Raw genomic sequence first — 115343 nt, forward strand, 5'->3', positions numbered from 1 at the left:
ATTTCACGCCGACGCTGGTGAACACCGGCAGCGAACTCGTCCTGTTTGACACGGGCGTCGGGGAGGGCGGACGTCCTGCGCGCGGCAACATGCGCGCTGCGCTCGAGAGCGCCGGGTATACGCCCGAGCAGGTCGATGTCGTTGTCATCACCCACATGCACCCGGATCATATCGGCGGTCTCATGGAAGGGGGCGCACCGGCATTCCCGAACGCGCGTTACGTGATCGCGCAGAAGGAATTTGATTTCTGGGCGGCAATGGACCCGGAAGCCAATGGCGTTACCAAGCTGATGACGAAGAACGTCAAGCCGCTCGCGGAAAAGATGACCTTCCTGAACGGTGGCGGTTCCGTTGCCTCCGGCATCACTGCAATGGACGCGCACGGCCATACGCCGGGTCACACGGTCTACATGCTTGAAAGCGGCGGTCAGCAGCTTCTTCTGGCGGCGGATCTTGCCAACCACTATGTCTGGTCGCTTGCGCGTCCGGAATGGGAAGTGCGCTTCGACATGGACAAGGAAGCCGCAGCGGCGACCCGCCGGTCCGTTCTCGACATGCTCGCGGCCGACCGCATCCCGTTTGTCGGTTACCACATGCCGTTCCCGGCGGTGGGTTATGTTGCCGTTGACGGCAGTGGCTTCCGCTACGTTCCGGCGTCCTACCAGATGCACCTCTGAGAAACGCCTGAAATCATGGAAAAGGTCGGCTTTGCCGGCCTTTTTTTTGGTAAGTCTGAAGCGCGAGATCAAACAAAAAAAGCCCCGGATGATCCATCCGGGGCTTTTTCATTGGATTCCGTGTGGTCTTGCCGTTTAAGCCGCCGCTTCGACTTCCGGCTCGCGCAGAACGTATCCGCGGCCCCAGACCGTTTCGATGTAGTTCTTTCCGGACGTGGCAGAAGCGAGCTTCTTCCTGAGCTTGCAGATGAAGACATCGATGATCTTCAGTTCTGGCTCGTCCATTCCACCGTAGAGATGGTTCAGGAACATTTCCTTGGTGAGTGTCGTTCCCTTGCGGAGCGAGAGCAGCTCCAGCATCTGGTATTCCTTGCCGGTCAGGTGGACACGCTGGCCGCCGACTTCCACCGTTTTCGTGTCCAGGTTCACCTTAAGGTCACCGGTGACGATGACCGACTGGGCATGTCCCTTGGACCGGCGGACGATCGCATGAATACGCGCGACCAGCTCGTCCTTGTGGAACGGTTTGGTCATGTAGTCGTCAGCGCCGAAGCCCAGACCGCGAACCTTGTCCTCGATGCCGGCATTTCCGGACAGGATCAAGATCGGCGTCTTGACCTTCGACACGCGAAGTGTCCGGAGAACTTCATAACCGGACATATCCGGCAAGTTCAAATCCAACATGATGATGTCGTAATCGTACAGTTTGCCGAGGTCGATGCCTTCCTCGCCCAAATCTGTCGTGTAGACGTTGAAGTTCTCGGACTTCAGCATCAACTCGATGCTCTGCGCTGTGGCGCTATCATCCTCAATCAACAATACACGCATGCCAATCCCCTTGTTCTGCCTTTCCTGGGCAAGTCGCAACGGCTCTGTCGGTGCGCTACGAAGGACTGTTGTTAACCCCGACTCAAAGCTACCGGTTAATGGTTAACAAAATATGATTCGCAGCGGCAAGCTCCGAAGAAATGAATCTGTGAACAACGGGCAACTTGTTGAATCCCCAAAAAAAACACGAATTCACAAAGCTTAATGTTGAACATTAAGAAACAGATCTAACCGATTCCGTTCAGATTCCTTTCGACAAAGCCGGTCTGACTTCGAAATGGCTATCGCTTGTCAGCCTTCCAAAGGTTAAGATTAACCAGACTCGTAAACGATCGGTTACCAAAACGGTTAACAGTGAAAGGAATTTCATTTGAAGGCGCTTTTTGCCGAGATTGATTCGCTTCTGCCGACCGAAATTTACGGGCGGGTCACGGCGGTTCAGGGCCTGCTGGTGGAAATCGCCGGCCCGATCCACGAGATGAGCGTCGGCTCGCGTCTCCTGATCGACAATGGCGAGGACAACCCGAAGGTTCCCGCGGAAGTGGTCGGCTTCCGGGAGGACAAGGCGCTTTGCATGCCGTTCTCCGGGCTTGAAGGCGTGCGCATGGGCTGCCGTGCGGTGATCAGTTCGCGCGAAAGCGTCGTCCATCCCGGGGACGCCTGGCTCGGGCGCGTCGTGAACGCCCAGGGGGACCCCATCGACGGCAAGGGGCCGATCTCCGGTGGTGCGGTGCCCCGCAAATTGCGAAGTTCGCCGCCGCCGGCGTCCGAGCGGCAGAGGGTGGGGGCGCCGGTCGACCTGGGTGTGCGGGCGCTGAATACGTTTGTCACCTGCTGCGAAGGTCAGCGCATGGGCATTTTCGCCGGGTCCGGGGTCGGCAAGTCGGTTCTGATGTCGATGCTGGCACGCAACACCGATTGCGACGTTGCCGTCATCGGCCTGATCGGCGAGCGCGGCCGGGAAGTCCAGGAATTCATAGAAGACGACCTGGGTGAAGACGGCCTGGCACGCTCCGTCGTCGTTGTCGCGACATCGGATGAGAGCGTGCTGATGCGCCGGCAGGCCGCCTATCTTGCCATGACGGTCAGCGAGCACTTCCGGGACGAGGGCAAGAATGTTCTGTGCATGATGGATTCCGTCACGCGGTTTGCAATGGCGCAGCGGGAGATCGGTTTGTCCGTCGGTGAACCGCCGACATCCAAGGGTTATACGCCAACTGTTTTCACCGAGTTGCCGCGCCTTCTGGAACGGGCAGGTCCGGGCAGGACGGGTACGGGGTCGATCACGGGTCTTTTCACGGTGCTTGTCGAGGGCGACAACCACAACGAACCGGTCGCGGATGCCGTGCGCGGGATCCTGGATGGTCATATCGTCATGGAGCGCGCGATTGCGGAACGTGGAAGATATCCCGCGATCAACGTGCTGAAATCCGTTTCGCGGACGATGCCGCGTTGCGTGCCGCCCGAGTATCAGCCTGTATTGCGCAAGGCGAGGCAGTTGCTGTCGACCTACACGGATATGGAAGAGCTCATCCGTCTCGGCGCCTACCGCAAGGGATCGGACCCCACCGTTGACGAGGCAATCCACAGGTTCGAACTCATCGACGACTTCCTGAATCAGGGAAAGGACGAGGCGACGTCACTTTCTGAAGGTTATTTGCATCTTGCCAACCTTTTGGAAATGACTCCGGGGTAGACTGCCCATGTTAGGGGAGTATTGAGTTATGAAAACCCGCGACAGTTTGATCCGTTTGAAGCGGTTTCAAGTTGATGAAAAACGGCGCCAGCTGGCTCAGATCGAGAGCATGATTGCCGAGTTCAATCGCATGGCCGATGAACTGGACGATCAGATCCGGACCGAGCAGGAACGCGTCGGCATCACGGATGTCACCCATTTTGCGTATCCGACCTTTGCCAAGGCCGCAGCCGACCGGCGCGACAATCTGCGCAACTCCGCGCATGAGCTCGATGATCAGCTCCAGCGTGCGCAGGACGAATTGAGTACCGCAATCGAAGAGCTGAAAAAGTTCGAACAATTGGAAGAACGCGACCATCAGCGTGAGCGCACGGCCCAGGAAATGGCCGAGCAGGAACAGCTCGACGAAGTTGCCGCAAGAGCGCGCCTCAGATAGCGCGCAGGCCTTCCTCCCCAGGCCGGGCATCTCGATCATGCCCGGCGGCCAACATGCCCGTCTCCCTGACCGCATAATCCGGCGATCGGGGTTTTTTCGTGAAAATTGTATTTTATCGGTGGTTCAGCGGCGTTGCGCGTTGCAATCCGGGCACCGCGGCGACAATTGTCTCTGATGACGTTTTTTTTTACGCCACGGAGCGCCCCATTCCAATGAAACTGTTTCTGGCCTTGTTGTTGCCATTGTCCACATTTTCGTTTGCGCTCGGGCTGACCCAACCCCTCATGCGGTTTGAAAAGCTCTACTTTCTCGAAGAGCGTCCGAGCCTCATCGAATTGATCCTGGAGCTCTGGAAGCAGGGGGACGTGGCCCTTGCGTCCGTTGTCGGGCTTTTCTCGGTCGGGTTTCCGGCCGTGAAGATCGCGCTCATCCATGTCGCCGCGTTTACCGGTGGCTCGTCCCGTTCCCTTGCGCTGCTTTCCACGGTCGGCAAATGGTCCATGCTGGACGTGATGCTCGTCGCGCTGGTCCTGTTCGCGGCGAAGACAAGCGGTCTGGCAGCGGCGACAATTTTGCCGGGACTGTGGTTTTACGCCGGAGCAACGCTCACCACGGCTGCAGCAGCCAGCATTTGCAAACGGATCTAGGGTGCGGACCCATAAATGAAGCCGATTTGGCGGTAGAAATGGCAAAATCTCGCGAGGAAGCGTGTGCAGAGCGGGCTTTATGCCCGGTCAAGCGCGGTGACGCTGCGAGGTGAAGCCATTTTGCCGTCCTTCGGATTTGGCCGTTTTGGCCATCTGCTGCGTCGCGAAAGGCTTGAAAATGAAACACATTTCCTGCGCTTTCGCTCCTCGCAGTTGGTCAAAACGATCCAAACCAAATTCTCTTCATTTATGGGTCCGTACCCTAGGGTACGGATTTCAGCCGGGACTGCTGTTCGGGTTCAGTTCTTGTCGCGCCGGCGCGCCTGAAAGTCGTCGCAGCGGCCTTCCCTGGCCTTGGCAGCGTCCGCGATCTGCTTCGCATAGGCCGATGTCCACTCGCCTCCTTGTGCTGCAGGAAGCTTGAGGTGCGCACAGCGCGCCTTGGCAAGCAGGGCGAATGCCGGAACGTCCAGCCCGGCCTTGAGGGCCGTTCTAATGACCACGTCGCGTTTGCCGTTGAACATGGCATCCTTGAGCGCGGATTGCGCGATCCTGCCTCTTGCCCCCATCAATTCGATCGCGTGATGAAAGCGCCCATCCTGCAAGAGCAGGATCATGAGTTCATCCAGTGTCACCGCCGAGCGCTCAGCTTCCCTCCACAGGCTGCCGACGTCCTGGTTGCCCAGGGCTTCGCCGAACGTCTTGCGCAATACCTTCAGCCGCGCGATCTGGTCGAGCTGTTCCTTGGAGAGGGACCCCTCGATGACGTTGCGCAGCTTCTTCTTGGTCTCATCGTCGACAAGCGGCAGCAATTCCTGGCACACGGCAGGCGGCAGGTCGGCCCTTTGTGCAAGCCCGTCCCGTAGCGTGCTGTCTTCAGCGGCAAGTTTGACGAGGCCGTTCATGGTCTCGCGCGACAGCGTTATGTGCTTGTTCGCTGCAAGTATCCTGAGAACGGCTGCGCTTCCTTTCGCGGCAAGAGCGTCGGAAACCTCGACGGGCAAATCCTTGCGGCGCGCCAGAACCTGTATGTGCTCCTCGCTGACCTGTTCGACGAGGTCCAGAAGGTCCTGTCTTGTCAGCGTCTGGCTTTCCGCCAGGACCGGCATGGCGATCTTCACCTCGTCCCGTGCGATCCTGCGGAGCAGGTCTGCCGGACTTTGTGTGCTCGGAGCGAGTTTCTGGGCCAGTTGCAGCCGGTCATCGGTGGCGCTGCTGCCGTAAAGCTTCAGCATCACTTCCGCGAACAGCTCAAGCTCAGAGTCGGATCTGTCGTCCAGATCCGTCGCGACAAGCCTGCTGACCTCGGCAAACAGTTTCTGCCTCGCCTCTGCAGTCTCATCTTTTGCAAGCCTGATGAGTGAACTGGGCATTTTTCCTCCGTTCGAGGAATGATTAGTCAATATTGTTATTTTTACGTTACCGAAAAGTGGCGCTCCAGTAGTTTGCATGCGTAGTCTTCAGCGGGGCGTCGAAAAGCGCGAATAGTGATGCAATTGTTTGATCAGGTTTAAGAATCTCTCGAAAATCCGCGTTCCCAAATTCTCGTTCTTCGAAAACCGTTGAATGTAAAGGCAAATGGCTTTCCTTTTTGCAAGGTTCCTTTCTATTGTTCGGAAGTGAAAGAGTGCGCTCTTCGCGCGTCAACAAAGCGAATTCGACATGAAGTTCATGCGCCTGTGCCTTGCCGTGTTTTTCGGGGCCTTTCTGTGGTCGGTGGTTCCTGCTGCCGGACAGAGTGAAAGTGCGGCTCCCGCCGAAGGAAGTGCGTCCGCCGAAGCGCCCGATGTCAAGCAGGCGAGCGAGGCGCTGATCAAGATCCTGAACGACCCGAAGAGCCGCGACGAGCTGATCGAGCTTCTGAAAAAGAATGCCGAGGCTGAACAGACGGCGTCCGGGACGGGCACGGAAGAGGGCAGCCCGGCGCCGCCCCCGGAGGCGGGCGCGGATGACACCGTGTCGGCGGGGCAGAGTTTTGTCATTCGCGTGGGTGAGTACACGCGGGCCGTTGCAGATGAAATCGGCGTTGTTCTGGATCGCTCGCGCCACTCGCTCAGAGGGCTCCTGCTGGTCCTGCGAGGCGACATTCCGATCAAATGGGACCGGGTGCAGGAGGTTCTCCTGCAAGTGGCGATCGTCCTGGTGGCTGCCTATGCCGCGTTCCTGGCTGCACAATTCGTGGCACGGCTGATCTATCCTAAAATGTCGGTCCGCGCGCGCTACGGTGGCGGACTGATGCGCGCCGGTATCCTGCTGGTGACGACGACGATCGATGCGACCACCGTGGCGATCGGGCTCGGTGTCGGCTACCTGGTGGCGCTGACGGGGTTCGGCGGTCTTGAAACCGGCGTCACGATCCAGGAGAGCCTTGCGCTCAACGCGTTCTTCATCACGGGCATGTCGAATGTCGCGCTGCGCTTCGTGTTCGCGCCCAAGCGGCCGGAACTGCGCTTGCTGCCGTTTTCCGACAATGGCGCGGATTACTGGTACTCCCGGCTCCGGATCTACATGTACTGGAACAATTTCGGCGTTTTTCTGGCGGTGCCTGCCGCCAATCTCGCCGTCTCGTTCGTGCTCGGCAATGCGCTCCGGTTCATCATCGTGCTCACCGGCATGCTCTACCTGATGGTGCTGATCAAGCGAAACCGGGTCAGCGTCCGCGAGGGTGCGAAAGCCTATGCCGAGACCATGCACACCACCCTTGCGCAAAGGGCGCTCGCCAATCTGGGCAATCTCTGGCACGTCGGCGCCTACGGATACATCATCGCAGTGTTTCTCGTCTGGGTGACGCGCCCCTTCGACGCGACGACGATTATCCTGCGGGCAACGGCGCTTTCCATCGTGACCATCATGGCCGGCATGCTGCTGTCGCTGGTCATGACCCGGGCCATCAAGGGCGGCATCAGGCTGCCGGAAGACCTGCACCAGAAGCTTCCGGCGCTTCAGTACCGGCTCAACGCTTTCGTGCCGCGCCTGTTGAAGATCATCCGCTTCGTGGTGTTCCTCGGAACGATCCTGCTGCTGCTCGACATCTGGGGCCTTCTGGCGGTGATCGACTGGTTCTACAGCGAGACCGGGTCCGCGCTGGTGAGCAGCTACGGGGCGGCGGTCATGGTGCTGCTGGTTGCCTTCCTGATCTGGCTTGCGGTGATGTCCTGGGTGGATCTGCGCCTGCAGTCGCGCGCGGGCTATATCGTCAGCGCGCGCGAGCGAACCCTGTTCCAGCTGTTCCGCAACGCGTTCACCATCATCATCATGGTGATGGCGGCGCTACTGGCGCTGTCGGAAATCGGGGTGAATATCGGCCCGCTGATCGCCGGTGCCGGCGTGGTCGGCCTGGCGATTTCCTTCGGTGCGCAGACGCTGGTTAAGGACATCATCACCGGTGCCTTCATCCAGATCGAGAACGCGATCAACGAAGGCGACGTGGTCACGGTTGCCGGCATTACCGGCACGGTGGAAGGCATCACCATCCGCTCGGTCCGGATCAGGGACCTCGATGGCACGACGCATATCATTCCGTTTTCCTCCGTCGACATGGTGTCGAACTTCATGCGCGGCTTTTCCTATCACGTCGCGCTTATCGGTGTTTCCTACGACACCGACATTGCCTACGCCAAGGAGGCGATGGTCGAGGCGTTCAGGCGCCTGCAGGAGACCGATTTCAAGTCCAAGATCTTCGGCGATCTGGAAATGCACGGCGTGACCATGTTCGGTGCGAGTTCGATCGATATCCGCGCCCGGATCAAGACGACGCCGGGCGACCAGTGGAGCATCGGGCGAGCCTACAACGAATACATCAAGCAGGTGTTCGACGAGCGGAACATTGAAATCCCGTTCCCGCAGGTCACCTACCATGCCGCGACACCCCCCTATGCGGCCGAGACCGCGCTGCAGAAGGCCGGCGGCAAAACGAAAGAGAAGACACCCGAACCGACGGACGATGCGCCGCCGGAAGAGGATGGGCGCTGAGGGCCGTGTTTCGAACCCCGGCATCCGGGCAGGAATGACCGACCTGATCTGACGTTGTTTATCCGCGGCAATTTGCATGCGCGGGATGTTGCCTCACTGCAAACGCCACCACCATCTTTTCAAACACCTGTGGCGTGCGTTCAACCGCGCGCAATGGTGCACGTGCGGTTTGGCGCGGAAGATTTTCTGATTGTTGATTGAATTTCGCAAAGTTTCGCTTTATTTTCGTTTCAGGATGATTGCGCATATCAATTCGAGCCGGAGACGAGGCTATGGCGGCTGACTACGACCTGTTGGTAATCGGGGGGGGCATTAACGGAACCGGGATCGCCCGGGATGCGGTCGGACGCGGGGCATCCGTCCTTCTGGCCGAGATGGGGGATCTGGCCGGAGCGACTTCGTCGGCTTCCACCAAACTGATCCATGGCGGGCTCCGCTACCTGGAATATTACGAGTTCGACCTGGTCCGCAAAGCGCTCAAGGAACGGGAGGTCCTCTGGGCCATCGCGCCGCATATCGCCTGGCCGCTGCGGTTCATTCTGCCGCACCACAAGGACCTGCGTCCGGCCTGGCTGCTGCGCCTCGGGCTGTTCATGTATGACCATCTGGGCGGCCGCAAGCGTCTGCCCGCGACCAAGACGGTGCGGCTCGATCAGGCACCTTTTTCGCAAGGCCTGAAGAAGCTGTTCCACAAGGGGTTCGAATATTCAGATTGCTGGGTCGACGATGCACGTCTTGTCGTTCTCAACGCACGCGATGCCGCCGACCGGGGTGCGGAGATCCTGACGCGGACAAAATGCGTGAGCGCCCGCCGCGACGGCGACAAGTGGACGGTCACGCTGAAGGATCTCGCCACGGGAGACGAAAGGACGGTCACGGCCGGGACCCTCGTCAACGCGGCCGGGCCCTGGGTTGCCGATTTTCTGCACGGTGTGGTTGGCGAAAACGACACGTCCGGGATCCGGCTGGTCAAGGGAAGCCATATCATCGTGCCGCGCCAGTTCGATCACGACCGCTGTTTCATTTTCCAGAACGGTGACGGCCGGATCGTCTTCGCAATTCCCTATGAGCAGGACTTCACGCTGATCGGGACGACGGATGTCGACTACCAGGACGATCTCAGCGACGTGCGCATTTCCGAGGACGAGGTGTCCTACCTGTGCGCCGCCGCGAGCGAATACCTGGAAAAGAAGATCACCCCTGAAGACGTGGTGCATACCTATTCCGGTGTCAGGCCGCTTTACGACGACGGCGCCAAGGACGCGAAAGCGGCGACCCGCGACTATGTTCTCGAAGTGGATGGTGACAGCGAACGGCCGGTGGTCCTGTCCGTTTTCGGTGGCAAGATCACGACCTACCGGAAGCTGGCCGAGCAGGTGCTGGCCAAGCTCGAGGATTTCGTTCCGTTCAAGAGCGGTGTCTGGACGTCAGAAAAGCCGCTGCCGGGCGGGGGATTCAAGGTCGATGCGTTCGACGCCGAGGTGTCCGGACTGGAACGCGACTATCCGTTCCTGGATACCGGTTTTGCCACGCGGCTGGTCCGTCTCTACGGAACGGATGCACGCCGCATCCTGGGCGAGGCCGCTTCGCTGGAAGATCTCGGAAAGGCGTTCGGTTCCAATCTCCATGAGGCGGAAGTCAAGTGGCTGATGGAGCGGGAGTGGGCGCGCACGGCCGAAGACGTGCTGTGGCGGCGCACGAAACTCGGGCTGCGCCTCGGCAAACAGGAAGTGGACGCTCTCGATGCCTACATGTCCGGCCATCTTGCAGACCGGACCGGGGCTGCGGCATAGTCGGAGCGGATTTCAGGCTGCCGGGCGCGCCGGCAGTTCTTCTCAACAAGCAATAAAAGTGGGAGGTGCGCCATGGCCGGATGTGTTTTGGCGATAGACCAGGGCACAACGTCAAGCCGTGCGATCGTCTTCGACGACGGCTTCAGCCCCATCAGTGTTGGACAGCAGGAGTTTCCGCAACATTTTCCGAAATCCGGCTGGGTGGAGCATTCGCCGTCGGATATCTGGACCAGCACACTGCGGGTCTGCCGCGAGGCGATGGAAAAAGCCCCGGACCAGGGCGCAGGCGTTGCGGCGATCGGGATCACCAACCAGCGCGAAACGACGCTTATCTGGGACAGGTCGACCGGTGAACCGGTCTACAACGCCATCGTCTGGCAGGACCGGCGAACCTCGGAATTCTGCGCAGGATTGCGGGAACAGGGGCTGGAGGAGACGTTCACCGCCAAGACCGGTCTGCTGCTTGATCCCTATTTCTCCGGAACGAAGATCGCCTGGCTGCTCGACAATGTCGACGGAGTGCGGGCGCGTGCGGAACGGGGCGAACTCGCGTTCGGAACCGTGGACACCTGGCTGATCTGGCAGTTGACCGGCGGCACTGTCCACGTGACCGATGCGACCAATGCTGCGCGTACGCTGATCTACAATATTCACGAAAACCGCTGGGACGAGGACCTTTGCAAGGTGCTCAACATCCCGCTGAGCCTCTTGCCAGAGGTCAAGGATAGCGCCGACGAGTTCGGTGCGACCGATGCGGAGCTGTTCGGCAGGCCGATCCCGATCCTGGGTGTCGCCGGCGACCAGCAGGCCGCGACGGTCGGCCAGGCCTGTTTCAAGCCGGGCATGGTGAAATCGACCTACGGCACGGGCTGCTTCGCGCTCATGAACACGGGCGAAACGGCGGTGCGCTCGCACAACCGGATGCTGACGACGATCGCCTACCGGCTGAACGGCAAAACCACCTATGCCCTGGAAGGATCGATCTTCGTTGCCGGCGCAGCAGTGCAATGGCTGCGCGACGGGCTTGGCCTGATCGACAGTGCGGAGCAGACACAGTCGCTTGCCGAACAGGCAGACCCGAACCACGACGTCTACCTGGTGCCGGCATTTGTCGGGCTGGGTGCGCCCTATTGGGACGCAGATGCCCGCGGTGCGATGTTCGGCCTGACGCGCAATACCGGGCCGAAGGAAATCGCACGCGCCGTTCTGCAAAGTGTCGGATACCAGACCAGCGATCTGGTCGATGCCATGCGGGCCGACTGGTCGGATGCGGAAAAGCCGGTTCTGCGCGTGGACGGGGGCATGACCGCTTCGGACTGGACCATGCAGTTCCTGGCCGACATCCTCGGTGCGCCGGTCGACCGTCCGACCGTTGCGGAAACGACGGCACTCGGGTCTGCCTGGCTGGCAGGCTCGAAGGCGGGAATATGGCCCGGTGAGGAGGCATTCTCCGCGCAATGGCAGCTGGAAAGGCGCTTCGAACCCAAACTGTCAGAGGCAGATCGAAAACGGCTTCTGGCCGGGTGGAAGGACGCGGTCACGCGTACCCGAACCAGCACCGACTGATCAGACAAAGGCTCCCGCTCAGGCGGAAGCTTTTTCTTTGGGGCGACGGTGCAGACGCCGCGGCCGGAACCTTCGCCTTGTTTCCCCATGACTTTTCCGCCACCCTTTCCGTCTTGCGCATGGGGAGATCGCCCCTGTGCGGACGTTTTGGTGTGGGGGCGCCATGCAGATGATCGGCGAGGCGAATCGGAAGTGGTGGCTGCTTGGGGCCGTCAGCTGCGTGCTCGGACTGGTGCTCCTGGACGAGACCGTCGTCGGGATCGCGCTGCCCTCCATCCAGGAAACCTTTTCGCTGTCCAGCAATGAAGCGCACTGGATCGTCAACGCCTATCTGCTGACACTCGCCTGTTTCGTCGCCGTCGGCGGCAAGCTCGGCGATCTGTTCGGCATCCTGCGCATGTTCCTCCTCGGACTGGCGACATTCGGCGTCTTCTCGGTTGTCTGCGGCTTCGCGCCATCCGGTGAGGTGCTGATTATCGCGCGTGCCTTTCAGGGGCTCGGGGCCGCGGTGATGTTTCCGCTGTTCATGGCCATGGTGACCATGACCTTCCCGAAGGAACAGCACGGGATGGCGCTGGCGGTCACCGGGTCCGTCGGGACCATCTTTCTTTCCCTCGGCCCGCTAGCCGGTGGTGCGTTCACCGAATTCCTGAGCTGGCGCTGGATCTTCTGGATCAATCCGTTCCTGGTGATCGGGATCGCGATTGTCGTCACGCTCACCTGGCGCGACGTCGAGCGGCCGCCCGGACGGCGCATCGACTGGACGGGACTGGTGCTGATTGCGATCGGGATGTTCTGCATTGTCTTTGCGCTCATGGAGGCCGATGACTGGGGCTGGGAAAGCCCGCTGATCTGGTTTCTGCTTCTTTGCGGCGGGATTATGCTTGGCGCGTTCTGCATGTTTGAACTGCGGCAGGAGGCACCGCTCATTGAAGTCGACCTCTTCACCAACCCGGTGTTCTCCGCGAGCAACGTGAACCTGTTCATGGCGCAATACGCCAAGATGCCGATCTTCGTCTTCATGGCCCTTTATGCGCAGACGGAATTGAAACTCAGTGCGCTGGCCGCCGGGTTCCTGATCGTGCTGACCCCGATCCCGCAGCCGTTTGTCGCCGCCTATTGCGGGCGGCTTGTCGGCAGGACGCATCCGCGCAAGCTTGCCTTTGTCGGCCATCTGCTTCTGTTCGCGTGTCTGCTCTGGCTGTTTCTGGTCGCGCCGCTGAACAACATCTACCTGATTGCGCCGGGTCTGCTGGTTGCGGGCGTCGCCTTTCCGTTTCTCTTTCTGCCGAGCCGGGCCGCCATCATGGGTTCGCTTCCCGAATACAAGCACGGGCAGGGCGGCGGCATCGCGATGGCGGCACAGATGATCGGCGGCACGGTCGGCCTGTCGGCCTCAAGCGCAGCCTTTGCCATCGGTGGTTACGAAGCCGTCCTTGGCCTGGCAGCCCTGCTGGTCGCACTCGCCTTCGTCTACGCGCTCATCGCCTACCGGAAGGTCTGATGCGCCGGGCCAATCAACAGGCAGGATTGGAAAAGGCTGTTGAATATTTCGTTATTTCGAGTATTCTCGAATTATGGAAAAAGACGACGCCCTGAATGCACTGGCCGCCCTTGGACAGGAAACACGCCTCGAGGTCTTTCGCCTTCTGGTGAAAGCCGGAAAAGAGGGCATGTCCGCCGGTGCCATATCAGACGCACTCGACGTTCGTCCGAACACCCTGTCGACCCATCTTGGCGCCCTGTCGCGGGCCGGTCTTGTGCAGGCCGAACGCGACGGGCGCTCCATTCACTACAGTGCGGAGCTGGCGACCATGCAGCATCTGGTGACCTATCTCCTGCAGGACTGCTGCGGTGGAAACCCGGACCTGTGTGCGCCAATCGCCAATCTGTTCTCTTCCAGTTCGTGCTCGGAAACAAAGGGTTTCTGAAGCCAGGTTCCAGGCGGTCAATCCGACAATGCGCAATGCCTTGATATTATGTACGGCGAATTCCGCCCGCTCGGTGCTCGGGGAGGCGCTGCTGCGCCATCTCGGCAAGGGCCGGTTCGCGACCTTCTCAGCCGGCTCGACCCCAAGGGGCACGGTCAATCCCGACGCGCTGACCTGTCTTGAACGGCACGGGCTTTCCGCCGAAGGGTTCCGGTCCAAGAGCTGGGAAGAGTTCGCGGGCGCGGATGCGCCGAAAATGGATCTGATCATTACCGTCTGCGACAACGCGGCCGGCGAAGCCTGCCCGGTCTGGCCCGGCCACCCGATGGTCGTGCACTGGGGCATTCCCGACCCGGCCTCTGTTGAAGGCGACGATGATGCGCGCGGCGCGGCCTTCGACCTGGCCTATCAAAGGCTGGAACGGCGGATCAACGCCATGCTCGCACTTGGCGACGATGTCTTTGAGGCCGAGGACGGCAAAAGCAGACTGGCGGCCATCGGCGCCACATCCGACTAACCGGGGTTTCCTTCATGTCAGAATTCAGTTTGAACCGACGCCTGACCGCCGAGGCGCTTGGGACCGCAATGCTCGTCGGTACGGTGGTCGGATCGGGGATCATGGCCGACAGGCTCTCCGACGATGTCGCCGTTTCGCTGCTCGGTAATACCATCCCGACCGGCGCCATCCTGGTCGTGTTGATCACGATCCTCGGGCCGATTTCCGGCGCGCATTTCAACCCGGCCGTGACCTTCGTTTTCTGGCTGAAACGCAACCTGACCCTGACGGTCGGCCTCAGCTACATCGCGGCCCAGATCGCCGGCGGTATATGCGGCACGCTCATCGCCCACGTGATGTTCGAGGAAGCGGTTCTTCAGGCCTCGACGACGGCCCGGACCGGGCCTGCGCAATGGGTGGCGGAAATCGTCGCGACGTTCGGCCTGCTGGCCAGCATCCTGGCCGGTATCCGGTTTCGCGAAGCCGCCGTGCCCTGGCTGGTCGGCCTCTACATTACTGCGGCCTACTGGTTCACCGCGTCGACCTCCTTCGCCAACCCGGCTGTCGCGATCTCGCGCGCGTTCACCGACACGTTCGCGGGCATTCGGCCCATCGACCTGCCGGGTTTCATCGTTGCGGAATTCATTGGAGCTGCGCTGGCACTTGCCCTGTTCTCCTGGCTTCTGACTTCGGAAAAGTCCGCCGAACAGGACGCTGTCAGGTCGTAAAGGGCGCCGGTTCAAAGATCCTTCTTCATGAACCAGCGCCGGTGATCCGGCAGGGACTGACCGCGCAGATTGCCGAGAATGCCGAAATCCTCGTAGCCGAGTTTCTGATAGAACCTGTGCGCGTCCGGACTGGATGTGTCCAGCCAGGCTGCATGGCAGCCAAGACGGCGCGCCTCATGTTCGGCGAGCTCCACAAGCCGGGCGCCGAGACCTGCGCCGCGCACGCTGTCATCCACCCAGAGCGTCTTGATCAGGAGCCAGTGATAGGACGTGCCTGCGGTCAGACCACCGAGAAGCTTGCCCTTGTCATCGGTTGCCTTGAGTACGAAGGCCTCGTTGTCCGATTGCTCGTTTTCCTCGGCCAATGCGTGGAGCAGACGGTCTTCGACGGTTGCGGTAATCGCCGCCCTGTCCTTTTCATCCGCAAACGAGATCTCGACGTAACTCATGCCTTAACGCCACTCAGCCGACCATAGAGGGGCAATTTCAACCGGTCGCTTGAGCTGCGTCAACTTTTGAGCGGTTTCCGTGCTGCCGGGCGTGCCCCGTCAGATCGCCTGCATCGGCGACTTGCGCTTCTTGCGGTAGCGCTTGTCGAGGCGCAGCGTGACGATGGCAAAGACGATCCAGCTGGTGTGGAAGATCACGCCGGCAAGGAAGACGAGATAGCCGGGCACGGGGCCGATCGCGGCACGCTCGAAGGCCTCGGATAGCTCAGTCAGGGGAACGGGGTGAATGGCGAGCTTGCCGAAATAGGCAACGGCCTGGATGGCGAGGATCCAGGAATAATTGCTGCGCAGGCGCCGTCCGGCAGCGCGGACGAGACTGATGTGATAGTGCGGCGTTTCGTAGTCGTCGGCGAGGAGTTTTGCCCAGTCGCCGCTCCAGGGCACCTTTTTTCCGTAGAGGATCGGGGCGTAGAAATCGGATTCCATCAGCCGGGCGCGGGCACGGAACATGTTGTAGTAGCGGTAGCGCCTCGCCTCGAAGATCAGGAAGACAGTGACCAGCAACCCGACCAGCACCATCGGCAGCGGCGATGCCTCGCGATTGGCAAACGTGGCGGAAAGGGCGATGCCCGTCGTGACAACGGCCCAGTTGGTGGTGTTGTCCAGGCGCGTGCGCCAATGGGTACTGCGGAAAACCTCGGCCCGGTAAAGGTGGGCGAGCGCACCGATCGTGCCGGACTCGATATCCTGCTTCGGCCAGTCCTCCCTGGCATCTTCCTCCAACATGCCCTGTGCCTCGTCTGTTCGTTCTGCAAAACTAGGGTGCGGACCCATAAATGAAGCCGATTTGGCGACATAAATGGCAAGATCTCGCGAGGAAGCGTGTGCAGAGCGGGCTTTTTGCCCTGTCAAGCGCGGTGACGCTGCGAGGCGAAGCCATTTTGCCGTCCTTCGGATTTTGCCGTTTTGACCTTCTGCATCGTCGCGAAAGGCTTGAAAATGAACCACATTTCCGGCGCTTCCGCTCCTCACAGCTGGTCAAAACGATCAAAACCAAATTGACTTCATTTTTGGGACCGTACCCTAGCCTTTGCCGCCGTCAGCGTCGAGCCTTCCCTTTCTTGTCGTCGGCCGGTGATCCAATTGTTGTTGTGTGGAAAAGCAATCTGTGGCCTAACGAAGATCCAGCCGCAACCCAGAGGTGATTCTTGAAGCCGGATCAGAACATTTTCACGCAAGCATTCTCGGCAATCGCCGGGTGCTGGACATATTTTTTCGGATTTATCGCGGCGATCTGGGTGCTTGAAACCGCCGGCATCGTTTACGACCTCGCCAACGCGTTGACGGTCGCACGGGCGCTGGTCGAATCCGGGATCGTTTTCTATCTTTGCGCGGCCTTGATGGGGCTGGATATCAAGTCCAAGGACATCAACAGGAAATACGGCGGCTTCATGCTTCGCTACATATTGCTGCTTTATCTGCCGGTCGTCGTGATCTCGCTGGTTGTCGTGTTCGGCGCCCTGTCCGTGTTTCCGGCCGGTTTGCAGGGGCAGGAGATCTTTCTTGTCTTCACGGTTCTGGCCGGTGCTGCCGTCGCCTTCCTGACCACGTTCCTGTTCGGCACGGTTTTTCCCGCGCATCTGAAGGGTGTCAGCGCCGGGATCGGACCAGCGGTGGGCCGGTCGCTCCGTCAAGCCGGATACCTGCTTCCGAGGCTTCTTTTCGGGTCCGGCGCCCTGGCGGGCCTTGCGGTGCTGATCCTGTTATTCGCCGAAAACGCGGGTATCGGTTCCGATGCCATAACGCCTGCGGGCGCACCGAATATTCCCGGAGGCATCGTCCTGCTGCTTGCCAAACTGGTGTCCGGCTACGGGTTTGCCGTGTTTTCGGTCATTGTCTGCCGGGCCTACCTGAAGGACCTTGAAGAACGGGGCGAGTCGCCCGTCGCGGAAGCGGACGTCTTCGCCTGAAGCCTATTTCCGTTTCTTGTTCATCGCGGCTGCCAGCGCAGCGGCCATGGCATTGTTGCCGCCACCGTCGCCGGAACTCTTCGGCGCGCCGCCTTTGCCACCGCCCCCACCACGCGGGCTGCCGTCTCCGGGCTCTCGGCCGCCCGGCCCGCGCTGAGCCGGGTTGCGGTTGCCCTGATTGCGGTTGCCCTGATTGCGGTTGTTTGACCCGGAGCGGTCCCTGTCCGAGCGCTCCCGCTGGCCCTGATAGTCGGCCTGGGATTTCATGGTCATGGAGATCCGCTTGCGGGGAACGTCCACGTCGAGGATCGTCACCTTGACGATGTCGCCGGCCTTGACCACCTGGTGCGGATCGTCGACGAAACGGTCGGCAAGCTGGGAGACATGAACCAAGCCGTCCTGATGCACGCCGACATCGACGAAGGCGCCGAAGTTGGTGACATTCGTGACCGTCCCTTCCAGCTTCATGCCCGGTTTCAGGTCCGAGATCTCCTCGACACCATCCTGAAGCGCCGCGGTCTTGAATTCCGGGCGCGGGTCGCGGCCCGGTTTTTCAAGTTCGGCGAGAATGTCCCGAACGGTCGGCAGTCCGAATTTCTCGTCGGTGAAGTCAGAGGCGTCCAGTGCGCTCAACGCGGACGCATCCCCCATGATCTGGCGGACGTCCCGGCCGCAGGCCTTCACGATCCGCTTGGCCAGCGGATAGGCTTCCGGGTGCACCGAAGAGGCATCGAGCGGTTCCTTGCCGCCGGTGATGCGCAGGAAACCGGCACAAAGCTCGTAGGCCTTGGCACCAAGACGCGGAACGTCTTTCAGTTGCGAACGCTTTTCGAAGCGACCGATCGCGTCGCGATGGTCGACAACGGCCTTGGCCAGACTGTCCGAAAGGCCGGAGATCCTGGATAGAAGCGCTGCGGAAGCGGTGTTGAGATCGACACCGACCGCGTTCACCGCGTCTTCGACGACGGCATCGAGCGCACGGGCGAGGCGCGTCTGGTTGACGTCGTGCTGGTACTGGCCGACGCCGATCGATTTCGGCTCGATCTTCACGAGTTCGGCGAGCGGGTCCTGCAGGCGGCGCGCGATGGAGGCCGCGCCGCGCAGCGAGACATCGATATCGGGCATTTCCCTGGCCGCGAGTTCGGACGCTGAATAGACGGAGGCCCCGGCCTCGTTGACGATCACCTTGACCGGGCGCTGTGCGGCGGGAATGTCGGTGAGCACATCACCGGTCAGCTTGTCGGTTTCCCGGCTCGCCGTGCCGTTGCCGATGGCGATCAGGCCGACCTTGTGCTTCGCGATCAGCGCCAGAAGGGCCGACCGGGATCCGGAGACATCGTTGCGCGGCTGGAACGGATAGATGGTTGCCGTGTCGACGAGCTTTCCCGTCTCGTCCACGACCGCAACCTTCACGCCGGTGCGAATGCCCGGGTCGAGGCCGAGCGTCGACCTTGCGCCCGCTGGCGCTGCGAGGAGGAGATCCTTCAGGTTCCTTGCAAAGACCTGGATCGCCTCTTCCTCGGCCTTGTCGCGCAGAACACCCATCAGGTCGAGTTCAAGATGAAGGGCCAGTTTCACCTTCCAGGCGAAGCGGGCGACATCCATCAGCCACTTGTCCGCCGGCCGGCCGCGGTCGGCAATCGCGTAAGTGTCTGCGACCATCTTCACCGCCGGCAGCACCGGGGAGACATCGTCGGCATCGACGGTCAGATCAACGGCAAGAATGCCCTCGTTCCGGCCTCTGAACAGGGCGAGTGCCCGGTGGCTCGGAATTTTCGACCACTTTTCCGAATAGTCGAAATAGTCGGCAAACTTGGCACCTTTTTCCGCCATGCCGTCGACCAGTTTCGACTGCACGACGCCCCGGTCTTCCACGTGGCGGCGCAGACGGCCGACCAGTTCGGCATTTTCGGCAAAGCGTTCCATCAGGATCTGGCGGGCACCGTCGAGTGCCGCCTTGGTGTCGGTAACGCCCTTCGCCTCATCCACGAAGGCGGACGCCTCGGTCTCCGGCGTCCTGGCCGGATCGCCGAGCAGCAGGTCCGCCAGGGGCTCCAGCCCGGCCTCGCGTGCGATCTGTGCCTTCGTCCGCCGTTTCTTCTTGAAGGGCAGATAGATGTCTTCCAGTTGCGACTTGGTTTCGGCAGCCTGGATACCGGCCGTGAGCTCGTCGGTGAGTTTGCCCTGTTCTTCAATCGAGCGGGTGATAGCGCCGCGCCTGTCCTCCAGTTCGCGCAGGTAGATCAGCCGTTCCTCCAGCTTGCGGAGCTGGCTGTCGTCCAGTCCGCCTGTCGCTTCCTTGCGGTACCGCGCGATGAAGGGAACGGTCGATCCTTCGTCCAGCATCTGAACGGTTGCGTTCACCTGGCCCGCCTTGCATCCGATCTCGTCTGCAATTCGGTGCGCAATGCGCAGGGCGACATCGCCTGATGCCCCCTGTCCGCCGTTTGCCTGTGCGCTGCTATTGGAAGAAATACTGGTCATGGTTGCTGCGTCTCATGCATGGTCGGGTCCGAACGGTGCAAGATATGCCGCCTTGACCGGTCGGAAAAGAGATCCGGTTTCGCCGTCCACCGGCAATTTCCAGACGGGTAGAACGGTCGTTACCGTTTGCTCTCGAGACCTTGCTCAATACTGTTCCGTTCCGAACCAAGTCTGGAAACATCATGCAATCGGGACACACTTGCTGATTGTTTTTTGGAGTTCGCCGAACGAAATGCAACAAAATGCGGATTTTGCAGTACCTGATTGGCGCTATTCTTTTGCAAAGTTGTCGTGATCGACTTTAAGGTTGTGCAGCGTATAGGCATGCGTCGGGGGACGTGTACAGCTTCCGGACTGATCCGTGGTCGCGATCAACCGGCTGTGTGGCAAAAGGGAAAGCGCAAGATGGCACGTGGACGGCCAAGGAAAATACAGGCCAAGGATGCCCTGCAATCCGTCATGGCCGCATTCTGGCAAAACGGGTACTCCGGCACGTCCATGAACGATCTCGCCGAAGCCTCGGGCATGGCGAAGCCTGGACTTTACGCGGCGTTCGGGGACAAGGAAGCCCTGTTCGAAAAAGCGCTGTTGCATTATTTCGAGACCTATGGCGGACCCGTGTTCGCGCGGCTCCAGGAATCGCGGAAGCACGTGGTCGACGATTTCAGGGATTTCCTGGGAGCGATTGCGGACCTAACGCTGGACAGGAATACCCCCTCAGGCTGTTTTCTGGTCAACGCCATCGTCGACTGCACTTATGGCACCGAGCGCCACCGCGAGGTCGTGAACGGGCTGCGGGAATCCCGCTACGCGGCAATCCGGGACCGGCTGCTCAAGGCCGCGGCCGCCGGCGAAATGGCGCCCGACGCGGATATCGACAGTGCGGCGACCTTTCTTGACGGACAGTTTTCAGCCATCGCGATGCTGGGACGGAGCGGCATCAGCGAACCAGACCTGAAGACCTTCGTCGAGACGGGATTGCGTGCCCTGCCGATCCGCGATCCGGAGACGGTTTTCGACGGCGACGCATTCAGCCTGCCTACTTTACGACAGTAATGCGCTCGGCCGCGCGCGTGACGGCGGTGTAGAGCCAGCGGCTCTTGTGCTCCCGAAACGCCCAGCTCTCGTCAAACAGGATGACGTCGTCCCATTGCGAGCCCTGTGCCTTGTGCACCGTGAGTGCATAGCCGTAGTCGAATTCGTCCGCCTTGCGCCGGATCGCATAGGGGATACTCTCCGCACCATCCTCGAACATGGCCGGCAGGACCTTCACCTTCACGGTGGTTCTGGCGATGTCTTCTTCCGAGACAACATCGAAGCGGAGCGTATTGCCGCGCGGCTGACGCAGCCGCTTGACCGCCCACAGGCCGCCGTTCAACAGGCCCTTGGTCTTGTCGTTGCGCAGGCAGACCAGCTTGTCGCCGACCGCCGGCATCGGTGTGGTGAAATTCTTGAGCTCGCGAATGCGGCCATTGTAAAGGCGCCGTGTCTTGTTGGTGCCGACCAGGACCTGATCGGAGGAGAGGATCTGATCCTTGTCGATCTCGGTCCGGTGGATGACCTTGCTCTCGCCGTAGATGCCATAGTCCAGCTTGCCGCCATCCCGGATCGTCATGGACATGCGGACGATCGGATTGTCCTGGGCCTGCCGGTGGACCTCGGTCAGCATGACGTCCGGCTCGGCCTCGGTGAAAAATCCGCCCCCCTTCACCGGTGGCAGCTGCGCGGGATCGCCAAGTACGAGAACAGGGGTGCCGAAGGACAGGAGGTCCTTGCCGAGTTCCTCGTCAACCATGGAGCACTCGTCAATCACGATCAGTTTTGCGGTTGCGGCGGCGCTGTCCCGCTTGATGGCGAATTGCGGGCCACTGTCCTCTTCATCGTCGTCCAGGTCCACTTCTTCCTTGGCGGAGCGAGGGCGATAGATGAGGGAATGGATCGTACCGGCATCTTCGCAGCCCTTCTGCCGAAGGACATGGGCGGCCTTGCCGGTAAAGGCGCCGAAGCAGACATCACCGTCGATGTCCTCGGCAAGGTGCCGCGCCAGGGTTGTCTTGCCGGTCCCGGCGTAGCCGAACAGCCGGAAGACCTGCCGGTCACCGCGCTTGAGCCACGCAGCGGCTTCGTTGAGTGCGTCGTCTTGTTGCGGGGACCAGGCCACGGATGTGCTCCCGAGAATTGCGGACCCGGTTGCTTAACCTGATTTGTCCGATTCCTCCAAGCGCGAATTCCGGCCGGTACTTGATGCGCCGGCCCGCGATCCTAGGGTCAGGACCCTAACCGAGAACGGAGAACGAACTCTCCTTCGTCAGCTCGCGCTTGCGGGAGAAGGTCGCCGCATTGAGCGTGTGATCGATGTGTTTCAGTCGGAATTGCAGCGGGGCGCTGTCGTGATCGTTGCCGTCTTCGCAATAGGCGACCAGCCGTGTCATGAGGCGGCCGGCGACGATGGCATTCTTGAACTGGTTGCCGCTGGTGCCGATGGCCAGATAATAACCGTCGACATCGCTCCGGTCATAGACCGGCAGCCAATCGTCGGTCGCATCGTAGAGGTCGGCGACACCAAGGGGATGCTGCGAGACGCCGAGACTGGGAAGGCGCTGCGACAACCGGTAGGCGTAGGTCAGCGCCCGGTCGGTCAGATCCCTGCGGAAATCATCCGGATCTTCCACGATATGTTCATCGCAGGGCGGGTTCAGGCTGCCGATCATCAACTGCCCGCCGCTGCCGGGCTTGATGTAGACACCGATGTCGTTGTCGGCGATCAGCATGCCTTCCCGCGAATAGCCGAGCGTTTCCGGAGGCGTGATCTGCACGACTTCCTGCCGCAGCGGCCTGTGGCCGATCCTGACGCCTGCATCGCCGTCCAGAAGGCCGTTGACCTTGCCTGAATGCGGGCCGGCCGCGTTGATCACGACGGGCGCACGGAAGACGCTGCCCTGGTCCGAGACAACACCTGTCACCCGGTTGTCTTCCGCCGGGATCCTGGCGATGCGGGTGTTGAACAGAAACTCCGCTCCGAGCTCAGCGGCGGCGTCCTTCAGGTTGCGGGCCGCAATCTGCGGGTCGTCGACGTAGCCGCCAGCGTGAAAAAACACACCGCCCTCGATGCGTCCGCCCGTCGGCGTGCCAAAGGCATCATCGTCCATCGTCTTGACCGGGGAAAAGCACTCCAGATTGTAACCGGGCATGCTTTCCTCGATCTGGTCCGGCGTCCAGATCTCGTAGGTGATCCCGAGCGTGTCGGCGTGTTTGAGGACATTGTCCAGGTTGTTGGACGCCGTTTTCATGATCAGCGTTCCGGTCTGGACAAAGCGGGCCAGACCTTCGTCTGAAGACGCTCCAAGCGTTTCGGGCCAGTGTTTCCAGTCGTGATAGCCATCATAGGCCATCGCGGTGCCATCGAGCGTGGAATAGTAGGTGCGGATCACGGCCGCGGAACTTGACGTCGATCCGTAACCGGCCGCGGGCAGAGCGTCGACATTCAATGTCTTCATGCCGTCCCGGGCCATGTTGTAGGCGATTGCGCAGCCGATGACACCGGCCCCGATAATGATCACATCATAGGTTTGCGGGGTGCGGGTCGGGTCGGTTTGACTGGCGGGCATATGTTCGATTTCCATTGATCTGCGAATTTCGGGCGGGGCGGGCGGTCGGTCTCGCGGCACACGGATGCACGGCTGTTTCCTGAAGGACCGGTCTGACAGCATGCTGCATGTGGACAAGATCCTCAGGTCAGGCGATGGCGTCCGGTTTGTCCAGAATAAAATCCGCCATCCAGTGTTCCGAAACAGGCATGCATGATGACAAACTGCGCGAAATGATCATAAAAAAACGCATTGTTTATTTATTTCAACAATCTGATGACTTTGCGAAAGTATGCTGATTTTGTTCTAAACTCTCAAATTGCAGCGGTGGCCGTCATTGGGCATGCTGGTTTTGGGCACCGGATTTGCCGGTTCTTTCAACAATTTGGAGTAACACTTGACGCGGGCAAGCTTTCGCGAATGGCCGACGCTGGCCTTGATTCTGACGGCCGCGGCAGCATGGATGCTGCTGATCGGCAACTACACATCGCTGGGTGGATGGATCGTATGTCCGCTTGCGGTTCTTGTGGTCACCCTGCAATCGTCGCTGCAGCATGAAGTTCTGCATGGTCATCCGACACGCAACCCGGCAGTGAACGAGGCGCTGGTCTATTGCTCGCTTGGGCTCTTCATTCCCTACCGCCGTTTCAAGTCGCTGCATTTGCGTCACCACAACAATGACCGGCTGACCGATCCCTATGATGATCCCGAAACCTTCTACATGGCGTGGTCGGACTGGCAGAAACTGCCCGCTTTCCTTCAAGCAGTGCTGACGGTCAACAATACCCTGCTCGGCCGTCTGCTGATCGGTCCGCTCGTGTCGGTCATCGGTTTTCTCGGTTCCGAGCTGAGGATGATCCGCGCCGGGGACAAGATTGTCCTGCGCGCCTGGCTGCATCACATTGCGGGCGCTGTTCCGGTCGTGGTCTTCATCACCCTGGTCGGCGGGATGCCGCTCTGGCTCTATGTCTGCTGCATCTCCTATCCCGCGATGAGCCTTCTGATGCTGCGCACCTACGCCGAACACCGGGCCCATGACAGCGCAGAAGCCCGCTCGATCATCGTGGAATTCTGCCCGCTGTTCTCGCTTCTGTTCCTCAACAACAATCTTCATGTTGTCCATCACGCCCATCCGCGTGCGGCGTGGTATGACCTGCCGGCGATGTACCGCGCAAACAAACAGACCTGGCAGCAACGCAACGAGGGATATGTGTTCAGGAGTTACCTGCAGCTTGCCGCAAATTTCCTCTTCAAGGTCAAGGAACCGGTCGCACATCCCTTGAGACGCCGGCCTGCGGGTGAGGCCGACAGGTGAACCGCCGGAGCTATCACCCTGTCCGGTTGCCCATGTATGACTGGCCGCAGGTCAGGGCCGCGACCGAGCGTCTGGAAACCGCGTTGCAGGACGCCCTTGCCGGCACACTCGGACTTCCCTCCTCCGACTGCGTCCCCTGGCCGGAGGAGCGGGGTCTCGAGGTCGACTGGCTTCAGCCGGGCCTGCTCCTCAGCCAGACCTGCGGCTATCCGCTGACGCATGCGCTTTCCGGCCGTGTGCGGCCCGTCGGCGTTCCCCACTATGCCGCCGACGGCTGCGACGGCGGACGCTATTGTTCGTATCTTGTCGTGGCCCGGGACAGCGGCCACCAAACGCTTGCCGATCTGCAGGGCAGCCGGGCGGTCTATAACGGGCCTGACAGCCAGTCGGGCATGAACGTCTTTCGGCATGAGGTGTCCCGGATCGCCGGCGGTGCACCGTTCTTTTCATGCGTGAAAGAGAGCGGCGGTCATCTGGCGTCCCTGCACGCCGTTGCAGAGGGTATGGCCGACATCGCAAGCGTCGATGCGGTCTGCTGGGCGCTTGCCTGCCGGGAATTGCCCGATCTTGTCTCGCGGCTCCGGTCAATCGGCCGGACCGGTTCCGTTCCATGTCTTCCGCTTGTGACATCGCTGAGGTTCTCGGAGGCTGACGCCGAAAAAATCGCGGTTGCCGTGCAAGCCATTTTTGCAGACGCCGCGTTTGCTGAAGACCGGGACACGCTCCTCATCAATGGATTTTCGCCCGTATCGGAAGCGGACTACGCACCGATCCTTGAAATGGAACGCGAGGCGGCAAGACGCGGCTACCCGGAGCTCACCTGACACTGTTCGAGACTCTTGGGGCTACTCGGTGAAAAGCCGCTCGTTCTTCGAAAAATACGCGATCGCGAAGTCGACGAAGGCGCGCACCCTGGCCACCCGGCGCAAGTCCCGGTGATACAGAAGCCAGACCGGATAGCCCGGCTGCAGCGGCACATCCGGCACGCGCACGAGACGCGGATCGGCATCGCCGGTGAAGGCGGGGATCTTGATCAGCCCGAGCTGTTTCGCGGCCGCTTCGATCTGCATGGACACCTCGGGAAGGACGTGCCGGACCGTTGCGTTCGGAAACGGGCTTTCGGCCACCCAGTCCTGCAATTCGCTCCAGGCGATCCAGTGCGCGCCCTTGCCGCCGGTCGCAAGCAGATCCCCGTGCCTTCGCAGATAACCGGGCGCCGCATAGACGGCCTGAACGAAGGTCAGGAGTTTCCGGCCGAGGACGTCTTCGTCGACGTTGCGGGCCACCCGCAGGGAAATATCGGTTTCCAGGCGCTGCAGGTCGGAGACGCGGTTTGTCGAAATCGTGCGGACCGAGATTTCCGGAAACTGCTCTGAAAACGCAAACAGCATGTCGGACAGCAACCCGTGCGACAGGGCCGGGGGCAGGCTGAGGCGAACTGTCCCCGCCGGTTCCAGATCCAGACCCGAGAGTTTCCGCGTGATCGTGTTGGCCTGGGTCTCCATTTCCTCCGCCGGCTCGATCAGTGCCTCGCCTGATTGAGTCAGTTGCAGGCCGCTTGTTGTCCGGTCGAAGACGCGTGTCCCCAGGCTTGTTTCCAGCGCGGAAATGGCCCTGTGTACGGTGCCGTGATTGACCCCGAGTTTCTCGGCGGCCTGTCTGAAACTGCCGCAGCGCACGGCGGCAAGAAACGTGCGCACGTGATCCCAATCAAGATCCGGCTTCATGTCAAACTCCCGCTTGTCCCCTGGTGGATCGTTTTTTATCCGCTCTGGTGAATTTGGGTGTATTCCATTTAAAAATCAATCCGCCACATTCTCACCCGGACGCGCAATCAGCGCGGTTTCCGGTAACTGACAAAGGTGGATCGAGAATGACAGTGGAAACCAAAACCGGTCTTGGGCGGCGCGCCCTGCTCAAAGGCGCAGCGACCGGCGGAGCGGCCCTGGCGCTGATACCCGCGCTTCCGGCAGCTGCACAACAGACTGAGAAGTCGCTGGGCTCCGATCCCGCGGCGCCCTACGGTGTGCCGATCGGCACCGCGTTTCCCTTCCGGAAGAAAGAGATGCCGGTTCTCGATTCAAGCATCGCCTATGTCGACGAGGGTGAAGGGCGGCCGGTGGTGTTTCTGCACGGAAATCCAACCTCTTCCTACCTTTGGCGCAACATCATTCCGCACGTATCGGACGGATACCGGACCATTGCCCCCGATCTGATCGGCATGGGTGACAGCGGCAAGCCGGACAGCGGCTACCGGTTCGAGGATCATGCGCGGTATCTCGACACGTTCCTCGATCAGCTGGATCTGACCGACGCCATCCTGGTGGTTCATGACTGGGGGTCGGCGCTCGGCATGCGCTATGCCCGCCTGAACCCGGAGCGCATATCCGGTCTGGTCTTCCTGGAAGCCATCGTGCCACCGGTGCTGCCGGTCGCATCGTTCGACGACATGCCCGGACCGCTAGCCGACTTCTTCCGACTGATGCACAGCGACAAGGGTGCCGACATGGTGCTCAACCAGAACTTCTTCGTCGAGTTCGTGCTGCCGCAAATGGGTGTCGTGCGCGCCATGTCCGAGGCTGAGATGGATCACTACCGCAAACCCTTTCCGACACCTGAAAGCCGCAAGCCGGTCCTTGCCTGGCCGCGCGAGGTGCCGATCGAAGGCAAGCCCGCCGACGTTGTCGAAGAGGTGAGGCTCAACGGTGAATGGCTGCTGTCGAGCCAGATCCCCAAGCTGATGTTCTATGCCGAACCGGGAGCCTTGATGCCGAAGCCCGTCGCGGACTACCTGGCGGCGAATGTTGTCAACATCGAAGCGCGTTTCGTCGGAGCCGGATCGCATTTTCTGCAGGAGGATCATCCGCATGTCATCGGGCAGGGCATTGCCGACTGGCTGCGCAGGATCTGATCTCGTTCAAAACACAGGAGGAAACAATGGCGGAAGTCGTCGTCAAGCAGGATGTGAATGCCCCGCTGGCCGATCTCTGGCGCAGCTGGGACAGTTTCGACGAGATCTACAGGTTCAATCCCGTCATCAACCAGTCGCCGCTCCTTCCAAGGAGCGTACCGACCGGCATGGGCGCCGAGCGCATCTGCAGGCACATCGACGGGAAAACCTATCTCAAGGAACGGATCATCGGCTATCAGCCGGAGGAGCATATCGTCGTCGATATCTTCGACGCCAACCTGCCGCTCAAGAAGGCCGTCGTGACCCTGGATTTCGAGGCGCTGTCTCCCGATCGGAGCCGTGTGACCATGCGGATCACCTTCACGCCGAAATTCGGACCGGTCGGGTGGCTGATGACGCCCCTGATGAAGTCGCAGTTCAGGAAGGGCCTGTCGGATCTGTTGTCGGCAAATGCCGGTTTTGTTGAAAAAGGTGTCGAGGTTCATCCGAAGGTGGCTGCCTGAGTATTGAAGTGTGTCATTTTAAGACATTCGTTAACGATGTTCTTTTTTGGTGACACACTTTTCTGGTGAATTCGGCTGAAATGCTGGCGCAAAAGTTAACAAGGCGTTACGATTCTCGGTAACTCAATAGTTAACAGTGAGTGCGTCATGAAAACGGTTTTCAAATCAGTCGTTGCCGCAGCAGGTCTTCTTGCGGTTGTTTCAACCGCCGCATATGCCGAGAGCGGCACCACCCGCATCGTGCACGACGAACCCTACGGGGCGATCGTCACCAAGGAAGCCGGTGTGCTGGTTTTCCGGGGTCTGCCGCCGACCCGCAAAGTGATCGTCAACCCGGAAGGGAAAACGCCGCTTGACCTCAAAATGACCGAAGTGCGCGAAACGAATGTCGTCGTCTTCACCCGCGACGACTACTCCCGCGGACTGGGATCGAAGGTCCTGCGCCTGAAGTGAGCGAATCCGATTGCCGGGCCGTCATGTTGAACGGCCCAGCAGTCTTTCGTCGTAGGGATAGGTGCTGAGGCGCTCGTATCCCCTGTCGGTGATCAGAAGCTGTTCTTCAAGCTTCACGCCTTCGTGGCCACCGTGCCGGCCGACATAACTCTCCACGCAAACGACCATTCCGGGCTCAAGGCTGCCATCATAGCCGCCGCTTTCCCAGTCGGACGGATAGGGTACCGCCGGGTATTCATCGCACAGGCCGACCCCGTGAAAGAGCACGGAATACCGGTTTGCAAGATAGTCGTCCGGCAAGCTCACGGCCTTGTGTGACAGCTCGCGAAAAGTACGTCCAGGTGCGAGCATGCCGATATTGGCCTCGATCTGCTCATGGGCCATCTGGTAGAGGCTGCGCTGCTCGTTGGACGGCATGCCGGAGCCGCAGAGCCATGTTCTGGAAATATCGCAGCACATGCCGTAAGGCCCGACAAGGTCCGTGTCGAACGCGACCAGGTCGCCATCCTCCATCACGCGGGACGATGCCTCCTGGAACCAGGGGTTGGTGCGCGGACCGGACGCCAGGAGCTGGGTCTCGATCCATTCGCCGCCCCGTCTGATGTTGCCTGCATGCAGGATGGCCCAGAGGTCCCATTCCGTCATCCCGGGTACGAGCGCATCTTCCATTTCCCGCATGGCCGCCTCGCAGGAGGCTATCGAGCGGCGCATCGCCTTGATCTCGTCGGCGCTCTTGATCGACCGTGCCAGTTCCATGACCTCTTCACCGTCATGGAATTCCAGCCCATGCGCCTGCAAGGCCGCAACGCCTTCACGGCGAGCCTTGTCGAGCGCAATGCGATGGTTGCCGCCGCCATGGGTCTTGACCAGATCGGCGAGCTCGTCCGCCCATCTGAGCGCAAGTTCCTCTGAGCGCGGGCCGGCTTCGAAGTAGAACCAGGGAATGCCGTGGCGGACTTCGTCGACCAGCAGGTTGTGCCCGGACAGGTGTTCGCAGTGGTGGAAATCGAAGGCTACGACCGGTCCGTCCAGGGCAACGAAGGTGTAGCGGACGGCGTTGTGCGTCGACCAGACCTGCATGTTGGTTGCGTCTGTCGCGTAGCGGACATTCAGCGGGTCGCACAGGATGGCGGCGCTCAGGTCGTATTTTTCGAGCTGCCCGCGGATCCGGGCGAGCCGGTAGGCGCGCATGGCGTCCAGGTCGGGGGCTTCCAGACCCTGTGCGGCCCATTCGGCTTCGGCGAGGTCGCCATAGCCGAGTACATGCCTGTTCAGCGCCGTCGCCTTTTCGCTGGCATAGGCTGCGAGCGCCTCGTAGCCCGCCCCATCACCCGGGTGAAGCGGCAGCTCGGCCGGCATGATCTTCCGTCTGTGGCGGCCAAAATGTTCCGTGTTCATGGCGCTGACACCTCCTCCCTGTGTAGCCGGGCCTTGTCGTGATTTACATGCGCATGCGTTCGGCTTGCGGATCGAACGGGGGATCGGGAAGGATGGTCGCCTTGCACATTTCGCCCAGGATTTCGATTTCAAACGCGCCTTCGCCGGTGTCTTCGGCAAGCTCTGCGGGGATGTATCCCTGGGCCAGAGACTTCTTCACCCAATGGGCGTAGCCGCCGGAGGTAATCCAACCGATGACCTTGCCGCCATGCCAGACCGGTTCATCGCCCATGACGTCGGCATCTGAGGCGTCGACAGCAAAGCTGACGCGCCGCTTCGCAGGGCCTTGCTCGAATTCGGTTCTTGCGGCCTCCTGGCCGATGAAGCGGTTTTTCGACAGCTTCACGAACCGGCCGAGATCGGCTTCATACGGCCCGTAGATCGGACGGAATTCGCGGAACCAGGTGCCGAAATTCTTTTCAAGGCGCAGCGACAGCAGCGCCCGCATGCCGAAATTGCGGATGCCGAATTCGGCCCCGGCCTCCATCAGGGCCTCATACACCTGGCGCTCATATTCCGGCGTCATCCAGATCTCGTAGCCTAGGTCACCGGTATAGGTGATCCGGTTGACTTTGCACGGCGCATTGGCCACGTCCATTTCACGGAAGTCCATGAACCGGAAGGCCGTGCCCGATACGTTTTCTCCGGTGACTTTCTCAAGCACCTTGCGTGCATTCGGACCTGCGATGGAGAGACCGACCCAGCCGAGGTTGATCGCCTTCAAGGTCACCGACCCGTCTTCCGGAAGGTGCTTCTCGAACCAGCGCATGTGATAGACCTCGGCCTGCGAGGATCCGAACATGTAGAACGTTTCATCGGAGGCGCGCGCGATGGTGAAGTCTCCGATCAGCTTGCCGTTTTCGTTGAGCATCGGTGTCAGCACGATGCGGCCGACCTTCGGCATGGTGTTGGTCATCAGCAACGACAGGTAGGCTTCCGCGCCAGGTCCGCTGATCTCGTATTTCGCGAAATTGGCGATTTCGGTGATGCCGACACTCTCGCGCACCGCGCGGCATTCGGCGGCGACATGCTCAAAGTCGTTGGAGCGGTGGAAGGAGAAGATATCCTTGGCCTCCACGCCCTCCGGCGCGAACCAAAGCGGCGTTTCGAGCGCCCAGCTGTCTCCCATCACAGCGCCCTCAGCCAGCATGCGGTCATAGAGCGGGGTGGTCTGATGCGGTCGGCCAGCCGGAAGTTCCTCGTTCGGGAAACGGATGCGAAACCGGCGGCGGTAGTTTTCCTGCACCTTCGCGTTGGTATAGGAGAGCGTCGCCCAGTCGCCGTAGCGGGCGACATCCATGCCCCAGATATCGTAGCCGGGATCGCCGTTGATCATCCAGTTCGCAAGTGTCAGCCCGACACCGCCGCCCTGGCTGAACCCGGCCATCACGCCGCAGGCGACCCAGTAATTCCGGAGACCCCGGACCGGCCCGACGAGCGGGTTGCCGTCGGGGGCGAAGGTGAAGGGGCCGTTGATGATCTGCTTGATGCCCGCCGTCTGCAGCGCCGGGAAGTGCTCGAAGCCGACTTCGAGTTCCGGCGCGATACGGTCGAGATCCGGCGCGAGCAGTTCATGGCCGAAATCCCAGGGCGTCTCGCGCGGGCTCCACGGACGGCAGTTCTGCTCGTAGGTTCCCAGCAGCATGCCCTTGCCTTCCTGGCGCGTGTAGATCTCGCCGCCGAAGTCCAGGATGCCGATCAGCTCCTTGCCCGTTGCCTCGTTGTGGGCGACGACCTCCGGCATTTCGTCGGTCAGCAGATACATGTGCTCCATCGCGAGTACGGGCAATTCGAGACCGACCATGCGGCCGCATTCGCGCGCCCACAAGCCGCCGGCATTGACGACATGCTCCGCCCGGATGGTGCCCTTGCTGGTGACGACGTCCCAGGTGCCGTCCGGCGTCTGCATCAGCTCCTCGACCTTGGTGTGCCGGTAGACGGTCGCGCCGTTCACCCGCGCGGCCTTGGCATAGGCGTGGGTCGTGCCGGAGGGGTCGAGATGGCCTTCGATCGGGTCCCAGAGCGCACCGATGAAGTGTTTTTCGTCGAGCATCGGGAACATGGCCTTGGCTTCCAGGACTGAGATCAGTTCCAGCTCCATGCCCAGATACCGGCCCTTGGCCTGGGCGAGGCGCAGAAAGTCCATGCGCTCGGGCGTGTCCGCCAGCATCACGCCACCGGTCAGATGCAGGCTGCAGGACTGGCCGGAAATCTCCTCCAGTTCCTTGTAGAGATCGACCGTGTAGCTCTGCAGCTGCGCGACATTGGGATCGCCGTTGAGCGTGTGGAAGCCCCCGGCCGCGTGCCAGGAAGATCCGGAGGTGAGCTCGTCGCGCTCGACAAGGACGACGTCCTTCCAGCCAAGTTTGGTGAGGTGGTAAAGAACACTGCAGCCGACAACGCCGCCACCAATGACAACGACCTGAGTGTGAGTTTTCATGCGTCTGCTCCGGACTGACCGCCAGGGTGCGGCGGGGTCTTCAATAGGATGATCTAGAAATCGGTGGGGACACCGCCTTCGGCCTTGCGCCGCTCGACAAAGGCGGTGACTTCCTCGTCGATCGCGGGGTCGAGGGCCGGCTGCTCGTAAGCCTCGAGCGCTTTCTTGTAGAGCATGTTGGCCTTGTCATAGGCGATCGGACTTCCGGCCTCCGACCATGTCTCATAGTTGCGCCAGTCCGACACGATCGGCGGGTAGAAGGCGTCCTTGTAACGGGCCTGCGTGTGTTCGGTGCCGAAGAAATGGCCCGCAGGCCCCACGTCCTCGATCGCATCGACGGCAAGGGATGCCTCGGATACGTCCAGAGGGGTCAGGTATTCGGCGATCTTCTGCAGGAGGTCGATGTCGGCGATGAATTTCTCGAAGCCGGCACTCAGGCCGCCTTCAAGCCAGCCGGCGGCATGCTTGATCAGATTGGCGCCGCCATTGATCGCGCCCCATTCCGACAGCGTCGTCTCGAGCGCCGCCTGATAGTCGACCGTATTGGCCGCGCAGACACCGGAGGAGCGGAACGGCAGCTTGTAGCGTCTTGCAAGCTGGCCGCTGACCAGTGCCGCCTTCATGTATTCCGGCGTGCCGAAAGCCGGTGCGCCGGACTTCATGTCGACATTCGAGGTGAAGCCACCATAAATGACCGGTGCTCCCGGACGGACAAGCTGCGCGAAGGCAATGCCTGCCAGGGCTTCGGCGTTTTGCAGTGTCAAGGCACCGGCGACGGTGACAGGTGCCATCGCGCCGGCAAGCGTGAAGGGCGTGACGACGGACACCTGCCCGGCCCTGGCCATCTCGATGATGCCTTGAAGCATGGGGGTGTCGAGGCGCAGCGGAGAGGACGTGTTGATCACGGTCAGCGTGCAGGGCGTGTCGACAAGTTCCTCGTGTGTCAGACGGTTGGCAATCCGGGCGAGTTCGATGCCGTCGTGGTTGCGTTCCTTGCCGAGCGAATAGAGATGGAGGGCCTTGTCGGTCAGGCGGATCGCGTCCGCGATGCAGTCCAGGTGCCGGATGGAGGCATGAAGGTCCACCGGTTCGACAGGGTAGCCGAGCGGCGCATGGATGATGTTGAAGAACTGGCCGAGTTTCAGGAGCTTCTGGAAGTCCTCCCTGTTGCCGGGCCTACGGCCGCCGTCGCGGTCGACGACATTGGGCGTGCTGGCAACGCAGGAGAACACGATCGCGTCGCCGCCGATCTGAAGGTCGTGGTTGCGGTTGCGGGCGCGAAGCGTGAATTCGGCGGGCGCCTTGGCGATCAGTTCCTCGACCATGGCGCGGTCCATGCGTACGCGGTCTTCGCCCGGTTTCACCTCGGCACCGGCGGCCTTGAGCATCGCCTTTGCTTCCTCGTGGAGGAAGTCCATGCCAATTTCTTCCAGCACGCGCATGGAGGCATCGTGGATCGATTCAAGTTCGTCTGCCGAAATCGCTTCGATCGGTTTGAAGATGTGCCGCGGCTGCCTGAAGGGTTTTTGCGGGAAGAGATCCGGTCCCGCCTTTTCGCCTCCGCCCCTGCGGCGGCGACCGCGCCGTGGGGTGGCCGTTTCTTTCAAGGCAACAGTGCCAGCTTCGTCCGTCATCCGATCCGCCATTGTTTCGCGATTTGCGGGTCTTGCGTCGCCGTGTGGCTTGACCGGCAAGATCGCAGGATGAGCCGACTGTAGCGGAGAGCCCTGTTTTTACGGGCAGTCTCAGAACGACGGCCTTTGCTTCAACTCCGACATGCCGGACGCGCACCAGGTTCCATCAACAGACTTCTTTCAAAGTTAAGCTTGACGAACTGGAGCTTCACAGCGATCAGAGATCAGTCAAATGGAATGTGGACCCAACCGGCGTGAACGAACGGCTCACCGATTCAGATCTTCTTGCCTTCCTCAAGGGCCTGTTGCCGGTCAAGGACTGGGGCAGCGCGCGCCTGCGCCCGCTTCCAGTCAACTACACCAGCCGTTTCTGGCGTCTCGACACGCCGGAACGGATCTTCGTGGTGAAGGAATTTTTTCCCGGCGCTGAAGTCAATCCGCTTTATCCGACCTTGCCGGACCAGGAAGCCGAGGCGCTGACTTTCCTGGCAAGGTACGACCTTGCGCCTGCGCTGGAAACCTACACCCAAAGCCCGTCCGGAACCCCTTTGCTGGTCTATGGCTACGGGCCGCCGGTGACCGACCAGATCGATGTCGGTGAAGCCGCCGAGTTGATCGGCCGGATCGCCGAACTCAAGGAGCCGGTGCCCGGACATCGGGAAGTGCCGGCCGGATATCACGACGTCCTGGAAAACGGAGATGCGATGCTCGCCGCCATTCCGGACAGCCGGAAGGCCGTGAACCTCAAGCGGCTGAGGCCGGGTGACGATGCCGTCAAACGGCGGAAGATCAAGCGCGTGCTTGTGCATCGCAGTTTCTGCCTCGGGACGATCCAATCGACCGAGGACGGGGCGCGCATGATCGACTGGCAATTCGCCGGGTATGGCGATCCGGTCGAGGACATTGCCGGCTTCGTGTCGCCGGGTCTCCTGAAGCTTTATGGATTGCATCCCCTGGTCGCCTATGCGGAAGAAATGTTCCTGAAGCACTATCCGAACCAGGAAACTGCCGAAAGGTTCCTGGAAGAGCGGAGCGCCTATCACTGGCGGCTGGCGGCCTATTGCCTGTTCCGGCATGAAACGCTCGGCCAGACCAATGCACCGGCCGCGCGCGCCTATGGGCGTGCGCTGGAAGAAGAGGTTGATCTGCTGCTCAGGCTCAGAAGCAAGTAGTCTTTCGAAAAGTTTGCCGTGTAATCTTCCTGTCATGGACGGGCGATAACCGCAGGGCATGTCCATTTCGGTTTCTTCAATTTCGAAATCATTCGGTCCGCACAGGGCTCTGAACGACGTGTCGCTCTCCATTGAGACGGGAACCTTCTTTGTCGTTCTGGGCCCGTCGGGCTGCGGGAAATCGACCCTGTTGCGCACCATCGCTGGCCTTGAGCCGATCGATGCGGGACGCATCGCGCTTGGCGGCAGCGAGGTTGCATGTAACGGGTTCCATATGGCACCCGAGCATCGGCAGGTCGGTGTTGTCTTCCAGTCCTACGCCCTCTGGCCGCACATGAGTGTGTCCGGCAATGTCGCCTTTCCACTCGAATCGGCAGGACAAAAGCGTGGTGACGTGTCTGCGCGGGTTTCGGATTGTCTGGAGACCGTATCCCTGACGGCCTTTGCGAGCCGAAAGCCGGCGGAGCTATCGGGCGGTCAACGTCAACGGGTGGCGCTTGCCCGTTGTCTCGCCCAGGGTGCGAAAACCGTTCTGATGGATGAACCGCTCGCCAATCTCGATCCCCATCTGCGCAGCGTCATGGAGGAAGAGCTGGCTGCGTTTCATGAAGCGAGCGGTGCCACGACCCTGTTCATCACCCATGACCAGCGTGAGGCGATGGCGCTCGCCGACAAGGTGGCGGTGATGTGGGACGGCGAGATCCTGCAGGTCGACGAACCTGACGCCATCTACCGCCGTCCGGGTTCCCTGCATGTTGCCGGATTTATCGGGCGCAGCTCCCTGGTGCCGGTCCAGGTCGACGATGTGATCAGTGTGCAGGCGAAGGTGTCGCTTGGACGCAGCTCGATCCTGTCGGACTGCACAGCCGGAACTGCGGTCGGACCCGCGACGCTTCTCATCCGGCCGGAGCATCTCGTTCCCGATGCCGAGACCCCGGATCTGGAGGGAACGGTTGTCCGCACAGTCTACCGAGGCGGGGCCTGGGACGTGTTCGTCGCTGTCGACGGGCTCGAAGACCCGCTGCTTGTGACACTTCATGCCAAGGCAGTGGCGGGCGACGTCCTGCCGCTTGCGGTCACGCGCAGCTGGGTGCTGCCAGACCAGTGCCCATGATGCCGTTGTTATCGGTCCTTCCAGGGGATTGTCCCCGCCGGAACCCGGTCTGAAAGCGCGTTCATCGCCAGCATGATCACCAGGGTTGCTGCGACAACTGTCACGGACATGGCGGCTGCCAATGTGGTGTAGCCGCCGTCCTCATAGTTGAAGATCGTCGTTCCGATGGTTTCGTTGCCTGTCGACCAGAGGAGCGCCGAAACCGTGACCTCGTTATAGGCCGTCAGGAAGACCAGGATGGCGCCGGAGGCAGCAGACGGGGCTGCAAGCGGGGCGAATATGCGTCTCATCCGGGTGAAGAAACCGGCACCGGATACCCGCGCTGCATCTTCAAGGGACCCGTCCATCTGGAGGAAGGCGGCCAGAACCGGTTTCAGGCCGACCGCCAGAAACACGGAGACATAGGCGATCAGGATGATCCACAAGGTGCCGTAGAGCGAGACATTGAGAACCGGCACCGGGCGGATGAATGCCAGGATGAACGCAATCGACATCACCAGTCCCGGCACCGCGAATGCGATTTCGGACTGAGTCAACGCAAGTCCTGCCCATTGGCGATGTGCCCGTCTCCTGTGGGTCAGGAAGTAGCCGAGCAACAGACTTGCCGCCGCGATGACGAGCGCTGCAATGCCGGCAATCAGTGTGGAGTTAGCAAAGGCCCTCAAGGTGACCGACTGCCGCCAGACGACTTCCACGAAATTCTCCAGGGTCAGCGTGTCCAACCCCGGCGGCAATCCGTAGGTCCGGACCAGGGACGTTGCGATCAGGGATGCCGCCGGCAGAAGCAGAACCAGGGCAACGAAGCCCCAGAGGAGCGCCTCGATGTAAGGTCGTTTCCGTCCGAGAGAAATGGCAAGAGGATCCTGCGGCAGCCCGATCAGGCTGGCACGCATGCGCCTTTGCAGAAGGCTCTGGATCATGATGGCCAACAGCGCGACCACTGCGAGGATGACGGAAATCACTGCGACATTCGGCAGGATATCCGGTCCGAAGCTTGCCAGGCGGCGCCAGACCAGGACCGGCAGCGTGGTGTAGCGCGCCGGAATGCCGATGAGCGCGTTGATGCCGAAATTGCCGAGCGCCGCGACAAAGGCAAGGGCGAAGCCGGCAAGCAGGTAAGGGCCGAGGAGTGGCAACGTGATCCGGCGCAACAAGGTCCAGGTTCCGGCACCGGATATGCGGGCGGCATCCGACAATTCCCGCGGAAACGATCTCAAGGCAGCACGTACAAGCAGAAAAACGAGGGGGCTGTTCTGAAGCGTGAGAAGAAGCACGAGCCCTTCGCGGGAATAAAGGGGGTGGGTGGAGCCGAGTTCCGGCGAAATCCCCAGCCAGCGCAGAACCGGGCTGGCCGGCCCAAGCGCCTGGATCCAGGCTATTGCCGTCACGTGCGGGGGGATCATCATCGGTAGAAGAAGCAGGAAGACCAGCAAACCTTTGGCCCGGATGTCGGTCAGGCCGACAAGAAGGGCGAGCAGGGTTCCGAGCATCGTTGCTGCAAGTGCGGACAGAAAACTGCTTTCGATCGAGTTCCACAGGGCGCGTTGCACGGAACGGTTCTGGATCGCTTCAAGCAATGGTGCCAGGTCCAGCCCGGTTTCCCCGGTCAGGCCGGTCCTGAATAGCAGGAGAAGCGGGAGGCCGCAGATCGCCGTTGCACCGGCGACGAGCGCGGCAAGGGTTGCTTTTTCCGAGGGCGAAGACGTTTGCAAGGGGATGAGCAGTACGACTTGTGGAATGAAAGCACGTCAGCGCAGCTTTGGCCGCGCTGACGCGTGAATTTTCAAGCTTGCCAAGATCAGCCGCCGAAGATCTCCGTGAACTTGATCTTGTTGGCCTGGTCCTGTTCCAGCGCTGCAGCCGGGTCGAACTCCATGAGCTTGATTTCGTCGCGAGCAGGAAAGCCTTCCGGGGCCGCGACAGCCGGGTGTGCCGGCAGGTAGCCCTGGGAAGAGGCAAGCTTCTGGCCGTCTTCTGAAATCAGGAAATCGACAAAGGCCTTTGCGGCGTCCGGGTTCTGTGCGGTGGAGAGGATCGCAACCGGCTCGGTCACCGCGGAAACGCCTTCTTCGGGAAAGACGAACTCAACCGGAGCGCCTTTGAGTTTTTCGCGGATCGGCAGGAAATCGACAACGAAGCCGTAGAGTTTCTCACCGCCTGCAATCGCCTTGTAGGTGCCGCCGTTGCCACCCTTCGGGTTGGCGCCCTGATCTGCAAGTCCCTCGTAATAGGCCCAGCCGAGGTCCGGATTCGAGGTCAGGGCTGCCATGTGAATGGTTGCCGCACCGGAGGTGAGCGGGGACGGCATGGCCAGCTTGTCCTTCGCCTCGGGCTTCAGAAGGTCCTTGTAGGACGTCGGCTTCATCGGCGCATTGATGTTGTAGACAATGCCGCTGGTGATCAGCTTGGTGGAGAAATAGGTCTTGTCGCCGTCCATGATGGCCGGGTCGTAAGCCGAGACATCTGCGCCCTCATGCGCCATCAGCCGGCCTTCCTTCTTCAGGCCTTCCATGGTGACCATGTCGGCGATCAGAAGCACATCCGGTTTCGGTGCGCCGGCCTCGAACTCCGCGCGCAGCTTTGCCATCATCTTGGTGGTGCCGTCACGGACCCACTCGACTTCGACACCCGGATGTTTTGCGGTGAACGCGTCAACGGTCGCCTGCGCATCGGCGTTCGGCTGCGACGTGTACAGCACCAGTTTTCCGGAAACATCGTCCGCGAAGGCAGGCGTGGATGCCATGGCCAGAAGGCCGGCTGCGATCAACATGTTCTTCATCTGACTAATCCTTTGAGCAAAGCCGCTGGAGGATGCGGGTGCAAAGGTGGTTAGCAGGCTTATGTGACAGTCTTTTTCGATCGCCGGGGAGAATCACGGGATCGGGTCGTTTTCCGGATTCCGGTTTCAGGTTTTCGTGATCGGCCGCAAGATACGGGATGCCTGTACCGCGATCCTCGCTTGCAGCCATTGCCCGGAAGAGACGGGTCGGCTATCACCTCGTAACGACAATTTAAATCGATCTGAGAAAGGCTTCCTTGATGAGTTCAAACGGCGCTGTTGCGGAAATCGGCCTGATCGGCCTGGGCACGATGGGCGGCAACCTTGCTCTCAACATTGCCGAGAACGGATTCCAGATCGCGGTCTATAACAGGACCACGGAGAAGACCGACCAGTTCATGGAGAAGGCCGGGGACCTGGCCGGAAAACTCGTCCCCACGAAAACACTCGAGGAGTTTGTCGCCTCGATCAAGCCGCCGCGCGCCGTGATCCTGATGGTGCCGGCCGGTGAGGCCGTGGATGCACAGATCGAGGCGCTGCGCCCGTTGCTCGATGCCCAGGACCTCATCATCGATGCGGGCAACGCGAATTACCACGATACAAACCGGCGCGCTGCCGCCTCCATGGAACACGGACCCCGCTTCATGGGGATCGGCGTTTCCGGCGGAGAAGAAGGGGCGCGCTACGGGCCGTCCATCATGGGCGGCGGTGCAAGCGATGCCTGGGACCAGGTCGGACACATTCTGGAAGCCATCTCCGCAAAGCACGAGGGAGAGCCCTGCGCGGCTCATCTCGGCGAAGCCGGTGCGGGTCATCTGGTCAAGACGGTTCACAACGGCATCGAATATGCCGACATGCAGATGATTGCCGAGGTCTACGGTGTCATGCGCGACGGGTTCGGCATGCCGGCTGCGGACATCGGCGCCGTTTTCGACACGTGGAACCAGGGCATCCTGCAATCCTACCTGATCGAGATCTCGGGAAAGGTGGCGACCACAGCGGATCCGGATACGGGCCGGCCGATGCTCGACATCATTCTCGACCGTGCCGGGCAGAAGGGCACGGGCCGCTGGACGGCCATCGAAGCCCTGATGCTGGGCACGCCCGCCAGCACCATCGAGGCGGCGGTTGCCGTGCGCAACATGTCGTCACGGCTTGACGAACGGACGGCAGGAGAGGCGGAGTTCGGTGCCGCGCCGACGGCTCTCGGCCGGGAACTGATCGCCATCGACGCGCTGGAGGCCGCACTCGTGGCCGGCAAGATCGTCTGCTACGCGCAAGGCTTCGGACTTATTCTGGAGGCGGCGCGCCAATATGGCTGGGCCATGCCCCTGCCGAAGATCGCGAAGATCTGGCGCAACGGCTGCATCATCCGCTCCGCCATGCTCAACGACATGTCGGCTGCGCTTGCCGAGGATGCGGAACGCAACCTGATGCTGGCGCCTTTCTTCTCGGCCAAGCTGAAGGAAACCGAAGCCCAGCTGCGGCAGGTGGTGGCGAAGGCGGCCCTGCACGGACTGCCGGTCCCGGCTCTGTCCGCAGCGCTGTCCTATTTCGACATCATGCGCACGGCGCGCTCGACGGCGAACATGCTGCAGGGCCAGCGGGACTTTTTCGGCGCGCACGGTTTCGAGCGCACGGACAAGGACGGAAGCGGCTATCACGGCCCCTGGGCGATGGGCTGATCGGCCAGCAAAAAAAAGCCTCCGCGATCGTTGCGGAGGCTCTTTCGTGATCTCATTCAGACCAAATCATCCAGACGACAGCCAACACCCTCATCCTGAGGAAACGCTTGAGCGCTGTCTCGAAGGATGGGCCGCCGTCCGCAGTCTATGCCGCCCATCCTTCGAGACGGCCCTGTCGGCTCTCCTCAGGATGAGGCTGGAGAGCTGGTGTCGCCGGCCGTCTGCCTCATCCGCAGAGCCTCGGTCAAATGACCCTAATTGGCCTGAAAATGCTCCAGCTGACACCGTGAGCTTTAAAGTCAGCTGCCTGCCTGCAGGCCGGTATCCAGCAATGCCTTGATCTGCTGTTCGCTGGTCCCGGCTACGATGCGGCCCAGCTCCTGGTCGCCTTTTAAGACGAGCAGGGTGGACCGGCGCGGGATCTTTCGCGACGTGGTGACTTCGTGACCACCATAGGCATCCCAGTCGACACGGACGAAAACCATCGTCTGGTCGTAAGCCGGGTTGGCCTGGCGCAGGGCGGAGATCACCCGCTCCTGGCGCGCGCAGGTGCTGCACCAGGAGGCGGCATAGTCGACGAAGACCGTCTTTCCGGCAGCAAGATGCTTCTGGATGAGCCCCGGCGAATAGTCGACCATTCCGTTTGCAAACGCGGTTGCGGGCAGCAGGGCTGCCGTGAGGGCGGCGCCAGCAGTTGTCATAAGAAAGCGACGGCGGTTCATGTTCGTTCCTTTCCCTTCACTTCAAGATCAAAACCGGACCGAAAGATCCTGCAGCCAGATCGGCATCACGCTCAGGGCCCACGCGTCGAACATCTTGTGGACGTTGAGCAGCAGCAGTACGCCGACTGCGATGAATACGACCCCCATCAGGGGTTTGGATTTTTCCGCCAGGCCGCACAATCTGTCGGCCCTGCGGCGGATGGTTTCTCCCGCACCGAGCCCGAGACCGACGATGAAGGTCGAAACGCCGAGTGCGAAGAAGGACATGATGGCGGCGGCCCAGGTGAGGCTCTGGCCCTGGGAGGCAAGGGCGATCGCGCCGCCGAGAGTCGGACCGATACAGGGCGACCAGACCGCACCGAGCAGGGCTCCACCGAGAAACTGGCCGCGCAGGCCACTGGTGTCGGTGCTGTGCAGCTTTTGTCCGGCCGAGCCGGAAAAGCCGGCCGTGGCAAGTTCGAAGCGCTGGCTGAAAGCGGGCACCAGCAGCACGAGGCCGAACACGATCATCAGCGTTGCCCCGACCCTTGCCATGACATCCTCGGTCAGGCCGATGGCGTAACCGACCGTGGACACCAGCATTCCGACGGTCACGAAGGAAACGCTCATTCCCGCCGCAAGCGCGATAGGTGCACGCTTGTCCGCATTGAGCGCTGACGCAAGCACGATCGGCAGAACCGGCAGGACGCAGGGATTTATCAGGGTCAGAAGACCGGCAAGATACGCAAGCGGCAGTTCAAGCATATTTGTCAGCACACCTTTGCAAGAGCCCGTTCCGGTCGCGGAACGCCGGAACACACCTCGATTCAGACCTGTACTTAGGCAAAGGCCGGCGACCTGTCCGCTAACGCCTCTTCACAAATTTGTGGGGTCGGGCCTGCAGGCCGGTTACCGGCCTCATTGTGCCAGTCCGAGTGCGGCCATGTTCTTGATCGAAACGGGCACGTCGGCGTGATCGCGGACCTCGATAATGAGGCGCGGGTCGCTTTCCAGTTTCGACAGGGCCGCAAAGACCGCGTGCCAGTTGATGGTTCCCTCGCCAAGCGCCCAATGGCGGTCGGCATAGCCATCGGCATCTTGAAAATGCACGTGGCGCAGATCGTTTCCGGCCGCCTTCACGTAGTAGTCGACAGGCGGTGCGCCCCTGGAACCGTGGGCATAGTGGGCATGGCCCGTGTCGATGGAGACTTTCACCATCGGGGATCCGAAACTGTCGGCGAGTATCTTCCTGAGATGCGGATCGATGTCCTCGATGTTCTCTATGACGAGTTCGCAGCCGATATCCTCGGCCCGCTTGACGGCGTCCATCATGGTCAGGTGGCAGAGTTCGATCTTGCGCGCGCGAGCGCCTTCGAAATTATCGAGATTGTTGTGGTCCCACGTGGAATAGGGGCTGTGCACGACCATGTGCGTCGCGCCGAGCGCTTCGCAGACTTCGAGACCCTGCAGGAGGCGCTTTCTGACCACTTCGCGCACGTCCACATCGACGGCATCGATTGTGAAGCCCCAGAAGGGCCCATGGATGCCGAGGCGGCCTTCGTGCCCGTCGAGCAATGCCGTGGCGCGCTCCACAAGGGGCATCCAGTCTCCGTTGAGAACCTCGCCGGGCCAGAAATCCTGAAGCTCAAGGTCCCGGGGCATGTCGAGCATGAGCTTGCGATGGGTTTCCAGGCTGTTGACGTTGAGCGCTGCGCCCAGGATCGGAAGGGTCGGCATGATATACCTTCAAAGAAAGTGAATCTGTGTGCCTGATACGGTGCAATCCTTGACAGTATTGCGACGCCCGGGCAAGGGAAGGTCAGTATCCACGTTTTCGGTCGACGTGATCGGGAACTGCGCCCGTTTCCAGGAACGTCTTGAGATTGTTTGCCACAAGCCTTGAGGCCGTGCTGATGATTGTCGGGGCGGAGATATGCGGAAGCACGGTGATTTTTTCATGCCGCCAGAGCGGGCTTTCGGATGGCAGCGGCTCTTCATCGAAGACATCGAGAACCGCATGAGACAGGTGCCCCGTGTCGAGACCGTCGACCAGTGCACCGGTCTCGATCACCGGGCCGCGCGCGAAATTGATGATCGCGGCGCCGTGCTTGCATGAACTGAATTCGTCCGTGCCGAGCAGTCCCCGCGTCTGATCCGTCAGGGGGACCAGAATGACGACGATGTCGGCCTCGCCAAGGATTTGTTTCAAACCGTCCGGCCCGTGAAAACAGCGGACCCCGTCAATGGTTTTCTCCGACCGGCTCCAACCGGCGACCGTGAACCCGTTGGCCCGCAGGCGCTGCGCGGAAGCCGTGCCGAGATTGCCCAGTCCGAGCACTCCGACCGTCCGTTCCGCCGGGGTTTTCAGAAAATGCTCCTGCCACACGCCCCGGCGCTGCTGCGCCATGTAGCGGGGCATGTCGCGATGCAGGTAGAGCGTCCAGGCCAGAACCGCCTCGGACATGGTTTCAGCCATTTGCGGGTCGGCAAGCCTGACAATCAGCGGACCCTCTTCCGGCAATTCGGACATCAGCCGTTCAACGCCGGCCCACAGGCTCTGCACCCAAACCAGGTTTGGCAGGGCCGCGACATGGGCCGGGTCCGGATTTGCGACGATGGCAACTCTGGCGGCAAGACGCTCCTCTTCGCTGAGCGCGTCGAACGGTTTGAGTTCGGCCAGGTTGCTGAGCGATCTGGACAGTTCCTGCTGCCAGACCTCCCGCTCGTGCGAATGGGCTTCGGGAATGAAGGGAACAACTGGCTTCATCAATGGCAGCTCCGGAAAACGCATCGCTTCGCAAACGCGATCCGTGCGCATGAAAGGGAAAGTCCTGACCCTAGTGCAGGAGCGGCGCCCGGCACAAGAGAAAGGCAGCGTGGCAGAAGCCGGTCCGGACGCGGTACGCCAGCCGGAACGCACCCCGGCGCAAGACGGCTCATATCGGCAAACAGGAAGTTGCCGGCGACCCGTGAGCGGAAGCGTGCACAAGCACGGGGTATGCATAAACCGTTAAGACACCTGCCGCCGCACTCGTTCGAAACCACAGTCCGGAAACGCGTTCGCGCTGAAATAAGTTAGTAATTTTTACGATATCTTTTGCTGATTTGTATGTTTTTCTTCAGTAAAGTCAACATGTTGAGAGGTTTTGTAGGTTGATCGTGCCGCAACTTTTCCGGTTTCGATCCACTTTGAGTAAAATTTTATCGGTATTATTATCAATGCTGAATGGGTTTGTTTGCAAGAACATCAAAGTCCGGCAAGGCCATTTCCGCCGAGTGGTCCGGGCACGCCGTCATTTTCGAAATCGTGTTCTGAAAGCCTCCGCAATGTTAGCGAAAGTCAAGTCAACGCGCGTCGACAGTGCCTATGACCGTCTGAAAGACGAGATCCTGCAAGGTGTGCTGCCGCCCGGATATCAAGCCCCGGAACCTGACATTGCCAGTCGCCTCGGCATGAGCCGGACACCCGTCAGGGAGGCCCTGATCCGGCTTGAGGCGGAAGGGCTGATCGATCTGATCCCGCGCCGCGGCGCACGCGTTGTTGCGATCTCGCAGAAGGACTTTCGCGAGATTTTCGAGATACTTGCCGTGTTAGAAGGCCTGGCGGCACATGCCGCCGCCAAGTTCGATGTTGCAAGCGATCCGCTCTCAGGTCTTCGCCAGGTTCTGGAGGAAGGTGAGACGGCGCTTCGGGCAAAAGACATTTCGGCCTGGGCGCAACTCGATGACACGTTTCACCGCCTTGTTGCGGGGATGTCGGGCAACGACAGACTGCATTCGGAGATCTGCAGTCTTCTGGACCAGGTTTTCAGGGCGAACTCCGTGCTGCTCCGGCTGAACAATGCCCCTGCAGCGCGCGATGCGACGCATCGCAAGATTGTGGACGCGATTGCTGCCGGCGAGGCGGAGCAAGCCGCTGAGCTTGCCAGTGCGCACCGCCTCAGCGGTCTGAAAACGATGGACGATCTGCTTCGAAACAGCGGCCTTTCCTATGTGTGACCGGTGACGGTCCGTCCAGCTGTTGTTCAGCGATCGGGTGCGGGTCCGGTCGACTGGCCGACGATCAATTCCGCATCGAGATGCAAGGATGACGGTTCGCGCTCCGGGTCGGCGATGTGGTCGAGCAGCAGTTCGGCGGCGCGCTGGCCGGCATAGCGCACGGACGAACGCGTACAGGTGAAAATCGGAACTTCGCCGCTGTTCGGCAGGAACGAGAGAGCGTCGTCATGGGTTATGATGGAGACGTCTTTCCCGGTTTCCAGCCCGCACTGGCCGATGGCGCGCGCGACGCCGATGGCCGAAATCATCGAGGACACCAGAAAGGCGGTCGGCGGGTTGCCGGACCTGAGCATCTCCATGGCATTGTCACAGCCGTACGGCTCCGTCATGTCGGAACTGCGCATGATCTCAGTGTCCGGGGTCAGGCCTCTCGCCTTGAGGGCGTCTTCAAAGCCCACGCGGCGCCGGCGGGCAAAGTCCATGTGCTCGAGGCCGTTCAACAGGGCGATCCGCTTGTGACCGAGATCGAGAAGCAGGTTCGTCGCCCGCTCGAAGGCGCGCCGGTTGTTCATGTCGACCCAGGACGTTTCCTTTTCGGCTCCGGGGATGCGGCCGTGAACGACGAAGGGAAGGTTGATCTGGCGCAGCAGCCTGTGCCGGCTCTCGTCAGCCGCGGGGCCATGAATGATCACGCCGTCGGCTTTCTTGCGGGAGGCGATCTGGCGGTAGGCATCTTCCTCGTGATCGTCCTCGACCACCGAAATGATCATGTCGTAGCCGTGCTTGGAATAGGTTTCGCCGGCACCGGCAATGAATTCCAGGAAGATCGGGTTCATCATCTCGTGGATCGATCGCGGGATGACATGGCCGATCGCCATCGATCGTCCTGTGGCAAGGCGCCGGGCCTGGCTGTTGGGGGCGTATCCGAGCTTCTCCGCCATTTCGGCAACCCTGCGCCGCGTTTCGGCACTGACTTCCGGATATCCGTTCAATGCACGGCTGACGGTCGTCTGCGAAAGTTGCAGTCGATTCGACAGTTCCTTCAGATTCACACCCTTGCTCATGTATGCCCAAAACGCTTTGAAAGCGCCCTCCCTTCAGGCTGTTATTGAAATGCAACATTAATTCGTGAGTTGTTCGCTTGACAAGTCCGAAGCGTAGCGACATGTTTAGGGCAAATCCAAAGCGGTTTGGATGCCGGGTTCCGGTTGGTTTGCTGCATGAGGGAGGAGCCTCGGTATTGCTGCCGGCTGGTAAGGTGTGCCACTTTAAAGGGAATGTCCCGCCAAGGGGACAATCTGGGAGGACTGACATGAAATCACGTTTGATGGCCTGTGCGGCCGGTTTGGCACTGAGCGTTTCGCTGGGACTTGGAAGCGCTTCTGCAGAGTTGCAATTCCCTCCGGGCGAGGGTCCCTTCACCTGGGACAGCTACACTGCGTGGGCGGAAAGTGCGCCCGATCTCTCGGGACAGACCGTGACGATCGCTGGTCCGTGGCTGCAGCCGGAAGACGGCTACTTCCGCAATGTGCTCGCCTATTTCACGGAGGCAACCGGTGCTGAAGTCATCTACACCGGTTCCGATTCCTTCGAACAGCAGATCGTGATCGACGCGGAAGCGGGCGCGGCGCCGAACATCGCCGTCTTCCCGCAACCGGGCCTTGCGTCGGACATGGCATCGCGCGGTCTCCTGCAGCCGCTTCCCGAGGGCATGGCAAGCTGGGTCGGTGACAATTACGGCGCGGGCGAAAGCTGGGTCAATCTCGGCACCTACAAGGACGGTGACGGCAACGACCAGCTTTTCGGCTTCTTCTACAACGTCAACGTCAAGAGCCTCGTCTGGTACGTGCCGGAGAATTTCGAGGATGCCGGCTACGAAGTGCCGGAGTCCATGGAAGACCTCAAGGCGCTGACCGAGCAGATCGTCGCCGACGGCGAAACACCGTGGTGCATCGGCCTTGGGTCGGGCGCTGCGACCGGATGGCCGGCGACGGACTGGGTGGAAGACATGATGCTGCGCACCCAGCCGGCAGACGTTTACGACCAGTGGGTCGCGAACGAAATTCCGTTCAATGACGAACGCGTTGTCGCGGCCATCGAGGAATTCGGCTGGTTCGCCCGTGACGACGACAAGGTTGCCGGCGGTGCCGATGCAGTCGCCTCGACCGACTTCCGCGACAGCCCGAAGGGCCTGTTCTCCTCGCCGCCGCAGTGCTACCTGCACCGCCAGGCTTCGTTCGTTCCGGCCTTCTTCCCGGACGGGGTCGAGTTCGGCGCGGATGTCGACTTCTTCTATTTCCCTGCCTATGCGGAAAAAGATCTCGGCAACCCGGTACTGGGTGGCGGAACGCTGATGGCCATCACCACGCCGTCTGACGCGACCACGGAGCTGATGAAGTTCTTCCAGCTGCCGCTGTCTCATGAAATCATGATGGCCCAGACCGGCTTCCTGACGCCGCACAAGGGCGTCAATCTCGACGCCTATCTGAACGACACGCTGCGGGGCCAGGGTGAGATCCTGATCAATGCGACGACCTTCCGCTTCGACGGATCCGACCTGATGCCGGGTGGTGTCGGTGCCGGCACGTTCTGGACAGGTATGGTCGACTACACCGGCGGCAAGGACGCTGCCGCGGTCACCAAAGAGATCCAGGAAAGCTGGGACGCTCTGAAGTAACACTTCACCGGCCGTCTGTCCGCGTGGCAGACGGCCGGTCGTTTCGGGCCAGGGGGCGCCAGCTTCGCGCATCAGCCTGAGCACGCAAGTGTTGTCCGGCTCGACCGGAAAACCTCCATAATAACATATGGGATGGAACGGCCATGTTTGCGGATAACCCGGCACTCCTCGGGTTGGCGACCATCGTTATCGGCGTCGGTGCCTGCCTTGGTTACTTCTTCTTGTCGAACGTAGTTCTGGACAAGGTCATCTTTCCGGCTTCCGGACCGAATGCGGGCCGGAACATCAACCGGGCGAACATGGTGCGGCCCTGGCTGTTTCTGTTCCCGGCCCTGTTCGCGCTGCTGCTTTATCTTGCCTATCCGGTCTTCGAAACGCTACGTCTTTCGCTGACGGACCGGGACCAGGGCGGCGCGTTCGTCGGACTTGCCAATTACCAGCAGATGATGGCGGAACCCAAGTTCTGGGAGGCCGTGCGCAACAACATGCTCTGGCTGATCGTGGTGCCGGCCATCTCCACCGCTTTCGGTCTTCTCGTCGCACAGCTGACGGACCGGATCAGATGGGGCAACCTTGCCAAGTCCCTCATCTTCATGCCGATGGCGATTTCCTTCGTCGGCGCGTCGGTCATCTTCAAGCTGATCTATGACACCCGGCCGGAGGATCAGAACCAGATCGGTATCCTGAACGCCGTCTGGCTGAAATTCGACGGTGGCATCGGATCGGTGCTGATGCTGCAGGTGCTGCCCTCGATGCTGCTCATCGGGTTCATCGTCATCGTCGCCTCCGTCGCCTGGTCATTCGCACGCGGCATCATCGCCAAGGGCGAAGACAAATCCGTCTGGTTGCTGCCGCTCCGGCTGCTCGTCGCGGGCGGTGCCCTGTGGCTGATCTGGGTCTCCGTCAGTTCCCTGCTCGGGCTCTGGATCGGTGAACTCCCTTATGGTGAAGCGCAGACCTGGCTGACCATTCCGCTGTGGAACAACTTCTTCCTGATGGTCGTGCTGATCTGGATCCAGACCGGCTTCGCGATGGTGATCCTGAGTGCGGCCCTGCGCGGCATTCCGGAAGAAACAGTCGAGGCAGCCATCATCGACGGGGCCAACCCCTTCCAGATTTTCTTCAAGATCAAGGTGCCGCAGATCATGGGTACGATCGTGGTTGTCTGGACGACAATCACGCTCACCGTTCTGAAGGTCTTCGATATCGTCTTCGCGATGACCAATGGTCAGTGGGAGACGCAGGTCCTGGCGAACTACATGTACGACAAGCTGTTCCGCGCCAATGACTGGGGAGTCGGCTCCGCGAGCGCGATCGTCATCATGCTGCTGGTGACGCCGATCCTCGTCTGGAACGTCTACAACGCGCGCAAGGAGATGAGATAATGGCCACGATCGCCGGCAAGAAATCCGGACTGGTTTGGGCAGTCCATATCTCCGTCGTTTTCCTTGTTCTCCTGTGGCTGTTTCCGACGATCGGCCTGTTCGTGTCGTCGTTTCGGACCGCCGACCAGATCTCGAGTTCCGGCTGGTGGGCGGCGCTGTTCGAGTCCGAACAGAACGAGGTCTACCGGGCCGCCGATCCGGACGACAACCGGGTTGCCGACGGCGACATGTTCGTGGTGAGCGGAAACATCTTCGAGGGTGATCCCCGCCAGATCCGGGCCTGGGGCATCTCGTCCAGGGACGTCTCCGCGTTTCAGCCCGGTGAAACCGCGGAGATGAAGGACGGCGAAAGCGTCACGCTCGACGCCGACGGCAATTATGTCTGGCGCGGCAACGACAAGCAGTTGTCGGGGCGCGGGCAGCGTATCTTCATTACCGCGACGGTTCCGCCCGAGTTCACGATCGACAATTACCGCACGATCCTGTTTTCCGGCTCGGGCCAGGACAACATGGCGAAGGCCTTCTTCAATACGCTGACGGTCACGATCCCCGCAACGATCATACCGATCGTGGTCGCGGCCTTTGCCGCCTATGCGCTCGCCTGGATGGAATTTCCCGGCCGTGCGCTGCTGATCGCGGCGGTCGTGGGGCTGCTTGTCGTGCCATTGCAGCTGGCGCTCATACCGCTGTTGCGGCTGCATCTCGGCATCGGGATCGGCAAGGGATATCTCGGGGTCTGGCTTGCGCACACGGCCTTCGGCATGCCGCTGGCCGTCTATCTGCTTCGAAACTACATGGTCGGGCTTCCCCGGGATATCATCGAGAACGCCAAGGTCGACGGCGCCACCGATTTCCAGATCTTCACCCGGATCATCCTTCCGCTCAGTTTTCCCGCCCTCGCGTCGTTCGCCATCTTCCAGTTCCTGTGGACGTGGAACGATCTGCTGGTCGCAAAGGTGTTCCTGATCGACGCGACGGGCTCGACGACGGTCATGACCAACCAGATCGTCGAACTGCTCGGCACACGCGGCGGCAACTGGGAAATCCTGGCGACAGCGGCCTTCGTCTCGATTGCCGTTCCGCTGGCCGTCTTCTTCGCGATGCAGCGGTACCTGGTTCGTGGTCTCCTAGCAGGATCGGTCAAGTAACATGAACAAGAAACACATTGGGGAGCAGCCGGCATGACCTCCTTGTCCTTGAAAGATGTCAGCAAGTCCTATGGTGAAATCGAAGTTCTGCGGAACATCAACCTTGAGATCGAGCAGGGCGAGCTGATCGTATTCGTCGGGCCGTCGGGATGCGGAAAGTCCACCTTGCTCCGCATGATTGCCGGTCTGGAGAAGATCACGGGTGGCACGCTTGAGATCGATGATGTGGTCGTCAATGACGTGCCTCCGGCCCAGCGCGGTATCGCGATGGTGTTCCAGTCCTACGCGCTTTATCCGCACATGACGGTCTATGACAACATGGCCTTCGCCCTGCGGCTGGCGCACAAGTCGAAGGAAGAGATCGACAAGGCCGTCAAGAGCGCGGCCGAAACGCTGCAGCTCACGCAGTATCTCGACCGGCTGCCGAAAGCGCTGTCGGGCGGGCAGCGCCAGAGGGTCGCCATCGGCCGCTCGATCGTGCGCGATCCGAAGGTGTTCCTGTTCGACGAACCGCTGTCCAACCTGGACGCGGCGCTCAGGGTGGCCACGAGGATCGAGATTGCGCAGCTCAAGGAGAGCATGCCGGAAAGCACGATGATCTACGTCACCCACGACCAGGTGGAAGCGATGACGCTGGCCAGCCGGATTGTCGTGCTGCACGGTGGCAATGTCGAACAGTTCGGCGCACCGCTGGACCTTTACGAGCGTCCCGCAAACACGTTCGTGGCGCAGTTCATCGGGTCGCCGGCCATGAACCTGATCACGGCCGAAGTGACGGCAACCGGCCACGTGACGTCGGTCAAGATGTCCGACGGCGGTCACGCGGATGTTCCCATTCAATCGCGCGACGGCGACATTGCAAATGCCGTCAAGCTCGGCGTGCGTCCCGAAGATCTCACGGTTACCGAAAGCAACGACTATCTCGTGTCCGCGGAAGTCGAGATTGTCGAGGCGCTGGGCGAGACGACGGTGCTCTATTTCAAGTCGCGGAACGGAGAAGATGCGCTCATCGCCAAGCTTCCCGGTATTCACAAGATCGACAAGGGTACGACCATCCGTCTGACGGCGGTTCCGGAAAAGCTGCATCTGTTCGACAGCGACGGCAAATCGTTCCTGTACCGTTAGGGTGCGGACCCTGGCCAGACGGACCGATTTTCCGTCTGCAGGGCATTTGACCACCCGGGTTCGCCGAAAGACGCAGCCTGGAGACGACAGCCCGTTTACCTGAGTTTCCGGCGTGCCCGCCGGTCGACGCAGCCTGCCCGCGCAGGCGGCCACGCGCTTGTTTTGCAGCCTGTTCGCGCCGTGCCCGACCTCCGCCGGCGCGAATTTCTGCCGGCATCCCGTTGTTTTCACGTCTGTTCGTTCTTGTCATATGATTTTCATATGAACGTCGAATTATGTTCATATGAAAATGGTGTATGATGTTTCAGGAACGGTTCCCCTCGCGGCCGTTCAAGTGACGTCTAATGAAACCAGGCCGGTTCCGGCCGGTTTGGGCAACGGGCACAGACATAGATGCGCACCTTGGGCCAGATAGAAATTTCCAAACGCCAGGCCGAGATCACCGATCTCGTTCAGAAGACCGGTTTTGCGTCCGTCGAAGACCTCGCCGAGCGTTTTGATGTAACGACGCAGACCATCCGCCGGGACGTCAACGGCCTGTGCGAACTCGGCATGCTTCGCCGGACCCATGGCGGTGTCGAACCGCCTGCCCCTGCCTCGAACATTCACTATTCGACCCGGCAGATCCTCAATCTGCGGCAGAAGCAACAGATCGCGAGACTCGTGGCGGAGCGGATAAAGAACCATCAGTCGCTGGCATTTTCCATCGGCACGACACCGGAGATCGTGATGCAGGCGCTGGCAGGCCACGAGCAGCTGGCGATCTTCACGAACAATCTGAATGTCGCCTTCACCGCGTCCAGCAACCCTTCGTTTCAGGTGACGATCGCCGGTGGACGCCTCCGGCACGGGGACCGCGACATCCTGGGGTCGGCAGCGCAGGACTTCTTTTCGAACTACAAGGTCGATGTCGGCGTTTTCGGCGTTGCCGGTGTCGATGAAGACGGCACCCTGCTCGATTTTCACGAAGACGAAGTTGCCGCGCGCCAGTCCATCTTGAAGAATTGCCGCACGTCCTGCCTGGTTCTGGATCACAGCAAGTTCGGACGCAGCGCGCATGTGCGCGGCGGTCATCTCACGGATGTCGACGCCGTATTCTGCGACCGCCCGGTTCCCGCGGTCTTTCTTGAAAGCCTCAAGGGTTCCAAGACGGACGTCTTCATTGCGGATCAGGAGGGAGCAGCCTGATGGCGGAAACTGCCCTTGAGATATCCGGCAAGCCGATCACGCTTGAACACGTTTCGCGGTCCTGGGGAGAAACGGTGGCCGTCGACGACCTGTCGATCGAGGTGGCTGCCGGTTCCTTCACGGCATTGCTCGGTCCTTCGGGCTGCGGCAAGTCCACCACCTTGCGCATGATCGCAGGGCTCGAAAGCGTCAGCGCGGGACGGATCCTGATCGGTGGCGACGATGTGACCGGGAAGCCGTCCTCCAAGCGCGATCTGTCGATGGTGTTTCAATCCTATGCCCTGTTTCCGCATCTGAGCGTCGCCGAGAATATCATCTTCGGGCTGAAGGTGCGCCGGGTGAACCGGAGCGAGCGCGATGCGCGCCTGAAGCGTGTTGCCGACCTCCTGGGCCTGTCGCTTCTGCTGGAGCGCAAGCCGGGCCAGCTCTCGGGCGGACAGCAGCAGCGTGTGGCGCTCGGCCGCGCGATCATCGGCGAGAAACCCATCTGCCTGATGGATGAACCGCTGTCCAATCTCGACGCCAAGCTCCGGCACGAAATGCGCCTGGAGATCCGGTCGCTGCAACAGCAGCTCGGTTTCACGATGGTGTATGTGACGCACGACCAGGTGGAGGCGATCACCATGGCCGACCAGGTCGTGCTCCTGAACGAGGGTCAGCTGGAACAGGCGGCAGAACCGCGTGAGCTCTACGAGAAACCGGCCAGCCCCTTTGCAGCGAAATTCATCGGGACGCCGCCCATGAATCTTTTTCCGGCGAACGCCTTCAAGAAACTGTCCACCGCGCCGGATTTCCAGCTCGGCATCCGTCCGGAGGCGATGCACCTTGCCGACGACGGGCCCATGACGGCCGACATCAGGGCCGTTGAATATCTGGGCGCAGACATACTGGCCGATTGCGTCGTTGCCGATACCTCCTTCCAGGTGCGGTTGCCGACCAACCGATCCGTGGCGCCGGGGCAATCGATCCAACTGGGATTCGAACCCGACGCCCTTCACGTTTTCGACGCCGATACAGGCCGGCGGCGGGACGACCTCGTGACCGAATTCGGAACGCTGTTGCGTTCCTGACCGACTGCGCGCGCCTGCGTAGATCAGCCGCAATGATGCGGATGTTCAAACCTTAGGAAGTATTGAGATGTTGAAGTCCACTTTCCTGAAAGCCGTTGCGGCAACGGCTCTTACGTTCAGCACCTGGGCGTCCGCTCAGGCCGTTGACCTGCAGTTTTATTTCCCGGTCGCCGTTGGCGGTACGGCCGCTGAAACCATCCAGGAGCTGACGAATGAATATGTCGCCCAGAACCCGGATGTGAACATCGATGCTGTCTACGCCGGTTCCTACCAGGACACGGTTGCCAAGGCGATCACCGCGTCGCGTGGCGGTAATCCGCCCCAACTGTCCGTGATCCTGTCCGTCGACATGTTCACGCTGATCGACGAAGACCTGATCGTGCCGTTCGACGACTATCTCTCCGGCGACGAAGACAAGACATGGATCGAGGGGTTTTACCCGGCATTCATGGAAAACAGCCAGACCGGCGGCAAGACCTACGGTATTCCGTTCCAGCGCTCGACGCCGGTGCTCTACTGGAACAAGGAAGCTTTCAAGGAAGCCGGTCTCGACCCGGATGTCGCGCCTGAAACCTGGGATGAAATGGTCGAGTTCGGCAAGAAGCTGACCAAGAAGGACGCCAGCGGCAAGGTCACCCAGTGGGGCGTGCGCATTCCCTCGTCCGGTTTCCCCTACTGGCTGTTCCAGGGCCTGGCCATCCAGAATGGCGCGATCCTGGCCAATGCCGACGGCAACAAGACCAATTTCGACGATCCGAAAGTTGTCGAAGCGCTTCAGTACCTGGTCGATCTGAGCACCAAGGACGCGGTCATGGCGCCTGGCATCATCGAATGGGGTGCGACACCGAAAGCGTTCTTCGAGGGGCAGACGGCGATGATGTGGACGTCCACCGGCAACCTGACCAACGTGCGCAACAACGCGCCGTTCGATTTCGGTGTTGCCATGCTGCCGGCCAAGGAAACCCGCGGTGCGCCGACGGGCGGCGGCAACTTCTATCTGTTCAAGGGAGCATCCGACGAGCAGTCCAAGGCCGCGGTCGAGTTCGTGAAGTGGATCACCGCTCCGGAACAGGCCGCGAAGTGGACCATCGCAACCGGTTATGTGGCGCCGCGTGCAGAAACCTGGGACACGGAAACGATGAAAGCCTACACGGCCGACTTCGCTCCGGCCCTTGTTGCCCGCGACCAGCTGGAGTTTGCCAAGGCGGAGCTTTCCACCTTCCAGAACCAGCGCGTTACCGGCCTCTTCAACGACGCCCTGGCGTCCGCGATCACGGGACAGAAAGACCCCGCCACGGCGCTGAAGGAAGCGCAGGAACAGGCTGACAAGATCCTGGCAGAGTATCGCTAAGGTCCTGTCGAAGCGGAGCGCCACCCCACTGAGGCGCTCCGCATTCATTCAACTGAATTCAACGGTCTGACTGGGACGACGATGCGGGAACTGAAACTGAAACGGGACTGGATCCACGGATGGCTGCTGCTGCTGCCGGCGCTGGTGTTCCTGTTTGCCTTCACGCACATTCCGGCGGTCACGACCCTGATCAACAGTTTCTTCTCGACGCCGCGCGGCCGCCGGTCGGCGAAATTCATCGGTCTCGACAACTATGACCGCATGATCAACGACCCGGTGTTCTGGAAAGTGCTGTGGAACAATCTGTGGTTTGCGCTGGGCACGATCCCGGCTTCCGTTGCGCTGGCGATCGTCATGGCCCTGTGGGTCAACGACAAGCTGGCGGGGCGCAGTTTCGTGCGCATGGCCTATTTCACCCCCACCGTCCTACCGCTGATCGCCGTCGCCAATATCTGGCTGTTCTTCTATACGCCCGGCTTCGGCCTGTTCGACCAGATCACAGGGTTCCTTTTCGGGTGGCCTGCGAGCAACTACCTCGGCAACCCCGACACCGCGCTCAACGCGATCATCGTGGTGACCGTCTGGAAGGAAGCCGGCTTCTTCATGATCTTCTACCTTGCCGCGCTGCAGGCGATCCCGGTTTCGCTGAAGGAGGCGGCGCAAATCGAGGGGGCAGGGCGCTGGACGATCTTCTGGCGGATCACCTTCCCGCTACTGATGCCGACGACGCTTTTTGTCTGCGTCAATGCGGTGATCAATTCCTTCCGCCTGGTGGACCATATCTTCATCCTGACGGACGGCGGCCCGGACAATGCCTCCGCACTCCTGCTCTTCTACATCTATGAAGTCGCGTTCCGTTTCTGGGAAACGGCCTATGGCGCGACGCTGACGGTTGCGCTTCTCGCGCTGTTGTCGCTGCTGGCGATCGGGCAGTTCTTCTTTTTCGACCGGAAGGTGCATTACAAATGACCGGCTCTTCCGATGTCTTCGACCGCGCGCTCAACACCATTGCCGCCTGGGCTCTTGCGCTGCTCTGGGTTCTGCCGCTGGCCTATGCGGTCTGGACCGCGTTTCACCCGGCTGCCTACGAGGCGCGGTTTGAACTGTTTGCGCCCCTGACGCTGGAGAATTTTTCAAAGGCCTGGGATGCGGCACCGTTCGCCCGCTACTTCCTGAACACCTTCATCCTGGTGACGATGATCCTGGCGGGCCAGTTTTTCCTGTGTACGCTCGCGGCATTTGCCTTCGCCCGGTTCGAGTTCCCGGGGCGCAACATCCTGTTTGCGCTGGTGCTGCTGCAGCTTCTGGTCATGCCGGACATCCTGATGGTCGAGAACTACAAGACCATGCGGCTCCTCGATCTCGTCGATACCATCCCGGCCATTGCCTTGCCCTATATCGCGTCCGGCTTCGGCATCTTCCTGCTGCGGCAGACCTTCATGACCATTCCGAAGGAGCTGGACGAGGCGGCCCGCATCGAAGGGGCGTCGGTTCTCGGGGTGCTCTGGAAGGTCTATATCCCGCTCGCAAAGCCGACTTATCTCGCCTATGGCCTGGTGTCGGTGAGCCATCACTGGAACAACTTCCTGTGGCCGCTGATCGTGACAAATTCCGTCGAGACGCGTCCCGTCACGGTCGGCCTGAGCATCTTCTCGGCCATCGACAGCGGTATCGAATGGTCCGTGATCAACGCGGCGACTTTGATGACCTCCGGGCCGCTGCTGATTGCGTTTCTCCTGTTCCAGCGGCAGTTTGTGCAGAGCTTTATGCGGGCCGGCATCAAATAGAATTTCCTGGCGTCAACCGGCCAAATCTTCGGAAATTTTCGCGCGGTGGCGGGTTTCGGTACAGGTTGGCATGACCGGTCAGCCACCGAATTCAATCTTTAGGATGATTGACGCGCGCTGCATTCATGCTATTAACTCAAGGCGAATTTAAATGGATTTAAATTGCAGAAATCAGCGAGTTTGAACAACGCTGTCCGCTGTGATTTCCTGGGAGGAAACCTGTGTCCAAAACTTTTCTGGCCGTCGGCGAATGCATGGTCGAGATGGCTCCGACCGGTCAAGGCACGTTTGCCATGGGATTTGCCGGAGACACGCTGAACACGGCCTGGTATGCGCGCAAGTGCCTGCCGTCAGACTGGACCGTCGGCTACTGCACCGCGGTCGGCCGCGACCAGGTCTCGGACCAGATGGTTGGGTTTCTGCAGCAGTCCGGTATCGACGTCGGACCGGTCCGGCGGCTGGACGACAGGACCGTCGGACTTTACATGATCCAGCTCAAGAATGGGGAGCGCAGCTTTGCCTACTGGCGGTCCCAGGCCGCAGCGCGTCAGCTCGCAGCTGACGCCGGTCAGCTGCAGGCAGCCGTTGACGATGCCGCGCTGATCTATTTCAGCGGTATCACCCTTGCGATCCTGCCGGAACGGGATCGCGATACCTTTTTCGACGCGCTGAGAGCTGCCCGTGCCCGCGGCGCCAAAACGGCGTTCGATCCGAACTTGCGCCCGCGTCTCTGGGAAACGGAAGACACGATGCGCGCCTGTGTCACCGAAGCTGCCGGGCTGTGCGACTTCGTCATGCCGTCCTTCGAGGACGAGCTGGCCCATTTCGGGGATCGGGCGGCAGATGTCAGCGCCGACCGGTACCTGTCGGCCGGGGCCGACATGGTCGTGGTCAAGAACGGGCCGGAAGAGGTCATCTGCGCCTCCAGCGAAAGCCGGCAGGCGTTTCAGCCCAGGCCGGTCTCCAACATCGTCGACACGACCGCCGCCGGAGACAGCTTCAACGCGGCGTTTCTGGCGGAGTACTTGGTCAGCGGCAACATTGCCGCCAGTGTCGATGCAGGTGCCCGGCTCGCCGGAACCGTGATCCAGCACCGCGGCGCGCTGGTGGACTGCTTCGAGCCTGCCTGAACCACGGTCAGATGACGGCGCTGTCGGTGGCGGTGACGGTGGTTTCGTCCAGGTTGAGGCCTTCGAATTCCTTGACCGTGCTGAGGCTCAGCAACGTCTTCATCTGCGCGACCGACGGGATCTGTGACAGCCTGCCCCTGTAGAGCTTCTCGTAAGCTGCCGTGTTCTTCGTCATCAGCCGTATCAGATAATCGAATTCGCCGGAAATCAGGTGGCATTCCAGGACCTCCGGCATGCGCGCTATCTCGTCCTCGAACGCGAGTGCGTCCTCCCTGCGCGGACTGGTCAGTTTCACCTCGATGAAAACCTGCATTTCCAGGTTCAGCGATGCCCGGTCCAGCCGGACCGTGTAGGCCTCGATAATCCCGCTCGATTCCAGAAGTTTGACCCGCCGGTGGCATGCCGACAGGGACAGTCCAACCTGCTCCGACAGCCGCGCCATCGAAATGCGGCTGTTTTTCTGCAAAATCGAAAGTATTTTCTGATCAAGCCGATCCATCGTAATAATTCCGAAAAATTTGTGATTTTTCGATAATTATTGAGAAAATTTCTGAATTCAATTGAAAAATGAGAACCTTTCCTTTGCAACGTGGGATATCGTTTCCTCTACGGCATGGGGCCGTTGAAAAGGGGAACCTAAATGAACAAGAAAATAGTCGTCGGCTACGACGGCAGCAGCGCATCGGACAACGCGGTCGATTTCGCTGTTAACTTGGCAAAGGCCAGTCAAGCGGGGCTTGTGATTGCACATGTACTTGAATGGTCGCCTTACACCTTCCTGACGCCAAACGAAATTGAAGAGCGGCACGCGCGCAGGACCGAGGAGCTTGAGCGTGCGCGCAAGGCCGTGCTCGATCCCGTGATGCAGAAGCTTTCGAGCGACGGCCTGGAAGCGACATCCGAACTTCGGTACGGGCACATTGCCGAAACGCTGATCAAGATTGCCGACGAGGACGGTGTCGAGCAGATCGTGATTGGCCGGACGGGGCACTCGCAGCTGTCCACCCGGGTGTTCGGATCCGTCGCGGGCAGCCTTGCACAGGCGGCACCGGTGCCGGTGACCATCGTTCCATAAAATTTCCAGGGGCTCAGAAAATGAAAAAATCCTTCGCAGCGGCTCTTGCCGCCTCCATTGTCCTTGCCTGCACGATGCCGGCGATGGCTCAATCCATCGACGAACAGGTCAACACGCTGTTCGCAAATTCGACAGGCTGGTTCGTCAGCTTCATCTTCAGCCCGTTTCCCGGAACGTCGTTTCCGTGGATCGTCGGCTGGCTGGTGATCGCGGCAACCGTCTTCACGATCTATTTCGGCTTCATCCAGTTCCGAGCGTTTCCGCATTCGATCGCGCTGGTGCGCGGCGACTATTCGGATCCGGAAGATGCCGGTGAGGTCAGCCATTTCCAGGCGTTGGCGACAGCCCTTTCTGGCACCGTCGGTCTCGGCAACATTGCCGGTGTCGCGGTTGCCGTGGGCATCGGCGGTCCGGGTGCGACCTTCTGGATGATCCTTGCCGGGCTGATGGGCATGGCGTCCAAGTTCACCGAGTGTACCCTCGGCGTGAAGTACCGGAACGAATATCCGGACGGCACCGTCTCGGGCGGACCGATGTACTACATGACCAAGGGATTCGAGGAGCGCGGGTTGCCTGCCGGCAAGATCCTCGCGGTGATGTTCGCGATCTTCTGTATCCTTGGCGCGTTCGGCGGCGGAAACATGTTCCAGGCCAACCAGGCGCATGCGCAGATCGCCAACGTGGTCGGCGACTACCCGGGCTGGATCACCGGTCTCATCTTCGCGGCCATCGTCTTCGCGGTGATCGTCGGCGGTCTGAAATCAATCGCTTCGGTCACGGAAAAGGTCGTTCCGTTCATGGGCGTTCTCTATGTCCTGACCGCACTTGTCATTCTGCTGATGCATGCGGACAAGATCGGCTGGGCCTTCGGTCAGATCTTTGAAGGTGCGTTTACCGGTCTCGGCGTCGCCGGCGGCTTTGTCGGCGCCCTGATTCAGGGCTTCAAGCGGGCGGCATTTTCCAACGAGGCCGGTGTCGGTTCCGCCGCAATCGCGCACTCGGCCGTGCGGACCAAGGAGCCGATCACGGAAGGCTTCGTGTCGCTTCTGGAGCCGTTCATCGACACCGTCGTGATCTGCACCATGACCGCGCTGGTCATCATCATCACGGGGCAGCTGGTCTCCGATCCGGAAACCGGTCTTTACGTGCTCAATGAAGCGGGCTCCGCGATCCAGACCGTGGACGGAAACTCGGGTGTCGCCCTGACGTCCGCCGCCTTCTCGTCGGCGTTCGGGTGGTTCCAGTACGTGCTGGCCGTCGCAGTGGTGCTGTTTGCCTTCTCCACCATGATCAGCTGGTCCTATTACGGCCTGAAGGCCTGGACCTTCCTGTTCGGCGAAGGCAAGACCAAGGAACTAGTCTTCAAGGTCATCTTCTGCATCTTCGTGGTAATCGGAGCAGCGGCCAGCCTCGGCCCGGTCATCGACTTCTCCGACGCGGCGATCTTCGCCATGGCGGTTGTCAACATCGTGGCGCTCTACGCGCTGATGCCGATCGTCAAGCGTGAACTGGACAGCTACCTGACGCGGCTGAAGAGCAACGAAATCAAGAAGTTCACCTGATTTCTGCGCGGCTTCGCGGCCATGAGTGCGTGTCCGCGAAGCCTTCTAACACGAACCAGTCCGGTTTCCGGACTGGTTCAGCTGTCCCTTGCGACTTGAACGGTAGCCATTGAGGACCTCACGTATCTACAGGAATCGATTCCTGGTCATGCGGCTTGTTCGAAGCAAAAATCGAGTCGATTTACGCCGCTGGCGGAATATTACGTACTTGAATCCAGCGTTTTGGCCGTTTCTACCTTAGTATAATAGCCCATTCATCTGGGTCAATTTGTAAAGAAAATGTCGTAATTTGTCATGCTTGCGCTGTGTCAGGCAGATTTCATTAACCATTTCTTCCAGCTGTTGCCGAAATAATAGTTTCAGGAAGTCGAAACAAGAAATCATTCGAAATTTGAAACTCCGCCGCTGCTCATATCGAGCGCCGGAGATCCTTTTCCGTGCGAGGTCTTCATGCTCTCAAATATGCGCCTGTCGAAGAAAATTCCTGCATTGCTGGTCGGGGCCGCCGCCGTTGTCGGCATCGGAATTGGCGTTGCCAGCTACTTCACGTCCGTCAACAGTATCGAAGAGCTCACCAAGCAACGGCTCAAGGCAGCTGCTGAAATCGGGTCACACGAGATCCATGCCTACCTGGAAGCGATCGAGCACCAGCTCGTGCTGATCGCCGAGAACCCGGGTACAGCTTCCGCTGTCTCGGATTTTGCCGGCGCCTGGCAAGAGATGGCGGGAGACGGCACAGACATGGAGGCCCGTCTCCAGCAGGCCTACATTACCGACAACCCCCATCCGACCGGCGAAAAGGACAAGCTCTACCAGGCCGAGACCGGGACCGCGTATGACCTGGTTCACGGCAAGTATCATCCCTGGTTCCACAAGCTGCAACAGGATGAAGGCTATTACGATGTCTTCCTGTTCGACACGGAAGGCAACCTCGTCTATTCGGTTTTCAAAGAACTCGACTACGCGACCAACTTTCTGGCCGGTGGCGGCAAATGGGCGTCGTCCGACCTTGGCGAGGTTTACCGGAAGGCGATGTCCATTACCGCGGACAGCGAGATCGCCTTCGAAGATTTCGCCCCTTACGGCCCGAGTTTCGACGCGCCTGCCAGTTTCATGGCCCATCCGGTCACCGACAGCCATGGCAGCACGATCGGCGTTCTTGCGTTTCAGATGCCGGTCGACAAGATCAATCAACTCATGAAGAACGATCTTGGTCTGGGCAATACCGGTGAGCTTGTGCTCATCGGCGATGACGGCCTGATGCGCAACGACACTGATCATACCGCCGACGTGAACGATATCCTGGCGACAAGGATCGACGCGCCCGTCATCGAAGAAGCCAAGAAAGCCGGAAGTGCGTTTGGATACGCCGACCTGCATCGGGGCGAACTGATGGATGTCGAGGCCCTGAAATTCGATTATCAGGACAACGGCTTCGTACTCCTGGCCATGCAATCATACGCAGAGGCCAACGCTCCCGTCGCCGCCATGCGCAACCGGATGCTTGTGGCCGGCGTGGTCCTGCTTGCGATCGCCGCCGTTGCCGGGTTTTTCGCCGCGCGCACGATTACGTCGCCGATCGCGCGGCTTGTCGATGCCGTGACACGACTGGCTGCGGGTGACGTCAATGTGGATGTGGACGGTGCCGAGCGGAGCGATGAGATCGGCGACATGAGCAGAGCCGTCGCAGTTTTCAAGGCCAATGCCATCCAGAGAAGCGAGCTGGAAATGCAGGCACAGGGCGATCAGAAAAGGGAACGCGAGCGGCAGCTGCAGCTGGATGGCCTGATCAGCGACTTCAAGGTTGCCATTTCTGAGCGTTTGGCAACCGTGTCCGATCAGATGCACCTCATGCAGCAATCGGCAACCACGCTCGATACGCTGGCCAACAGCGCCTCCACGGAGACGCATGCGGCGGGCAACGCTTCGAAAAACGCGTCTGAAAACGTTGCGGCGGTTGCCGCAGCAACGGAAGAAATGACGGCGTCTGTCCAGGAGATCGCGAACCAGACGGAAGCGACCACCCGGATCGTCACCGAAACCGTGGAGGCTGCGGAGGTGACCAATCAGTATGTCCAGACGCTTTCGGAAACGGCCGAGCATATCGGCAGCGTCGTCAACCTGATCCGGGACATTGCCGAACAAACCAACCTGCTTGCGCTCAATGCAACCATCGAAGCCGCGCGTGCGGGAGAAGCCGGGCGGGGGTTCGCCGTCGTCGCCTCGGAAGTCAAGCAACTCGCGGAGCAGACGTCAAAGGCGACGGACGAGATTTCAGGGCGGGTTTCCGGAATTCAGACCTCCGTCAAGGATGCCGCCAGCGCGATCGGAAACATCTCGGCGAAAGTGTCCGACGTCATGGATCTCACGAGTTCGGTTGCCAGCGCGATCGAGGAACAGCGGTCTGCCAACGAGGAAATCGCGCGCTCGGCGAAGTCTGCCAGCGACAGCACCTCGGAAGCGGAAACAAGCATGACGTCCGTCGCCAGCGTCGTGCAAAAAACGTCGGAAGAAGCAGGCTCGGTGAACTCCGCGTCCGGCCTGGTTTCGGAGGCGAGCGCCATGCTCACCGAGGAGGTGGAAAGGTTCCTGAGCGACGTGACCCGCAATGCGGAGAGCCGGCACGAGGATGCTGCCTGATCTCTTCAGGCGCCGTGGCAAGGCCGTGGTCTGCAGGAAGAATCATGATGCCACGTGGCACGATCCGGGCCGGGTTGCTGACAAGCGCCCGGCCCGCCGCCATTCACGCATCCCTTTGCGCGATCCAGTCATGGTCGGGATGGTTCTTGAAGCGCCATTTGCGCATGGGGCCCGCCATCACGTTGAGATAGTACATCTCGTAGCCATACGGTGCGCCGCAAGGATGGTGCCCCTTCGGGACGAGAACCACGTCGTGGCTGTTCATCGAGATCGTCTCGTCAAGGGAACCGTCCTCGGTGAAGACACGCTGGTGGCCGTAGCCCTGATCCGGGTTCAGCCGGTGATAGTAGGTCTCTTCCAGATAGGTCATGTCCGGGAAGCTGTCCTCGTCATGCCGGTGCGGCGGATAGGACGACCAGTTGCCCTGGGGCGTGAACACTTCCGTCACCAGCAGGCTGTCGGCAACGTCCGTTTCTTCCATGGCGATCGGAAAGATGTAGCGGGTGTTGGCACCCTTGCCGCGGATGACCTTCTCCGGAACAGGCAGAACGCGCGCTTCATGCCCGCCTTTGCCGGGGGCCGTGCAGACCCCGATGGTGCAGTCGGTCGTCGCCGTCGCCGTCCAGTCCGATCCGTTCGGCACATAGACGCTGTGCGGAGGCAACTGCTCGAATACGTTCATGCGGTTGCCCTGCTCACCGAAATCGGTGCCGCCGGCGGAGATCGACGCCCGGCCTTCGACCATCACCAGAATGACTTCCAGGTCGCCGGTCTGTTCCAAAACGGTTTCCCCGGCGCGCAGCCGGTAGAGACCGAAGCCGACGTAACCCCAATCAGGAGATTTCGGCCCCCTGGCGCTCTCAGTGGTGATGTCGTGAACCTTGCCGGAGGTTGCCGACGGTTTGCGCAACAGATCGCTCATCTCAAATCCAACTCGCTTGCGATCGCCTTGAGCGTTTTCAGCCCCAGGCTCTGATACTTGAACGGATTGTGGACTTCAGGGTCCTGTTCGGCCTCGATGACGATCCAGCCCCTGTAGTCCGCGCCTTTCAGGATCTTCAGAAGGGGCGTGAAATCGATGCCGCCTTCCTCGTCGCCCGGAACGGTAAAGACACCCGCCCTGACACCGTCCATGAATGATTTTCCATTCGACCGAATGTCGTCCATCACGGCCGGGCGTACATTCTTGGCATGAAAATGGCCGACCCTGTCGATGTATTTCTGCAAGACAGGTGCCGGATCTTCTCCCCTGGTGCCGAAGTAACAATGGCCGGCATCGAACAGCAGTTTTGTCGCCGGTCCGGTCGCCGCCATGAAGGCGTCGATTTCGGGCAGCGTTTCGACCACCGTTCCCATGTGATGGTGATAGACGAGGTCGATGCCCTGATCGGCACAGAAGACGGCCAGTTCCTCCACTTTCGCGCCGAAGGCTTTCATCTCCGCGTCACTCAGCACCGGGCTGGTGGAGATGTCGACATCCGACCCCTGGATGGTGTTGGAGGTTTCGCAGGCAATGCAGACCGTGCAGCCATTGTGCTTCAGCTTGTCGAGATGCGGCTGGATCGCCGTCTTCTCATCCTCGACTGTCTGCGCCAGCAGGTTCAGCGAATACCATCCGGAAATGAATTTCAGTCCGTGGCTTGCGAGCAGCTGTTTCAATTCCTCCGGATCGTCGGGCCAGCGGTGACCGTTCTCGATGCCGTCAAAGCCGATTTCCGATGCCTCGGACAGGATCTGTTCCGTCGGTATGTGCGCGCCAAGCGACTGGTCGTCGTCATTGGCCCAGGCGATGGGATTTGCGCCGAATAGGATCATGGCATTCGTCCTGTAACGTTGCTTGCAACGTTCTTTGGTTTGGGTTCTTTCCGGGAACCTTATCCTGAGGAAGCGCGACAGCGCTGTCTCGAAGGATAGGCGGCACTATCAGTGCCCTGCGGCCCATCCTTCGAGACGGGCCTTTGGCCCTCCTCTGGATGAGGATTTCGGTTCGGTTGTTCTTTCTTGCTTCCAGATTTCAATCCGCTGCCCGTTGATCCTTCAGGGCCGCGACATAGCCTTCGCGTGCCGCCTTCACCTCCGCGCGTGCGGAGACTTCAGGTACGGCGACATCCCACCAGTGACCGCCGCCGGCCTCGCCCGGACCGTGCATCGGGTCGGTGTCGATCACGATCACCGAGGGGATCTCGCGATCGCGCGCCGCCAGGATCTCGGCCTCGAGAGCGGCAGTGTCCTTCGCCTTGACCGCATGCGCGCCCATGGCGGCGGCGTGCGCGACGAAGTCGATGTCGGGCTGTGCCTCTACATTGCTCGTCCGGTAGAGATTGTTGAACTGGGCTCCGCCGGTTCCCATCTGCAGCCGGTTGATACAGCCGAAGCCGCGATTGTCGGTCAGCACTACCGTGAAAGGAACGCGCCGCATCACCGCTGTCGCCAGTTCGGAATTGGCCATCATGTAGGAGCCGTCGCCGACAAAGCAGACCACGTCCCGGTCCGGCTGGGCGAGCTTGATGCCCATGGCGCCGGCAATCTCGTAGCCCATGCAGGAATAGCCATATTCCATGTGATAGCCGCCCTGCGGTGCCTGCCACAAGAGCTTCAGCGCGCCGGGCATTGTACCGGCCGCGCACATGGCAATCGTCTTGTCGGTCGCGGTGCGCTGAACGGCGCCGATCACCTCCGCATCGAGTGGCAGGTAGCCGTCCGGCATGCCGGTCCTGGCGCTGCAATGGGCATCGACCTTCGCAAGCCAGTCGAGACGGGATTGCGGGTCGAAGGCGCTGCCCTGGTAGTCTTCAAGGGACGCGGTCAATCGCTCCAGAGAAACCTTTGCATCACCGACAACACCAACCGCGCCGTGCTTGTCCGCGTCGTAACCCTGAACGTTGATGGAAACCAGCTTCCGGCCCGGGTTCTTGAAAAGAGCCCAGGACCCGGTGGTGAAATCCTGAAAGCGCGTGCCGACACCGATCACGAGATCGGCGGCTTCCGCCAGCTTGTTCGCACTTTCCGCACCGTCGACACCGGCGGCTCCGAAATTCATCGGGTGCGCCTGGGCAAGCGCGGACTTGCCCGCCTGCGTCTCGATCACCGGGATGCCGTGGCGGGTGGCGAAAGCGGCAAGTGTTTCCTCGGCTCCGGAATAGACGACGCCGCCGCCGCAGACGAGGACAGGTGCAACGGAGGATCTGATCAACGCGGCAACATCGGCGATGTCACGGCTGTCCGGTTCAGGCCGGCGGATACGCCAGACCTTCGGTTCGAAAAAGCTCTCCGGATAGTCGAAGGCCTCGGCCTGGGTGTCCTGGCAGAAGGACAGGGTCACGGGACCGCAGGCGGCGGGGTCGGTCAGGACGCGGAAGGCGCGCGGTAGCGCGGTCAGCAGTTGCTCGGGCCGCGCTATCCGGTCGAAATAGCGCGATACCGGCCGGAAGCAGTCATTTGCCGAGACGGTGCCGTCGTCGAAATCCTCCACCTGCTGCAGGACCGGATCCGGTGCCCGGTTGGCAAAGACATCGCCGGGGATCAACAGAACGGGCAGGCGGTTCACATGGGCAAGCGCTGCGGCCGTCACCATGTTGGTCGCACCGGGGCCAATGGACGACGTCACCGCCATGGCACGCTGGCGCTTTTTTGCCTTGGCATAGGCAATGGCCGTGTGGGCCATGGTCTGTTCGTTCTGGCCGCGCCAGGTCGGTAGCTGATTGCCCGCCTGTTGCAGCGCCTCGCCGAGACCGGCCACATTGCCGTGACCGAAGATGGCCCAGATACCGTCGATGAAGCGGTCGCCGTCTTCGCTCATCTGGGCCGCGATGTAGCGCACCATCGCCTGCGCGGCCGTGATGCGGATCGTCTTCATGCCGGTTCTCCCTGCTGGGTGCCAAGACGCGCTTCGTCACGCGCCTTGTCCCAGATCCGGCACAGGCGTTCGAAGCGGTTCGACATGTCTTCAACGGCCGCTTCGTTGGTGATCTTTCCGGACAGCCAACCGCGTGCCGCGTCACCGAAAATCGTGCGCCCGATCGCAAATCCCTTGACCAGCTGGAACCGGGCTGCCTGGGCGAAGCTGTCGGCCAGTTGGTCTTCGGGCGCGTCAAGGCCCAGTACGACGATGCCGCGGGTGTAGGGATCGTTTTCCGTGATGGCGGCACAGGCTTTCGACCAGGCGGCTTTCGAGGTCATCGGTTCCAGTTTCCACCAGTCCGGGTAGATGCCGAGTTCGTAGATGCGGCGGATGATCTGCGCGTTGGTGTCGTCATCGACAGGGCCGACCTTGGACGGAATGACCTCGAGCAACAGTTCCAGGCGATTGCGGCGGCAGGCCGCGAACAGGCGCTTCAGGACGTCTTCCTGTTGCGCTCTCATGCCGTCGTCATCGTCCGGATGACAGAAACACAGCACCTTGACCACGTGTTCGGCCGGCCATTCGCTCAGGCCGCCGAAATCTTCACCGATTTCGGGTTCCAGGGTCAGCGGACGCGAAGCGGGCCATTCAACCGGGTGCCCGATCCAGAGGCCGGTTCCAGCGGCCCGGAACAGGGCGTCCTGGCCAAGGCGGCTGTCGCAGAGGATGCCGTAACCCGGTTTGCCGCCGGCCACCTTTTGCGCCGCGTCCAGGCACAGGTTCTTGAAGAAGCCGATGTGCTCATGGGTGACGCCCGCCTCGTCGGCCATCTGTTCAAGCTGGATGCGGTGATCGAAGGCGAATACGCGCATGGTCGACCAGTCGCCGCCGTGAATGTAATGACGGTTCGTCGACCAGTGGATCTGCTCCAACTCCGGATCCTTGCGCAGCGCCTTGGTCTTGACGCCGCGCTTCAAAAAGAACTGGAGTTCCTCCCAGCTCGGATAGGCCGGCGTGCATCCGTGCCGGGAGACGGCAAACGCGCCGCAGGCGTTTGCATAGGTCAGGCTGGTTACCCAGTCCTCGCCGGTGATCCAGCCCTTCAAAAGGCCCGACATGAAGCCGTCGCCCGCGCCCAGCACATTGAACACCTCGATGGGGAAGCCTGGTCCGGAGACGCCGTCATCCAGCCGGTCAGGTATTTCGCCTTCGAATGCGGAGGCGCCCATGGGGCCCCGTTTGCAGACCAGCGTCGCGGCGGACACCTTGCGCACATTCCTGAGCGCCTCGACGGTATCGGTGGTCCCGCCGGCGATGTGAAACTCTTCTTCCGTTCCGACGATGAGATCGAACAGATGGAGGGTCGACTGGAGTTTTTCCGTGACCTTTTCCGACGCGATAAAGCGGTTTTCACCATCGCCGTGACCGGACAGGCCCCAGAGATTGGGACGGTAGTCGATGTCAAGCGCAGTACGGTCGCCATTCGCGCGGGCCAGTTTGAGCGCCTTGAGGACGGCCGCTTCCGTCTGCGGATGGCTCAGATGGGTTCCGGTCGCGACAACGGCCCTGGCAGAGGCAATGAAGTCGGGATCGATATCGTCTTCGCACAGCGCCATGTCGGCACAGTTCTCACGGTAGAAAATGAGCGGAAACTGTTCCTGGTCGCGGATGCCCAGAAGAACAAGCGCGGTGAGGCGTTCCCCGTCGGTGACGACGCCGCGCGTGTCCACGCCGTGGCGGCCCAGTTCCTCGACGATGAACCGCCCCATATGCTCGTCGCCGACACGGGTGATCACGGCGGACTTCAGTCCGAGACGCGCGGTTCCGGTCGCCATGTTCGTGGGCGAGCCGCCGATATACTTGTTGAAGGACGACATGTCCTCGAGCCGGCCGCCGACCTGTGCGCCGTAAAGATCGACCGAAGACCGGCCGATGGTGATGACATCGAGCTTTTTCACGTCACTCTTCCAATTTTTTAAGGGCCGCGGCCGGTGTCGCGGCCCGTGTCGAAACGGATCCGGGAGTGTTTGCTAGACGGTTCCTCCAAGGGATCCTTCGAGTTGTGCCATTTCCTGTCCGCCGGCCATGAGATCCTGGAGCTGTTCGGGTGTGATCTCGCCGCGTTTTGCGGTTCCGAGTGTCTTGCCGCGGTTGAGGACGGTGAAGCGGTCGCCGACGGCGAGGGCGTGGCGGACGTTGTGGCTGATGAAGACGACGCCGACGCCCTGCTTGCGGACCTTGTCGATGGTGGCCAGCACGTTGGAGGTCTGGCGCACACCGAGGGCGGAGGTGGGCTCGTCGAGGATGAGGACCCTTGCGCCGAAATAGACCGCGCGGGCAATGGCGACCGTCTGGCGTTCACCGCCCGACAGGGTGCCGACCGCCTGGTCCGGACCGCGCAGGTTGATGCCCATCTTGCGCATCTCCTCCATGGTGATCTCGTTGGCGCGGGTCACGTCGAAGCGCTTGGCCAGGCCGCGCCCCTTGGTGGGCTCGCGGCCCATGAAGAAGTTGCGGGTCACGCTCATCAGCGGGATCATGGCCAGATCCTGGAACACGGTGGCAATGCCGGCCTCCATGGCATCGCGCGGGGTGGCGAAGCTGAGCGGCTTGCCTTCGAAGAAGATCTCACCTTTCGTGGGCCTGTGCACGCCGGACATGGTCTTGATGAAGGTCGACTTGCCGGCGCCGTTGTCGCCGAGCAGGCAGTGGCACTCGCCGGGCCTGACGTCGAAACTGACGCCGGCCAGGGCAATGATGTTGCCGAAGTGCTTCTCGATGTCGACCATGTGGATGATGGGTTCGAACTCCGGCGCATCGCCGTGATGGAACTTGCTGTCCTGGGTCATGTCAGCGCTCCCCCGTGACGCGCTTGCGGATCGCGTTGTTGAACAGAACGGCGATGAGCAGCATGGAGCCGAGGAAGACCTGGAACCAGTCCTGGTCGAAGTTGGTGTAGGTCAGGCCGATGACGACCATGCCGAAAATGATGGAGCCGAAGAAGGCGCCGATGGCCGAGCCATAGCCGCCGGTCAGCAGACAGCCGCCGATGACGGCCGCGATGATGGCCTCGAACTCCTTCTGGAAGCCGCGGCGGGCATCGGTGGAGCCGGCGTCCATGACGGTGATGATGGCCACCATGGCGGCGCAGCAGGCGGTCAGCATGAACAGGGAGATCTTGACCCGGTTGACCGGAACACCGGAATTGGAGGCGGCGGTCTTGTCGCCGCCGGCGGCGAAGATCCAGTTGCCGACGGGCGTGCGCAAGAGGATGTAGGTCGCGATCAGGGCAATGAGAATGAACCAGAGGATCTCGACCGGAATGCCGGGAACCTTGGGCGCGCCGCTCTTGAAGGTGTCGACGAAGCCGTTGGTGGCCAGCCAGTTGAAGAGACCGCCGAAGGCATCGCCGGAAAAGAACGGGGCGAGCCAGTCGCCCTCGACCGCATCGCGGACACCGCGCAGCTGGGTGGCACCGCCGGTGGCCCACTTCAGGCCGACGAGGGACAGCCCGCGCAGGATGAACAGGAAGGCGAGGGTGACGATGAAGGAGGGCAGGCCCGAGCGGATCACGATGGTGCCGTTGATGGCGCCGACACAGGCGGAAAAGACGAAGGTGAGGGGAATGGCCAGCACCAGGGGCAGGCCCCAGGTGACGACGCAGGCGGCGAAGAACAGGCCGGCAAAGGCGACCATGGAACCGATCGACAGGTCGAACTCGCCGCCGATCATCAGCATGGCGGCGCCGATGGCCAGAATGCCGAGCTGGGCCGCAGGGGTCATGAAGTTCATGATGCCGGACAGGCTGAACATGGCCTCGTCGGCGGTTGCCAGGAAAAACAGGGTGACAAGGATCACGCCCGCAATCGCGCCGAGTTCCGGCTTCTTCATGAGTTTGGAGAAGAACGATTCCTTCTTGACCCGTTCGTCTGCATCTGTCGGAGCGGCGTCGCTCATTGTTGCCTCCCTTTTATGGAAGGACGGCGCGCGGGCGCGCCGCCCCCTTGTTCCGTTTGTTAGTGCGCGTGCGGCACGCGCTTAGCGGATGCCCTTGGCGGACAGATCGATCACCTGGGCCGCCTTGTCCTTGGTGACGAGGTTCGGACCGGAGGGAACGTTGCCGCCCGGCATCAGGCCGTAGGCTGCATTGTTGGCCAGGAACACGACCGGGAGATAGCCTTGCAGGAACTGCTGCTGGTCGATCGCGAAGGCGGCATCGCCGTCAACGATGGACTGCAGGAAGTTCGCGGACAGGTCGAAGGACGCCACGTTGAGATCCCGGCCGGAGGCCTTGGCAGCGGCAACGGTCGGCTCACCGGCGGTGCTGGCACCCAGCGCCATGACCGTGTCGACGTCTTCATCGGACGACAGGGCCGCAGCCACCTTGGCTTCGATCTCGGCCGGATCGTTGGAGGTCGGCAGAACCGTCACCTCACCGCCGAAGCCCTTGGTGAAGCCTTCGCAGCGCAGGTCAAGCGCAACGTTGCCCACCTCGTGGTTCACACACACGGCCTTCTTGCCGCCCATCTCGGCGAGCTTCTTGCCGGCAGCCTCGCCCGCGTCATACTCGGACTGGCCGACGTGAAGCGTCACGCCGAGACCCGGGGCAACATCAGAGCCGGAGTTCATCGAGATCACCGGAATGCCGGCCTCGACCGCACGCTGGATCGACGGCCCGAGCGCATCCCCATCGGGAATGGACACGACAAGCCCGTCCGGCTCCTGGTTCACGGCCGCGTCGATCAGCTGGCTCATGGCCACCATGTCGAACGTCTCCGGAGCCCGGTAGTCCACATTCGCACCCGTGTGCTCGGCCGCAAGCGATACACCGTTCTTCACAACAGACCAGAACGCATCATTCGCCTGACCATGCGACACAACAATGATGTCCGTCGCAAATGCGGGGGTTGTCAGAGCCATCGCACTGGCAACGACCACACCTTTTACGAAGTTTTTCATTTACTCACTCCTCCCGAGTGTTTTTTACAAACCAACCGCGGGATCGCGGTTCACTATCGGCCCTTGGCCGAATTCTATGCCGCCAACCTCCTGAGTTCGGTGCCGGAAGCCGACAGCTGCGCTTCGACAATCTCGCTGAAGTCCCGGCCCTTTGCCGGTGTGAACGGGTTTGGCCCGGGCGCATTCGTCTCCAGGATGATCGGTCCGCCATAGCCAATGTCGCGCAAGGCGCCTAGCTGGGCGGCAAAATCGGTGTGCCCCTGGCCGATGCCGCACCGGTTGCTGTCGGCGGCGTGGTAGAGACCAATGCGGCCGGCACCTTGCCTGAGCGCGGCAGCCGGATCGTCTTCCTCGATATTCATGTGATAGGCGTCCGGCAGAAGCTTGAGATTGTCCGCCCTGACGGCCTCCAGCAGCGCACACCCCTCCGCCACCGTGCGGATCTGGTGGGTCTCGTACCTGTTGAGGATTTCGAACACGACGTCCAGGCCGCGTGTCCGGGCCATTGCGCAAATCCGGTCCACGGAGGCGATCAGCAGATCATCTTCTTCCTGCTGGCTCGCGACCGGTTTGATACGGCCGACCTGTCCGTGGCAGGAAATCAGCGGTTCCCCCAGATCGCCGGCCCAGTCCATCAGCCGGTCGTAGTAGTCGATGCCGGCCTTCCGGATACCGGCGTTGGGGTGGGAGATATCCGCATCTGCCGGTGTGATCGAGAAGACATCCAGGCCTTCGCCGTCCAGAACCTTGCGCGCACTGGCGGGGTCGAGGCCGTCAACATCGCCAAACAGCTCGACCCCGTCCAGGCCGCTGCGCCTGACGCGCTGCGCAATTTTCGCAAGCGGGGCGTCTCCGAAAATCCAGGTGCAGCAACCGATCCTGACGGTCATCGGCAAACCCTCGAGACACTGCTGCGCCGTATTGCAGCCCATTCTGTCATCTGCGCATGCCCTCCCGGGCTCCCCCGGCGCGCCCTAGCGTTATTCATCAGCCGGACCCGCTCTGAATTCTTATTTTGGAATTAATATTCTGTTTTATCCTATTTGCAACAGAAATTTTCTGAAAAAGTCACTTTCCATTTCGTTGCGCCCCGACCGAAACGGCGAGGGTGATCGCGAGACACAGGCTGGCCGACAGGGCCCGGAAGGCGCCGACGTCAAGTTCGGCGACCAGCAGCTGAATGGCCTTCAGCCGCGCCAGCGGACTGGTCACCACGTCGGTGATGGCGACGATATCCGCACCGGTCCCGCGCGCTTTCGCAGCAATATCGAGCGTCAGTTCCGTATAGGGAGCGAAGGTGGCCGCAATCACCGCATCGTTGGGCCGGATCAGGTGGTCCATGTTCATGTTGGCAAGCCCGGAGTGAAGAATGGCGGGCACTTCCATTTTTTCGAAGGCATAGGCGAGGTAGGAGGTGACCGGAAAGGCGCGCCGGAATCCGACAAGATGAATTGTTTCCGCCCGTGCCAGAACATCGACGGCTTGCTGCAGTGCACGCGGATCCACTGTGTTCATCAGATTTTCCAGGGAGGAGCGTCCGACATCGACAAATTCCGCCAGAAGCGCCGACGGCGTGTCGGAGCCTTGCTCCCGAAGCTGTTCCAGCCGAGTTGCATAGTCGGGCCATTTGTCGGAATAATCGGACCGGAACAGTTTCTGCATGTGGGAGAAACCGGAGAACCCCATCTCCTGGCAGAAGCGCATGACGGCAGACGGTTGCACCGCTGCTCCTTCGGCGAGTTCGGCAATTGTCGAGACGGCCACGCGGTCCGGGTTGGCGGCTATATATTGTGCGAATTGCTTCAGCCGCTTCGGGAGCTTTTCCGTGGCGCTTCCCAAACGCCGGAAAAAGGCGTCCATCGATTCCGGTGCGGGGTTGGCGGGTACCGGATCTGGGTCGGGCTCACTCATGTCCATCTTCTTTTCTTACTTGACACATTCCGTTGAAAGTGATTTTGGAATTTTTATTCTAAAATGGCAAGGTGGCAGTGAAGGCCATGCGCGTACCGGAAACTTCGGGAGAGAGACATGACTGTAAGAATAGGATTGCTCGGAGCCGGCCGTATCGGCAAGGCGCATGCAAAGGCGCTGTCTGCCACCGAAGGCGCGCTCCTGGTGGCCGTCGCCGATGTCTTTGCAGAAGCCGCCGAAGCGCTCGCAGGTGCCCATGGCGCACGGGTGAGCACAATCGATGAGATCGCTGCGGCGGATGACATCGACGCAGTAGTGATCTGCACGCCCACCGATACCCATGCCGATCTGATCGAACGGTTCGCCAGGGTCGGCAAGGCGGTCTTCTGCGAAAAACCGATCGACCTTTCCGTGGACCGAGTGAAGGCCTGTCTCGCGACTGTCGAGGAACTCGGCGCAACGCTGATGATCGGGTTCAACCGGCGCTTCGATCCGCATTTCAAGGCGGTCCGCGATGCGATTGACGACGGTCTCGTCGGCGATGTGGAGATGGTGCACATCACCTCGCGCGATCCCGGCCCGCCTCCCGGCACCTACATTCAGGTCTCCGGCGGGATCTTCCGTGACATGACAATTCATGATTTCGACATGGCGCGGTTTCTGCTCGGCGAGGAAGTGTCGACGGTCTACGCGACCGGCTCGGTTCTGGTGGATCCGGAGATCGGCAAGCTCGGCGACTATGACAGCGCGACGGTCGTGCTGACGACAGGGTCCGGCAAGCAGTGTTCCATTTCGAACTCGCGCCGGGCGACCTATGGATACGACCAGCGGATCGAGGTGCATGGATCGAAGGGCGCGGTTGCCGCGGAAAACCAGCGGCCGGTCGGTATCGAAGTCGCGACGGATGCGGGTTTCGTTCGGCCGCCGCTGCATGATTTCTTCATGACCCGATACATCGATGCCTACGCTGCCGAGATTGCGGCGTTCGTCAAAGCGATCGAGACCGGGACGCCGCCGCATCCGTCCGGGGATGACGGGCTCAAGGCACTTCTGCTCGCCGAGGCCGCGCTCAAGTCGGTTGCCGAGCGCCGTTCCGTCGGCGTTGACGAAATCTGAGGCGCGCGCGCCTGGACGAGCGTGCAGTATTTCCGGATCGCAACAAAGGATCACAGCAAATGGACAGTGTCGGCATCGGACTGATCGGCACCGGTTTCATGGGCAAGTGCCACGCACTGGCCTATGGCTCGGTGCGCGCCGTTTTCGGGGACGTCCCCGAGACGCGTCTGGAAGTTCTTTGCGACGTTCCGGCCGATAAGGCCGCGCGCCTTGCAGACCAGTTCGGCTTTGCACGGGGAACGGACGACTGGCGGGATCTTATCGCCGATCCGAAGGTCGACATCGTCTGCATCACGACGCCCAACAAGGTGCACAAGGACATGGCGATGGCCGCTCTTGCCGCCGGAAAGCACGTGCATCTGGAAAAGCCGATGGCGCTCACGCTCGAGGATGCCAAATCGATGCTGGCGCTGGCGCAAGAAACGGGTGCCAGGACGATCGTCGGCTACAATTACCTGCACAATCCGGCCTTCCGGCACGCGCAGAAACTCATCGCCGATGGTGCGATCGGGCGGATCGTTCATTTCCGCGGGATGGTCGATGAAGACTATCAGGCAGACCCGGAGCTTGCCTGGACCTGGCGGGCAACAAAGGCCGACGCGGGTCTGGGTACCCTCGGCGATCTCGGCTGTCACGTGATCTCACTGGCAACGGCTCTCGCCGGGCCGGTCGAAAGCCTGATCGCGGAAACCAGAACCGTCCATGTCACGCGGCCGATGGGAGACGGATCAAGCGAGCGGCGCGAAGTTGAAAACGAGGACATCGCTTCCGCGTTGCTGACCTTTGAAAACGGTGTGCACGGTGTTGTTTCGACATCGCGCAGCGCGTGGGGACGCAAGAGCTACATCGGTTTCGAAGTGCATGGAACCGAGGGCATGATCACCTTCGATCAGGAGCGCATGAACGAGTTGCGTCTCTATCAGAACCGCGGTCCGCTTGCGGAGCAGGGGTTCAAGACACTTCTCACGGGACCCGCGCATCCGCCTTACGGACAGTTCGTGCCCGCCGCGGGGCATCAGCTGGGTTTCAACGATCTGAAGGTCATCGAGGTTCACGAATTCCTGCGTGCGATCTCGGAAGGCCGGGAAGCGGTGCCGTCCTTCAGGGAAGCACTCCACTTCGAAGCCGTCATTCACGCGATCGCGGAAAGCGGCGAAACGGGGCAGAGGGTTCAGGTCGGCCGCATCTGATCTTCGGGGAGGGTCTCGCTCCAGATCCTGAGCTCGTCCAGGAATTTCAGGGCCGTCCGGCCGAATTCCGTTATCTCGTACTGCACCGATACGGGCGCCGTCCGCAGCACGTTCCGTGAGACCAGACGGCGCGCTTCCAGCTGTTTCAGGCGCTCCGCGATCATCTTCTTGCTGGCACCGCCGAGCATGCGCGACAGGTCGTTGAAGCGGACCGGGCCGTCCTTCAGGTGCCACAGGATCGACCCGGTCCATTTGCCGCCGAGGATGCGCATGCCGCGCTCGATCGGACACGGCTCGGTACAGGCTTCCAGAACAATTCTGCTCCTGCCGACCGTTGCAAGGCGTCCCGTCATGGCCGATCTCCAATTTCTTTTCAGGTTACAAAAAGTATACTGGTTGATTTTTGTTACCTTGTCCCTCATCTCTTGGCGGAAATCAACATGAAGCTGCTGCTGCGGCGGCAGGCAAGCCGGGAGGTCGCGCGCACCATGGCAAGAATTCTGATCATCAAGGGGCACCAGACCCGTCCGTTTCCGGGAGGGACGTTGAATGCCGCAGCCTGATATCCACCTTTACACCGCGGCCACCATGAACGGTTACAAGCCGGTGATCTTCCTGGAGGAGGCCGGTGTTCCCTATGACCTGACCTTCATCGACTTTGCGAAGAAGGAGCAGAAGGCACCGGACTACATGAAGCTCAATCCGAACGGCCGCATCCCGACGATCGTCGATCGGGGCAATGATGACTTCGCGGTTTTCGAAAGCGGGGCGATCCTCTGGTACCTTGCCGAGAAGTACGGACAGTTCCTGCCTCAAGAGCCGAAAGCGAAATCGGAAACGCTTCAGTGGCTCATGTTCCAGATGGGCGGGATCGGCCCGATGATGGGGCAGGCAATGTACTTTCAGCGGATCGCGGCACCGAACGGACAGGAAGAACCCTTCTCGATCAAGCGCTATGTCGACGAGACGCGACGCCTGCTGGACGTGCTGAACACCCGGCTTGACGGCCGTGAGTGGCTGGCGGGGGATACCTACACGATTGCGGATATGGCAACCTATCCCTGGGCGCGCGCCTATGTCTGGGCGAAGGTGTCCGTGGACGGTCTCGACCACCTCAAGGCATGGTTCGACCGCATCGATGCCCGCCCGGCGGTCCGCAAGGCGCTGACGATACCGAAGGCGCAACCGGCCTTCTGGGGCCAGGCGGACGAAACCGAATTCCTGAAAGAAAATGCGGCGCGTTTTGCCAGCGACGTAAAGGACGCGTAACCTCTTCCGGAGAGGGGCCTCCTCCGGCAACCTGAGCCGCATGGCCGGTGACGGAGCGGGCAAGACGTCAGACCCTCATCGCGGGATGCAGGCCTTGCGGTCTTCGCCGCGATGAGGACAGACTTGTTTTCAGCGGGGCGGCGAAGCCGCCTGGTGTCATTTGGGCGGACGGGGGAACTCTTGGCCAAGGTACTGGTACTATTCGCACATCCGAGACCGGACAGGTCGGAGGTCAATTTCCCGATGTTCGAAACGGCGCAGGGGGTGCAAGGTGTCACCGCCGTTGATCTTTATGCGCGGTATCCGGATTTCAATATCGATGTCGATGCCGAACAGGCGCGTCTCACCGAGCATGACGTCATCATTTTCCAGCACCCGCTCTACTGGTATTCCGCACCCTCGATCATGAAGGAATGGCAGGACCTCGTCCTGGAATACGGGTTTGCCTACGGACAGCACGGACACGCGCTCGATGACAAGGTGTTCCTGAACGCGGTGACGACAGGTGCCAAGTCGGCGGCCTACTCGGAAGAGGGCATGAACCACGCGGACCTGCGCAGCCTGCTGGCCCCGTTTGAAAAGACCGCTGATCTGTGCCGGATGACATATCTCGCGCCGTTTGTTCTGTTCGGTGCCGGGCGGGCGGTGGAAGAGGGCCGTCTCGATGTGCATCGCAATGCCTATGACGACCTGCTGAAGGCGCTGGTGGCCGAGCGGCTGGATCTTGAAAAGGCAGCCCGGGCCGACGTTCTGACCGAAGATCTTTACGATTTTCTTCTTAAGGGGGAGCCTGCCTGATGGAGCTTCTCAGCGATGCATTCGTCTATCTGTGCGCGGCCGTCATCGCCGTGCCGATCGCCAACAGGCTCGGTCTCGGTTCGGTCCTGGGGTACCTGATTGCCGGCGTTGTCATCGGGCCGGTGCTCGGGATCGTCGGGTCCGAAACCACGGAGGTGCAGCATTTCGCCGAATTCGGCGTGGTGATGATGCTGTTCCTGGTCGGCCTCGAGCTGCAACCCGCCGTGCTCTGGAAGATGCGCAAGCAGCTGATCGGCCTCGGCGGACTTCAGGTCGTCGGCACGACTGCCGTCTTTGCCGGGATCGCGCTTGCCTTCGGCCTTGCCTGGCAGGCGGCCCTTGCCCTAGGTATGATCCTCGCCCTGTCCTCGACCGCCATCGTGCTTCAGACCCTCAATGAAAAAGGCTGGCTCAAGACCCAGGGCGGACAGAGTTCCTTTTCCGTACTGCTGACCCAGGACATTGCCGTGATCCCGATGCTGGCGATCCTGCCGCTTCTTGCAGTCGGCCACGCCACCGGCGGCGGCGCGGCGCATTCGGACGGCCATGGTGGACACGATGGCGGCGGCGCGCATGGCGGCGAGGCACTCGCCGCGCTGCCGGGATGGGCCCAGGCGCTGGTGATCATCGCCGTCATCATCGCGATCATTGTTGCCGGACGGCATCTGCTGAGGCCTGTGTTCCGGTTCATCGCCGAAGCGCATTTGCGCGAAATCTTCACCGCGACCGCGCTCCTCCTGGTGATCGGTATCGCCCTCCTGATGGATTTCGTCGGATTGTCTCCGGCACTCGGAACGTTCCTCGCAGGGGTCGTTCTTTCCGACAGCGACTACCGGCATGAGCTTGAAAGCGACATCGAACCGTTCAAGGGCCTGCTGCTCGGCCTGTTTTTCCTGACCGTTGGCGCGGGGATCGATTTCAATCTCCTGTTCGGGGCACCGGTCACCATCTTCGGGCTGGCGCTCGGACTGATGGCTGTCAAGTTCGCGCTGTTGTTCGCCCTCGGCACGCTGTTCCGCCTGGATGGTCCGGACCGGTGGCTGTTTGCGCTCGGGCTGGCGCAGGCCGGTGAATTCGCGTTCGTTCTGTTCGGCTTTGCCAGCAGCTCCGGCGCGCTGGAGCAAAGCCTGCTGCAGACAATGACGCTTGTCGTCGCCATCTCGATGCTGCTGACACCGGCGTTGTTCATCCTCTATGAAAAGGTGATCGCGCCAAGGGCTGCGGCCCGGTCGGACCGGGAGCCGGATGTCGTCGACAGCAAGGGCCGCGTGGTGATCGTCGGCATGGGGCGCTTCGGTCAGATCGTCGGGCGGCTCCTGCTGACCAGCGGTTATGACGTCGTGATTCTGGACCACGATCCGCAAACGGTCGAGAATCTCAGCAAGGTCGGCATCCGGACATTTTATGGCGACGCCACACGGCCCGATCTGCTGCACACGGCCGGTGTCGGCGAGGCGGATCTCTTCATCGCCGCGATCGATGACCGGGACAAGCAGACGCTCGTGGTCGAACATGTCGCCAAGACCTATCCGAAGGTCAAGATCCTTGCCCGGGCGCGCGACCGCCACCACGTCTACGAACTGGAAAATGTCGGTGCGCATGTGGCTGAACGTGAGGTTTTCGAAGGGGCGCTGGCGCTTGGAAAGCAGGCGCTCGTCGAGCTCGGAAGCCATCCGTTCCGGGCGCAGACCAAGGCCAAGGAGTTCCGCAATCACGACTTCGCGATGCTCGATGACCTTCGCGAGAACTACAATGACGGCGGCGTCGACAAGTCCTATCTCGATGCCATGCGCGCACATGCGGAAACGCTGTTTGACATCATGAAGGTCGACCGTGGTGAAGAACGCCACGAGCGCACGGAACGGGGCTGGAACCCGCCTCCGAAGAGTGACGCGACCCTGGGACTGACGCCGGAAGGAGAAGACAATCGTGGCTGACATGGCTGACCTCGACTTGGAAAACGTTCTGCAGATCGACATCGTGTCCGATGTCGTCTGTCCCTGGTGCATCGTCGGCTTCAAGCAGCTGGAGGCGGCAATTGCGCAGACAGGCGTTTCCGCCGCCGTCAAATGGCATCCGTTCGAGCTCAATCCGGACATGCCGGACGAGGGAGAGAACCTGCGTGAGCACATCATGCGCAAATACGGGACGAGCCGGGAGCAGTCCCAGGAAGCGCGCAAGCGCCTGACGGAGATCGGGTCGGGTCTCGGCTTCGATTTCCGCTTCACGGACGACATGCGCATGGTGAACACGTTCAAGGCGCATCAGCTCATTCACTGGGCGGCCAGTGAGGGCAAGGAGCATGCGCTGAAAATGGCGCTGTTCGAAGCGTATTTTCAGGCGCGGAAAAACCTGAACGAGAACGAGGTCCTTGCCGACGTCGCGGAAGCCGTGGATCTTGACCGTGCCGAGGTGCTGAAGGTGCTGGAGGACGGCCGCTACGCAGACCAGGTGCGCCAGGAGGAAACCTTCTGGACGCAGAACGGAATTCACGGCGTGCCCGCCGTCATCTTCGAGCGCCGCCATCTCGTGTCCGGGGCACAGGGCGTCGACAACTACACGGCGATCATCCGGCAGCTTGCGAACGGTGAGGCGGCCTGAGGCGGTGACCAGAGCCGCAGGCGAACACTCGCTAATTTCCAAACGAATGGGTTCCAGGCTTTCCCTGATTTGCGCAAATGACACCTAAAGAGGCGGCAGCGGACTTGCTATTTCACGTGGTGTTGTCATTCCGGCTGGAGCGAAGTGGAAGGCCGGAACCCAGTAAACGCTTGTCAATGTGTCTTTTCCGATTGCCTACCACTCGCAATACTGGATTCCGGTCTTGCCGCTCGCGCGGTAAACCGGGATGACAATCTCCTGGAAAATCCAGTATCCCGATCTGCAGTTCAGGCGGCGTTGGAGTTGACCGCGTCACAGGTGTTCGAACAGGACCCCGGCAGCCTCGATCGGGCCGGCGGGCGTATCCGCCGGCGCAGAGCCGTAGTTTGTCCAGATCCTGAGATCACCGGCGTCACGGCAGCGCACGCCACCGGCGAGATCCATCGTCGGGATGCGGGCTTTGCCGCACAGATCCTTGAAGAGGCGTGTCCAGGCCGCGTCATCGCACCAGCCGCCGACATAGGTCAGGTTGTCTGAGCGCATGACGGCGGCCTGGCCGTCGTCCAGTTCCAAAATGACATCGGCGGATCCTTCCAGCTCTTCCCGGTAACCGACGAAATGGCCGCCGCCCCTGAGCGGCATCGGCATGTCGGGGCGCGTGCTTTCAACGCGCGAGACGGTCACGTCGAGATCCGGCATGTCCGGCGGCAGCGGGACCGGGATGACCATGTCGGCATTGCGCGCAGCAGAGCGCGGTCCGAGCACGATCTCCGCGTCCGCTTCGGCAAGTGCGCGCTTCAGATCCTGCGGCATGTAGATCATGCCGGGGGCGGCCACGATGCCGTAGCCTGAAAAATCACGTGTCTGCGCCCGCAGGATATCGACCGAGAGGCCCAGTTTGCGAAGCGCCCTGTATGCGTCGAACACGATCTGAAAATAATTCAGCCCGGCGCCGTGCGGCTGGGTCGCCCAGGCAAAGTCCGCATCATAATCGAAGAGGAGGGCGACGGGCGCTTTATGAACGGCAACATCGCCTGCATTGCGCAGTTCGTCGGCGACCTGACGTGCCTCGAGAAGCGCCGGTGCATCGGCATTGTCGGGGCGGAGCATGCCGGCATGCATCTGCTCCTGCGCAAACGGAGCCTGCCGCCAGCGGAAATAGCAGACTGCTTCCGCCCCGTGCGCATAGGCCTCCCACGCCCAAAGGCGCATCATCCCGGGCAGGGGAGCGGGGTTGTAGGGAGCCCAGTTGACCGGGCCGGGCTGCTGTTCCATGACCCACCAGCGGCCCTTGCCAACAGACCGGTAGAGATCGTGGTGAAAGGCCTGAAAGTCGGGGTCGCCCTGGCGCGCATAGGCACGTTGATGCGCGGCATCCGCGCCGACGCGATCCTCGAGGAAACCGAGCGGGTAACTGTCCCAGGTCGCAATGTCGAGGTCGTCCCCCACGTTGAAATGGTCGAACTCGGTAATCCGGCCCATGAAATTGTGGCTGACCGGTGCGTCCGAATGAGCCCGGATGATCTCGACCTGGCGCTTGTTGAAGCTTGCCACCTGATCGGAGGAAAAGCGCCGGAACGCGAGCGTGTGCGACGGGTTCGGCTCGGTGACCGTCAGGTTGGGCAGTCCGATCTCATCGAACGCGCCGTAGTCCATCGACCAGAAGACGTTGCCCCAGGCGCGGTTGAGCGCCTCGATGGTTCCATACCGGTTTTCGAGCCAGGTTCTGAAGGCAGCCAGCGCGGCGCCAGAATAGGAAAGCGTGGTGTCGTGACAGCCGTATTCATTGTCGGTCTGCCAGGCGCCGACATGGGCGTTCCTGCCATAGCGTTCGGCAAACAGCCTGACGATGCGGTCGCACTCTTCGCGATAGCCTTCATGGGAAAAGCAGTAGTGGCGCCGGGACCCGAAGCCGCGTTCCTTGCCGTCCGCGTCCAATGCGACCATGTCGGGATGTTTTGCGACAACCCATCGCGGCGGGGTCGCCGTGGGTGTGCCCAGGACAACCTTCAGACCGGCCTTCCCGAGCACATCGATCGCCCGGTCAAGCCACTCGAACCTCAGATCGCCGGGGGCGGGTTCCAGCCTGGACCATGCGAATTCGCCGATACGAACCCAGGTGAGGCCCGCGTCCACCATGCGCCGGGCGTCGGCTTCCCACATTTCCTCCGGCCAGTGTTCCGGGTAGTAGCAGGTTCCAAGCGTACGCTTCATGTCAGAGCCCTTTTGAACAATACGGGGCCATTCGACCCGGACTGCAGGAACATTTGTCCGGTTGGTTGGCATCCAAATGTATTCAAAGAATGACGCGGTGTTCCGGCTGACCGACTGCGGCTGTCTGCGCGAAATAGGTCTGGCCTTCGACCATCCCGTCCAGCCCTTCGGCTGCCGTTGTTGCGAAGAGCGTGCTGAGATCGGCGCCACCGAAAGCCGGGCAGGACACCTGATGCGCAGTGAAACCGATTTCCTCAACGAAACTGCCGTTGGGCGCGTATCTGGCAACCCTGTTCGCGCCCCATTGTGCGTTCCAAAGATGGCCGTCCGCGTCGATGACGGCGCCGTCGGGATTGAGACCCTCCTGCGACAGGTCCGCAAAGAGCGTCGGTGTGCCGCCCGGCCAGCCGTCGGCATCCAGGGCGACCTGCTGAATGGACCGGGTTGCCGTGTCGGCAAAATAGGCGGTCTGGCCGTCCGGAGCGAAACAGATCGCATTGGAGATGGTGATACCGCTGTAGAGCCGGCGCAGCTCGCCTCTGTAGTAGCGGTAGATCGACCCTTTGCCCTGTTCGGCATTGAACCCCATCGTCCCGATCCAGAAGCCGCCCTTCGGGTCGGCACGCCCGTCATTCGAGCGCGTCACCGGATCGTCCGCTTCCAGGTCGCAGAGCTTTGTCTGTGCCTCGGTGTCGAGATTGAACAGGAACAGCCTGCTCGCGCTTGCGATGATCAGCTCCGACTTGCTGACCCAGCCCGCCGCGGAGACATATTCGTCGAATTCCCAGCTGCCGGCCTTGCCGTTTTCGCGGGTCATCAGCTGCTTGCTCAGGATGTCGAACCAGAACAGCTGCTGCCGCTCGGGGTGCCAGAGCGGCCCTTCACCGAGCACGCAGCGGCGCGCGTCAAACACGTTGCTCATGCCAGTTTATCCAGTTGCCGACGTGGCGGCGTCATAGGCCTCGACGATCCGTTCGGCCCGGTCCTTGATTTCCGCGACGGTCAGACCCGGCTTGAAGAGAGCGGTTCCGATCCCGAAGCCGGTCGCGCCGGCTGCAAGCCAGGCGCCGAAATTGTCGGGACCGGCCCCGCCGACCGCGTAGGTTGGAGTCCCCTTCGGAAGAACCGCAAGCACGGCTTTCAAGCCGTCCGGCCCGATCAGCGAGGCCGGGAAAAACTTCAGTCCGTCCGCACCGTTGTGGAGTGCCGTAAAGCACTCGCTCGGCGTCATGACGCCCGGGAAGGACAACATGTCTTCCGCCTTTGTTGCCAGGATGACGTCCGGATTGCAGTCCGGCGACACAATGAGGGTTCCCCCGGCCGCCCTGACCTGAAGCACCTGATCCGCGGAAAGCACGGTGCCGGCGCCGATCTCGGCGCGGCCGGCAAAGGTCTTTGCCATGGCTTCGATGCTCTTCAGCGGTTCGGGCGAGTTCAGCGGCACCTCGATCCGGGTGATGCCTGCATTCAGGATGCATTCGGTGACGGGCAATGCCTCCTGCGGGGTCACGCCCCTCAAAATGGCAATCAGATTTCGGCTCATCAGGAAACCTTCGAATATGTTGAATGTGCCAGCGCGAGGCCGTTCAGCGTGATGGAGGCCGCGTCCAGCATCGATGCGGTGTGCCCGAGTTTACCCAGGGCTGCGTGATAGGCCTTCGCGATGTGATCGCTGCCCAGAAGAGACACGGACGCAAGGTCGAAGTCATCCCTGACGGCTGCGATTTCCGCGCCGATCAGCAGACCGGAGAGACGGCCCCTTGCGGTATCGGCGGGCATGCCCGAGACGAGACCCGATGCACGAATGCCGAACAGGCTTGCGGCGAGGGACTGCGGGCGCTGCGTGACCTCATGAACGGCATTTTCGAACGCGGTCTCGTCCAGTTCGGAAGAATCGACACTGTGGCGCAAGACCGATTGCCGTGTCAGGAGCGCAAAAAGTTCGCCGCTCATGCAGGTTCTGAAATGCTCGACAACCCCTTTTCTCATGGCAACCCACTTGGTGTGCGTGCCTGGCAGACAGAGCGTTCCGGAGTGACCGGCATTTGCCGCGAGGAAACCGGCAATCTGTGTTTCTTCGCCCCTCATGACATCGGCGGGGTCGGCCTGCTTGATGCCGGGAAGGATATGGACGTCAAGGCGGCGATCGGCCGTTTCCACGATGGTCGCGTCCTTGAGCTCCGGGGGCGTGCAGGGCGTGGACTTGTAAGGCGCTTCCGCCCAGCCCTGGCGTGAGCCGGCCATGCCGCAGACAATCACCGGCGTCTTGACGCCCGCGACGAGAATGTCATCGATGAGCGTCAGCAGTGTCGGTTCGAATTCGTCACGGGCAAGACTGCTCATGCCTTTGCCGGATGTGCGGTGGGCCAGAACGTCGCCGCGAGAATCAAGCGCCCAGACGCGCAGATTGGTTGTGCCCCAATCCACCGCGATCCAGTCCGCTTTTGCCTGAAGGCTCATCCCGTCACCACTACTCCGCCGTCAACCACGAGCGATTGTCCGGTCATTCCACGGCTGGTCTTTGCCGCAAGGAACAGCACCGGGTCAACCATATCTTCCGGCGACAGCTCGAATTTGAGACACTGCCGGTCGATATGCGCGGCGAGGGCCTCCGGTGTCACCCAGAGATCTTTCTGTCTTTGCGTCAGAACCCAGCCGGGTGCGATCGCATTGACGCGAATGTTGTCCGGGCCGAATTCCCTCGCGAGGCTGCGTGTCATGCCGTTGATGCCGGAATTGGCCGTCGTGTAGGCTGCATAGCCGGCGTTGCCCATCATGTAGGAAATCGACGTGAAGTTCACGATCGAGCCGCCCCCGGCCGAGCGCATGCCCGAAATGACATGCTGGCAGGCAAAGAAATAGGCCTTGAGATTGATCGCCTGGGACCAGTCCCAGAAATCCTCGTCCACGTCCTCGGTGGCGTGGCGCTTGTCATTGGCTGCGTTGTTGACAAGGACCGTGATCGGCCCGTGCGCCTCGGCAGCCTTGTCCATGGTGCCTTTCAGCTCGGCGATGTTGGATATGTCGCACGGCTGATAGAAGGGGCGGTTGGAGTGCCGGCGCTCCATCTCGTCGCAGAACTCGCTCGCGTCCGAGCGCTGGACGAAGGCAACGCGCGCGCCCTGCGCCAGGAATCCGCTCGTCAGGGCGGCACCGATTCCCGAGCCACCTCCGGTGATGAAGACCGACCTGCCCTTGAGGTCCGGATAGTTTGCGTGCATCAGACGCTTCCTCTTTTCGTGTCGCGGCCGCCCTGGTCCAGGGCCGGGCGACGTCATTCCGTGTTATTGCCGGTGGCCTTCAATCACCCAGATCGTTTCCGGGAACCGCCAGGGCAGTATCAGACCGTGTGACATCAGGTACTGCCCGCTCACGTCCAGTTCCTTTTCCTTCAGGAGTGGTGCGCCGCGGGACAGCCCGGGCGCATCTTCCCGGTTGATCAGACTGATCCTGTAGCGCGCGTCGGCGTCGAGACCCGTCAGGCGCAGCGGTTGCTGAAGGATCGGGTCCGAGGCGCGCAAGAGCGCTGCAAACACCACGAACCTGGTGCCATCCCCGGCCAGCTGCTGTTCCGCGACAACAGCCGGGTCGGACGCGTCAAGCCGCAATATGTCGGCCCGCATCATCCAGTCCCGGTTCGCCTTCCACCAGCCGGTGACCGCCTTCAGGGTCTCGATCTCGCCGTCGGACAACTCGCGCGGATCCATTTCGAAACCCAGGTTTCTTTGCGCCGCAGTCCAGGCACGCAGCGTCATGCCGAGCGTGCGCCCGGACGTGTGGCTGACACGCGGCCCGACATGAGACCCGGTGACCGACGCAGGCAGGAACAGTGCGGCCTCGTGCTGAATGCGCTGGCGCTCAAGGGCGTCGTTGCTGTCGGAGAGCCATACTCTCTGGGTACGTTCGAGGATGCCGAAGTCGATCCTGCCGCCGCCGGATGCACAGCTCTCGATCTCGACATGGGGAAAATCTGCGCGCAGCCTGTCGATCAGTGCATAGACGCCTTCTGTCTGGGCCGCGTCGACAACGGGCAGAACCCGGTTGTGATCCCACTTGATGTAACCGATGTCGTTCTGGGCAAGGGTTGCCGAGATGCAGTCGTAGAGATAGGCGCGCACGTCCTCCCGCGCCATGTCGAGAACAAGCTGCTGGCGTCCTCTAACCTGATCCAGCGGACCGAGAACCCAGTCCGGGCGGCTCCTGAAAAGATCACTGTCCTCGTTGATCATTTCAGGCTCGAACCAGATCCCGAATTCGAGGCCGAGCGCTTTGACATGGTCGATCAACGGGGTCAGTCCGTCGGGGTATTTCCGATTGTCGATACCCCAGTCGCCGAGGGAAGACGTGTCGTCATCCCTCAGTCCAAACCAGCCGTCATCAAGGACAAAACGCTCGGCCCCCAGGCCCGCCGCCCTGGTTGCGATCGCCTTCAGTTCTTCCAGGTCGTGATCGAAATAAACCGCTTCCCAGCAGTTGTAGTGCACGGGACGGGGCTGTCTCGCACCGACCACGATGTGGTCGCGCAGGTGTCTCTGGAAACGGACGGCCGCGCCGTTGAAACCCGCGCCGGAATAGGTGGCATAGAGCGGCGCCGTGCTGAAGCTGCGATCCCCTTTCATGCTTGCCGACGCGTGCCCGAACTGAACCTGACGTCTGCCGTCGGCGAGTTGTTCGGCTACCATCCGGTGTCCGCCCGACCAGCCATAGTGGAATGCATAGGCCTCGCCGGAGGTGTTGCAGGTCTGGCCGGAACAGGCAATCAGCCCTGGAAAATGGGCGTGGTCCGATCTGCCGGTCCTGTTGTCGCGCGTCCGGGCACCCGGGGCAAAAGGCAACCTGCGGGTCTGGAACTCCGCGCACCATCGGCCCGAGAACTCGATCATGTCGCCGATATGGGCGGGGACCTGGAAGACGGGCGCCGCCAGCCAGTCGACGGTGATTTCGCGCGCACTTTCCAGACGGGTCTGCATCCGGAACAGCGATGTCCCGGGTGTCAGAGACAGATCGAGGACGAGGCTGAGTTCAAGGTCGCTGTCGGTGTAGACAAGGATCAGGCCGTGTTCAGACACGGTTTCGCTCTTAAAGCGGAACCTGGGTAACAGGGCCCGGCCTTCGGCGTCACGTCCGGTCAGGCCGACCTGGCCGGGGAAGGTCTGCGAGGCTTCCGGACAGAGACTGATCGGAGCGTTCCTGTCGACCATGCCGCCGGTGACATCGGTTGCCGATGCCGCCGCCAGCGACGGCAGGTCTTCGTGTGCGGGAAGAGGGGCCCCCCAGTAAACCGCCTCGGGCAGGCCATCTGCAAAGCTGGCGAGAACCAGGCTCTGATGACGATCGCCAAGATGCCAGGTCTTCGCCTGCATTCCCAAGACTCCCGCACTCTCTCTTGTGTCCAGACCGGCCTTTCGGAGGCCGATCATTTCACGGCCCCGAGTGTCAGACCGGCAATGAAGTGCCGTTGCATCAAAAAGAACATTGCGACCGGCGGCAACGCGGCAACGATGGAACCGGCGCTCATCAGGTGATAGGCGGCTCGGTACTGTGCGTTGAAGGAGGTGATCCCCGCAGTGACCGGCTGGCTTTCGACACCCTGCGTCAGCACGATCGCCCAGAAGTAGTCGTTCCAGATGAAGGTGAACATGAGCACCGCAAGGGCCGCGATCGCCGGTTTCATCAGCGGCAGGACCACGAACCAGAAGATCCGCCATTCCGAGATGCCTTCAACCCGCGCCGCCTCGATGAGCTCGAAGGGGAGTGCGCGGATGAAGTTGCGCATGAACAGGGTGCAGAACCCTGTCTGGAATGCGACGTGAAACAGGACGAGGCCAGTGATCGTGTTGTAGAGACCCAGCTGCAGCGTCAGGTCGCGCACCGGCACCATGAGGATCTGGAACGGCACGAAGTTGCCGGCGACGAACATGAAGAAGATCCAGATATTCGCCTTGAACTTGTAGATGCCGAGCGCGAAGCCGGTCATGCAGGAGAGCGCCACCGCACCGATCACGGTCGGGATCGTGATCTTGAACGAATTCAGCAGGTATTGCGGCATGTCGGATGCCGTGAACACCAGCCAGTAGTTGGTGAAGCCCTTGAACTCGGAAGGCCATCCCCAATAGTTCGCGTTCGCGAAATCGGAATCCGGCTTGATGGAAAAGATGGCGACGGCAATGAGCGGCAGCAGCCAGAGGATCAGCGCCAGCGGCAGGAAGGCCTGATACGTGACCTGCCAGGAGCGCGGTGTGCGTTCGATCGGTGTCGGAAACATCTCAGCGCGCCTTTTCTTCTTTGTACATCGACCACAGGAAGTAGGCGATGAAGGCCAGCATGATCAGGAACAGGACGACGGCAATCGCAGCGCCATAGCCCATGCGGAACCCGTATTCGGACAGGGCGACCTCGAACATGTAGAAGCTGAGAACGCGGCTGGCGCCGAACGGTCCGCCATTGGTCATGACCGAGATCAGGTCGAACGAACGCAACGCGCCGATGATCGTGACAACGAAGGCGATGAAGGTGGCGGGGCGCAGCTGCGGCACGATGATGTACCAGAGCATTTTCCAGCCCTTGGCCCCATCGAGACGGCCGGCTTCGATCTGCTCCGGATCAACCGCGTTGAGACCCGTCAGGTAGAGGATCATGCAATAGGCGGTCTGCGGCCAGAGACCCGCGACGATGATTCCGACCGTCACCCAGTTCTCGTCGCCGAGGACGTTCATCGGCGGCAGTCCGACGGTGCCAAGCAGGACATTGAGGATGCCGAAGGTCGGATCGTAGAACCATGTGAACACGAGACCGACGACGACCTGGGAGATGACGAACGGGAAAAAGAACAGGGACTTGTAGAGCCGTATTCCGGTGACCGTCTGGTTCAGGAACAGGGCGATGAACAGGCCGGCCGGGATCGCGAGAAGATAGAGCAGCAGCCAGATGACGTTGTTTTTCAAAGACGTGTAGAACGCCTCGTCCCAATAGAGTTCTTCGTAGTTGTAGAGACCGACATACTCCGCCTTGCCGAGCCCGTCCCACTCGTAGAGTGACAGGTTGAAGGACTGGAAGATCGGGAAGATCACGTAAAACAGGAAGAACAGGATTCCTGGAGCCAGGAACAGCCAGGGTGTCAGCTGCTGCTGGTTTCTGTGCCACCACGAGCTCTGGTGGTCTTGGGCAACGGACTCTTGGGCCATGTTTGCCTCTTCAGGATTTGGCTACCGGGACCTTTTCAAGAAGGACAGGGTGCACGGGCACCCTGTCCGGTTCCGAGACGCGGAACTTACTTGTAAATGCGCTCACGGGCGCGATCCAGACGGGCCAGGATCTTGTCCAGGTTGTCCGGCTTGACCATGAATTCCTGCAGGCCTTCCATGGCGACCTTCGCCATTTCAGCCGGTGCGTCACGGTCGAAGAACTGGGCAACACCACCAGGAGAGTTGGTGGACAGCATCTCGAAGCCCTCGACGAGGAACTTGTCGTCGTCAACCGAAGACTGGGCGTTGACCGGCAGCTGGCCGAGGTTCTTGCCGTTGTTGATTTCGGTCTGAACGTCGGGCGACACGACGAAGCGCAGGAACTCGCGGGCCGCTTCCTTGTTCTGGGCATTTGCCGGAATGTGGAAGGTGTCGGTCGGAGCGTCTTCTGCCTTTTCGATGCCCGGCGTGATTTCGACGAACTGGTAGAAATCGAGCTGGTCGTCGCTCAGGCCGGCGTCGCGCAGGGGAGCCACTGCGAAGTTGCCCATCAGATAGGCCGCTGCATCGCCCTGGACCATGAACGGCAGGGCTTCCTGCCAGCTGTAGGTCTGGTGGTTGTCGATGAATGCGCCCATGTCGATGAGTTCGCGCCAGTTGGCGAAGGTCTTGCGGACTTCATCGGACTGCCAGGACGCCTTGCCGGTCAGCAGATCCATGTGGAAGTCGAACCCGTTGGTGCGCATGTTCAGGTAGTCGAACCAGCCGCCTGCGGTCCAGAGGAACTTGGTGCCGATCGTGTAGCACTTCTTGCCGGCATCGATGATCTTCTGGCAGTTGGCTTTTTCCTCTTCCCACGTCGCCGGCTCGCTCAGGCCGAGTTCGTCGAAGATGTCTTTGCGGTAGTAAACGCCCCACTGGTAGTAGGTATAGGGCACGCCCCACTGCTTGCCGTCGATGGTCATCGCGCCCTTGGTCGACGCGAGATTGTCGGCGATCGCGGGCTCGGCCCAGAGATCGGAAACATCCTCGAAGAGGCCTGCCTCGACATAGGGGCGCATGCGGTTGGCCGCATACCAGGTTGCGACATCAGGCGCGTTCGCGGTCAGGAAGTTGCGGATCTGGGTCTTGTAGGCCTCGCGATCGATCACGGTTGTCTCGATGTTGAGGTCGGGGTTCTTCTCCTGGAACTGCGCGATCATCTGTTCCATCGTAGCCCGCGGCGCCGGGTTGGATGTGTCGAGGAAAATTTTCAGATCGCCCGTCAGGCCGTCAGCAGAAACAGCGCCCATCGTGCCTGCCAGAATGGCAAAAGCAGCCGCGGACGTCTTCAACATGGAACGCATGGTGTCCTCCCTTTAGGTTCCATTATGTGAAACTTGGTTTTGTATATTGATACTTTGATGCGATCAGGTTAAGTTGTCAACAGGTCCGGCGAAAAGAAACGGGCCTATGGAGGAAAATATGAACAAGCAGGCCACCGGCGACGGAACTGTCGGCAAAGCGCTCGACGTGCTCGACAGGGTCGCTGCCGTCGGACGTCCGGTCCGCTTCACCGAGCTGCTCTCCGACAGCGTTCATCCCAAGGCGACGCTGTACCGCTTGCTGCAGACGCTGGTGAGCCAGGGCATGCTTGCCTATGACGAAGGGCAGCAGACCTATTCGCTCGGAATTCGTCTCGTGCGGCTGGCCCATGCCGCGTGGCGCCAGAGCTCGATCGCGCCGATCGCGCGCCCGTTCGTTCGCAAGCTGTCGGAGGAGGTCGGAGAAACCGTCCACCTCGCCCAGCTCGATGGCGGGCAGGTGCTCTATGTCGATAAGAGGAACGCGATCAACCCCATCGACATGTACTCGCAGGCCGGCAAGATCGGTCCGGGATACTGCACCGGCGTCGGCAAGGCCCTGCTGGCCTTTCTCGAGCCAGCGGAGCTCGAAGAGGCCATCAAGAAACAGTCGTTCTACCGCTACACACCGGCGACACTCAGTTCAGAGGCCGAGCTCAAAGCCGACCTGGAAGAGATCAGGCGGCAGGGTGTCGCGTTCGACCGGGAGGAGCATGAGCCCGGTATCGTGTGCATCGCTGCGCCGGTGCTATCGTCCAAGGGGCGCCCGATCGGGGCCCTGTCCGTTACCACGTCCACCACACGTAAGGGTCTGGAAGAGCTTTCAAAGGTACAGCCCGTGCTTTTGAAGACCGCTTCCGAAATCGCTGCAGCCGTTGAAGACTGGCAGTTCCCCGCATAAGAAATTCCCAGGGAGAAGAAACCAAATGTCTGGCGTCACGCTGACCAAAGCTGTCAAGAAATATGCCGAACTGCAAGTCATCCACGGCGTGGATCTTCAGATCGAACATGGTGAGTTCTGTGTGTTCGTTGGCCCGTCCGGCTGCGGCAAATCCACCTTGTTGCGCATGATCGCGGGTCTGGAGGAGACCAGCGACGGCAATATCCATATCGGTGGACGTGACGTGACGAAGCTTGACCCGTCCGAGCGCGGCGTCGCGATGGTGTTCCAGACATACGCGCTCTACCCGCACATGTCGGTTGAGGAAAACATGGGCTTCGGCCTGAAGATGAACGGCCACCCCAAGGCGGAAATTGCCGAGAAGGTCGGTGAGGCGAGCCGGATCCTGAAACTCGATCCCTACCTCAAGCGCAAGCCGAAGGCCCTGTCGGGCGGCCAGCGTCAGCGTGTCGCCATTGGCCGTGCCATCGTTCGCGGACCGGAAGTGTTCCTGTTCGACGAACCGCTGTCCAACCTTGATGCCGAACTGCGTGTCGACATGCGGGTCGAGATCGCGCGGCTGCACAAGGATATCGGCGCGACCATGATCTACGTGACTCACGACCAGGTCGAGGCGATGACGCTGGCGGACAAGATCGTCGTCCTGCGCGCGGGCAAGATCGAACAGGTCGGGTCACCCATGAAGCTCTATTCCGACCCTGACAACAGGTTCGTTGCGGGCTTCATCGGCTCGCCGAGCATGAACTTCGTGGAGGGCGTCGCCGAGGAAGGTGCCGTCTCGGTGCCGGCTTTCGGCGGTGCGAGCGTTCCGACGCCGGTTGCGCTTCCGGAAAAAGGCAAGAAAGTTCTCGTCGGTGTCCGCCCGCAACATCTGAAGATTGCCGCGAGTGCGGAAGGCGCAACGGTCGATCTTTGCGAACAGCTCGGCGGTGTCGCCTATTCCTACCTGATCTGCCCGACCGGAGAACGCATCATCGTGGAAACCAAGGGCGAGGAAGCGCCTGTCACGGAAGGGCATGTCGAGATTTCCTTCGATCCGTCCTCGGCCTTCTTCTTCGATGTGGAAACAGAGCAGCGTCTGCGTTGAATTCGGGAACATCTGCCGCCGCTCCAGACCTTGCCGCGCTGGGTCACGTATGACCGAAGAGGCGCCGTCCTTGAACACCACATCCTGAGGAAGCGCGGCAGCGAGGAATATCTCTGCGGTTCTCGGTTCCCTCTCCCATTGGGAGAGGGCCAGGGAGAGGGGCATAGACTTGGAGGCATGCCGACAGTTCTGATCCCTCACCCGGCCTTTCAGGCCGACCTCTCCCACCGGGAGAGGTGACCGGGTTTGCGACTGGTTACGTGCGTGATGCATATTCCTCATCCTGAGGAAGCGCGGCAGCGCTGTCTCGAAGGATGGGCCAAACAGCTGTGAATTCACCGCCCATCCTTCGAGACGCACGCGTGCGTGCTCCTCAGGATGAGGCAGAGGCTCAGCGTGGTCTGCGAACCAAGTCCGGGATGGCGCAAGCTGCGCAGCGATCATAAAAATGCTTTCGGAATTCGTCCACTGATTGCCGCCCCGGCCCCGGGCCGGGGCCTCCCGACGGGCGTTACTCCGGTCCCGGATCAGGTCCGGGACGGCGCGGCTGTATGGCTTCAACCGTGAGGGTCAGCGCAGGCGCGGAGAAGGTCTCTATGCTTCCCCGGTTTCCCTCTCCCATCGGGAGACAGCCAGGGTGAGGGGGCATATGTCCGAGGTATGCCGCATCACGCCTGGTGCCGCTGCCAGCTCTTGACATGAATACTGATTCAGGTTTCATATATGGCAAGCGAAAGGCGAAGATCCAGGGAAGCCTGTTCGCGTACTGGGAGGAAACATGATGACCAAACGCCTTTTCCGCTGGTCTCTGCCACTTGTCGCAGCTGCCGGCCTGCTCGCGGCGGGCGCTGCAGGCGCTTTGGCTGAAGACATCAAGATTGCGCATGTCTATGGCAAGACCGGGCCGTTCGAGGCCTATGCCAAACAGTCCCATACCGGCCTGATGATGGGGCTCGAATATGCCACCGACGGGTCGATGGAGATCGACGGCCGCAAGATCGTCGTGATCGAAAAGGACACGCAGCTGAAGCCGGATATCGGCAAGGCAGCGCTGGCCGAAGCCTATGGCGACGACGAGGTCGATATTGCGGTCGGGCCGGTGTCTTCCGGCGTCGCGCTCGCGATGCTGCCGGTTGCGGAGGAATACGAAAAGCTGCTGATCGTGGAGCCTGCCGTTGCCGATTCCATTACGGGCAGCAACTGGAACCGGTACGTGTTCCGGACGTCGCGCAACTCCTCGCAGGACGCGATCGCCAACGCCGTTGCGCTCGGGCAGGAGGGTGTTTCGATCGCAACGCTCGCGCAGGATTATGCGTTCGGACGGGACGGAGTTGCCGCCTTCAAGGAAGCCCTTGCGGGCACCGGCGCCAATCTCGTTTTCGAGGAATACGCACCGACGGATACCAAGGACTTCACCGCAAACGCGCAGCGCATCTTCGATGCCCTGAAAGACGAGCCGGGCCGCAAGTTCCTGTTCGTGATCTGGGCTGGCGGCGGCAATCCGATCAGCAAGATCCAGGCCATGGAGCCGGAGAGGTTCGGAGTCGAGATCGCGACGGGCGGCAACATCCTGGCGGCCATGAAAGCCTACAAGGAACTGCCGGGCATGGAAGGCGCGACCTACTATTACTACGAAATCCCGAAGAACCCGGTGAACGACTGGCTGGTATCCGAGCACCAGAAACGGTTCGACGCGCCGCCCGATTTCTTCACCGCAGGCGGCATGTCCGCAGGGATCGCGATTGTCGAGGCCATCCGCAAGGCAGGGTCAACGGAAACGGAAGACCTGATCGGTGCAATGGAAGGCATGGAATTCGAAACGCCGAAAGGCAAGATGATGTTCCGCGCCGAAGACCACCAGGCGCTGCAGCCCATGTATCACTTCAAAATCCGGGTCGACCCGGACGTGGAATGGGGCATTCCGGAACTGGTTCGCGAACTGAAGATCGAGGACATGGAGATTCCGGTCCGCAACCAGTAAAGCAAGTGGCGCGTTTCACCCCATCGACCACGCGCCGTTTCCAGAAATCCTGTAAAGTCCCCGGCCGGCACACCAGCACGACCGACCGGCCGGGACTTTGCCGGCAGATGTCTTCAAATTCACAGGATGCGTTCCGGTGGCGACAGAAAAGCCCATTCTCGAAACACGCGACCTGACTATCCGGTTTGGCGGTCACGTCGCGGTTGACCGCGTGTCGTGCAGCTTCGACCGGGGAACGCTGACGGCGATCGTCGGACCGAACGGTGCCGGGAAGACGACCTATTTCAATCTTGTGTCGGGGCAGCTCAGGCCAACGAGTGGCACCGTGACACTGAACGGCGAGGACATCACCAGGCAATCCGTCCCAGAGCGCACCGATCGCGGCATCGGCCGCGCCTTCCAGTTGACGAACCTGTTTCCGACCCTGAGCGTGCGCGAGAACGTGCGTCTTGTCGCACAGTCGAAGGCACGCAAGGGGTTCGACCTGTTTTCGATCGCGGAAAGCCATGTCGAACTTCTGGAGCGCGCCGACCATGTTCTGGCGGAGGTGCGGCTGATCGGTCAGGCCGACCAGATCGTTTCGGCGCTTCCCCATGGCGACCAGCGCAAGCTCGAAGTGGCCCTCCTGATTGCCCTCGGGCCGCAGGTCCTGATGTTCGACGAGCCGACCGCAGGAATGAGCGTTGACGAAGTCCCGATCATTCTGGAGCTGATCCGGAAGCTCAAGGCGGACATGGACCGGACGATTTTGCTGGTGGAGCACAAGATGGACGTGATCCGGTCGCTGGCGGACCGGATCGTGGTCCTGCATAACGGAGAACTGGTCGCCGATGGCGATCCCGCCGAGGTGATCGCGCTGCCCGTGGTGCAGGAGGCCTATCTCGGCAAGGCTCCGGAGGCAGCCTGATGTCCGGAACCCTGCTTTCCCTCTCCGGCGTGCACACCCTGATCGGGCCCTATCACATTTTGCAAGGCGTTGATCTTGTCGTGCCGGAAGGCGGGGTGACCGTTCTCCTCGGACGAAACGGTGCCGGCAAGACAACAACGCTCCGGACCATCATGGGTCTGTGGAGAGCCAGCCAGGGTGAGATCCGTTTCGATGATCACCTGATCACGAAGCTCGACACGCCGGAGATTTCCCGGCGTGGCGTCGCCTATGTGCCGGAGGACATGGGCATCTTCACGGATCTCACGGTCGCCGAGAACATGGCGCTCGCGGCCTCGGCGGGACCGATCGATCAAAAACGTCTCGGATGGATCAAGGATCTGTTTCCTCCGATCGGGACATTCTGGAACGCGTCCGCCGGAACGTTGTCGGGCGGGCAGAAACAGATGCTGTCCGTCGCCCGCGCCATCATCGAACCGCGCCGGCTGATCCTGATCGACGAGCCGACCAAGGGGCTCGCACCGGCAATCATCAACGCGATGACCGACGCCCTGCGCGAGTTGAAACAGACCGACACCACGATCCTGCTCGTGGAACAGAATTTCGCGATGGCGTCCGCCATCGGAGACACGGTCGCCGTCATGGATGACGGCCGCATCATCCACGCAGGCGAGATGCAGGACCTGGTGGCAGACGAGAGCCTGCAGGAGAGACTCATGGGGCTGAGCCTGGAGGCGCATCAATGAGCGAAACCGCAATCAAGCCGCGCATCGAGAAGGTGCCGCTGCGCGAACAGGTGTTGCAGAAACTACCCGTTCTGCTGGTGCCCGTACTCGCGCTGCTGGGGCTCATCGCCATCGGCAACCCGGCAAGCTGGCTGACGCTGACCGTGGCGGGACTTGCCATGGGCATGATGATCTTCATCATGGCCTCCGGGCTGACGGTGGTGTTCGGACTGATGGATGTCATCAATTTCGGCCACGGGGCCTTTGTTGCGGTCGGCGCCTTCGTCGGCTTCACGGTTCTCGCCTGGCTCGCGGGCTGGACAGCCTCGCCGAGCGTCCTGCTCAACCTTGCCGCGGTTCTGATTGCCATCCTCGCGGCTATGGTCGTGACAGGTCTGCTCGGATACGCCTTCGAACGTGTCATCGTGATGCCCGTCTATGGCGAACATCTCAAGCAGATCCTCGTCACGATGGGCGGTCTGATCGTTGCCCAGCAGATGATCTACGTGGTGTGGGGGCCGGATGAACTGCATATATCCCGCCCCGAGGCGTTTCAGGGCTCGGTGGTGTTCGGTGAGGCGGCCATCGAGAAATACAGGCTCGTGGCGGTCGCCATCGGGCTCGCCCTGTTTCTTGCCATGCGCCATGTCCTGAAGAACACGAAGGTCGGCCTGCTTGTGAGGGCTGGGGTCGAGAACGGCGAAATGGTCGAGGCACTCGGATACAGGATCCGCCGGCTGTTCCTGATCGTGTTCATGACCGGGTCGGCGCTTGCCGGGCTCGGCGGCGTGATGTGGGGGCTTTACCAGGAGACGATCACCGCACATATGGGATCGGAGATCATGGTGCTGGTCTTCATCGTGGTGATCATCGGCGGGCTCGGGTCGGTCGAGGGCTGCTTCATCGGGGCCTTGCTCGTCGGTCTGCTCGCCAATTATACCGCGTTCCTGGCGCCCAAGGTGGCGCTGATCTCGACCATCGCGCTCATGGTGGTGATCCTGATGTGGCGGCCGCAGGGCCTTTATCCTGTCGTCAAGGCAAAGTGAGGGGCCGGACATGCTCACCAGACTTCTTTCCGGCGACACTCCGCGCAGCGGTCTCCTGACCCTGTTGCTCCTGGCCGTTCTGATCTCGCTCGCGTTTGCGCCGTTCCTGTTCCCGGGAACCAAGTCGCTGGAGACCGCGGCGCGGATCTGCATCTTCATCGTGCTGGTGGCGAGCTATGATCTGTTGCTCGGCTATTCGGGGATCGTCTCGTTCGCGCACACGATGTTCTTCGGCATCGGCGCCTACGGGACGGCACTCGCGCTCAGCACCTCCGGCCCGAGCTACTGGTCGCTCGCCTGGGGGACCCTTGCCGGAGCCTTCGTCGCAGCTGTCTTCGCCCTGGCGATCGGTCTCTTCTCGCTGCGCGTCAAGGCGATCTTCTTCGCGATGGTGACGCTGGCGGTGGCAAGCGCGTTCGCGGTTTTCGTGTCGCAGATGTCCTGGCTGACCGGTGGCGAGGACGGGCTCAACTACAAGATCCCGCGCGAGCTGACACCGGCGTTCAAGCTGGTCAAGGAGAAGGTCTTCGGTGTCCGGATCAACGGCAAGCTGCTTGCCTATTACCTCGTGTTCTTTGCGTCGCTGACGCTTTTCCTGGTCATGCTCAGGGTCGTCAATTCGCCGTTCGGGCGGACGCTCAAAGCCGTTCGGGACAATGCGTTCCGGGCGGAGGCGATCGGCTACAAGGTGGTCTGGTACCGCACCACCGCAACGGTCCTGTCCGCCGTCATGGCTGCGCTTGCCGGATCCCTGCTCGCGGTCTGGCTGCGTTACACCGGGCCGGCCACGACGCTCTCCATGGAGATCATGATCGACATCCTGCTGATGGTGGTGATCGGGGGGATGGGCACACTCTACGGAGCCGTTCTCGGAGCGACGCTGTTCATTCTCGCGCAGACCTATCTGCAGAACCTGATGGGCGTCGCGGCGGAAGCGACAAGTTCCGTGCCGCTTGTTTCCACGTTTGTTGCACCGGAACGCTGGCTGCTTTGGCTCGGCGTGCTATTTATCCTCTCGGTTTATTTCTTTCCGAGCGGGATTGTCGGAAGATTGCGGGCGGGGCGTGCTTGAGCAACGAGGGACTTTATATGCGCGACACCGGGGCGGGGCGCCCCGTGGTGCTCATTCACGGCTGGTCCTGTCCCGGCCAGTTCTTTCGCAATCAGATTGTCGGCCTCCAGGGAGATGCGCGCTGCCTTGTGCCCGATCTTCCGGGCCACGGGCTGACCGGCGACCGCCTGCCGCAGTCGATCGAAGCGGCTGCCGACGCGGTGCATGCCGAACTGGCGGAACGGGACATAAGCGATGCCATCGTCTGCGGCTGGTCCATGGGGGCCTTGGTCGCCTATTCGATGATCGAGCGCTACGGCCCGGATCGGCTGTCCGCTCTCGTTGCGATCGACATGACGCCGAAAGTGCTGAACACGTCCACCTGGCAGAACGGAACGCTGAACGGGCTCAATGCGGAGCTCAACCAGGTGTTCCTCGATGCCATCGTTCCGGACTGGCCGAAGCTGCCGGGACGGATCGCGAGCCGGCTGTTTGCGGATGGGCTGCCCGTCGCGCAGGAGCAGAAGGAAAGGGCGGCGCAAGAGATCGCGAAAGCCGATCCCGTGCTCTTGAAGCCGATGTGGGCTTCGCTAACTGCGCAGGATTTCCGGCCTCTGCTGGAGGATTTTCCGGTGCCGTTTCACCTTGTGGCAGGGCGCAGGAGCCAGCTCTATGGACAAGGCGTCCATCGCTGGCATGAAGAGAACGTGCCCGACTTTCAGCTGCACCTTTTCGACCGCTCGGGTCACGCGCCGCACATGGAAGAACCGGCCCGGTTCAACGCGCTGCTGAAGGCACTGATCGAGCAGGCCTGAAGCTGCCTCAGTGCCCGCCACCGATTTTCGATTTTACGAACTCGATGATCTTGTCGAGGAATGTCAGGACAAGGAAAACCGCCAGCAGCCCGATGAAGAAGCGGAGGTCTGTTGTCAGGCTGTTCTTGGTCACATCCCACTGGCGCACACCGATATTGGCGTAGATCCAGGCATAGTAGGCAATCGCCGTAAGGGCGGCCGTCAGCACGAGCGAGATCAGGATTGTCTGCCAGGCGGGCCGCGGTGTCTGGTCTTCGCTCATTTCAGGATCCTCGCCTTTGCCAGATCGACCTTGAAGACCATCAGATCGTCAAGGCGTTCGACGTCGCCCTCCAACTCGACATAAAGCGCAAGCAACGGCTTGATTTCATCGCCGAGGAGATTGCCGTCCTTGTCCGCCATCAGGAAGAAGTTGCGGTTCTCGACCGGACCGGATGAAACGAAGACCGGCGGGATGCCTCCCGTCAGACAGAGGTCGGCACAGGCCTTGTGCGCAAGACCGCGTCCGGGACGCATCGCCCCGGCATAGCATTTGCCGTCGCAGATTTCTCCGGTGAGTTTCCAGCGCCCGAGCGGCACCGGCTCGGACGGCGTGAAGGATGCACCTGCGTCTTCGGCGGTTTCGACCCTGCCGACCTGGATCATGGTGAGATCGCCGCGGTTGACCGGAACGCCGCGCAGGGTCACCGGCGTGCTGCCGTGCTTTTCAGCCTGGTTGAAGGCGCCGCGTTTGCCCTGTCCGGCGAGCATGTAGGTACGCGGTTCGGATTCGCCATCCGCTGCGACCCTCAGGACCGGATAGGGACGCAGTTCCAGAATGCCGACATTCTCAAAGCGGTTGCCCCACTGGAAGCCGCCGCTGCCGGGATCGTTCTGGGTCGATGACAGGGCGAGCGCTGCAAGTCCGAGCCCGCCGGCGAAACAGATTGCGAAAACCGCAAGGAAGGTGACGAGCGGTTTCGGCACGGCGTTGAGATAGCCGACATAGAAGGGCGCGTCTTTTGTCTGTCTCCAGCTCATGCCGCTTCTCCGATCTCGACAGGGTCAACATGGGTGCCGGGGGGCAAGGCGTTCGGGTCGAGCAGGATTGTCGACCCGATCAGCTGCAGCCGGTAGGTGGAAATTTTCTCGGTGAAGGGCGCCGGGGCGCGCCCGTCGCTCAGATTGTACTGGTAGCCATGCCAGGGACAGGTGATGCAGCCCCACAGAACCTTGCCTTCTCCGAGCGGGCCGTTCTGGTGCGCGCAGGCATTGGTGATGGCGGACAGCTTGCCGTCATATTTGAAGATGGCAACGCGTTCGTCATCCGACAGGGTCACGACCTTGGCACAGTCGTCGTCGATCTCGTCGAGGTCACCAGCGACCAGCCAGCCCTGTTGCTGGAGCGACGCCTTCGCGGTTTCCTCGCCTCGGTCGCGGCGTGCTTCCATCCGGCCCGTGGTGACGTGCAGCGCGGAAACCAGAACGACGCTGGCCGCGACGACACTGGTGAAAATCGGATCGCCGGCACCCTGAAGCGCGCCGAGCGCGACATGCAGCACGACGAAGGCGTAGGCCGCATAGATGAACATGTGCAGCGCTTTCCAGATGGGTGCCCCCAGGAAGCTCAGCCAGAAATCGTGACTGGTGGCCGCAAGCACGAACAGGATCAGGAGCGCGGCAATACCGAGCGTCTCGAACGGGAAGCCGAGGACCTGGCCGTAATTCGTATTGGAGGACAGAAGCGCGACATACTTGTTGGTCGGCGAGAAATTGTAATACCAGCCGAGGACATAGTTGGCGTGCACGGCCGCGATCCCGGCGGTCATGACACCGAAATGGCGGCGATTGTATAGAAGCGGCAGGAACCTGCGGTCGAGCCGGGCAAGCGGCCCGATGCACAGGATCACCGTCAGCATCAGGAAGGCACAACTGCCGAAAGCACGCATGCGCAGCGTCGCGCCGTCAATCGGCTTGGTCACATCCTCGAAGCCGGGGGCAACGCGGATGTAGATGTAGAGGTAAAGCGCCACGGCAATCAGCAGGACGGCGTCATAGAAGATCTTGTTCCGGTTCCAGATGACCGGTGTGTATTGAACGCTCATTGCGCGGCCTCCGTCCCGTTCGCACCGCCGGCCGGTGCTTCGATCAGAATGGCGGGCCGGTCAGCAGGCGGCGTCTGACGCAGTGCCAGGACCGTGAAAAAGGCGAGGGGCAGCAGGATGCCGAGAACCGTCCAGATCCTTGCGTGGGCTGTGCGATGGGAGCGTTTCACCGGGCATCTTCTCCGTGTTTTTCCAAGGTGATCCAGCGATACAGGACCAGCGGCCAGATCAGGCAGATGCCGGGGATCAGCAGGGGGCGGAACGCGTAGGACCCGCGCGCGGACGGTTCCACGCGATCGATGCCGATGACCAGAAACAGCGCGGCAACGATCCCTCCGGTGATGAGGTAGATGCGGCCCAGCTCAAGGAGTAGTTCTGCAGTCTGCAACGGGTGCCCTCCGTATTTCCCTAGTTTGTCATCCCGGCTGAAGCGAAGCGCAAGGCCTGGATCGACACGTAACGTTAGCCTCATCCTGAAGAAGCGCAAAGCGCTGTCTCGAAGGATGGCCGGTCTGATCCAGCGTTTTGTCGCCACCCCTCGAGACGGGCCTGCCGACCCTCCTCAGGATGAGGTTCTGGCGCGCTGCAATACCGGTCACACCAGATCCGCATCGGTGATGATCTCGACAAGCGACGGGCCGTCATGGGCGATGGCCTTGGCAATGGCGTCACCGAGTTCGGATGCCTCCGTGACACGGTGCCCGTGGCCACCGCAAAGGCGGGCGAAGGCGGCGAAGGACGGATTGGTGAGATTGGTCTCCCAGACCGGCCATTCGCCGGAACGCTGTTCCTTGGAAATCTTTCCGAGTTCGGAATTGTTGAGCAGGATATGGGTGATGTTCATCCCGTATTTGACGGCGGTGGTGAATTCCATCGCGTATTGACCGAAGCCACCGTCGCCGGAAATCGAGATGACCTTGCGGCCCCTGTAGTCCTCGAAATCCTGCGTCGCGCACCACGCCCCGAGCGCGGCGGGAAGGCTGAAGCCGATGGAGCCGAGATAGCCGGACATCAGGATGCGCTGGCCGCGCGGTTCGAAATAACGGCCGAAGGAATAGGTGTTGTTGCCGACATCCACGGGGATGATGGCATCGTCCGGGCACAGCTCGGTCAGCGCCTTGAAGATCGCCGCGGAATGAATACCGCCGCCATGATCTTCCGACAGGCGTGTTTCCTTTTCCTGCCGCCAGATGGCCCACCGCTCGACGAGTTCCGCCTTCTGGTCGGCGGCATCCGCCGCCTTGGACAAGGAGCTGGCAATCAGGTCGCAGAAGGTACCGATTTCACCCCAGACCGGAAGCGCGACGGGGTGGAACTTGCCGAGCTGCATGCGTTCGAAATCCACCTGGATGATCGGCTTGTAAGGCGCGATCCCGGTGTGGTTGGCAAAGGACGAGCCGAGCGAGATGATCAGGTCCGCCTCGTTCATGAACCAGCTGGCGATCGGCGTGCCGGACCGCCCGAGCACGCCCGCGGCCAGCGGATGGGTGTCCGGGATCAGTCCCTTGCCCTTGAAGGTGGTCATCACCGGGGCGCCGATTTTCTCGGCCAGTGCGATGACCTTCTCGCGCACGTCCTTGGCGCCGTACCCGAGCACGATCGTGGGCCGTTTCGCACCGTTGATCATTTCCGCGGCTTTCGCGAGATCGTCCGGCGACGGTGAAATATTGGTTCCGCCGAGGCGTCCTTCCGGATGCCCGGCCGGCTTTTCGCTCGGGATTGTCTGGACGTCGTCGGGGAAAATCAGGTTGGCGACATCGCGCTCGACGATGGCTGTCTTCAGGGCGAGCGACATGAGTTCGGCGTGGTTGGACGTGCTCAGGACAGGCTGGGAAAACCTGGAAACGGCTTCGAAAGCGGATTTCAGGTCGATGTCCTGAAACGCACCGGGGCCGAAGACCTGGGTTTGCACCTGACCGGTGAGCGCCAGGACAGGTGCGCGGTCAACCTTGGCGTCCCAAAGGCCGGTCATCAGATTGGTTGCGCCCGGTCCGGCAATGGTCAGGCAGCCGGCCGGCTTGCCTGTCAGCTTGCCGTAGGCCGAGGCGGCAAAGGCCGCTGCACCTTCGTGACGGATGCCGACATAACCGAGCTTGCCCTTGTTGACCTGAAGCCGGATCGCATCGGCAAGGCCGAGATTGGAATGACCGACCATGCCGAAGACGCGCTTGACGCCCCAGTTGACCATGGTCTCGGCCATGACATCGGTTGCGGTGCGCTCGTGCTCCGGTTCCGGCTCGAGGCCCACGAAGATCTCGTTGTTCTCGATCTTGAGCGGGTAGATCTGCTGGCCGCTGTCTTCGTGTCCGCCGGGCGGCTTGCCGGTGAGCGGATCGAAATCCCAGCCGTGCCAGGGGCAGCGGATCCAGCACTTGCCGTCGGTGCCCTTTTCGATCGATCCTTCCCCGAGCGGCCCGCGCTGGTGCGGGCAGTGATTTTCCATGGCGGCCCACTGGCCGTCGAAATGCGACAGGCAGATGGAGGTGGTGCGCGCGGTCACGGTCTTCACGCGGCCTTCCGGCAAATCGTCGGTGTGGCCGACCCTGATCCAGTCAAGCGATTGGGTGTTCATGTTCGTCTCCCTCAAAACTTTCTGACCGGGTCAGGCAACACCGCCATAGGCGACGCCCGACAGGTCGGACATTTCCCGCTTCCAGGTGGTCAGGTCGTCCGGGTTGAATTCGTTCAGGTGCGCGTAGCCGCAGGCGCGCGCCATCACCTGCATCAGTTCGACCGAAGCCTCGAAGAAATTGGTGAGCTGGCGGGCGGACTTTTCGACCTGGATCCGGCTGACGAGATGCGGCTTCTGGGTCGCTATACCGACCGGGCAGTTGTTGGTGTGGCAAGCCCGCATGGCGATGCAGCCGATGGCCTGCATCGCCGCATTGGAGACCGCAATGGCATCCGCGCCGAGCGCCATCGCCTTCACGAAGTCTGCCGGTTTGCGCAGGCCCCCCGTGATCACCAGGCTGACATCGGACCTGCCGGATTTGTCCAGGTGGCGCCGCGCCCTGGCAAGCGCCGGGATGGTCGGAACGGATATGTTGTCACGGAAAATGATGGGGGCCGCACCGGTGCCGCCGCCGCGCCCGTCCAGGATGATGTAGTCGACGCCGATTTCCAGCGCCGCGTCGATGTCCTTCTCGATATGCTGCGCCGACAGCTTGTAGCCGATCGGAATGCCGCCGGTCCGGGTGCGCACTTCATCGGCGAAGTCCTTGACCTCGGAGACGTCGGTCCAGTCCGGAAAACGGGGCGGCGAGATCGCGTCAGTGCCTTCCTGCAGGCCGCGCACCTCGGCGATCTTTCCCTTGACCTTGGCCCCCGGCAGGTGACCGCCGGTTCCCGTCTTGGCCCCCTGGCCGCCCTTGAAATGGAAGGCCTGAACCCGGTCGAGCTTTTCCCAGTCGAAGCCGAAACGGGCCGAGGCGAGCTCATAGAAATAGCGGGAATTGGCTTCCTGTTCCTCCGGCAGCATGCCGCCCTCGCCGGAACATATCCCGGTGCCGGCGAGCTCCGCGCCGCGGGCAAGCGCCACCTTGGCCGGCTCGGAAAGCGCACCGAAGCTCATGTCGGATACGAACAGCGGGATCTTCAGGCGGAGCGGCTTTTGGGCGTTGGGCCCGATGACGACATCGGTTCCGACCGGATCATCGTCAAGAAGCGGAAACCGCTGCAGCTGCGCCGTCAGGATCTGGATGTCGTCCCAGTCGGGCAGCTGGGTGCGGGGCACGCCCATTGCATCGACGCGGCCATGGTGACCTGTCTTGCTCAGACCGTCGCGCGCATATTGCTGGATCAGGCCGTTGTAAGGTTCTTCCTCCGTGCCGTGGCTGGTGTCGGCATAAAGACCCAGGTACTGATCGCGCTGGAACGGCTGCGGGTTGTCCTTCGCCCAGGCCGCGATCTCGTCCTCATCGACCAGAACCTCGTCCCCTTCGATCCAGCTCTTGAACTTGGGCAGGGCCTCGGAGTTGTTGTATTCGGAAACGCCGCTGTCGACACGGTAGTCCCAGTAGTGGACACCGCAGATGAGATTGTCCCCCTGAACGTAGCCGTCCGACATCAGCGCGCCGCGATGCAGGCACCGGCCGTAGAAGACGGAGACCTCTTCGTCGAAGCGGACGACCACAAGATCGACATCCGCGACGAGTGCGTATTGCGGGTCGCGGTCCGGCAGGGTGCTCAAGGTGGCTACAGCATGTTTTTTCATTTCTTCCCCCGGCTAACGGCTTCTGATTTTTGTGAAACCTTGGCTGACATTCTGGCGTTTTCTTCGGTCACTTAGTGTTTGGCTGCCCCTTCCGGGCGCATTGGCGGCACGGCAGCCATCTCCGCGGCGTCTTCGTCGTCCGACATGCGCGCACCATACCACCTGGCAAAGGGAACGGCGGTCACCCCATGCAAGACGGCGCTGATCCAGACCGCGTTGACGGCAAGGTTCAACAGGTATTCGCCGATGTCATGATCGATCTGGTCGACCACGAGAAGGGCGAACAGGGCAGTGGCGAGGCCTCTCGGCCCGAACCAGCCGAAGAACAGTTTCGTCAGCGGGGCGGCATCCGTTCCCGACAGCGACAGCCATACGGCGAGCGGGCGGACAACAAACAGGCTGGTCAGGATGATCGCCAGCATGCCGGTATCCAGATGGGCGATGGCGCCGGGCAGCAAGGCAAGCCCGATCAGGAAGAACGCCCCCCAGGCGAGCATCTGGCCTTCGTTTTCGGTGAATTCGTAGATGAAGGCGCATTGGCCCTTGATGATGTTCCCGAAGCACAGGCCGGCAACGAAGGCGGAGATGAAGCCGTTGCCGTCCACAAGACCGGCAGCGAGATAGGCCGCGCCCGCCATGGCGATGGCGCCGATGCCTTCGATCGTCACGGAGGTCATCTTGCGGCGCTTGGCGGCTAGGAACAGATAGCCGCCGACAAGACCCATGATGCCACCGACGAGCGGCCCGAAGATCAGCTGTTTCGCGCCGAAGACCAGCCAGTTGGTGGCGTCCTGATGCATCACTTCGGCCGTCAGGCTGGCAAATAGCAGGATGACGGGCAGGGCGAGGCCGTCATTTAGTCCGCTTTCGAGCGTGAGTGCGCGGCGGACCCTTTCCGGTACCGCCTCGTTGGTGACGACAGCCTGACCGAGGGCCGCATCTGTCGGGGCGAGCAGGGCTGCGGCCAGCGCGGCGACGATCAGCGGGTAGGTTGTTATGAACGGTGCGGCAGCGGCCGTGCCGATCACGACGGCAAGCGGCAGGCCGATAAGCAGCATCCGGAGCGGCCACTGATGGCGTTCGCGAAGGGCGCGCAGATTGATCTGGGCAGCATCCAGGAACAAGAGGATGATCAGGGCAAGCTCGGCAACAATGTGCAGAAGATGTTCAGCCTCGGCGAAGGGCATCAGCCCTGTCTGGGCCATGAGATAACCGAAGCCGATAAAGAGGATCGGGGCGGTCAGAATTCCGTTCGACAGCGTTTTTGCCAGCAGCGTGTAGCAGACCGTAAACATCGCCAGCATCAAAAGACCGGTGGCCATTACGTTCTCTCTCCCGAAGCCCACGCGATACAAATGCAGACGGCTGTGCCCTGTTTCAAATCATAAGCAGATGACACTGCCGTGTGGCAATCGTGAATTTACCGAAGGGGAGAATTGTGATTGTCGCCGGTTGCAGCGTTGCTGCCGCGCTTCAGTCCGCGCGGGCAAGCCGCAACAGGATGCGCTCCGCATCTTCCGGCCTGGCGGCAATCTCGAGAATGAGTTTCTTGCGCACGGCGTCCGCAAAGGTTGCCGCGCTGTCGGCGGTGACGACGAAGGCCGCCGGGCCGCCGATGATCTCGTCGTAAAATCTTTGCTCCAGATCGTAGGAAACCGGACGCCCGGAGCAGTGACGGCAGAGGACGGCAAGACCGTTGATGACGATGCCCGAACCGACCACGATGTCCCTCGCTTCGCGGATCGGCGGTCCGTTCCAGTTGTTGGCGCTGTCGGCCGAAAGATCGATCACGCGGCGCAGACCGGTGTAGTCGTTTGTGTCGATCAGTTCCTTGCCTTTCAGAAGTGCCGCGCCTATGGCGTTGCGTCCATAGGCCTGTCTCGGTGCTTCCATGAGCCTGGCGGCAAACTCGTCCGCCGAGGCTTTCCCGTCGATCACCGTCCAGTCGACCACGACATCCTGCGAGAACATGTCGGCCCATTCGACATAGGTGACAACAATCTTGCCATAGGCATTGCCTGCGATGGCATTCAGGACGGACGGATCGGTGATGGCGGCGGCATATCCGGCGCGCTGGAAGCGGATCTCGGCTTCATCGATCGAACCGGTGGCGTCTGCGAGGAGAACGAGTTCGAGATCGAGTTCCTCAGAAACCGAAGGTGTCACGAAGAGCAAAAGCCAGGCAACAACAATGCACGCGATTCTCATATTTCCGCTCCCCGAAAACAGGCTCCTCGATCAAAGCTAGGGCAGCGGTGTGAAAAGAGAAAGCCCGTCGGCATCGCCGAACGGACGACACAGGCCTGTTCACCAACCGGTCACTTGCTTTCGCGCAAAAAGAAACCCGCCCCAATGGGGCGGGCAGGATGTACCTTCGGGAGGAGAAGGAACCGGTCAGGCGACCGCGCGCGCGAGCGCGCATTGCGACCACAGATCGTTGATGGAATCGGCCAGATGCTCGATATCGGCTGCCGTGTGAAGCGGGGTCGGCGTGAAGCGCAGGCGTTCGGTGCCGACCGGAACGGTCGGGTAGTTGATCGGCTGCACGTAGATGCCATAGGTCTCCAGCAGGATGTCGGAGATCCATTTGCATTTCTTGGCATCGCCGACCATCACCGGCACGATGTGGCTCGGGTTTTCCATGTGCGGGATGCCGCGCTTGTCGAGCGCCGCGCGCAGCTGTTCCACCCGGTCCTTGTGCGCCTTGCGCTCGAACGGGCTTTCCTTCAGATGCTTGATCGATGCGGTCGCGCCTGCGGCGAGTGCCGGCGGCAGTGCGGTGGTGAAGATGAAGCCGGAGGCAAAGGAACGGATGAAATCGACAACCGTTCTGCTGCCGGTGATGTAGCCGCCCATGACGCCGAAGGCCTTGCCGAGCGTGCCTTCGATGATTGTCAGCCGGTCCATCAGGCCTTCGCGTTCGGCAACACCGCCGCCGCGCGCGCCGTACATGCCGACAGCGTGGACTTCATCAAGATAGGTGATCGCCCCGAACTTGTCGGCGACGTCGCAGATTTCCTTGATCGGGGCAATGTCGCCGTCCATGGAATAGACGCTCTCGAATGCGACCATCTTGGGCGCGTCCGGATCGTCAGCTGCCATCAGCCGTTCCAGGTCTTCATAGTCGTTGTGCTTGAAGATCCGCTTTTCGCAGCGGGCGTGGCGGATGCCCTCGATCATGGAGGCGTGGTTCAGCGAGTCAGAATAGACGATCATGCCCGGAACCTGGGACGCCAGAGTTCCAAGGGCAGCCCAGTTGGAGACGTAGCCCGACGTGAAGATCAGCGCGGCTTCCTTGGCGTGCAGGTCCGCAAGCTCGTGCTCGAGAAGAACATGGTAATGGTTGGTGCCGGAAATGTTGCGCGTGCCACCGGCACCGGCGCCGCACTTGGCAATGACGTCCTGCATCGCACCGACGATCTTTTCGTGCTGGCCCATGCCGAGATAGTCGTTGGAGCACCAGACGGTCACATTCTGTGTGGACCCGTCCTCACGGTAGCGTGTCGCCCGTGGAAAATTTCCGGACTGGCGTTCGAGATCGGCGAAGACCCGGTAGTTCCCATTGTCATGAAGTTTGCCAAGGCGCTCTTCAAGATAGGCGTTCACGTCCATAATACCGGTCCTCTGCTCCGCCCGCTTCGGCCAGCGCGCGCCTCTCAAACATTCCCCAGCCGTTTTTTCGCGTCACGGTGGTTGAGCGTCAGGTCCCCTAACGCGTGGCGTTTCCGGGCACCTTTAAGATATTCTAAACTGCATAATCAGGCAAATCGCCTTGATCAAGGTCAAACACGGGTGATGCGTCCAAAAGTCATAGAAGACCATGACACCAGACAGCGCCGACGGCAGTGCTGTGCGCCACTGCTTCGAGGCATCCAGGCCCGATGCTGCCGGACCTTCAAGAAGACAGTTGCTTTCGCGTTCGAAACATGAATACTGATTCATGTTTCATTTTTCAGGAGCGCGGGTGTGACAAATCCGGCCGGCAATGCAGCCATGTCCCAACGGACGCCTTTCAACCAACCGAAGACGGCGCGCGGCGAGGCGACGAAGAAGGCCATACTGTCCGCCGCGGAACGCGTGATCGGCGCCCGGGGCTACAACGATGCGTCCATCGGGCAGATTACCAGCGAAGCGGGGGTCGCCCAAGGTACGTTCTATATTTATTTCAAGACCAAGGAAGAGGTCTTTTCGGAGCTGGTTCTGGAAATGGGCCGGCTTGTGCGTCACACGATTTCCGACGCGACACAGGCGATCTCGAACAGGCTGCAAGCGGAGCAGGCCGGTCTGACGGCCTTTCTCGAATTCGTTCAGGCGCATCCCGACCTTTACCGTATCGTCCAGGAAGCCCAGTTCGTCGACCCGGATGCCTATCGCGAGTACTACGGCGCCTTTGCCGAAGGATACCGGAGTGGATTGAACGAAGCAGTCCAAAGCGGTCAGATTTCGGAAGGCGATCCCGACACCCGCGCCTGGGCGCTGATGGGCATTGCACGTGCGCTTGGCGAACAAATTGTCGTGTTCGGGAACAAGACGCCCATACCCGACCTTGTCGACACGGCCTATGACCTGATCGCGAACGGGCTCAAGCCGTGACAACCGAAACCAGACAGGTCGTGATTGAGGAGGCTGGCGGCGCGGTCTGGCTTCGCCTAAACCGCCCAGCCCGGCACAATGCGCTCATTCCGGAACTGGTTGCCGAACTTGAGGCGGCTCTCAATCATGCGGCCGAAGCAAAACCCGTTGCGCTCGTCCTCACGGGCAATGGTGCGAGCTTTTCAACCGGTGGAGACATTGCGGGCTTTCTCGCACATGCCGGTTCACGAGAAGAGCTTCTCGGCTATGCGGAAAAACTCGTTGGCGGTCTGCACGCCGTTGTCTTGAAGCTGCTTTGCTTTCCTGCACCCGTTCTGGCTGCCGTCAACGGTCCGGTGACCGGCGGGGCGACGGGTCTTGTTCTTGCAGCCGACATGACCGCGATGGCAGAGCATTCCTTCATCCAACCCTACTATTCATCCGTCGGGTTCGCGCCCGACGGCGGCTGGACGGCGTTGTTGCCGGAACGGATCGGTACCGCGAAAACGCTCCAGATCCAGTACCTGAACGAACGGGTGACTGCTGCCGAAGCGCGCGCGCTGGGCCTGGTTTCGTGCGTCTGCCCGTACCCGGAGCTCAAAGCCGTTGTCGAAGGCTGGCTGAACGGCCTGGCGGCGGGGTCTGCGTCAACGCATGCGGTTACCCGGACGAATGTCTGGGATGCCGCGCGGCTTGATATTGTGCGGACGCGGCTTGACCAGGAAAAGGCAAGGTTTCTGGAACGGGTCGTTCAGCCGGACACGCTCGCCGGCATGACAGCGTTCCTGCAACGGCGTGCATGATGACTTCACCTGATCCGAACACCACGTGCCAGGAGGACACATGGAGTTTCTGACCGACATGGCCGCAAAGCGGGCCGAGCTGAGACCCGACGCCGTCGCCTTCTTTGACCGGGACAGCGGCCGGTCCTATTCGTTCCGGGACATCAACGAGCGGGCGAACCGTCTGGGCAATTTCCTGCTCGGCGCCGGATTGCGGAAGGGCGACCGCTTTGCCGTGCTCTGCCTCAATCATCCGGATTTCTTCGTGTTGCTGTTCGCGGCACAGAAGACCGGAATTCTGCTGGTGCCGCTCAACTGGCGGCAACCGGTTGCCGAACTCGGGCCGATCCTCGAAGCGTCGAACGCCTGCGTGATGTTTGCCGACGAGGCCCACATGGAAACGGCGCGCGCGCTTGCGGGCAACAGCGGGATCGATCTGCTGCCGATGGGGGCTGCGGATGGAGGTGAGAGCGCACTGGATGACCTTTTGGATACGGCCGATCCGTCGCCCGTCGGCAATGGGCAGATCGACGCGAGTGCTCCCTGGTACCTGCTTTTTACCTCCGGAACGACGGGTCTTCCAAAGGCGGTCATTCAGACGGCGGGCATGGCCTGGGCCAACATGATCAATTATTGCCAGGCAACCGGGCTCGGCGTTGGCGAAAAGGGTGTCAACTTCCTGCCGCTGTTTCATACTGCCGGGATCAACCTGCCGACCCTGCCGATCTTCTTGAATGGAGGGTCCTCGACCCTCCTGCGCAAGTTCGATCCGGACCAGGTCCTCGACCTGATCGACGACGGCCAGGTGACCTGTTTTTTCGGTGTGCCGGCGATCTACCAGGCGCTTGCCCTGTCACCGAAGATCGGGGACACCGACTTTTCGCGGGTCCGCTCGCTCGGCTGCGGTGGTGCGCCCGTCCCACAACACCTGCTTGTCGATTTCCAGGCACGCGGGGTAACGATCTGCAACGGCATGGGCATGACGGAAACCGGGCCCACCGTGTTCCTGATGGATACGGGGCATGCAGCTGCGAAAATCGGATCGGTCGGAAAGCCGCAGATCCTGACGGATGTCCGGCTGGCGGCGTCCGACGGACGCATCGTTGAAGGCGCAGGCGAGGGGGAAGTCCAGTTCCGCGGCCCGAACATCACGCCCGGATACATGGACAACAGCCGGGCAACTTCCGAAACATTCACCGAGGACGGCTGGCTGAAATCAGGTGACATCGCCCGGCGCGATGCGGACGGCTACTATTACATCGTCGACCGGATCAAGGACATGTACATCTCCGGCGGCGAGAACGTCTATCCGGCTGAAGTCGAGAAGGTGCTCGACGGCCACCCGGCGATTCTGGAAGCGGTCGTCATTGGTGTTTCCGACGACAAGTGGGGGGAAGTCGGAGCCGCGTTCCTGGTGCCGCGCCCCGGTGAAATCCTGGATACCGGCGGGCTGGCAGACTGGTGCCGGGCGAAGCTGGCGCCCTACAAGATCCCGAAGAGCTTTACCGTGACGGAGGACCTGCCGCGCACGGCGGCCGGCAAGGTTCGGAAGAATGTCCTGAAAGACACCCACGCAGCGACATCAGTTCAGGAGAACGTGTGAGCAATGACCCTTGCCACCGACAGACCATCAGCCACCGTCTTTACCTGGACACCGACCCAAGGCGATTTCGATGCTTTTGCCCGGCTGTCCGGCGATGACAATCCGATCCATGTCGATCCCGTGTTCTCGGCACGCACGCGGTTCGGCCGCACGGTGTCTCACGGCATGCTGCTCTACACGCGTGCTTTCGCCTGCCTGGAAACACTCTACCCCGGCCGGCGACACGAGGTGCAGACGCTGATGTTTCCCAATCCGTCCTATGCCGGCGAGGAACTGGCGCTTTCCTTCGCCGAGGACCCCGATCAACCGGGTCTGGTGCTGATCGAAATCAGCAGGACCGCCGACCGCGCCGTGACGCTTTCGGGAACCTGCAAGATCGGGGAGCCGGCCTGATGCTGGAAATCGGAGCGAAAAAAGCAATCACGCGCACCTATACCGACGAGGACATGCGTGATTTCGCCGTGCTGGCGGGAGATCTGGCAAGTGTGCCGACATCGGTTCCTGGGCCGTTGATCGGCGGGCTGTTTTCCTACCTGCTTGGCGTGGAGCTGCCGGGCCGGGGAACCAACTATCTGAAACAGAGCCTTGAGTTTCTTGCACCCGCGCCGGTTGGCGAAGCGCTCACGGCCTCGGTCAAGGTGTCGCGGCTGCGCCCCGAAAAACACCTGGTCGATCTTGAGACCGTGTGCACCACACCGGACGGAACCCGGATCTGCCAGGGCCGGGCACTGGTCTATGTCGAGGATGTGGGAAAAGACTAGGGTACGGACCCTTGGCTAGTCTACTCTCCCTCGACCAGCCGGGTTTTCGATGGCCAGAAGGCGTGATGCCCCCTGAGTTGCCGGGTCATCGGGATCGGGTCCTGGTAGACCCAGCCGATTTCCTCGCCGGCCAGCGACACGTAGCTGGCATCGCCCTTGATCGGGCAATAGGTGGATTTTTGCACCGGGTCCAGAGACGCGACGATATCATCCGCCGGGAAATAGACCACCGGGTCATAGACCGACTTGCCCAGTTCCATCACCCTGAGTGCGCTTGTGCTGTCGGCGAGCAGGGTGTCTCCAGCGTAAACGCGCATGCGCCGGGGGGCCGTCTTGATGACCATCATGTGGTCGGAATTTTCCGGATTTCTGATCGCGTCCCTGAGGGCCGCGATGGATGTGTCTGACATGTGGGCACTCCTTTCCGGTCAAAGGTGTGGTCGGACACCCGGCTTGGCAATCCCGATTCCTGAAACGGGCCGGTGCGAAAATGCACGAATATCCCGTCTTTGACACTGACCGGAACAAATTCACGCGAAATCAACCTTGAAAATTGTCCCGAAACAGGTCTCTAGGGTACGGACCCATAAATGAAGCCGATTTGGCGGCAGCGATGGCAAAACCGCGCGAGGAAGCGTGTGCAGAGCGGGCTTTTTGCCCGGTCAAGCATGGTGACGCTGCGAGGAACAGCCATTTTGCCGTCCTTCGGATTTGGCCGTTTTGACCATCTGCTGCGTCGCGAAAGGCTTGAAAATGAACCACATTTCCTGCGCTTTCGCTCCTCGCAATTGGTCAAAACGATCCAAACCAAATTGACTTCATTTATGGGTCCGTACCCTAACCGTGCGAAACCTGAGAGGTGCATTCCT

The 115343-nt window shown here is 61.1% G+C and carries 105 protein-coding genes (2 of these 105 running past the window's edge); 56 read left to right on the forward strand and 49 right to left on the reverse strand.

Going from position 1 to position 115343, the window contains the following annotated elements; genetic code table 11:
- Positions 1-677 carry the 3' portion of an MBL fold metallo-hydrolase gene (locus ACO08A_RS14925; protein ID WP_422036804.1) on the forward strand. 292 nt of this gene lie to the left of the window's left edge, so the window shows 677 of its 969 coding nt (coding positions 293-969); its start codon lies beyond the left edge, outside the window; it ends in the stop codon at positions 675-677.
- 135 nt (positions 678-812) lie between these two features.
- Here ACO08A_RS14925 and ctrA read toward each other — a convergent pair whose 3' ends face one another.
- Positions 813-1505, reverse strand: coding sequence for a response regulator transcription factor CtrA (ctrA, locus tag ACO08A_RS14930; protein WP_029064643.1), 693 nt, complete (start codon positions 1503-1505; stop codon positions 813-815).
- A 370-nt stretch (positions 1506-1875) separates the two neighbouring features.
- Between ctrA and fliI the strand changes: the two genes are divergently transcribed.
- The 3 genes from fliI (at position 1876) to ACO08A_RS14945 (ending at position 4284) form a co-directional block, all read left to right on the forward strand.
- The gene (gene fliI / locus ACO08A_RS14935) at positions 1876-3201 is read left to right on the forward strand and encodes a flagellar protein export ATPase FliI (RefSeq protein ID WP_422036805.1); all 1326 of its coding nucleotides are present in this window, start codon (positions 1876-1878) and stop codon (positions 3199-3201) included.
- A gap of 28 nt (positions 3202-3229) precedes the next feature.
- Positions 3230-3637: a flagellar export protein FliJ gene (gene fliJ, locus ACO08A_RS14940; protein WP_422036806.1), complete on the forward strand. Its 408-nt coding sequence runs from the start codon at positions 3230-3232 to the stop codon at positions 3635-3637.
- Positions 3638-3849: 212 nt separating this feature from the next.
- Entirely contained in the window at positions 3850-4284 is a 435-nt protein-coding gene (locus tag ACO08A_RS14945; protein WP_421979737.1) for a paraquat-inducible protein A, read from the forward strand.
- 299 nt (positions 4285-4583) lie between these two features.
- Here the strand turns inward: ACO08A_RS14945 and ACO08A_RS14950 are convergent, their stop codons facing one another.
- The gene (locus ACO08A_RS14950) at positions 4584-5657 is read right to left on the reverse strand and encodes a DUF2336 domain-containing protein (RefSeq protein WP_422036807.1); all 1074 of its coding nucleotides are present in this window, start codon (positions 5655-5657) and stop codon (positions 4584-4586) included.
- A 289-nt stretch (positions 5658-5946) separates the two neighbouring features.
- Between ACO08A_RS14950 and ACO08A_RS14955 the strand changes: the two genes are divergently transcribed.
- From ACO08A_RS14955 to ACO08A_RS14985, 7 genes are all read left to right on the forward strand, one after another.
- Positions 5947-8256, forward strand: a complete 2310-nt coding sequence (locus tag ACO08A_RS14955; RefSeq protein WP_422036808.1) for a mechanosensitive ion channel domain-containing protein — start codon at positions 5947-5949, stop codon at positions 8254-8256.
- A 272-nt stretch (positions 8257-8528) separates the two neighbouring features.
- On the forward strand, positions 8529-10049 hold the full coding sequence (gene glpD, locus ACO08A_RS14960; protein ID WP_422036809.1) for a glycerol-3-phosphate dehydrogenase: 1521 nt from the start codon (positions 8529-8531) through the stop codon (positions 10047-10049).
- 72 nt (positions 10050-10121) lie between these two features.
- Positions 10122-11615 carry a glycerol kinase GlpK gene (gene glpK, locus ACO08A_RS14965; protein ID WP_422036810.1) on the forward strand — a complete coding sequence of 498 codons (1494 nt, stop codon included), beginning with the start codon at positions 10122-10124 and terminating at the stop codon, positions 11613-11615.
- A gap of 163 nt (positions 11616-11778) precedes the next feature.
- Positions 11779-13119, forward strand: coding sequence for an MFS transporter (locus ACO08A_RS14970; protein ID WP_422036811.1), 1341 nt, complete (start codon positions 11779-11781; stop codon positions 13117-13119).
- Between the two features lie 73 nt (positions 13120-13192).
- Complete coding sequence (locus ACO08A_RS14975; RefSeq protein WP_422036812.1) at positions 13193-13546, forward strand: ArsR/SmtB family transcription factor; 354 nt, start codon at positions 13193-13195, stop codon at positions 13544-13546.
- Between the two features lie 28 nt (positions 13547-13574).
- Positions 13575-14063, forward strand: coding sequence for an arsenate reductase ArsC (locus tag ACO08A_RS14980; protein ID WP_421979730.1), 489 nt, complete (start codon positions 13575-13577; stop codon positions 14061-14063).
- A 14-nt stretch (positions 14064-14077) separates the two neighbouring features.
- Positions 14078-14770: an aquaporin gene (locus ACO08A_RS14985; RefSeq protein WP_422036813.1), complete on the forward strand. Its 693-nt coding sequence runs from the start codon at positions 14078-14080 to the stop codon at positions 14768-14770.
- Between the two features lie 11 nt (positions 14771-14781).
- Here ACO08A_RS14985 and ACO08A_RS14990 read toward each other — a convergent pair whose 3' ends face one another.
- The gene (locus ACO08A_RS14990; protein ID WP_422036814.1) at positions 14782-15219 is read right to left on the reverse strand and encodes a GNAT family N-acetyltransferase; all 438 of its coding nucleotides are present in this window, start codon (positions 15217-15219) and stop codon (positions 14782-14784) included.
- 99 nt (positions 15220-15318) lie between these two features.
- The gene (locus ACO08A_RS14995) at positions 15319-16005 is read right to left on the reverse strand and encodes a DUF2270 domain-containing protein (RefSeq protein WP_422036815.1); all 687 of its coding nucleotides are present in this window, start codon (positions 16003-16005) and stop codon (positions 15319-15321) included.
- A 422-nt stretch (positions 16006-16427) separates the two neighbouring features.
- Between ACO08A_RS14995 and ACO08A_RS15000 the strand changes: the two genes are divergently transcribed.
- On the forward strand, positions 16428-17189 hold the full coding sequence (locus tag ACO08A_RS15000; protein WP_422036816.1) for a hypothetical protein: 762 nt from the start codon (positions 16428-16430) through the stop codon (positions 17187-17189).
- Between the two features lie 3 nt (positions 17190-17192).
- Here the strand turns inward: ACO08A_RS15000 and ACO08A_RS15005 are convergent, their stop codons facing one another.
- Positions 17193-19673, reverse strand: coding sequence for a Tex family protein (locus ACO08A_RS15005; RefSeq protein WP_422036817.1), 2481 nt, complete (start codon positions 19671-19673; stop codon positions 17193-17195).
- A gap of 405 nt (positions 19674-20078) precedes the next feature.
- Between ACO08A_RS15005 and ACO08A_RS15010 the strand changes: the two genes are divergently transcribed.
- The gene (locus tag ACO08A_RS15010) at positions 20079-20729 is read left to right on the forward strand and encodes a TetR/AcrR family transcriptional regulator (RefSeq protein WP_422036818.1); all 651 of its coding nucleotides are present in this window, start codon (positions 20079-20081) and stop codon (positions 20727-20729) included.
- Here the strand turns inward: ACO08A_RS15010 and ACO08A_RS15015 are convergent.
- Both ACO08A_RS15015 and ACO08A_RS15020 read right to left on the reverse strand, forming a co-directional pair.
- A complete protein-coding gene (locus ACO08A_RS15015; protein ID WP_422036819.1) occupies positions 20713-21834 on the reverse strand; it encodes an ATP-dependent DNA helicase in 1122 nt (373 codons plus the stop codon). The two genes, ACO08A_RS15010 and ACO08A_RS15015, sit on opposite strands and share 17 nt — an antisense overlap.
- A gap of 115 nt (positions 21835-21949) precedes the next feature.
- Positions 21950-23281: an NAD(P)/FAD-dependent oxidoreductase gene (locus ACO08A_RS15020; protein ID WP_422036820.1), complete on the reverse strand. Its 1332-nt coding sequence runs from the start codon at positions 23279-23281 to the stop codon at positions 21950-21952.
- A 376-nt stretch (positions 23282-23657) separates the two neighbouring features.
- On the opposite strand from ACO08A_RS15020, the gene ACO08A_RS15025 reads away from it, so the two are divergent.
- Entirely contained in the window at positions 23658-24575 is a 918-nt protein-coding gene (locus ACO08A_RS15025; RefSeq protein WP_422036821.1) for a fatty acid desaturase, read from the forward strand.
- Complete coding sequence (locus ACO08A_RS15030) at positions 24572-25399, forward strand: phosphate/phosphite/phosphonate ABC transporter substrate-binding protein (protein ID WP_422036822.1); 828 nt, start codon at positions 24572-24574, stop codon at positions 25397-25399. The genes ACO08A_RS15025 and ACO08A_RS15030 overlap by 4 nt, the downstream gene beginning before the upstream one ends.
- A gap of 21 nt (positions 25400-25420) precedes the next feature.
- Here the strand turns inward: ACO08A_RS15030 and ACO08A_RS15035 are convergent, their stop codons facing one another.
- Positions 25421-26302: a LysR family transcriptional regulator gene (locus tag ACO08A_RS15035; RefSeq protein WP_422036823.1), complete on the reverse strand. Its 882-nt coding sequence runs from the start codon at positions 26300-26302 to the stop codon at positions 25421-25423.
- A 146-nt stretch (positions 26303-26448) separates the two neighbouring features.
- Here ACO08A_RS15035 and ACO08A_RS15040 point away from each other — a divergent pair, with 146 nt between their 5' ends.
- The 3 genes from ACO08A_RS15040 (at position 26449) to ACO08A_RS15050 (ending at position 28442) form a co-directional block, all read left to right on the forward strand.
- Positions 26449-27486: a haloalkane dehalogenase gene (locus tag ACO08A_RS15040; protein ID WP_422036824.1), complete on the forward strand. Its 1038-nt coding sequence runs from the start codon at positions 26449-26451 to the stop codon at positions 27484-27486.
- 26 nt (positions 27487-27512) lie between these two features.
- Positions 27513-27989, forward strand: a complete 477-nt coding sequence (locus tag ACO08A_RS15045; protein WP_422036825.1) for an SRPBCC family protein — start codon at positions 27513-27515, stop codon at positions 27987-27989.
- A 147-nt stretch (positions 27990-28136) separates the two neighbouring features.
- Positions 28137-28442 carry a hypothetical protein gene (locus ACO08A_RS15050; protein ID WP_422036826.1) on the forward strand — a complete coding sequence of 102 codons (306 nt, stop codon included), beginning with the start codon at positions 28137-28139 and terminating at the stop codon, positions 28440-28442.
- Positions 28443-28463: 21 nt separating this feature from the next.
- Here the strand turns inward: ACO08A_RS15050 and ACO08A_RS15055 are convergent, their stop codons facing one another.
- Genes ACO08A_RS15055 through ACO08A_RS15065 form a run of 3 tightly spaced genes read right to left on the reverse strand, consistent with a single transcriptional unit; the run spans position 28464 to position 33953 of the window.
- Positions 28464-29840, reverse strand: a complete 1377-nt coding sequence (locus ACO08A_RS15055) for a M24 family metallopeptidase (protein ID WP_422036827.1) — start codon at positions 29838-29840, stop codon at positions 28464-28466.
- Positions 29841-29883: 43 nt separating this feature from the next.
- Positions 29884-32319 carry a GcvT family protein gene (locus ACO08A_RS15060; protein ID WP_422036828.1) on the reverse strand — a complete coding sequence of 812 codons (2436 nt, stop codon included), beginning with the start codon at positions 32317-32319 and terminating at the stop codon, positions 29884-29886.
- A 53-nt stretch (positions 32320-32372) separates the two neighbouring features.
- Complete coding sequence (locus ACO08A_RS15065; protein WP_422036829.1) at positions 32373-33953, reverse strand: trimethylamine methyltransferase family protein; 1581 nt, start codon at positions 33951-33953, stop codon at positions 32373-32375.
- Positions 33954-34207: 254 nt separating this feature from the next.
- Here ACO08A_RS15065 and ACO08A_RS15070 point away from each other — a divergent pair, with 254 nt between their 5' ends.
- A complete protein-coding gene (locus ACO08A_RS15070; protein WP_422036830.1) occupies positions 34208-35125 on the forward strand; it encodes a phosphotransferase in 918 nt (305 codons plus the stop codon).
- Positions 35126-35183: 58 nt separating this feature from the next.
- Positions 35184-36239 (forward strand): ABC transporter ATP-binding protein, encoded by a 1056-nt coding sequence (locus ACO08A_RS15075; protein ID WP_422036831.1) that lies wholly within the window; start codon positions 35184-35186, stop codon positions 36237-36239.
- 8 nt (positions 36240-36247) lie between these two features.
- Here the strand turns inward: ACO08A_RS15075 and ACO08A_RS15080 are convergent, their stop codons facing one another.
- Both ACO08A_RS15080 and ACO08A_RS15085 read right to left on the reverse strand, forming a co-directional pair.
- Positions 36248-37951, reverse strand: a complete 1704-nt coding sequence (locus ACO08A_RS15080; RefSeq protein ID WP_422036832.1) for an ABC transporter permease — start codon at positions 37949-37951, stop codon at positions 36248-36250.
- Positions 37952-38037: 86 nt separating this feature from the next.
- Positions 38038-39018: an extracellular solute-binding protein gene (locus ACO08A_RS15085; RefSeq protein ID WP_422036833.1), complete on the reverse strand. Its 981-nt coding sequence runs from the start codon at positions 39016-39018 to the stop codon at positions 38038-38040.
- A 260-nt stretch (positions 39019-39278) separates the two neighbouring features.
- Between ACO08A_RS15085 and gndA the strand changes: the two genes are divergently transcribed.
- A complete protein-coding gene (gene gndA, locus ACO08A_RS15090) occupies positions 39279-40703 on the forward strand; it encodes an NADP-dependent phosphogluconate dehydrogenase (RefSeq protein ID WP_422036834.1) in 1425 nt (474 codons plus the stop codon).
- Positions 40704-41002: 299 nt separating this feature from the next.
- Here the strand turns inward: gndA and ACO08A_RS15095 are convergent, their stop codons facing one another.
- From ACO08A_RS15095 to ACO08A_RS15110, 4 genes are all read right to left on the reverse strand, one after another.
- A complete protein-coding gene (locus ACO08A_RS15095; protein ID WP_422036835.1) occupies positions 41003-41425 on the reverse strand; it encodes a thioredoxin family protein in 423 nt (140 codons plus the stop codon).
- A gap of 27 nt (positions 41426-41452) precedes the next feature.
- Positions 41453-42169 (reverse strand): cytochrome c biogenesis CcdA family protein, encoded by a 717-nt coding sequence (locus ACO08A_RS15100; protein WP_422036836.1) that lies wholly within the window; start codon positions 42167-42169, stop codon positions 41453-41455.
- 153 nt (positions 42170-42322) lie between these two features.
- A complete protein-coding gene (locus ACO08A_RS15105; protein ID WP_422036837.1) occupies positions 42323-43141 on the reverse strand; it encodes a sugar phosphate isomerase/epimerase family protein in 819 nt (272 codons plus the stop codon).
- 82 nt (positions 43142-43223) lie between these two features.
- Complete coding sequence (locus ACO08A_RS15110; RefSeq protein WP_422036838.1) at positions 43224-44171, reverse strand: 2-hydroxyacid dehydrogenase; 948 nt, start codon at positions 44169-44171, stop codon at positions 43224-43226.
- Between the two features lie 560 nt (positions 44172-44731).
- On the opposite strand from ACO08A_RS15110, the gene ACO08A_RS15115 reads away from it, so the two are divergent.
- Complete coding sequence (locus ACO08A_RS15115) at positions 44732-45403, forward strand: GntR family transcriptional regulator (protein WP_422036839.1); 672 nt, start codon at positions 44732-44734, stop codon at positions 45401-45403.
- A 26-nt stretch (positions 45404-45429) separates the two neighbouring features.
- Here ACO08A_RS15115 and ACO08A_RS15120 read toward each other — a convergent pair whose 3' ends face one another.
- Entirely contained in the window at positions 45430-46467 is a 1038-nt protein-coding gene (locus ACO08A_RS15120; protein WP_421979702.1) for a LacI family DNA-binding transcriptional regulator, read from the reverse strand.
- A 248-nt stretch (positions 46468-46715) separates the two neighbouring features.
- Here ACO08A_RS15120 and ACO08A_RS15125 point away from each other — a divergent pair, with 248 nt between their 5' ends.
- From ACO08A_RS15125 to ACO08A_RS15170, 10 genes are all read left to right on the forward strand, one after another.
- Positions 46716-48080: an ABC transporter substrate-binding protein gene (locus ACO08A_RS15125; RefSeq protein WP_422036840.1), complete on the forward strand. Its 1365-nt coding sequence runs from the start codon at positions 46716-46718 to the stop codon at positions 48078-48080.
- Positions 48081-48223: 143 nt separating this feature from the next.
- Entirely contained in the window at positions 48224-49465 is a 1242-nt protein-coding gene (locus ACO08A_RS15130; protein ID WP_422036841.1) for a carbohydrate ABC transporter permease, read from the forward strand.
- On the forward strand, positions 49465-50613 hold the full coding sequence (locus ACO08A_RS15135) for a carbohydrate ABC transporter permease (RefSeq protein ID WP_422036842.1): 1149 nt from the start codon (positions 49465-49467) through the stop codon (positions 50611-50613). Before ACO08A_RS15130 ends, ACO08A_RS15135 begins: the two co-directional genes overlap by 1 nt.
- Positions 50614-50646: 33 nt before the next feature.
- Positions 50647-51738 (forward strand): ABC transporter ATP-binding protein, encoded by a 1092-nt coding sequence (locus ACO08A_RS15140; protein ID WP_422036843.1) that lies wholly within the window; start codon positions 50647-50649, stop codon positions 51736-51738.
- 402 nt (positions 51739-52140) lie between these two features.
- Positions 52141-52926, forward strand: a complete 786-nt coding sequence (locus ACO08A_RS15145) for a DeoR/GlpR family DNA-binding transcription regulator (RefSeq protein WP_422036844.1) — start codon at positions 52141-52143, stop codon at positions 52924-52926.
- Positions 52926-53996 (forward strand): ABC transporter ATP-binding protein, encoded by a 1071-nt coding sequence (locus tag ACO08A_RS15150; protein ID WP_422036845.1) that lies wholly within the window; start codon positions 52926-52928, stop codon positions 53994-53996. The genes ACO08A_RS15145 and ACO08A_RS15150 overlap by 1 nt, the downstream gene beginning before the upstream one ends.
- A gap of 67 nt (positions 53997-54063) precedes the next feature.
- Entirely contained in the window at positions 54064-55347 is a 1284-nt protein-coding gene (locus ACO08A_RS15155) for an ABC transporter substrate-binding protein (protein WP_422036846.1), read from the forward strand.
- An 81-nt stretch (positions 55348-55428) separates the two neighbouring features.
- A complete protein-coding gene (locus ACO08A_RS15160; RefSeq protein WP_421979694.1) occupies positions 55429-56316 on the forward strand; it encodes a carbohydrate ABC transporter permease in 888 nt (295 codons plus the stop codon).
- The gene (locus ACO08A_RS15165; RefSeq protein ID WP_422036847.1) at positions 56313-57134 is read left to right on the forward strand and encodes a carbohydrate ABC transporter permease; all 822 of its coding nucleotides are present in this window, start codon (positions 56313-56315) and stop codon (positions 57132-57134) included. The genes ACO08A_RS15160 and ACO08A_RS15165 overlap by 4 nt, the downstream gene beginning before the upstream one ends.
- A gap of 221 nt (positions 57135-57355) precedes the next feature.
- Positions 57356-58264: a sugar kinase gene (locus ACO08A_RS15170; RefSeq protein ID WP_422036848.1), complete on the forward strand. Its 909-nt coding sequence runs from the start codon at positions 57356-57358 to the stop codon at positions 58262-58264.
- Positions 58265-58271: 7 nt separating this feature from the next.
- Here the strand turns inward: ACO08A_RS15170 and ACO08A_RS15175 are convergent, their stop codons facing one another.
- A complete protein-coding gene (locus ACO08A_RS15175; RefSeq protein WP_422036849.1) occupies positions 58272-58763 on the reverse strand; it encodes an Lrp/AsnC family transcriptional regulator in 492 nt (163 codons plus the stop codon).
- A gap of 141 nt (positions 58764-58904) precedes the next feature.
- Between ACO08A_RS15175 and ACO08A_RS15180 the strand changes: the two genes are divergently transcribed.
- The 3 genes from ACO08A_RS15180 to ACO08A_RS15190 all read left to right on the forward strand — a co-directional run bounded on the left by ACO08A_RS15180 (position 58905) and on the right by ACO08A_RS15190 (position 63541).
- Positions 58905-59339, forward strand: coding sequence for a universal stress protein (locus ACO08A_RS15180; protein WP_422036850.1), 435 nt, complete (start codon positions 58905-58907; stop codon positions 59337-59339).
- Positions 59340-59359: 20 nt separating this feature from the next.
- Complete coding sequence (locus ACO08A_RS15185; protein ID WP_422036851.1) at positions 59360-60901, forward strand: alanine/glycine:cation symporter family protein; 1542 nt, start codon at positions 59360-59362, stop codon at positions 60899-60901.
- Positions 60902-61351: 450 nt separating this feature from the next.
- Positions 61352-63541, forward strand: coding sequence for a methyl-accepting chemotaxis protein (locus tag ACO08A_RS15190; protein ID WP_422036852.1), 2190 nt, complete (start codon positions 61352-61354; stop codon positions 63539-63541).
- Positions 63542-63644: 103 nt separating this feature from the next.
- Here ACO08A_RS15190 and iolB read toward each other — a convergent pair whose 3' ends face one another.
- From iolB to ACO08A_RS15235, 9 genes are all read right to left on the reverse strand, one after another.
- The gene (gene iolB / locus ACO08A_RS15195; RefSeq protein ID WP_422036853.1) at positions 63645-64463 is read right to left on the reverse strand and encodes a 5-deoxy-glucuronate isomerase; all 819 of its coding nucleotides are present in this window, start codon (positions 64461-64463) and stop codon (positions 63645-63647) included.
- A complete protein-coding gene (iolE, locus tag ACO08A_RS15200) occupies positions 64460-65356 on the reverse strand; it encodes a myo-inosose-2 dehydratase (RefSeq protein WP_422036854.1) in 897 nt (298 codons plus the stop codon). Before iolE ends, iolB begins: the two co-directional genes overlap by 4 nt.
- A 199-nt stretch (positions 65357-65555) precedes the next feature.
- Entirely contained in the window at positions 65556-67397 is a 1842-nt protein-coding gene (gene iolD, locus ACO08A_RS15205; protein ID WP_422036855.1) for a 3D-(3,5/4)-trihydroxycyclohexane-1,2-dione acylhydrolase (decyclizing), read from the reverse strand.
- Positions 67394-69340, reverse strand: coding sequence for a bifunctional 5-dehydro-2-deoxygluconokinase/5-dehydro-2-deoxyphosphogluconate aldolase (locus tag ACO08A_RS15210; protein ID WP_422036856.1), 1947 nt, complete (start codon positions 69338-69340; stop codon positions 67394-67396). The genes iolD and ACO08A_RS15210 overlap by 4 nt, the downstream gene beginning before the upstream one ends.
- A gap of 72 nt (positions 69341-69412) precedes the next feature.
- Entirely contained in the window at positions 69413-70171 is a 759-nt protein-coding gene (locus tag ACO08A_RS15215) for an ATP-binding cassette domain-containing protein (protein WP_421984370.1), read from the reverse strand.
- 61 nt (positions 70172-70232) lie between these two features.
- Positions 70233-71339: an ABC transporter permease gene (locus ACO08A_RS15220; RefSeq protein WP_422036857.1), complete on the reverse strand. Its 1107-nt coding sequence runs from the start codon at positions 71337-71339 to the stop codon at positions 70233-70235.
- Positions 71340-71420: 81 nt separating this feature from the next.
- A complete protein-coding gene (locus ACO08A_RS15225; protein WP_421984373.1) occupies positions 71421-72302 on the reverse strand; it encodes a sugar ABC transporter substrate-binding protein in 882 nt (293 codons plus the stop codon).
- 113 nt (positions 72303-72415) lie between these two features.
- Positions 72416-73231: a sugar phosphate isomerase/epimerase family protein gene (locus ACO08A_RS15230; protein WP_422036858.1), complete on the reverse strand. Its 816-nt coding sequence runs from the start codon at positions 73229-73231 to the stop codon at positions 72416-72418.
- Positions 73232-73409: 178 nt separating this feature from the next.
- On the reverse strand, positions 73410-74258 hold the full coding sequence (locus tag ACO08A_RS15235) for a MurR/RpiR family transcriptional regulator (RefSeq protein ID WP_422036859.1): 849 nt from the start codon (positions 74256-74258) through the stop codon (positions 73410-73412).
- Between the two features lie 111 nt (positions 74259-74369).
- Between ACO08A_RS15235 and iolG the strand changes: the two genes are divergently transcribed.
- Both iolG and ACO08A_RS15245 read left to right on the forward strand, forming a co-directional pair.
- The gene (iolG, locus tag ACO08A_RS15240) at positions 74370-75368 is read left to right on the forward strand and encodes an inositol 2-dehydrogenase (RefSeq protein WP_422036860.1); all 999 of its coding nucleotides are present in this window, start codon (positions 74370-74372) and stop codon (positions 75366-75368) included.
- A 59-nt stretch (positions 75369-75427) separates the two neighbouring features.
- A complete protein-coding gene (locus ACO08A_RS15245) occupies positions 75428-76558 on the forward strand; it encodes a Gfo/Idh/MocA family protein (RefSeq protein WP_422036861.1) in 1131 nt (376 codons plus the stop codon).
- Here the strand turns inward: ACO08A_RS15245 and ACO08A_RS15250 are convergent.
- Positions 76540-76911, reverse strand: a complete 372-nt coding sequence (locus ACO08A_RS15250; RefSeq protein WP_422036862.1) for a winged helix-turn-helix transcriptional regulator — start codon at positions 76909-76911, stop codon at positions 76540-76542. The genes ACO08A_RS15245 and ACO08A_RS15250 overlap by 19 nt on opposite strands.
- An 87-nt stretch (positions 76912-76998) precedes the next feature.
- On the opposite strand from ACO08A_RS15250, the gene ACO08A_RS15255 reads away from it, so the two are divergent.
- From ACO08A_RS15255 to ACO08A_RS15275, 5 genes are all read left to right on the forward strand, one after another.
- The gene (locus ACO08A_RS15255) at positions 76999-77121 is read left to right on the forward strand and encodes a hypothetical protein (protein ID WP_422036863.1); all 123 of its coding nucleotides are present in this window, start codon (positions 76999-77001) and stop codon (positions 77119-77121) included.
- Positions 77108-77827: a glutathione S-transferase family protein gene (locus ACO08A_RS15260; protein WP_422036864.1), complete on the forward strand. Its 720-nt coding sequence runs from the start codon at positions 77108-77110 to the stop codon at positions 77825-77827. The genes ACO08A_RS15255 and ACO08A_RS15260 overlap by 14 nt, the downstream gene beginning before the upstream one ends.
- 180 nt (positions 77828-78007) lie before the next feature.
- Entirely contained in the window at positions 78008-78625 is a 618-nt protein-coding gene (locus ACO08A_RS15265; RefSeq protein ID WP_422036865.1) for an NAD(P)H-dependent oxidoreductase, read from the forward strand.
- Positions 78625-80562, forward strand: coding sequence for a monovalent cation:proton antiporter-2 (CPA2) family protein (locus ACO08A_RS15270; RefSeq protein ID WP_422036866.1), 1938 nt, complete (start codon positions 78625-78627; stop codon positions 80560-80562). The genes ACO08A_RS15265 and ACO08A_RS15270 overlap by 1 nt, the downstream gene beginning before the upstream one ends.
- A 1-nt stretch (position 80563) precedes the next feature.
- Positions 80564-81226 carry a DsbA family oxidoreductase gene (locus tag ACO08A_RS15275; RefSeq protein ID WP_422041764.1) on the forward strand — a complete coding sequence of 221 codons (663 nt, stop codon included), beginning with the start codon at positions 80564-80566 and terminating at the stop codon, positions 81224-81226.
- Between the two features lie 312 nt (positions 81227-81538).
- On the opposite strand, the gene ACO08A_RS15280 is transcribed toward ACO08A_RS15275, so the two are convergent.
- From ACO08A_RS15280 to ACO08A_RS15320, 9 genes are all read right to left on the reverse strand, one after another.
- Positions 81539-83440 (reverse strand): beta-galactosidase, encoded by a 1902-nt coding sequence (locus ACO08A_RS15280; RefSeq protein ID WP_422036867.1) that lies wholly within the window; start codon positions 83438-83440, stop codon positions 81539-81541.
- Positions 83441-83522: 82 nt separating this feature from the next.
- On the reverse strand, positions 83523-84362 hold the full coding sequence (locus ACO08A_RS15285) for an SMP-30/gluconolactonase/LRE family protein (RefSeq protein WP_422036868.1): 840 nt from the start codon (positions 84360-84362) through the stop codon (positions 83523-83525).
- A 6-nt stretch (positions 84363-84368) separates the two neighbouring features.
- Positions 84369-84983, reverse strand: coding sequence for a 2-dehydro-3-deoxy-6-phosphogalactonate aldolase (locus ACO08A_RS15290; protein WP_422036869.1), 615 nt, complete (start codon positions 84981-84983; stop codon positions 84369-84371).
- Positions 84983-85900, reverse strand: coding sequence for a 2-dehydro-3-deoxygalactonokinase (locus ACO08A_RS15295; RefSeq protein WP_422036870.1), 918 nt, complete (start codon positions 85898-85900; stop codon positions 84983-84985). The genes ACO08A_RS15290 and ACO08A_RS15295 overlap by 1 nt, the downstream gene beginning before the upstream one ends.
- The gene (locus tag ACO08A_RS15300; protein ID WP_421979670.1) at positions 85897-86661 is read right to left on the reverse strand and encodes an SDR family NAD(P)-dependent oxidoreductase; all 765 of its coding nucleotides are present in this window, start codon (positions 86659-86661) and stop codon (positions 85897-85899) included. Before ACO08A_RS15300 ends, ACO08A_RS15295 begins: the two co-directional genes overlap by 4 nt.
- A gap of 63 nt (positions 86662-86724) precedes the next feature.
- Positions 86725-88803 carry an alpha-galactosidase gene (locus ACO08A_RS15305; protein ID WP_422036871.1) on the reverse strand — a complete coding sequence of 693 codons (2079 nt, stop codon included), beginning with the start codon at positions 88801-88803 and terminating at the stop codon, positions 86725-86727.
- 53 nt (positions 88804-88856) lie between these two features.
- Positions 88857-89705 carry a carbohydrate ABC transporter permease gene (locus ACO08A_RS15310; RefSeq protein ID WP_421979668.1) on the reverse strand — a complete coding sequence of 283 codons (849 nt, stop codon included), beginning with the start codon at positions 89703-89705 and terminating at the stop codon, positions 88857-88859.
- A 1-nt stretch (position 89706) separates the two neighbouring features.
- The gene (locus tag ACO08A_RS15315) at positions 89707-90624 is read right to left on the reverse strand and encodes a carbohydrate ABC transporter permease (protein WP_422036872.1); all 918 of its coding nucleotides are present in this window, start codon (positions 90622-90624) and stop codon (positions 89707-89709) included.
- 86 nt (positions 90625-90710) lie between these two features.
- On the reverse strand, positions 90711-91970 hold the full coding sequence (locus ACO08A_RS15320; RefSeq protein ID WP_421979666.1) for an ABC transporter substrate-binding protein: 1260 nt from the start codon (positions 91968-91970) through the stop codon (positions 90711-90713).
- Positions 91971-92088: 118 nt separating this feature from the next.
- Between ACO08A_RS15320 and ACO08A_RS15325 the strand changes: the two genes are divergently transcribed.
- From ACO08A_RS15325 to ACO08A_RS15360, 8 genes are all read left to right on the forward strand, one after another.
- Positions 92089-92868 carry an IclR family transcriptional regulator gene (locus tag ACO08A_RS15325; RefSeq protein WP_422036873.1) on the forward strand — a complete coding sequence of 260 codons (780 nt, stop codon included), beginning with the start codon at positions 92089-92091 and terminating at the stop codon, positions 92866-92868.
- Between the two features lie 25 nt (positions 92869-92893).
- The gene (locus ACO08A_RS15330; RefSeq protein WP_422036874.1) at positions 92894-93955 is read left to right on the forward strand and encodes an ABC transporter ATP-binding protein; all 1062 of its coding nucleotides are present in this window, start codon (positions 92894-92896) and stop codon (positions 93953-93955) included.
- A gap of 781 nt (positions 93956-94736) precedes the next feature.
- Entirely contained in the window at positions 94737-95936 is a 1200-nt protein-coding gene (locus ACO08A_RS15335) for a substrate-binding domain-containing protein (protein ID WP_422036875.1), read from the forward strand.
- A gap of 136 nt (positions 95937-96072) precedes the next feature.
- The gene (locus tag ACO08A_RS15340; protein ID WP_422036876.1) at positions 96073-96843 is read left to right on the forward strand and encodes an ABC transporter ATP-binding protein; all 771 of its coding nucleotides are present in this window, start codon (positions 96073-96075) and stop codon (positions 96841-96843) included.
- A complete protein-coding gene (locus ACO08A_RS15345; RefSeq protein ID WP_422036877.1) occupies positions 96843-97568 on the forward strand; it encodes an ABC transporter ATP-binding protein in 726 nt (241 codons plus the stop codon). Before ACO08A_RS15340 ends, ACO08A_RS15345 begins: the two co-directional genes overlap by 1 nt.
- Positions 97565-98593, forward strand: coding sequence for a branched-chain amino acid ABC transporter permease (locus tag ACO08A_RS15350; RefSeq protein ID WP_421979658.1), 1029 nt, complete (start codon positions 97565-97567; stop codon positions 98591-98593). Before ACO08A_RS15345 ends, ACO08A_RS15350 begins: the two co-directional genes overlap by 4 nt.
- Before the next feature lie 10 nt (positions 98594-98603).
- On the forward strand, positions 98604-99665 hold the full coding sequence (locus ACO08A_RS15355) for a branched-chain amino acid ABC transporter permease (RefSeq protein ID WP_422036878.1): 1062 nt from the start codon (positions 98604-98606) through the stop codon (positions 99663-99665).
- 17 nt (positions 99666-99682) lie between these two features.
- Entirely contained in the window at positions 99683-100459 is a 777-nt protein-coding gene (locus ACO08A_RS15360) for an alpha/beta fold hydrolase (protein WP_422036879.1), read from the forward strand.
- A gap of 7 nt (positions 100460-100466) precedes the next feature.
- Here ACO08A_RS15360 and ACO08A_RS15365 read toward each other — a convergent pair whose 3' ends face one another.
- The 10 genes from ACO08A_RS15365 to hemA form a co-directional block, all read right to left on the reverse strand.
- Positions 100467-100721: a hypothetical protein gene (locus tag ACO08A_RS15365; protein ID WP_422036880.1), complete on the reverse strand. Its 255-nt coding sequence runs from the start codon at positions 100719-100721 to the stop codon at positions 100467-100469.
- Complete coding sequence (locus ACO08A_RS15370; protein ID WP_422036881.1) at positions 100718-101479, reverse strand: hypothetical protein; 762 nt, start codon at positions 101477-101479, stop codon at positions 100718-100720. Before ACO08A_RS15370 ends, ACO08A_RS15365 begins: the two co-directional genes overlap by 4 nt.
- A complete protein-coding gene (locus tag ACO08A_RS15375; RefSeq protein WP_422036882.1) occupies positions 101476-102543 on the reverse strand; it encodes a Rieske 2Fe-2S domain-containing protein in 1068 nt (355 codons plus the stop codon). The genes ACO08A_RS15370 and ACO08A_RS15375 overlap by 4 nt, the downstream gene beginning before the upstream one ends.
- Entirely contained in the window at positions 102540-102713 is a 174-nt protein-coding gene (locus ACO08A_RS15380) for a hypothetical protein (RefSeq protein WP_422036883.1), read from the reverse strand. Before ACO08A_RS15380 ends, ACO08A_RS15375 begins: the two co-directional genes overlap by 4 nt.
- On the reverse strand, positions 102710-102931 hold the full coding sequence (locus tag ACO08A_RS15385; protein ID WP_421979651.1) for a hypothetical protein: 222 nt from the start codon (positions 102929-102931) through the stop codon (positions 102710-102712). The genes ACO08A_RS15380 and ACO08A_RS15385 overlap by 4 nt, the downstream gene beginning before the upstream one ends.
- A 207-nt stretch (positions 102932-103138) precedes the next feature.
- Positions 103139-105115: a thiamine pyrophosphate-dependent enzyme gene (locus tag ACO08A_RS15390; protein WP_422036884.1), complete on the reverse strand. Its 1977-nt coding sequence runs from the start codon at positions 105113-105115 to the stop codon at positions 103139-103141.
- A gap of 30 nt (positions 105116-105145) precedes the next feature.
- A complete protein-coding gene (locus tag ACO08A_RS15395; protein ID WP_422036885.1) occupies positions 105146-106756 on the reverse strand; it encodes a glutamate synthase-related protein in 1611 nt (536 codons plus the stop codon).
- Positions 106757-106827: 71 nt separating this feature from the next.
- A complete protein-coding gene (locus tag ACO08A_RS15400) occupies positions 106828-108078 on the reverse strand; it encodes a cation:proton antiporter (RefSeq protein ID WP_422036886.1) in 1251 nt (416 codons plus the stop codon).
- A 151-nt stretch (positions 108079-108229) separates the two neighbouring features.
- Positions 108230-108964 carry a DUF1194 domain-containing protein gene (locus ACO08A_RS15405; protein ID WP_422036887.1) on the reverse strand — a complete coding sequence of 245 codons (735 nt, stop codon included), beginning with the start codon at positions 108962-108964 and terminating at the stop codon, positions 108230-108232.
- Between the two features lie 186 nt (positions 108965-109150).
- Positions 109151-110368 (reverse strand): 5-aminolevulinate synthase, encoded by a 1218-nt coding sequence (hemA, locus tag ACO08A_RS15410; RefSeq protein ID WP_422036888.1) that lies wholly within the window; start codon positions 110366-110368, stop codon positions 109151-109153.
- Between the two features lie 354 nt (positions 110369-110722).
- On the opposite strand from hemA, the gene ACO08A_RS15415 reads away from it, so the two are divergent.
- The 5 genes from ACO08A_RS15415 to ACO08A_RS15435 are packed head-to-tail and all read left to right on the forward strand — an operon-like array spanning position 110723 to position 114474.
- Entirely contained in the window at positions 110723-111349 is a 627-nt protein-coding gene (locus ACO08A_RS15415) for a TetR/AcrR family transcriptional regulator (RefSeq protein ID WP_422036889.1), read from the forward strand.
- Positions 111346-112131: an enoyl-CoA hydratase/isomerase family protein gene (locus ACO08A_RS15420; protein ID WP_422036890.1), complete on the forward strand. Its 786-nt coding sequence runs from the start codon at positions 111346-111348 to the stop codon at positions 112129-112131. Before ACO08A_RS15415 ends, ACO08A_RS15420 begins: the two co-directional genes overlap by 4 nt.
- Positions 112132-112171: 40 nt before the next feature.
- Positions 112172-113713, forward strand: a complete 1542-nt coding sequence (locus ACO08A_RS15425) for an AMP-binding protein (RefSeq protein WP_422036891.1) — start codon at positions 112172-112174, stop codon at positions 113711-113713.
- A 3-nt stretch (positions 113714-113716) separates the two neighbouring features.
- A complete protein-coding gene (locus tag ACO08A_RS15430) occupies positions 113717-114106 on the forward strand; it encodes a MaoC family dehydratase (protein ID WP_422036892.1) in 390 nt (129 codons plus the stop codon).
- Entirely contained in the window at positions 114106-114474 is a 369-nt protein-coding gene (locus ACO08A_RS15435; protein WP_422036893.1) for a phosphate acetyltransferase, read from the forward strand. Before ACO08A_RS15430 ends, ACO08A_RS15435 begins: the two co-directional genes overlap by 1 nt.
- Before the next feature lie 20 nt (positions 114475-114494).
- Here ACO08A_RS15435 and ACO08A_RS15440 read toward each other — a convergent pair whose 3' ends face one another.
- Positions 114495-114884 (reverse strand): DUF427 domain-containing protein, encoded by a 390-nt coding sequence (locus tag ACO08A_RS15440; protein ID WP_422036894.1) that lies wholly within the window; start codon positions 114882-114884, stop codon positions 114495-114497.
- A 180-nt stretch (positions 114885-115064) separates the two neighbouring features.
- Here ACO08A_RS15440 and ACO08A_RS15445 point away from each other — a divergent pair, with 180 nt between their 5' ends.
- A protein-coding gene (locus tag ACO08A_RS15445; protein ID WP_422036895.1) for a hypothetical protein crosses the window boundary here: on the forward strand, positions 115065-115343 show its 5' portion. 9 nt of this gene lie beyond the right edge of the window; 279 of the gene's 288 nt are visible here — the first part of the coding sequence; the start codon lies at positions 115065-115067; the stop codon falls past the right edge of the window.

Source organism: Roseibium sp., assembly GCF_965232425.1.
Taxonomy (GTDB): Bacteria; Pseudomonadota; Alphaproteobacteria; order Rhizobiales; family Stappiaceae; genus Roseibium.

Bases quoted from the DNA above. Each gene is read 5' to 3' on its own strand.
- ctrA (WP_029064643.1), bottom strand. From the start codon at position 1,505: ATGCGTGTATTGTTGATTGAGGATGATAGCGCCACAGCGCAGAGCATC.
- fliJ (WP_422036806.1), top strand. From the start codon at position 3,230: ATGAAAACCCGCGACAGTTTGATCCGTTTGAAGCGGTTTCAAGTTGAT.
- ACO08A_RS14945 (WP_421979737.1), top strand. From the start codon at position 3,850: ATGAAACTGTTTCTGGCCTTGTTGTTGCCATTGTCCACATTTTCGTTT.
- ACO08A_RS14950 (WP_422036807.1), bottom strand. From the start codon at position 5,657: ATGCCCAGTTCACTCATCAGGCTTGCAAAAGATGAGACTGCAGAGGCG.
- ACO08A_RS14955 (WP_422036808.1), top strand. From the start codon at position 5,947: ATGAAGTTCATGCGCCTGTGCCTTGCCGTGTTTTTCGGGGCCTTTCTG.
- glpD (WP_422036809.1), top strand. From the start codon at position 8,529: ATGGCGGCTGACTACGACCTGTTGGTAATCGGGGGGGGCATTAACGGA.
- glpK (WP_422036810.1), top strand. From the start codon at position 10,122: ATGGCCGGATGTGTTTTGGCGATAGACCAGGGCACAACGTCAAGCCGT.
- ACO08A_RS14970 (WP_422036811.1), top strand. From the start codon at position 11,779: ATGCAGATGATCGGCGAGGCGAATCGGAAGTGGTGGCTGCTTGGGGCC.
- ACO08A_RS14975 (WP_422036812.1), top strand. From the start codon at position 13,193: ATGGAAAAAGACGACGCCCTGAATGCACTGGCCGCCCTTGGACAGGAA.
- ACO08A_RS14980 (WP_421979730.1), top strand. From the start codon at position 13,575: ATGCGCAATGCCTTGATATTATGTACGGCGAATTCCGCCCGCTCGGTG.
- ACO08A_RS14985 (WP_422036813.1), top strand. From the start codon at position 14,078: ATGTCAGAATTCAGTTTGAACCGACGCCTGACCGCCGAGGCGCTTGGG.
- ACO08A_RS14990 (WP_422036814.1), bottom strand. From the start codon at position 15,219: ATGAGTTACGTCGAGATCTCGTTTGCGGATGAAAAGGACAGGGCGGCG.
- ACO08A_RS14995 (WP_422036815.1), bottom strand. From the start codon at position 16,005: ATGTTGGAGGAAGATGCCAGGGAGGACTGGCCGAAGCAGGATATCGAG.
- ACO08A_RS15005 (WP_422036817.1), bottom strand. From the start codon at position 19,673: ATGACCAGTATTTCTTCCAATAGCAGCGCACAGGCAAACGGCGGACAG.
- ACO08A_RS15010 (WP_422036818.1), top strand. From the start codon at position 20,079: ATGGCACGTGGACGGCCAAGGAAAATACAGGCCAAGGATGCCCTGCAA.
- ACO08A_RS15020 (WP_422036820.1), bottom strand. From the start codon at position 23,281: ATGCCCGCCAGTCAAACCGACCCGACCCGCACCCCGCAAACCTATGAT.
- ACO08A_RS15035 (WP_422036823.1), bottom strand. From the start codon at position 26,302: ATGAAGCCGGATCTTGATTGGGATCACGTGCGCACGTTTCTTGCCGCC.
- ACO08A_RS15040 (WP_422036824.1), top strand. From the start codon at position 26,449: ATGACAGTGGAAACCAAAACCGGTCTTGGGCGGCGCGCCCTGCTCAAA.
- ACO08A_RS15045 (WP_422036825.1), top strand. From the start codon at position 27,513: ATGGCGGAAGTCGTCGTCAAGCAGGATGTGAATGCCCCGCTGGCCGAT.
- ACO08A_RS15050 (WP_422036826.1), top strand. From the start codon at position 28,137: ATGAAAACGGTTTTCAAATCAGTCGTTGCCGCAGCAGGTCTTCTTGCG.
- ACO08A_RS15055 (WP_422036827.1), bottom strand. From the start codon at position 29,840: ATGAACACGGAACATTTTGGCCGCCACAGACGGAAGATCATGCCGGCC.
- ACO08A_RS15060 (WP_422036828.1), bottom strand. From the start codon at position 32,319: ATGAAAACTCACACTCAGGTCGTTGTCATTGGTGGCGGCGTTGTCGGC.
- ACO08A_RS15065 (WP_422036829.1), bottom strand. From the start codon at position 33,953: ATGACGGACGAAGCTGGCACTGTTGCCTTGAAAGAAACGGCCACCCCA.
- ACO08A_RS15075 (WP_422036831.1), top strand. From the start codon at position 35,184: ATGTCCATTTCGGTTTCTTCAATTTCGAAATCATTCGGTCCGCACAGG.
- ACO08A_RS15085 (WP_422036833.1), bottom strand. From the start codon at position 39,018: ATGAAGAACATGTTGATCGCAGCCGGCCTTCTGGCCATGGCATCCACG.
- gndA (WP_422036834.1), top strand. From the start codon at position 39,279: ATGAGTTCAAACGGCGCTGTTGCGGAAATCGGCCTGATCGGCCTGGGC.
- ACO08A_RS15095 (WP_422036835.1), bottom strand. From the start codon at position 41,425: ATGAACCGCCGTCGCTTTCTTATGACAACTGCTGGCGCCGCCCTCACG.
- ACO08A_RS15100 (WP_422036836.1), bottom strand. From the start codon at position 42,169: ATGCTTGAACTGCCGCTTGCGTATCTTGCCGGTCTTCTGACCCTGATA.
- ACO08A_RS15105 (WP_422036837.1), bottom strand. From the start codon at position 43,141: ATGCCGACCCTTCCGATCCTGGGCGCAGCGCTCAACGTCAACAGCCTG.
- ACO08A_RS15110 (WP_422036838.1), bottom strand. From the start codon at position 44,171: ATGAAGCCAGTTGTTCCCTTCATTCCCGAAGCCCATTCGCACGAGCGG.
- ACO08A_RS15115 (WP_422036839.1), top strand. From the start codon at position 44,732: ATGTTAGCGAAAGTCAAGTCAACGCGCGTCGACAGTGCCTATGACCGT.
- ACO08A_RS15120 (WP_421979702.1), bottom strand. From the start codon at position 46,467: ATGAGCAAGGGTGTGAATCTGAAGGAACTGTCGAATCGACTGCAACTT.
- ACO08A_RS15125 (WP_422036840.1), top strand. From the start codon at position 46,716: ATGAAATCACGTTTGATGGCCTGTGCGGCCGGTTTGGCACTGAGCGTT.
- ACO08A_RS15130 (WP_422036841.1), top strand. From the start codon at position 48,224: ATGTTTGCGGATAACCCGGCACTCCTCGGGTTGGCGACCATCGTTATC.
- ACO08A_RS15135 (WP_422036842.1), top strand. From the start codon at position 49,465: ATGGCCACGATCGCCGGCAAGAAATCCGGACTGGTTTGGGCAGTCCAT.
- ACO08A_RS15140 (WP_422036843.1), top strand. From the start codon at position 50,647: ATGACCTCCTTGTCCTTGAAAGATGTCAGCAAGTCCTATGGTGAAATC.
- ACO08A_RS15150 (WP_422036845.1), top strand. From the start codon at position 52,926: ATGGCGGAAACTGCCCTTGAGATATCCGGCAAGCCGATCACGCTTGAA.
- ACO08A_RS15155 (WP_422036846.1), top strand. From the start codon at position 54,064: ATGTTGAAGTCCACTTTCCTGAAAGCCGTTGCGGCAACGGCTCTTACG.
- ACO08A_RS15160 (WP_421979694.1), top strand. From the start codon at position 55,429: ATGCGGGAACTGAAACTGAAACGGGACTGGATCCACGGATGGCTGCTG.
- ACO08A_RS15165 (WP_422036847.1), top strand. From the start codon at position 56,313: ATGACCGGCTCTTCCGATGTCTTCGACCGCGCGCTCAACACCATTGCC.
- ACO08A_RS15175 (WP_422036849.1), bottom strand. From the start codon at position 58,763: ATGGATCGGCTTGATCAGAAAATACTTTCGATTTTGCAGAAAAACAGC.
- ACO08A_RS15180 (WP_422036850.1), top strand. From the start codon at position 58,905: ATGAACAAGAAAATAGTCGTCGGCTACGACGGCAGCAGCGCATCGGAC.
- ACO08A_RS15185 (WP_422036851.1), top strand. From the start codon at position 59,360: ATGAAAAAATCCTTCGCAGCGGCTCTTGCCGCCTCCATTGTCCTTGCC.
- ACO08A_RS15190 (WP_422036852.1), top strand. From the start codon at position 61,352: ATGCTCTCAAATATGCGCCTGTCGAAGAAAATTCCTGCATTGCTGGTC.
- iolB (WP_422036853.1), bottom strand. From the start codon at position 64,463: ATGAGCGATCTGTTGCGCAAACCGTCGGCAACCTCCGGCAAGGTTCAC.
- iolE (WP_422036854.1), bottom strand. From the start codon at position 65,356: ATGATCCTATTCGGCGCAAATCCCATCGCCTGGGCCAATGACGACGAC.
- iolD (WP_422036855.1), bottom strand. From the start codon at position 67,397: ATGAAGACGATCCGCATCACGGCCGCGCAGGCGATGGTGCGCTACATC.
- ACO08A_RS15215 (WP_421984370.1), bottom strand. From the start codon at position 70,171: ATGGTCGACATCGAGAAGCACTTCGGCAACATCATTGCCCTGGCCGGC.
- ACO08A_RS15220 (WP_422036857.1), bottom strand. From the start codon at position 71,339: ATGAGCGACGCCGCTCCGACAGATGCAGACGAACGGGTCAAGAAGGAA.
- ACO08A_RS15225 (WP_421984373.1), bottom strand. From the start codon at position 72,302: ATGGCTCTGACAACCCCCGCATTTGCGACGGACATCATTGTTGTGTCG.
- ACO08A_RS15230 (WP_422036858.1), bottom strand. From the start codon at position 73,231: ATGACCGTCAGGATCGGTTGCTGCACCTGGATTTTCGGAGACGCCCCG.
- ACO08A_RS15235 (WP_422036859.1), bottom strand. From the start codon at position 74,258: ATGGACATGAGTGAGCCCGACCCAGATCCGGTACCCGCCAACCCCGCA.
- iolG (WP_422036860.1), top strand. From the start codon at position 74,370: ATGACTGTAAGAATAGGATTGCTCGGAGCCGGCCGTATCGGCAAGGCG.
- ACO08A_RS15245 (WP_422036861.1), top strand. From the start codon at position 75,428: ATGGACAGTGTCGGCATCGGACTGATCGGCACCGGTTTCATGGGCAAG.
- ACO08A_RS15250 (WP_422036862.1), bottom strand. From the start codon at position 76,911: ATGACGGGACGCCTTGCAACGGTCGGCAGGAGCAGAATTGTTCTGGAA.
- ACO08A_RS15255 (WP_422036863.1), top strand. From the start codon at position 76,999: ATGAAGCTGCTGCTGCGGCGGCAGGCAAGCCGGGAGGTCGCGCGCACC.
- ACO08A_RS15260 (WP_422036864.1), top strand. From the start codon at position 77,108: ATGCCGCAGCCTGATATCCACCTTTACACCGCGGCCACCATGAACGGT.
- ACO08A_RS15270 (WP_422036866.1), top strand. From the start codon at position 78,625: ATGGAGCTTCTCAGCGATGCATTCGTCTATCTGTGCGCGGCCGTCATC.
- ACO08A_RS15275 (WP_422041764.1), top strand. From the start codon at position 80,564: ATGGCTGACCTCGACTTGGAAAACGTTCTGCAGATCGACATCGTGTCC.
- ACO08A_RS15280 (WP_422036867.1), bottom strand. From the start codon at position 83,440: ATGAAGCGTACGCTTGGAACCTGCTACTACCCGGAACACTGGCCGGAG.
- ACO08A_RS15285 (WP_422036868.1), bottom strand. From the start codon at position 84,362: ATGAGCAACGTGTTTGACGCGCGCCGCTGCGTGCTCGGTGAAGGGCCG.
- ACO08A_RS15290 (WP_422036869.1), bottom strand. From the start codon at position 84,983: ATGAGCCGAAATCTGATTGCCATTTTGAGGGGCGTGACCCCGCAGGAG.
- ACO08A_RS15295 (WP_422036870.1), bottom strand. From the start codon at position 85,900: ATGAGCCTTCAGGCAAAAGCGGACTGGATCGCGGTGGATTGGGGCACA.
- ACO08A_RS15300 (WP_421979670.1), bottom strand. From the start codon at position 86,661: ATGCACGCAAACTATCCGGACCTCAAGGGCAGGTCGGTCTTCATCACC.
- ACO08A_RS15305 (WP_422036871.1), bottom strand. From the start codon at position 88,803: ATGCAGGCGAAGACCTGGCATCTTGGCGATCGTCATCAGAGCCTGGTT.
- ACO08A_RS15310 (WP_421979668.1), bottom strand. From the start codon at position 89,705: ATGTTTCCGACACCGATCGAACGCACACCGCGCTCCTGGCAGGTCACG.
- ACO08A_RS15315 (WP_422036872.1), bottom strand. From the start codon at position 90,624: ATGGCCCAAGAGTCCGTTGCCCAAGACCACCAGAGCTCGTGGTGGCAC.
- ACO08A_RS15320 (WP_421979666.1), bottom strand. From the start codon at position 91,970: ATGCGTTCCATGTTGAAGACGTCCGCGGCTGCTTTTGCCATTCTGGCA.
- ACO08A_RS15325 (WP_422036873.1), top strand. From the start codon at position 92,089: ATGAACAAGCAGGCCACCGGCGACGGAACTGTCGGCAAAGCGCTCGAC.
- ACO08A_RS15330 (WP_422036874.1), top strand. From the start codon at position 92,894: ATGTCTGGCGTCACGCTGACCAAAGCTGTCAAGAAATATGCCGAACTG.
- ACO08A_RS15335 (WP_422036875.1), top strand. From the start codon at position 94,737: ATGACCAAACGCCTTTTCCGCTGGTCTCTGCCACTTGTCGCAGCTGCC.
- ACO08A_RS15345 (WP_422036877.1), top strand. From the start codon at position 96,843: ATGTCCGGAACCCTGCTTTCCCTCTCCGGCGTGCACACCCTGATCGGG.
- ACO08A_RS15350 (WP_421979658.1), top strand. From the start codon at position 97,565: ATGAGCGAAACCGCAATCAAGCCGCGCATCGAGAAGGTGCCGCTGCGC.
- ACO08A_RS15355 (WP_422036878.1), top strand. From the start codon at position 98,604: ATGCTCACCAGACTTCTTTCCGGCGACACTCCGCGCAGCGGTCTCCTG.
- ACO08A_RS15360 (WP_422036879.1), top strand. From the start codon at position 99,683: ATGCGCGACACCGGGGCGGGGCGCCCCGTGGTGCTCATTCACGGCTGG.
- ACO08A_RS15365 (WP_422036880.1), bottom strand. From the start codon at position 100,721: ATGAGCGAAGACCAGACACCGCGGCCCGCCTGGCAGACAATCCTGATC.
- ACO08A_RS15370 (WP_422036881.1), bottom strand. From the start codon at position 101,479: ATGAGCTGGAGACAGACAAAAGACGCGCCCTTCTATGTCGGCTATCTC.
- ACO08A_RS15375 (WP_422036882.1), bottom strand. From the start codon at position 102,543: ATGAGCGTTCAATACACACCGGTCATCTGGAACCGGAACAAGATCTTC.
- ACO08A_RS15390 (WP_422036884.1), bottom strand. From the start codon at position 105,115: ATGAACACCCAATCGCTTGACTGGATCAGGGTCGGCCACACCGACGAT.
- ACO08A_RS15395 (WP_422036885.1), bottom strand. From the start codon at position 106,756: ATGAAAAAACATGCTGTAGCCACCTTGAGCACCCTGCCGGACCGCGAC.
- ACO08A_RS15400 (WP_422036886.1), bottom strand. From the start codon at position 108,078: ATGGCCACCGGTCTTTTGATGCTGGCGATGTTTACGGTCTGCTACACG.
- ACO08A_RS15405 (WP_422036887.1), bottom strand. From the start codon at position 108,964: ATGAGAATCGCGTGCATTGTTGTTGCCTGGCTTTTGCTCTTCGTGACA.
- hemA (WP_422036888.1), bottom strand. From the start codon at position 110,368: ATGGACGTGAACGCCTATCTTGAAGAGCGCCTTGGCAAACTTCATGAC.
- ACO08A_RS15425 (WP_422036891.1), top strand. From the start codon at position 112,172: ATGGAGTTTCTGACCGACATGGCCGCAAAGCGGGCCGAGCTGAGACCC.
- ACO08A_RS15430 (WP_422036892.1), top strand. From the start codon at position 113,717: ATGACCCTTGCCACCGACAGACCATCAGCCACCGTCTTTACCTGGACA.
- ACO08A_RS15435 (WP_422036893.1), top strand. From the start codon at position 114,106: ATGCTGGAAATCGGAGCGAAAAAAGCAATCACGCGCACCTATACCGAC.
- ACO08A_RS15440 (WP_422036894.1), bottom strand. From the start codon at position 114,884: ATGTCAGACACATCCATCGCGGCCCTCAGGGACGCGATCAGAAATCCG.